Below are 110009 nucleotides of genomic sequence, written 5' to 3'. Positions count from 1 at the left end.
TGCCCGACGCCTGGGTCGGCACCGAGAGCGTCGAACGGGTCGCGCTGGCCGCCGGCGGGCCGCAGTTCGAGTTACTCTCTCGCACGACCGAACGGGACCTGCACGCGCTCCGGGCGGCGTTGCCCGACGGTGCCGCGACGGACGCGACGGCGACGGGCCGGGCAAGGGAGGTCCTCACGCAGGCCGTCCGGGACTACGCGCTGGTCGGTGACGGGGAGGCGGTCGAGAACCGGGTCGAACGGCTCCGCGAGGCCGGGGCCGACACCGCGATCGCGCATCCGGCCCGCGGGCTCGACGCCCTCGGACGATGAGCGTCGGCCGGGCCCGCGCGGCCGGTGTCGTCGGCGTCGTCGGCCTGCTCCTGACCGTGCTGGCCGCCGTCCTCGAAACGTCGCCGGGGCTGGCCGCGACGGCCGCGTGGGCGGCCGAACTGTTCATCTTCGTCTCCTTTCGGATCGCCGCCGTCGCGGTGTTCTGTCTCGGGTTCGCGGTCATCGTCTACTCGGCGTACCACCAGCGCCAGGGGAGCGTCGACGAGACGGCGGCCCGCCGGATCGCCTTCGGTGTCGCGGGCGTCCTCGGACTGTCGCTTTTCTTTCCGCTCGTCGTGCTGGACGACCTCGCCGTGCTGGTCGGCACCGCCGTGGAACGGGCCGGGATCGACCTCCCCGAGGTCCTGCTGTTCTACGCGAGCGTGGCGGTGTTCGGTACGCTGACGCTCGTCGGCGTGGCCGACGCCGTCCGCCGACGCCGGTAAGTGCGGGCGGCCCGGAGGACCGGTAATGACCGATTCGGTCGCCGTCGTCGGCGGTGGCGCTGTGGGCGTGACCGCGGCCCGCGCCCTCGCCGACCGCGGCGCTGACGTGACGCTGTTCGAGCGTGGGGCCATCGCGGCCGAGAGCACGGGCCGCGCGGCGGGCATCTGCTACGACGCCTTCGCCGGCCGGACCGACGCGGCCATCGCCGCCCGGGCGATGACACACTTCCGCGAACTCGCGTCCGAGACCCGCTTTTCGTTCGTCGAGCGCCCCTACGTCTGGCTCGCACGCGAGGGCGACGAGACGCGGGCCGAGGCGATCCGCGAGCAGGTGCCACGGATGCGCGAGCGGGGTCGTGCCGTCGAACTGCTCGATCCGGGGTCGCTGGCCGACGAGTTCCCCGGATTGCGCACCGACGACGTGGCCGTCGCCGCGGTCGCGCGGGACGCGGCCTGTGCCGATCCGGCCGAATACGCCGCCGTGACGGCCGAGCAGGCCCGCGAGACGGGGGCGACGATCCGAACCGGGACCGAGGTCGGCCTGACCGAGGATTCCGCGGTGGTGACGCCCGACGGGACGCGAGAGTTCGATGCGGTGCTGGTCGCGGCCGGGGCACACACGCGCCCACTGCTGGCCGACGCCGGCGTCGCGGCCCCGATCAAGGCCTACCGGGTGCAGGCGCTGGTCACCGAGCCGATTCCGGCGAGCGAGGACCTGCCGACGCTGTACGACGCGACCGAGCAGTTCTACTGGCGTCCAGTCGAGCAGTGCGAGACTGGGCTCGACGGACGCGCGTCGGAAGTCCGTCGGCGAGTGCGCGAGGGCGGCCTGCTCGTCGGCGACGGCGTGGAGAAACGCGACTTCGACCCCGAGGACTGGGACCGGACGGCCGACGAGGGCTTCCTCGCCAGCGCCATCGAGCGCGTCGACGCGGCGCTGGCTCCGGGGGTGACGCGACCGACTGCGGTCGATCGGTCGTGGGCCGGACTCTGTACCGCGACACCGGACCGGGACCCACTGGTCGGCGAGGTCGAGCCCGGACTGTTCGTCGCGGCGGGGTGGCACGGCCACGGGTTCATGCGTGCGCCGGCGCTGGGGAGAACGGTCGCAGGAGCGATTCTGGGCGACGACGGCATCGACGCGTTCGATCCGACGCGGTTCGACGGGGACGAACAGTTTCCGGTCGTCGAGGGGCTGACTGTCGAGTAGCTACGCGTCGTCTGCTTCTGGTGCGTCCGCGTCCTCGTCGGCCGATTCGTCGGCAGTCGACGGTTCGGCATCTTCGACCGCGGTCGATTCCTCCTCGACGGGCATCTCGGGGGCGTCCTCGTCTTTGGGGATCCGGACTTCGAGCGTGCCGTTGCGCCGGAGGGTGGCGTCGGCTTCGTCGGGTTCGACGGCGGCGTCTTCGGGGAGAGTGACGCGGCCGTCGAGCGCGAGGCCGCGGCCGGGGACGAGCATCTCGAAGCCCTCGTAGAAGTCACGGAAGCGGTCGATACGGACCTCGACGGCGTCGTCGTCGAAGCGGACCTGCACGTCGCTGCTGGTCGCGCCGGGCGCGTCGAACACCGCCAGAAAAGCGTCCTCGGATTCGAGCAGATCGACCGGGAGCGGGCGGCGCTCCTGGACGCGGCTGGCCGCGCGGCCGACGGTCTCCATGACCGTGTTCCCGAGCGAGCGGCCGAGTTCCCGGATCATAGTTCGATCTCCTCGAGTCCCTCCGTCTCACCGCAGTACGGGCACGAGAAGTCCGTGACTCCCACGTCGTCGGGCATATCGTAGGTGTAGTGAAGCTCGAACATATCGAGTTCACAGTCCCCGCTCGTGCACCTGACTTCGAGCGTTTTGGGCATACCCACTGGTAAGGCGGCCTCGCCTATCAATGCCCCGGCTTTTTGCACCCGTCGCACCCATCCCGGAGTATGCTCCACGGCGTCGACTTCAGCGGCGCGGCTCAGGCTGGACACGATATCTGGATCGCCGAGGGCGAAGTACGGGCGGACGAACTCCGGATCGAAACCTGTGACTCGGCCGCCGACCGCTTCGGCGTCGCCGAGCGTGCCCCCTGTCTCGGCCAGTTGAGCGCGTTCCTCCGGGACGCCGACACCGTCGGACTGGACTTTCCCTTCGGCGTGCCCGCGACCGTCCACCAGCGTGATACCTGGGCGGGGAGTCTGGAGTGGGTCGCCACCGCCGCGACCGACGCCGACGGGTTTCAGGAAATCTGCCGCTCCCGAGCGCGTGAGGCCACCGACGGCGAGCGGGCCGACCTCCGTCGCGAGACCGATGGCCCCGTCGGTGCACTCTGTCCCTACGGCAGTCACGTCTGGAAGCAGACGTTCTTCGGCATCCGGGACGTACTCGCGCCGCTGGCCCGGACCGACGAGGTGGCCGTCCGCCCGATGCAGGACGGTGGCGATACCTCGCTGTGTGAGGTCTACCCCGCGGCGACGCTGGCCAGTTGCGACCTCCCCGCCGCCGAGTACAAGGACGGCGGCCAGCCTGCCCGGGAGCGCCGTCGGACCATCGTCGAGGGACTGGCAGCCGAGACACCCCTCGCCTTCCCCCAGGGCGTCCGCGCCGAGTTGATCGACGACGCGGGCGGGGACGCGCTGGACGCGGTGGTCGCGGCGCTCGCGACGTATCGGGCCCGCGAGGCGGACTTCGAACCGGATCGGGCCTGGGACCCGATTGAGGGGCACATCTACGTCTGAGTCGCCGGCTACCCCTCGCGGGCGACGGCGAGGAAGATCACGGCGAAAAACCCCGTGATCGTCGCGGCCCACCAGCCGATCGGACCGTCCAGTTGCGTCACGGCGGCTGCGCCAGTCCCGAACAGCAGGACGGCGAAGGCCACGGCGACCGCCCGGACCGCGCGGTTCGGGTCGCGTCCCGGATCGGCCTCGGTCGTCGCGACGATCTCGTCGAGTGCGGCTGTCGCGTCGTCGGCGACGGTCACGGGGACGAGGAGCCACGAGGGGACCGCCCCGAAACGTCCGGGGCCGGACGCCGAGGGGGTGACGACCACGAGCGGGCCGAGCCGCCGGGCGCTGTAATCGGTGACGCGCGCGAGGTCCCACTCGCGGTACTCGTTCTCGTAGGTGGCCGTCTCGGGATCGATCTCACCTCGGGTCGAGCAGACCACGCCGACCGTTCCGGCGAGGAAGCCGGCGGCGAACAGCGCGAGTGCCAGCCATTCGTCGATCGCCGTCGCAACCGCGAGCGCCAACCCGCCGACGATCCCGACGACGACTCGCTCCCGGCCGGGGATCCGCGGTTCGCGATCGGTGAACGGGAGTTTGCGCTGGGACCTGTCGGTGATCATCGGCAGGAGGTACAACAACGAGAACGGGCCGCCGACCAGCGCGAGGAGGACGACGAGCAGCTTCACCTCGGTACTCCCGACGAAAAACACGAGGACCACGCCGAGCGATCCGAGTGCGAGGATTCCGGCGTAGACGCCGAAGACGGCTCCCATTCCGGCCCGGACCAGCCAGCGGAGCCACGGCTCGGTGCCGTAATCGTACCGCCACGAGACCGCGGAGGGCATGGCTGGGTGTACGCGGGCCGGTCTCAAGAGCGTGGGGGGAGTGCGGCCGTGGTCGTGGGCCTGGGATCGTGCGAGTCAGTCATCGTTATACGCGTCGGCGGGCAAGTGGCGGGCATGACCGACCCGGCCGAGATCGACGTGACCATCGTCGACGGCTACGTCGACGAGCCGGCGCACTTCGGCGTGCCGCCCTACATCTCGACGTACCCGCGCTACACCGCCGGGGCGCTGGTCGACGCCGGCGTCCCCGAGGAGCGGATCACCTACCACACCATCGACGCGCTCCGGGACGACGGCTCGCGCTGGCGCGACGTGGAGGACGCGGACCTGCTGATCTACGTCGGCGGCATGACCGTCCCCGGGAACTACGTCGGGGGGACGCCCGCCGAACCCGACGAGGTGCGCCGCATCGCCTGGACCGCCGAGGGCGTCTCGATGATCGGCGGGCCCGTTCGCTTCGGCGTCGGCGAGGCCAACGAGGGGGCCTCCGAGACCGCCCGTGACGACCTGGACTTCGACTTCATGGCGATGGCCGACGTGGAGGCGGCGGCCTACGACCTCGTCCACAACGGCCTGGAGGGGTTCGAGGACCGCTACCGCGGCGTGCCCGAGGAGACCCGCTGGGCGAAACAGGGAGCCTTCGTCGTCGAGCAACACCCCAACCACCCCGAGTACATCCTCGCGGAACTGGAGACCTCGCGGGGTTGTCCCTACCGGTGTTCGTTCTGCACGGAACCCATGTACGGCGACCCGGACTTCCGGCCGCCCGAGAGCGTCGTCGACGAGGTGGCCGCCCTGGCCGACCACGGCGTGTCCGACTTCCGTCTGGGCCGACAGGCGGACATCCTCGCCTACGGCGGCGACGGCGAGGCCCCCAATCCCGACGCGCTCCGGGAGCTGTACAGTGGCATCCGCGAGGTCGCCCCCGATCTGGACACGTTCCATCTGGACAACATGAACCCGATCACGGTCGTGAAGTGGCCGGAGTTGGCCCGCGAGGGCATCCGGATCATCGCCGAGCACAACACGCCCGGCGATACCGCGGCGTTCGGGCTGGAGTCGGCCGATCCGCTGGTGCAGGACGAGAACAACCTCAACGTCTCCGCCGAGGAGTGTTTCCAAGCTGTCAAGATCGTCAACGAGGAGGCGGGGTTCAGACCCGGTGGTGACCCGGACTCAGCGCCCAACTTCGGGGACGACGCCGCGCCCCAGCTCCCGAAACTCCTGCCCGGGATCAACCTCGTCCACGGGCTGAAGGGCGAACGATCCGAGACCTTCGAGCACAACAAGCAGTTCCTCCAGCGGGTGTACGACGAGGGGCTGATGCTCCGCCGGGTGAACATCCGGCAGGTGATGGCCTTCGAGGGGACCGACATGGCCGACACCGGCGCGGAGATTGCCAACGACCACAAACAGCAGTTCAAACAGTACAAGCGCGAGGTCAGAGAGACCATCGACAATCCGATGCTCCAGCGCGTGGCCCCGCCGGGCACGGTCCTGCCCGATGTCCATCTTGAGTACCACGAGGACGGCTACACCTTCGGTCGGCAACTCGGGACTTACCCCCTTCTGGTGGGAATCCCGGGCGAGCGCGACCTCGGGCGGATCATCGACGTGGCGGTCACCGGCCACGGCTACCGCTCGGTCTCGGGGGTGCCCTACCCGCTCGATCTGAACGCCGCCTCGATGGACGAGTTGACCGAGATTCCGGGGATCGGCGATCAGACCGCCGGGAACATCGTCGTCGACCGGCCACACGAGTCGGTCGGCGAGATCGCGCCGGACGCGGCGCTGGAACGGTTCGTGGCGGAAACGAGCGAAAAGAGCGCGGACTGATCGGTGGCCGCTCAGGCCGTCGTCATCTCTTTCAGCACTTCCAGATCGCGGTCGGTGCGCATGAACTCGGCGGTCCGGCGCTCGGCGCCACAGTCCGGGCAGGTGAACTGCGCGTCGGGCGCGGGGAGGTCCGTTGGCGCGCTCTCCCAGTCTTTCTCACAGGCGGGACACAGGAGTTGGACGAACGCTTGGTCCATACCTCAGCGTGCGATCCGCGGACGTGAAAAAGTGACGGCGGTTCCCGTCGGGAAAGAACGGACGGGGCGGGATTTTGCCCTGGCGGTCCTGCCCGGGCGGCGGCTCCCGAGGGACTGTCGCACTCGCGGGCTAACAGAAGGTACTTTTGCGCGCTGGTGGAAAGACGGCCAATGAGTCCGACCCGGGAGGTGAGCGTCGTCCTCCCCGCCTACAACGAGGCGGCGACGATCGAGGACACGGTCGAGATCACCCTCGAGACGCTCGCATCCTTCCTCCCGGCCGAGTCCTTCGAGGTGATCGTCGCCGAGGACGGCTGTGGGGATCGGACGCCCGAGATCGCCGAGCGACTGGCCAGCGAAGACGACCGCGTCCGGCACTTCCACAGCGACGAGCGCCTGGGCCGGGGGAGAGCCCTCGAAGAAGCCTTCCGCGCCAGCGAGGGCGAGACACTGGTCTATTTCGACACCGACCTCGCGACGGATATGCGCCACCTCGAAGAACTGGTCCAGCGCGTCCGCTCCGACGAGTACGACGTGGCGACCGGATCGCGCTGGGTCCCCGGGGCCGACGCCGACCGGCCGGCAAAGCGTGGCATCCCCTCGAAGGGATACAACCGGCTCGTGCGGCTGTTCCTCCGGTCGGATCTGCTCGATCATCAGTGTGGGTTCAAGGCCTTCGACCGCGAGGCCCTGCTCGACCTGCTGGACGACGTGGAGGACGAGCACTGGTTCTGGGACACGGAAGTCCTCGTTCGGGCCCAGCGGGCGGGCTACCGGGTCGCCGAGTTTCCCGTCGAGTGGACGCCACAGGGCGACTCGAAGGTCGACCTCGTGCGGGACGTGTTCGGGATGGGCAGTCAAATCGTCCGGACCTGGTGGCAACTGACGGTGAGTCCGCGCCTGACTCGCCGGGTGAGCATGGCCGCCGGGTCGGTGCTCGTCTTCGTCGCGCTGGCGCTCATGCTCGTCTATCTGGAGCCCGCGGCCGTGCTGGACGCGATCACGGGCGCGGACCCGGCGCTGGTCGCGGCCTCGGGCGTGGTCTACCTGCTCTCGTGGCCGCTCCGGGGCCTGCGCTACCGGGACATCCTCTCGCGGCTGGACTACGAGGGCGACACGTGGTTCCTGACCGGGGCGATCTTCATCAGCCAGACCGGCAACCTCGTGTTCCCGGCGCGGGCCGGCGACGCGGTGCGGGCCTACGTCGTGAAGGCCCGCCGGTCGGTCCCCTATCCGACGGGGTTCGCGTCGCTGGCCGTCGAGCGGGTGTTCGACCTGCTGTCGATCACGGTGCTGGGCGGGAGCGTCCTGCTGGGACTGGTGGCGACTGGCGGGACCGACGAGGTGGTCGCGGCCATCGCCGCGGACGTGGGGACGATCACCATCGGCGGGGAGACGCTGAATCCGGCGGCGGCCGCCGAGACCGCGATGGGGGTCGCGGCCGGTGTCGGACTGGTCGCTATCCTCGCGGTGGTAATCATCGTCGTCAACGCCCGCCGGGACACAAACCTCGTCCGGCGAGGGGTCCGGGCCATCAGCAACGACTCCTACGCGGAGTACGTCGCGGGCGTGATCGAGCGGTTCGTCGGCGACGTGGAGCGGGTCGTCAGCGACCGCGGAGCCTTCCTCCGGGTCGGCCTCGGCAGCCTCGCCATCTGGACGCTGGACGTGGTGACCGCACTGATCGTGTTCGCGGCGTTCGGCATCGAGGTGACGCCGTACCTGACCGCGGTCGCCTTCTTCGCGGTCAGCGTCGGGAACCTCGCGAAGATCCTCCCGCTCTCGCCGGGCGGGATCGGGCTGTACGAGGGTGCGTTCACCATCATCGTCGTGGGTCTGACCGCCACTCCCGGACTCACCGCGCTGGTCGCGCTCGGCATCGCGATCGTCGATCACGCGGTCAAGAACCTCGTCACCGTCGCCGGGGGGCTGGCCTCGATGGCCTGGCTCAACGTCTCGCTGACGACTGCGGTCGCCGAGACCGAGGAGGCGAGCGCGAGTGCCGCCGACACTGGCGACGAGGCGGCCTAGTACTGCTCGGTCACGAACGGGCCGGCCGCGCTCGCGACGGCGTGGACCAGCGCCGACTCGCGGTCGATCCGCTCGCCGGTGAGCACGCCCGCCGCACCCTCTCGCTCGGCCACACCCTCGGTATCGAGCAGGTCGTCCATCACTGGCCCGAGTTCGTCGCCGGCCGCGACGCGAGCGGCTACCGCTTCGGGCAGTCGGAGACTCGGGCCGCCGCCGACGCCCCCGCGCTCGCCGTCGGTGACGGCGGCCCACATGATCAGAAAGAGGCCGTCTGCGCCCTCGATTCGGGCGACGCCGCCCTCGATGCCGACGCCGAGGTCGGCGTCGATCGCGGCCAGCGCGGCTTCGGCGCGGTTCCGCGCACCGGTGATCGTCTGCTCGCGGCCGCGGGGCTGTTCGGGGACGCCCGACGCCACCTCGATCGGTTCGGCGACCGCGTCGGGGAGGGCTCGCTCGGTCGCGGCCACCTTCACTGGATTCTCGCTGCCGACTGCGACGCGCATATCGCCCTCTCGGGTGGCCCCGGTCTTGTGCGTTGTGTCCGAAGCCCGCTCTCAGGCCGCCCGCTCCCAAAAATCAAAACGTTTGGTGTGAATTTATGTGCGACCACGGTTTTCGCTCGTGTATGTGGGGTCAGAAACGGGGTGAGAACCGGTGAGTACGACAGTTCCGTTCTCGATGATCGAGGAGTCGGTCCATCACATCGAACACGAGTTCCAGCCCTGGAACATCCAGGCCGAACTCGAAACGACGGTGACGGTCGACGTCGACCGGCTGGGTGAGGCCGCGGCGACGGCCTGTGCAGTCCACCCGATCGCCGGGGCGCGCAAGCGGCCGAGTGACCTCTCCTCGACCCGCTTCGAGTGGGAACTTCCCGAGGACGAATACGAGGTCGAGGTCGGCGCGATCGACGGGGAGGGTCGGGACCTCGAAGAGATCCAGAACCAGCTCTACTACCGGCGGTTCGACCTCACCGAGGAACCGCCTTTCCGTGTGCTGGTCGTCCGGGGCGAAGGGATCGACGGCGGTGACCGAATCCTGGTGAGCATGAACCACGTCGCCGCCGACGGCGTCGGCACTCTGCGCATCGCACAGGCGCTCTGTGAGGCCTACCGCGGCGACGAGCCGATGCAGGATTCGGTGAGCTTCCGGGAGTCGCGGGCGATGCTCGACGACCTCCGGCCCGACTCGCTCGACGACGGGCTGAACGTGGTCGATTCGGCGACCCGGCACCTCCAGAACGTGGTCGACTCCCCGACCCGGATCGCACGGGTCGGCGGGACCGACGAGGCGGGCTGGCGATTCGCCCGACGCAAACTCGACACCGATCTGACGGCACGGCTCATCGGCGACCGCCCCGACGGCGTGTCCGTCAACGACGTGTTACAGGCGGCGCTGCACTTGGCCATCGAGGAGTGGAACGAGGACCACGGCAAATCGGCCCGGAAGATCAGCGTCATGATGCCGATCAACCTCCGTCCCGACGACTGGTTCTATCAGGTCGCCGGGATGTACTCGGTGTTCGAGAGCGTCGAGACTCGTTCCCGTGATCGGGTCGATCACATGACGGCGGCCCGGGAGATCGGCGAGCAGACAGAGGAACTCACCGAGCGCGACCGGGCGGCCGCCCTCTACAAGATTCTGGAGATGGTGCCGCCGGGGACGCCGGTGGAGCTGAAACGCCAGCTTCCTCGCCTGCTCCGGGGGCCGGGCCGGCGACTGCTCGACACCGCGATGCTGTCGAACCTCGGTCGCATTCCGGCGATGCCGTCGCTCGAACCGGACGCCGAGGAGCGGCCGTGGTTCTCACCCCCGGCCTGGCGGGGGACGCCGGTCTCCATCGGCGTCGCCACCTTCCAGGGTCGGGTCAACCTCTCTTTCCGCTACCTCCGCAATCAGTTCGACCAGCAGGCAGGTGAGGAGTTCGCGGACTACGTCGTCGACCACGTCGAACGCGCTATCGAGTGATACTGTCGGACAGAACAGTTCGTCTCGGCGTTGTTGAGGACGAGTGGAGACCGGTATCGTCGGACAGTCTCGACGAACGACGTGTGCGAGTTTCTGTCCGGCAGTACGACCCCACGACCGGCCCCGCTCTCGCCGATCCCCGTGTGGGGTGTCACACCGTAACAACGTATTAATACTCTAACCATCCGGCCGAAATCAGATACGTAGAACCCGTTACCCGGGGAACAGCAACTCACACCGAAACTTTTAAATAAGTTTCGCCGTAATGTATTTGCTACCCACGACTGTCCGGGAATTTTCAGGTCATAACCTGCCCGGATAGCATTCGCCTTCGTACCAATGAGCGAGAACACGAGAGCGCGAACGCGCACGACCGACGAGACGACAGAGGAGGAGACTGGCGAGGCCGAGGAGGTAGACTGCCCGGAGTGTGGCGGTCACCTCGTCATGGACAACGAACACGGCGAGACGGTCTGTGAGGACTGCGGACTGGTCGTCGAGGAAGACGAGATCGACCGCGGCCCCGAGTGGCGCGCGTTCGACGCCAGCGAGAAAGACGAGAAGAGCCGGGTCGGTGCCCCGACCACGAACATGATGCACGACAAGGGGCTCTCGACCAACATCGACTGGCGCGACAAGGACGCCTACGGCAATTCCCTGGGCAGTCGCCAGCGCCAGAAGATGCAGCGCCTCCGGAAGTGGAACGAACGGTTCCGGACCCGCGACTCCAAAGAGCGCAACCTCAAGCAGGCTCTCGGTGAGATCGACCGCATGGCCTCCGCACTGGGCCTTCCCGAGAACGTCCGCGAGACCGCCAGTGTCATCTACCGTCGCGCGCTCGACGAGGATCTCCTCCCCGGACGGTCCATCGAGGGCGTCTCGACGGCCTCGGTCTACGCCGCCGCACGCCAGGCCGGTGTCCCGCGGAGCCTCGACGAGATCACCGACGTGTCCCGTGTCGAAAAAAGCGAGATTGCCCGCACGTACCGCTACGTCGTGCGCGAACTCGGCCTCGAAGTGAAGCCGGCCGACCCCGAGAGCTACGTGCCCCGTTTCGCCTCGTCGCTCGAACTGTCCGACGAGGCCGAACATCGCGCTCGCCAGCTCCTCCAGAACGCCAAGGAACAGGGCGTCCACTCCGGGAAGTCCCCGGTCGGACTCGCCGCTGCCGCCGTCTACGCGGCCGCCCTGCTGACCAACGAGAAGACCACCCAGGCCGCCGTCTCCGAGGTCGCGGACATCAGCGAGGTCACCATCCGCAACCGCTATCACGAACTGCTCGAAGCCGAGCAGGACCTCCCGATGGCCTGATTGGCTGCCGTGTTTCTCCCGCAGTCGCCGACTCGGGAGCGACAGGACCACAAGAGTCGAAAGGGGTCCGCTCGTGGCCACCCGCATGGAGACCGAGCACAGGGTCGTCCTCGACGACGCGCGGACGCTGGCCGCCGTCGACGACGACGCTGTCGACCTCGTCGTGACTTCGCCCCCGTACCCCCTGGTCGAGCAGTGGGACGACCTCTTCGCGGAGCTGGACCCCGCCGTCGAGAGCGCACTCGACGACGGCGACGGCGACCGCGCCTTCCAGTTGATGCACGACGCGCTCGACACCGTCTGGGCCGAATGCGAACGTGTCCTGGCTCCGGGTGGGATCGCCTGTATCAACGTCGGTGACGCTACTCGTACTGTGGACGGCCAGTTCCAGCTGTGGCCCAATCACTGCGAGATCGTCACCCGGATGCGCGACCACGGTTTCTCCAGCCTGCCCGAGATCCTCTGGCGGAAACCCACCAACAGCCCGAGCAAGTTCATGGGGTCGGGCACCCTGCCGCCCAACGCCTACCCGACGCTGGAACACGAACACGTCCTCGTCTTTCGCAACGGCGACCTCCGGGAGTTCCCGCCGGGGGACGGCGAGCGGTACGAGAGCGCCTACTTCTGGGAGGAGCGCAACGAGTGGTTCTCGGACTGCTGGGAGATTCTGGGGGAAGAGCAACACCTCGACGGCGACCGCACCCGCGAGCGGTCGGCCGCCTATCCGCTCGAAATCCCGCTCCGCCTGATTCGGATGTTCTCGACGTACGGGGACTCGGTTCTGGACCCGTTCCTCGGGACGGGGACGACGACCGTCGCGGCGATGGTCGCCGGCCGCGACTCCGTGGGCTACGAACTCGATCCGGCCTTCGCCGAGGCCATCGGCGAGAGCGTCGAGCGCGTCCCCGAACTCTCGGACCGACTCACGGCGGACCGGCTCGACGCCCACCGCGAGTTCGTCGAGCGCCGCCGCGCCGAGGGCGACCCGCCGGGCTACGAGGCCGAAAACTACGAGTTCCCCGTGACGACCCGGAACGAACAGGAGATGCAGCTGTACACCGTCACCGACGTGGCCAGCGAGCGGACCGACGATGGGCACCGCTACCTGGCGACGCACGACCCGTACTGATCGCGACAGGTTTCGCCAGCGTTGCCGGGAGGTCGAGGCTTTTCACGTCGAGCGGTGAACTCGGTCTATGGCGAGTCTGCCGGTCGCGGTAGCGATGTTCGTCGGTGGGCTGGCGGTGCTTCTGTGGTCGGCCGACCTGTTCACCGACGCCGCACAGAAGATCGGGCTCGCGATCGGGCTCTCACCGTTCGTCATCGGGATGACCGTCGTGGCCATCGGGACCTCCCTGCCGGAACTCGTCGCCGCCGTTCTCGCGGTGTTACGGGACGAACCGGGCATCGTCGTCGGCAACGTCGTCGGGTCGAACGTCTCGAACGTCTTCCTCGTGCTGGGTATCACCGCTGTCGTCGGCCGGGACGTGCGCGTCGAGCGCGACCTCATGCAGGTCGACCTACCGCTGTTCGCGGCCTCGGCCGCGTTCCTCACGCTCGCGATCTGGTCGAGTCCGTTCACCCGCATCGAGGGCGTCCTCGCGCTCGGAGCGCTCGCGGTGTACATCCACTTCACCATCGCCGAGCGCGACGTGTCCGTCCCCGAGATCGTCGAGGAAGTCACGGAGGCCGAGACTGATCTCGAGGACCCGACCATCGGGGCGGCGACGTACGTGGCCTTCGTCGGGGGTCTCGTCCTCGTCGTCGGGTCGGCGTCGGTGCTGGTCGACTCGGTGGTCGCGCTGTCGTCGGCGCTGGCGGTCGACCCCGCCCTGATCGCCGTCACGGCGCTCTCTATCGGGACGGTCCTGCCGGAGTTGACCGTGAGCGTGATGGCCGCGCGGCGTGGCGACACCGCGGTCGCCGTCGGTGCGATCCTGGGTTCGAACGTCGTCAACGCCTTCGGCGTTATGGGCGTCGCGTCGCTGGTCGGGACGCTCACGATTCCGCCCACGATCCGGGCCTACGGCCTGCCGGCGATGGTGCTGGCGACCGTGCTGTACCTGTTCGTGACCCAGGACCGCGAGGTCACCCGCTGGGAGGGGGCGACGCTGGTCCTCATGTACCTGCTCTTCCTCGTGAACCTGGCCTCGGCCACCTGAAAGTGGACAGGTTTTTGTTCGGACTCGGACTGACCGGAGGTATGGACTTCGAGTCGTTCGTGCTGGCGGCGGCCACGGCCGATCTGGGGGACGAGCCCGCCGCCCGCGAGCACGCAGACGCCGTCGAGTTCCGGTTGGACCTCGCGACGGACCCGCTCGCGGCACTCGCCGACTACGACGGCACGCTCCCGCTGATCGTGACCAACCGCGCGGCCTTCGAGGGCGGGGAGGCCGCCGACGATGCCGCCCGCCTCGACGCGCTCTGTACCGCCGTCGAACACCCCAAAGTCGAGGCCGTCGACGTGGAACTCACGACCGCGTCCGACGGTGACGGCGGGCGCGTGATCGACCACGCCCGCGATCACGGAGCCGCCGTCATCGTCTCGACCCACGACTTCGCGAAGACGCCCGAGCCGCCCAAGCTCCGGCAGTTGCTCGACCGGGCCTGCGAGTACGGCGACGTGGGCAAGCTGGCGGTGACGGCCCGCTCGACCGACGACGTGCTCGAACTGCTGGCGGCGACCCGGGCCTCCGTGGCCGGTGGCGACCGCGTCGCGACGATGGCGATGGGCGAACCCGGCCGCCACTCCCGGGCCGTCGCGCCGCTGTACGGGTCGAAGATCGGCTACGCACCCGTCGATCCAGCCGACGCGACCGCGCCCGGCCAGTACGACCTCGCGACCCTGCGACGACTCGTCTCCGAGCTGGAGTCGAAGCCGACCGAAGACTGAACGGTCGCCCCGTCGAACCGCCCGAGAGCGCCCGACAACGCCGTTTCCCGAAGGCGGAAGCTTAACAACCGCCCGTCACAGAAATCCGAGATAGTGCTAGATAGCGCGCGGAAGCGGCCGCTGCTCGCCGCCGTGCTGGGGCTCGTCTATCCGGGACTCGGCCACGTCTACCTGCGGGAGTGGGCGCGTGCGCTCCTGTGGTTCGGACTCATCATCCTCACCGGTTCGCTCATGATCCCCGACGGGGTCTACCCGACGACGCTGACCGTCGACTCGCTGATGCAGATGTCCCGCGCCATGCCGCTCCGGGCGGTCATCGCACTCTCGGCCGTGACGGGCATGAACATGGTCGACGCGTACATCCTGGCCTCACGGAACAACGAGACCAGTCAGCGCGTCGCAGACGGGACCCAGTGCCCCAGCTGTGGCCGCGAGGTCGACCCCGATCTGGAGTTCTGTCACTGGTGTACGACGGAACTGAACGGCGAGCCCGAAGAAAACTGAACGGCCCCTTCTACATCGGGAACTGGCGGGGCTCGCGCTGGACCGAGATCCACTTGGTCTCGGTCAACTCGCGCATGATCGCGTCACCGTGGAACCGACCGATGCCCGAGGCCTTCATGCCGCCGAAGGGAACGTTGGCCTCCTCGTTGATCGGCTGATCGTTGATGTGGACCATCCCCGCGTCGATGGCGTCGGCCACGTCCTCGGCCCGGTTCCGGTCACCCGACCAGACCGAGGCCGCCAGCCCGTACTCGGTGTCGTTGGCCAGCTCGATGGCCTCCTCGTCGTCCGAGAACGGGATGACCGGCGCGACCGGGCCGAAGTGTTCGTTGCAGGCCGCGGTCATGTCGTTGGTCGCGTCCGACAGCACCGTCGGCTCGACGACCAGCGAGTCCTCGACGCCGTCGATTTCGACCGTGTCGCCGCCGGTTTCGAGAGTCGCGCCCTGATCGACCGTGTCCTCGACGAACTGGAGGATCTGGTCGCGCTGGGACTCGTTGATGATCGGACCGACGATGTTGCCGTCGTGGACGCTGCCTGCCGGGAGCATCTCGGCTTTCTCGACCAGTCCCTCGACGAACTCGTCGTAGATGGACTCGTGGACCAGATGACGGTTGATCGAGATACAGACCTGCCCCTGGTGGGAGAAACTGCCGAAGGCGCTGCCCGAGAGGGCGTTGTCCAGGTCCGCGTCTTCGAGGACGACGTTCGGCCCGTTCCCGCCCAGTTCCATCGCGGGGAAGGCAAGCGAGTCGACGGCCTGTTTCGCGACGTGGCGGCCGACCTCGGTGGAGCCGGTAAAGGCGACCACGTCCACGTCGGGGTGGCCGGCGACACGGTCACCGATCTCCGAGCCTTTGCCCGGGACGCAGTTGACCAGGCCCGACGGTGCGCCGGCCATCTCGAACAGCTTGGCGATGGCGAGGCCGCTCGTGACTGGCGTGTCCGAGGCGGGCTTGATCACGACCCCGTTGCCCAGCGCGACCGCGGGTGCGACCGCGCGGATCGCCAGGTGGAACGGGAAGTTCCACGGCGGGATGACCGCGACGACACCCGCTGGTTCGCGCTTGACGAGGTTCTCTTTGCCCTCGATGGTCGAATCCCGGATATCGCCGCCGGCCCGTGAGGGGTAGGTCGCCGCCTCGGCGACGCCGCCGGCCGCGGTCTGGAGTTCGACGTTGCTCTTGAGCTGGGCGCTGCCCGACTCGGCCATGAGCAATTCGGTGAGTTCGTCCTCGTACTCGTCCATCAGCTGATAGACCGTCTGGACGACCTCGGCCCGCCTGTCCGGGCTCTTCTCGGCCCAGTTCTCCTGGGCGCTTTTCGCCGCCGCGTAGGCGTCGTCTACGTCCTCGGTCGTCCCCGCGGGGACCCGCGTCCACTCCTCGCGTGTGGAGGGATCCTCGACTGAGATCGTGTCACGGTCGCCCGGGCCGTGCCAGTTCCCGTCGACGTACAGGCAGTTCCAGTCCGCGTCCGCGGACAGGTCCGGTTCGGATCGCTCGGTCTGTGGTGTCTGTGCCATCAATCACCAATCGTTACGCAAGTGCAAAAACCCAGAGGTAGCGGAAACACTGTTAGTTACACGGGCCGCCTATAAACCAACGTTAGATTCCGAACCCCGTCAGTCACAAACCGTGGCCTACTTCTCGATGATGCTCTCGTCGACGGCCTCGCCGAAGTGGCGGGCGGTGTCCTCGTAGAACACTTTCAGTTCGTCGCCCGCTTCCAGGTCGGTGACCGCTTTCCGGCCGTCCTTGGTGGCGACTTTGATCGTCTCGGCGTTCTGGAGCAGGGTCTCGATGCGGTCGCCCTCCGCCGTCTCGGCCTGGACCCGGAACATCGGTCGTTTCTCGATTTTCACGCGGCCGACGATGGCCTCGCGGGTGTTCCCGTCCGTGTCGACGACCTGCACTTCGTCGCCGCTGCGCAGTTCCGAGAGGTACTTCGTGCCGCCGTCTGGCGTGCGGACGTAGGCGTGGACCGCGCCGGCGTTGACCCGGAAGGGGCGGGAGGCGACGTAGGGCGATTCGGCCGTCTCGGCGTGGACGAAAAAGAGGCCCCGACTCATGGAGCCGACGAGCATCCCCTCGTCGTGTTCCATCAGATTGCCCGTGTCGACACAGACGCGATCCGCGGAGCCGGTCTGTTCGATGGCCGTGACCTCGGCCCACTGCAGGTCGACGGACTCGCGCTGGCTCTCGTCGCGGACCTCCACCGTTTTCCGAATTTCGTCGGGGTCGTCGGTGTCGAGCAGGACGCCATCCGAGCCCAGTTCCAGCGTCTCGAAGGCGGTGCGGGCCTCTTCGGCCGTCTGGACGCCGGCGATGAGGTCCGTCTCCTCGCCGATGCGGGCGATGAGGTTTTCCAGGGGGATGATCTGCCAGTCCTCGCCGATGACGAGGGTGTACTCGGCCTCGGTGGCGACCGCCTGGGCGAAGGCCTCGTAGTCCTCGTTCAGGATGCGAACGTAGCCGCCCTGCGGGCTGTCGCCGTTCGAGCGAAGCGAGGAGAGATCGGCAGAGCCGGAGAAGTCGGTCGGTAGATCGACGGTGCCGTCGCCCTCGCCGTCTTTGCCGACGACGACGGCGTCGGCGTCGTTCTCGTCTTCTTCGGCTTCCATGACGTGGACGTCGCCGTTCGAGAAGGCGGCGACGTTGACTTCGCCGAGTTCGCGGACGCGTTCCACGTCGGACTCGTCGACCAGCACCCAGTCCACGCCGGCTTCCAGGCCGGCCGTGATGCGGCGTTTGCGTGTCTCCCAGTCGCCGACTTCGTCGTCGGCTTTCAGCCAGACGGAGCGTGTCATGTGTCACGCCTCGCAGTCGCCCGGCTTGAACATGGCGAAGTCGGGGACATTCACCGTCGGAGTACCGGAGCAGTGGCTCCTCCCGTCCCGGAGGCACAGGACCGATTACCGACGGTCGGGCCAGGTGTCCGGCACTGCTGGACCGGCGTTCTGACCGGACTGGACGCCCTGCCAGTCCGTCCAGCTCGCGGATCGCTCGTCCACGTTCCCGTTCTTGTCGCCGACGCCCTGTGGACCCGGCGGGACCGCGATGACGACGCCGGTCTGGGACTCGAAGGCGATCCGGTCGGCGTGTCCCAGCCGTTCGGCCTCGCCGTCGCCGTCGTAGTCGACGCTCGCGACACCCCCATCCCGGACGTACGTGAGCGAGCCACCGGGACTCCCGGCCGCGCCGGTTTCCGCTCGGACCGCGAAGCGGTCGTATCCGCCCCGTACGTCCACGAGCCAACCGTTCACCGTCACCCACCACGCCGGCCCGGCCGGGACGATAGGAAGGCCAGCGGGGACTCTGTTCACCGACCGCGCCAGTCGCTCGTCGAGCCCGTCCGCGAGTCGGCTCGCACCCTCCTGGGTCGCGTTCTCGATGCCGGCCGCCAGCCGCAACTTCACTTTCTGCCGGAGCAATTCGGCGGTCGTGCTGATCTTCGCCCGCGAGATTCGCGTGTCTTTGCCGGTCGCAGTCGCGTGCAAGAGCACCTGGAGCGTCGCACGCAGACTGTCGCGCCTGGTCTCGTTGCGCTCGACCGCCCGGTCGGCGACCGCCGCCGCGGCCGACCCGTTCGTCAACGCGAGGGCCGTTGCTCCCGGTCCGTCCCACTCTGCGAGCGCGTCACCGACGATGCGGCGGCGTTCGCTCTCGTCGTCGCCGACCCCGAAATCGGCCAGCCGGTCCCGGAGCAGTTGCCGGGCGTCCACGACCTTCCGTCGGACCGCTCCGTCGAGTGACTCCGATTTCCGGTCGAGTGTGCGGTCGAGCGTCTCGTTTTCCGTCGTCAGTTCGGTGGCGCTCCGCGTCGCGTGGAGCGTCCGAGCGGCCGTCCGGAGGTCGACCGTCGATCCGAGGTCCACACTCTGTAGCAGGGTGTCCGCAACGTCGCCGTGCGGTGACGCGACCAGATTGACGTTTCTCGCCGCCAGCGGACTGATGCGATGGGCCTCGGGCAACGAGTCGGCGTATTTCGGCCCGACCTCGGCGACCGTCAGGTACGCTGGCGAGCTCTCGACGGCGGTGACGTCGACGCCGTCGATTCCAGCGTCGGCGGCCTCGGCTCCGACGCCGGCCCGGTTTTCCAGTGCCGTCCCGAGCAGGTCCGTCGACCCGCCACCGACACTCTCGACTGCGTCGCCCAGGCTCCGTCGACGCTGGGTCTGTTTCTCGGCCCGTCGCTCCAGGAGCTTTCGGGTCCGTTCGACGTACACGCCCCGTGCGGCGAACCGCGCTTTCTCGGCGACGCTCCCGTACTCGGACGGAGGGTCGACCAGTCCGGCGAGTTCCCGATCCAGTTCGGCCGCTGGGTTCGCCTCGAACGTGCTCGCGCGGCCGCGTTCGACGGTTACGGAGACGTTCGCGACACGGTCGCGGAAGCCGACCAGGTCCGTCAGCAGCCACCGCCGAATCCCGTCGGGAATCCGCCCGCGAACGGTCCGAATACCTGTGATGTTCTCGCCCTTCCGGACTGCCGTCTTCGCGAGCGCGTCCGGACCGCCCCGTCCTTCGACGAGCCGCAATCGCGCTCGCCGACTGACGTTCGCCAGGTTCGGCCCGTCGAGCGGCCCTTCTCCGGCGTCGTGAACAGTCTCGATCCCGTTGGCCGGCGCGTACGCGGTCTCGGCGTGGCGGCCGACCAGCGTGACCCCCACGTCGAAGCGGAACGTGTCACTCGTCTGTGTGACAGCCGTCTCGTTGCCGTCGACCCAGTGGCAGTATCTCGTTCGCTCCTGTCTCACCCGGCGACCGTACGACTCGAACGCGTGCCAGCCGTCCGGGATCTGCGGACGCACCTCGGTCGCCCCTTTCACGACTGGGTCGCTCCCGTCGATGCTCTCGTAGTCGAGTCGCCACCAGCCCTCCGGCTGGATGGCCCAGCAACTCGGCACCGACCCGCTGGTCCGCTCCACGTCGCTGATCGTCTCGACCTCGGCGCTGTAGACCGACCGGACGAGCGACCGGAGACTCACCGGTGCCGCGGCCCTGGCCAGGCCCCGGTCGGCGGTGCCGTCGACGCTGACGGTCATCCGGTCCCCGGGGTCCGGTGCTCCGGTGGCCGTGTCCAGCGACGGGACTCCGGCGGGGACGTTCGGGCTCGGCCCGGGTCGCCCACCCTCGAACAGCGTCTTGACGTAGCCACCAGGGACGTCCGCGCCGCGCAACAGGTCGGTCGTAGCGACGCCGACCATCGCCCGGGCCATCGCTTGGCGGCCGGTTGCGTCGCTCCGGCCGAACAGGTGGCGCTGTTCGCGCAGGATCGCGCCGTTGGTCGTGATCTCGACGTGGCGGTTCGCGAGGACGTTCTCGATGGCGACGCCACCGGAACTGTACTGCGCGTAGCCACGCGCCCAGACCACGCCGTACAGCCGCTTCGTCAACCGGGTGGTCAGGCCCGGCCGTCCGATCCCGGCGTTCAGCCGCTGCTCGAAGCGGTCGACCCGGTCGTGGACGGCCAGCACCGGTGTCCGGACCACGACCGTCGGACTCACCGTCCGCTGGACGACCGGCCTGTTTCCCCGTCGGGCGGTCACGGTGACGTTCGCGACACGCACCCGGAGCCGCGTCCGATTGTCGTCGATCGCTTCGACGTAGACTCGCTCCATCGCCGCGCCCAGACTGCTGGCGTTCGGCGTCCCAGGGAGCGAGGCGGTCGCCGTCACGTCGTTGCGCGTGACGGCCACGTCGTCGAGGCGGGCCCGGGCTCGCAGGTAGATCCGGATGCGCAGCGCGTCCCGGAACGGCGTCTCGTGGGAGAGCACCTGACCAGTCGACGTGTTTGCGCGGTCGAGAGCCGGATCCCGCGCTGCGGCGTCGCCGGCCTCGACGACCGCCGTCCGGATCGCGGTCTGTGTCTCGCCGGCGACGCGCTCGACGGCCACGTCCGTGGTCGGTTCCGCGGCCGGCCGATCCGGTTGGAGCCCCACGAACAGTGCCACACTCCCGACGAGGAGGACGACGCCGACCAGCGCGAAGGGGAGCCACCCGCGGTCGTCGTCCCGCAGGCGAGTCGTCCGGCTCACGGTGACCACGTCCGGACGGTGATCCGAACCTGTCCGACGGATATCGCGTCGGCGGCGTCCCGGGGCGACCGGAAGCGAGTGCGCATATCCGCGGCCAGTCGCTCGCCCAGCCCCGTCGTGAGTCTCTCGTTGGCTCTCGTGGCGTTATCGGCGACTGCCGGGGTCGTCACGTTCGCGCCGAAGAACCGCCCGAGTCGCTCGTACCGGTAGGTCACGAGCCCCTCTACCGGGTAGTCACCGAGCAGCGCACTCCGGGTCCGATCCGGCGGGAACAGCCCTCGAACGATCCGCCGGGCGACGACCGATGCCACTCGACCGAACGACACGTTCGTCGCGTTTCCCGGCGTCACGCGCCGCGCAGGCCCGCGGGCCGACGGCAAGCCACTCGCGACGACGACCGTCTCGGCGTGGACGGTCTCGTCCGGTGGCGGCGTCGGACCGACGGTGAACGCGCCCTCGATCGGTGCGCCGGGATAGGGACTCCAGCGTGCGCGGATCTGCGCGAGGTGCCGCCGCCCCCGAGTCAGGTTTCGCGTCGCGTTCGCCACCGCGCGCTGGTAGTCCGCTCGCGTGTGAGTGACACGATGGTCACGGACGGCGAGACTGCCGAGAGCAGCCGTCGAAAGGTGGCTCGCGAGCGTTCCGTGAGCGGTCCGCTGGAACGCCGGCCCGTCCGTGATCGGAAACTCGACGACCCGCGACGAGGCTCGCCGTGCGCCCGGGGCGAGCGTGTACTGGACCGTCGCCGTACTCGTCGTGAGCGTGTCGGCCACGCCGTCGGCCGCGTCGGCGGTGGCCGTCGGCGGCGGACTCGTCCCGAGCGCGAGGGTGCCGACCGCGGCCCCGACGAGCAGGAGGAAGATCGCGGCGTCCAGCACCGTGCTGATCGCCCGCATCACCACACCCTCACTGTGAGCCGCCCCGGTTCGACCTGCCCGGGCCCGCGATCGACGCTCACGCTGGTCCTCGCTCGCTGTGCCGATGCGGGCGGCGACGCGCCGCGGGTCCACCGTCGATCGCCAGCGGTGAGCGTCACGTTCAGTCGACGGCCCGCGGGTGCCGCGGCCGTCACGCGAGTCAGCCGAGTCGGGCGAACCACACCGTCGGTCTCGATGGCGTCCTCGACCGCCGATAGGGTGGGCTGTGCGACGTTTCGGGGCTCGGTGCCCGGGAGCGCGTCGTCGACCGCGCCCGCGTAGATCGTCAGCCCGACGCCGAGCGCGAACACCGCGACGATGGCCGCGACCGGCTCGACCTGCCCCCTACGCGCCGACGAGCGTGACATCGACCCCCTCCCAGGTGACGCGTCGAGCGACGAGCCGACCGTCGGTCTCTCGCCACGCGCGTGTCCGGTTCCGTGCCTCCGCCGCCGCAGCCCGGAACGCCGTGGCGTTCGGAAACACAGCCGCTGGCGCGTGGCCCCGGAGAACCGCCGCCAGATCCGTCCCGTTCCGGACCGGCGTGACGGGACCGTACGCGAAGGCTGCGTGTGCGGTGCCACCGTCGTTGCGCAGTGCGATACGGCGACTGCCGAGCTCGACCGCCGTCGCGTCCACGCTGTGTTCGCCCGTCGCGTTGTGCGGGCTGGTCGCCACGGCGTCGACCGTCGCCGCCGCCCGCTGGGCGTCCGGCGGCACGGTCGTCGGGAGCGCGACCGCGACGCCGAACGCGAGCGCGCTCGCCGTCGCGACGCCGAGCCAGAGATACCAGGTGTCGATCGGTGCGTCGAACATGGGCGAGGGTGGTCCCGTTCCGGTACTTAAGCGTTCAGACGAACAGGCCCACGGCGTGGATCGCGGCCAGATAGGTTGCGGTCGCGACCAGCAGTGCCCACCCCACTCGGTAGCCCACCAGCGCGCGGTCGAGGCCGTGGGCCAGTCCAGTCGAGAGCGTCGTCAGGATCGCCGCGAGGACGAGCGCGTACGCGCCGACGGCCAGTCCGAGGCCGGCGGTCGACGATCCGGACGCCACTCCCGCTGTGCCCGCCGTCTCTGTGGCTCTTACGGCGCCCACCGCGACCGTCCCACCAACGTCCATCCCGGCGGCGAGTGCGACGGTCGCACCCGCCACGAGTGGCCCGAACAGTGCGGCGGTGTTGGCCAGCGTTCCGGTCACGGTGCCGATTTCGTGGCGCGCGTCGCGTTCGACCGCCGCGAGTTCCTCGACGTTGTCGGCCATCGCGACGATCGCGCCGCCTGCTGGCCGGCCTTCGCTCGCGGCCAGTGCCAGGAGTGTGGCGGTACTCCGTGCTCGCGGACTCGGGATGTCGGCCAGCGCGCCGTGTTCGCCGAGGAAGGCCTCACGGACGCCGACTTTGAGGCGGCGCTGTCGCTGGGCCGCCTCCCGCAGGACTGCGCCGGTCGGGTCGGCCACCTCCTCGGCGGCGGTCGCGACGGCACTCTCGACGGCTTCGCCCTCCTCGACACGTCGCCCGATCTGGTAGAGGGCGTCGGCGAGCCCGTCCTCGACGGCCCGGACCCGCTCGCGGATGTCCGTGATCGGTCGGTAGTAGACCACGAGCGCCACGCCACAGGCCGAGCCGGTGGCCGCGAGGGGACCCGTCCACGGCGCGACGAGCCTGCTTGCCAGGAGCCACCCGGCCCCGCCGGCCACCAGTCCGCCGGCCGGTGCCGGCCACCGTCGGCTCGGCACGTCGGGATGCTCCCGTCCGACCGACGGCGGCGGGAAGGTGACCGGCCGGCGGATCAGGAGCCACGCGCTCGCGGCCACGAGGGCGGCTGGCAGGGCGAGGTCGTACAGCACCACGACGGCAGTGAGCGGGACGGACCTGCCCGTCGTCCGGACGGCGGGCAACATCGCGACCAGCGCGAGCGGGAGCAAGACGCCGAAGGCGTACAGTCCCGTCGCCGGCCCCTGCAGGCCCGCGGCGAACTCGGCCATCCGGTCCCGGGTGCCGTCCAGCACGGCCGCCATCCCGCGATCGAGGGCGCGCTCGCGCTCGCCGTCGGCCGCGGTGCCCGCGGACTCGACGAGCAAGAGCGCGCGTCGAAGGGCAGGGAACCACTCGTCCCACTCGGCAGTAAACGAGGGAAAGCCCGACCCTGCGGATCCGGCGGCACGACGCACGTGCTCGCCGAGACTGTCGGCGAGCGGCCCCTGTCCCGTCTCGGCCGCGAAGGCCGCCGCCGTCTCCGTCGCTGGCGTCACCCGCATCCGGAGGACGGCACGGCTCACCAGCGCCGGTGCTTCCCCGAGCGCCCGGGTCCGCCGGGCCGTCGCGAGCGCGTGAGGAGCGGTGTGGACCGCGTGGGCGACCGCCAGCGCGCCCACCGCGCCACACCCGAGGACGAGCGGCATCGTCGCGGCAGGCACGAGAAGCCCAGCGAGGACGATTACCGGGACACACAGCAGTGCCGCCCCGTAGCCCGCCCGGACGACGGTTTCGGGGGACAGGTCCGAGCCGAGAAACCCGAGCGCCCGGTCGAGGTCGGCGCTCCCCTCGACTTCCCACGGATAGCACCGGGCGAGCAGTCGGATCGCCTGCTCTCTACCCACCCTCATGCTGTCGGCCCCGTTCGCCGCTCGGCGTGCGCTCGACGGACCGTCTCGGGATCGGTGCGGCCGCTGTCTGCGAGGTCTGCCAGCCAGTCCGTGCGGTCCCGGAGACACTCCCTGACCGCTGTGTAACGCTCCGTGGAGCGGGCCAGCCCGTCGACCAGGCGGCTGTTCCCGCGTTCGATCCGTCCGGTCGAAGTCAGTTCACCGTCGTCCAGCTCGAACAGCGGTTCGAAGCCCACGCCGTCCGCGCAGACGACCTCCTCGATCCGTTTGACCCGGCGAGCGCGACCGGCCGACGACTCGAAGGGTTCGAGCGTCACCAGCAGGTCCGTCGCGCCGAAGGCGGACTCGGGGACGCCCAGATCGGTGACGACCCGCTCGCGGACGGCTTCGCCGCCGTCGCCGTGGATCGTCCCCAGTACCGCACTGCCGCTCGCGCCGACCCGCATCGCCTCGTAGAGGACGCCGGCTTCCTCGCCCCGAACTTCACCGACGACCAGCGCGCCCTCGCCGAGTCTGAGCGCCGTGTGGAGCGCTTCCGCCGGGGCGAGTTCCCCCGAGCCCTCGTCGCCGGTCCGGAGCGACTGCACGTCCCGGCCGGCGTCCTGTAACTGCGCGACCGGCAACTCCGGCGTGTCCTCGATGACGACGGTTCTGGTTGCGGCGGGCAGCTCCCACAGCAGGGCCCCGAGCATCGTCGTCTTCCCGGCACCGCGGGTCCCCGCGAGCAACGTCGCGGCGTCGCGTTCGACTGCCAGCGAGAGGAGCGCGGCCGCTTGGGCGGTGAGCGTGCCGTTGGTGACCAGCGCCGGGAGCGTCCAGGCTTCCCGCTCGTGTGCACGAAAGGCGAAGGCGACGCCCTCGCTGACCGGTTCGGTGACGCCGGCGACACGGACGCGGCGGCCGGAAACCGTCGCCGTCGCGTCGAGCGCCGGACTGGCTCGTGAGAAGGCCCGTCCGCTCTCTCGTCGGAAGCGTGAGGCCAGCGCCTCGATGCCGCCCTCGGTGAGCCGGACGTTCGTCGTCAGCGTCTCGCCGTCGACGCGGACGCGGATCCGGTTGTCCGACGCTGGCGCGGTCACGAATACGTCCGAGACGCGCTCGTCGGCGAACAGATCAGTCACGACACCGTAGCCCTGCGTGTGTTTTTCGAGGACTCGTTCGAGTTCCCGCACTGTCGTGTCCATCCCGTCGCCGTCGTCGACGACGCGCCGGACTGCGCGCCCGGGCGCACGCTCGCCACCGGTCACCGCACCGCTGGCAAGCCGGTCGTAGGCCGCGACAAGCCGCTCGGTCGCGGCCGGTCCGAATCCGTGCTCGACCGGTTCGAGATGGTACGTCCGCCGCTCGCGATCGGGCTGGCCGTAGATCCGCACGACTGCCCCCGTCTCCAGTTCACGCCGCGACGCGAACCTGGCCGACGTGGGCGGCTGGAGCCGCACCCGCGACCGGCTGATGGTCGGTCCGACCGCGGGCGCGAGTAGATCCTCGTACCCGTCGGCCTGTGCGGCTCCCTCGGCCAGTCCAGTCTCCGCCGCTAGCCTCGCGACTGGGCCTGCACGTCCCATGGCGGCCCGTGCGGCTCCGAGCGGATCGCGCAGTGCCCGATCCGCGATGGCCTCGTCGTGGAACGCGGCCGCGTCGGCGAACCGGCCGGCGGCCACGAGCGCGGCCGCCGCCGTCCCCTCGTAGGCCCGTTCGACCCCTGCGGCTCGCGTACAGATCGCGTCGGCGTCCCGCTCGCGGAGCGCGTCGACGACCGCGGCCCGACAGGCCGCTTCCGCCGCGAGTCGTCCCTCCCCCCGACAGTCGTCGGCGTCGACCACTAGTCGGTCGCCGTCGAACGACGGCGAACAGCGACAGCCCGTTTCGTCGCCACTGCCTCGGACCCGACTGAGTACACCCATGGCCGTCGCTCGTCCCGTTTCCGGACTTAAACCTCCGGGAGCCGCCGGACGCCGATCAGTGTCTCGCCGTCGTGCTCGATGCGCGTCAGCGCGATCCGGTGGGAACCCGGCGATTCTATAACCAGCGGCTCGTCGCGGACACGCCCGTCAGGATAGTGAACTACCTGGCTGCCGGGGAGTCGCCGCGTCGTGACCGTCTCGTCGCCGACCTGCCACGCGAGGTCGACGGCGGACTGGCCGTCCGAGCGCACCTGCCCGGGGACGCCGCCGAGTGCGAGCGTGGCCTCGCCGGCGGCCGTTCGGGACCGTGCAGGGAGTTCGACCGCGACGACCCGGCGCGCGCCCGCTCCCGAACCGACGGCACTCTCGCGCTGTCGGAGGTCCACGATCGCCGTCCGGAGCCGGTCGGCCTCGGCTGTGAGCGTCGCCTCGCTGCGCTCGCGGGCCGCGAGTTCGATCCCCGGCAGACTGGCCGCGAGCAGCGCCGACGCGAGGACGACCGCCACGACCGCTCGGAGCATCAGAACGCGTCGCGCAGGCCCGAGAGGAGTCCGTCCTCGTCGTCGCCCGCGTTCGATCCGGCGGGGCCCCCACTCCGGTCCCGTGACTGTCGCCGTCTCTCTCCCTCTCGTTTGCGTCCCCTGCCGTCACGCCGACGCTCATCACGCGCTCGCCGTCGGTCTCGCTGCTCGTCGTCTCGGCCGGTGATCCGCCGCGCGATGTCTCCGGGTGACTCGGGTGGATCGTCGTCCCGCCCGTCGGTCCGCGCTCGATCCGGCGTCGGCTGGCTCGACGCGGCGGTGTCGCCGTCGGATTCTCGACGGCCACGGTCGGGTCTGTGGCGCTCCAGCTCCTCGACCTTGGCGAGGGCGGCGTCGGCTCGCCGTTCCACGTCGCGGTTGACGGTCCGCACGTTGCCGACGTACCCCCGGACCGCCTGGACACTGGCGGCCAGGTTCGTGAGCCGGGATTCGAGGTCGTCGAGTCGCGCTTGCAGTTCGTCGAGTTCGTGCTCGCGTTCGGCGGCCTCGGCGACTGCCGTCAGGTCCGCGTCCCCGTCGGCGAGTGTCCGTTCGACCGCTTCGAGCCGTGCCTCCACGTCGTCTCCGTCCATACTCGCCGCTGCTCCCGTCCTCGTATTTGAACGGTCGGGTCGGCGTGATCGGAACTTCTCGCGCTTTTGTCATCCCCATCTTTGATTACCCGGCCTCACCTCTATGCGCACATGAAAGTCGTCCTGATTGGTGTCGGACAAGCAGGAGGGAAGATCGCGCAGGCCCTCGCGGAATTCGACTACGACCGCGGATTCGAGGCGGTCCAGGGTGCCTTCGCGGTCAACACGGCGCGTGCGGACCTGCAGAATATCGACATCGACACGATGCTGATCGGACAGGACAGAGTGAAAGGACACGGCGTCGGCGGCGACAACGAGCTCGGGGCCGAGATCATGCAGGCCGAGGCCACCGAGGTCATGGACGAACTCGACGGCCGTGTCACCAGCCAGGCCGACGCCGTCTTCGTCGTCGCCGGTCTGGGCGGCGGGACCGGAAGCGGCGGCGCACCCATGCTTGCCCGCGAACTCAAGCGTGTGTACACGATGCCGATCTACGGCCTCGCGGTCCTCCCCGGCCGCGACGAGGGTGCGATCTACCAGGCCAACGCCGGCCGCTCGCTCAAGACCTTCACGAGAGAGGCCGACTCCGTGCTGGTTATCGACAACGACGCCTGGAAGACCTCCGACGAGAGCATCGAGGAGGGCTTCTCGGCCATCAACGACCGCATCGCCGAGCGCGTCGGCCTGCTGTTGGCGGCCGGTGAGATCGTCGAAGGCGTCGGCGAATCGGTCGTCGACTCCAGCGAGATCATCAACACGCTCAAAAACGGCGGCATCGCCTCGCTGGGATACGCCTCCGCGCTGGCCGACGAGGACGCCGGCGAGAACATCAACGCCATCACCTCCACCGCGCGGAAAGCCCTCCTCACCGGCACCTCCCTCCCCCAGGCAGTCGAAGCCGACAAAGCCCTCCTCGTGATCGCCGGCCACCCCGACCGCATCGCCCGCAAAGGTGTCGAACGCGCCCGCAAGTGGCTCGAAGAGGAGACCGGTAGCCTCGAAGTCCGGGGTGGGGACTTCCCACTCAGTAGCGACCGCATCGCCGCGCTGGTCCTGCTGGGCGGGGTCGAACGCTCCCAGCGCGTCCAGGAGTTCATGGATCGGGCCCGCGAGGCCAGCCAACAGCAAGAAGAGTCCACGGAGAGCGCCAGAGACGCCTTCCAGAACGACGAACTCGACGATCTGATGTAAGGCGGGCGACGGTTTTCGGTGTCGGTGTTCGTCTCGCAGGTCTTCGAAACAACTAATCAGCGTCCCCGAGAAGACGTGCGCATGGCTGAGGACGAATCCGAAGACGAGGGGCCCGCCGTCGAACTCGGCGACGGCGAGTCCGTCGAGGGCGTGCCGCTGGCGCAGGTCTCGGCGCGATTGATGTGGGGCGCGAAAAAGAGCTACGTCCAGCAGCGCGAGGGCGACACGACCATCAGGACACCCGATGGGCCCCGTGAACTCGGCGACGTACTCGACGACGTCGAGGAGACCTACTTCCAGCGTCGCCAGGAGTTCGAGGAGTCGGTCCGCGACGTGATCGGCACCGGTCCCGTCCCGACCGCGGAGTGACGGCGCGCCCGCTCCGATCGCGGACTGTCGCCCCCGTCACACGACCGAGGTACCTTTTTCCCCCGTCGGCGATTGTCTATCGACGATGACGCTACCGATAGACCCCAGTCTGATCGAGTCCGGTGACATCGGCGAGAAACGCGCGACCCTGGAGATGAACCACGAGGCGGCCATCGAACACACCCGCGAGACGTTCGCCGACGCTGGCTTCGGCGTCGCCGTGGAGTTCTCCGTCTCGGATCTGCTGGCCGAGAAGATCGGTGCCGACCGCGATCCCTACTACGTCCTCGGGGCCTGTAACCCCGAAGTGGCCGACCGCGCGCTCGACGAGTGCATCGAACTCGGCGGCCTGATGCCGTGTAACGTCGTCGTCCGTGAGGTCGAACCCGGTAAACAGGAAGTCTACCACCTCTCGATCATGCGCGTCGCGCGCCTGCTCGGGCTGGCCGAAGACGACGAGGAGTGGGCCGATATCGTCGCGACGACGGGCGAACTCGTCGACGAAGCCTTCGAGAACCTCTAGGACTGCTCGTCTTCCCTCCCAGTGGGTTCGTCGTTGCCGGCCGCTCGTTCGGCTTCGAGGTCGGCGATGCGTTGCTCCAGTTCCTCGATACTCTCGTCCCGGCGGAGATAGACGTATCCGCCGGCGACGAGTACCAGCGGGAGGCCGAACAACAGAATCGCGATCAGCAGAATCACGAACAGCTCCGGCCCACCTGGAATGCCGGGAACGACCAGCGGACCGGCAGGGAGGGCTTCGGGCGACGGAACTGGGAGTGCGACCATGCGCGCCGGTACTCACGGCGGGCGCTTCACTCTGTCGGGTCGTCGGATTCCGCTGCGTCGAGTTTCGCCTCCAGTCGCTCGACCTTCCGCTCCAGCAGCGCGACCCGCATCTGGATCTCCTCGGACTCGGGATGGTCGTCCACGGACGCGTCCGCGATCCGAACGCCGAGGACGATCACACCGAGCAGGAACGCGGCGTTGAGCAGGAGAACTACGACCGAGACGAGGAGTTCGGGCAAGCCGGGGACGAACAGGACCATGTCGGAAAGTCTCATCTGCCGACAAAACCGCTGGCGGTCCCGGCTCAAAAGTCCGTGATCTGTGCCTGCAACCCCGACACCAGCTCGGACTTCCGGCGCAACTGGGCGAGCGAGATGGGGAAGTGTGGCGCGAGTTCGGTGAGCGCGTCCCGGAAGCTCTCGGCCTCGCCCAGTTCCTGCTCGAAGGCGTGCCGAACCCCCTCGCGGATCTGCCAGACGCCGACAGGGGCCCAGTATTCGGGGGTGGCGTGGCGAACCACGAGGACCTTGGCCTGTCGGCCGCGTTCCTGGAGGTGTTCCAGCACAGCGAGCCGTGAGGCGTAGTACGCGCCGGAGGTCTCGTCGACGTAGTCGGTCCGACCCTCGTAGCCCTCGCTGTCGGCGGCCATGTACATCCCGGCGTCGGGGTCGGGGTTCCAGATGCTCCCGGGCGCTTTCAGCTCCACGAGTTCGAACTCCCACTGGCCGGGCGTCATGATGACCCAGTAGGTGTTGCCCATGTACTCGTTGACCCGGACCTCCGTCGTGTCGATGGAGTTGGCGTTGCGGATGGTGCCTCGGAGGTACTGACCGACGGTGTCGTCGACGGCGGTGATCGACCAGCGGGTCGGGACCAGCCGGCGGTTCGCGCCCTGGCCGAGCGCGCCGGCCGAGAGGATCTTGTTGATCTCGTACACGTCGAACCCGCGCCGGTAGAGGTAGGTCATCGCGCCGTCGGCCCGCCAGTCGTCGTCTTCGAGGGTCTTCTCGACCTCCAGCGGCACGGAGGGGTTCTCCGCGAGTTCGGCGTCACGAGCGCGGGCCCGGGGGCCACGCGGCGCGCCGATGTCGTCGAGATCCACGTCCAGATCCGGCTGGCCGTCGAGGCCGATCTCCACGTCGACGGGTTCGTCGGCGATGGCGACCTCGCGCTGGACGCCGACGAAGCCGTCCCACACGTCGTTCACGTCGACCTTGGCCGCACGTGTCGAGTTGAGCAGGCCCGTCCGGCGCTGGAACACGTCGTCGATGGAGTAGCCCTGCTGGTACCACTCACCGCTGGTCACGTAGTCGGTTGGGTCGGTCTCGGGGCCGGCCACGGGGGAGAGCAGGCCGGTCGACACGTCGGGGTAGTTCGACCGGCCGACGAAGATCGAGGGGGCCGTCGAGCCGAAGAGGGCGTCACCCTGGACGGTCTCGTCGAGCTGGCGCTCCACGTCGTCCAGGTACTCGGTGATCGCGTAGGACTTCTCCTCGGCCAGCCGGCGCAGGTCGGCCGCCTCGTCGCGCTGGAAGTCCTCGATGAACTCGTCGAGGCGCATCTATCCGTCCTTGGTGGCTCCGGGCTATGAATCTGTCCCGTCCGGCCGTTTGCGGAACGGGGATTAGCTGTGGATGCCCATCGCTTCGATCTGTTCCTGATAGCGGTTCCGGATAGTGACCTCGGTGACCTGCGCCACGTCGGCGACCTCGCGCTGGGTCTTCTTCTCGTTGCAGAGCAACGAGGCGGCGTAGATGGCGGCGGCCGCGTACCCTGTGGGTGACTTCCCCGAGAGCAGGCCCTTCTCGGCGGTGGTCTCGATGATCTCGTTGGCCTTGGACTGGACTTCCTCGCTGAGATCGAGTTCGGAGCAAAAGCGGGGAACGTATTTTTTCGGATCGACCGGTTCCATCTCCAGTCCGAGTTCCTGACTGATGTATCGATAGGTGCGTCCGATCTCCTTGCGTTCGACCCGGGAGACTTCCGAGATCTCTTCGAGACTGCGCGGGATGCCTTCCTTCCGACAGGCGGCGTACAGGGCAGACGTGGCGACACCCTCGATGGATCGGCCACGGATCAGGTCCTCGCTCAGGGCCCGTCGGTAGATGACCGAGGCGACCTCCCGGACCGACCGGGGAACACCGAGCGCGGACGCCATCCGGTCGATCTCCGAGAGGGCAAACTGGAGGTTCCGTTCGCCGGCGTCTTTCGTCCGGATGCGTTCCTGCCACTTCCGCAGGCGGTGCATCTGGCTCCGCTTTTTCGAGGAGATCGAGCGCCCGTAGGCGTCCTTGTCCTTCCAGTCGATGGTGGTCGTCAGCCCCTTGTCGTGCATCGTCTTCGTCGTCGGGGCACCGACCCTCGATTTCTCCTGACGTTCCTGGTGGTTGAACGCCCGCCACTCCGGTCCGGGATCGATGTTCCCTTCCTCGACGACCAGACCACAGTCGTCACATATCAGTTCTCCACGGTCGGCGTCTTTTACCAGGTTGTCCGAATTACACTCCGGACAGGCACGTACCCCCTCCTGGTCTGTTGATTCGGTCTCGGCCTCGCGCTCGCGCTCCCGCTGACGGGTGGACCGTGTCATCGCACTTTTATAGTAGTATCACGCGGCATCTTAAATCCTTGGACAAATACTTTATGGTTCGTGGCGCGTGCGTCAGACGTTCGCTTCGCCCCGCTACGGCTCGATTTCGGCCATCTCTACACCGGAGGAACGTCCGGCGTCGTTCGGTGGCGACCACAAACGGTAAGCCCGGCCACTGGTGAGTGAACTTCAATGCCGGTCATCGAGTGTGACGTGGCCGAGGCCCGCGAGCGGCTGGCCGACGCCGGCGTCGACGTGCAGGACGGGAACACCGACCACGAGCGCTGGCGGGCCACACACGGGGGAGCCACGGCCGTTGCCTACGACGACAAGGTCGTCGTGCAGGGTGGGTCTCCGGAGGCCATCGAGGCCCTGCTCCGGGAGGAGGGCGGCCGTGCACACGTCTACTTCGACGGGGCGTGCCGCGGCAATCCCGGGCCGGCGGCCGTCGGGTGGGTAATCGTCACGGACGGCGGCATCGTCACCGAGGGTGGCGAGCGGATCGGCCGAGCCACGAACAATCAGGCCGAGTACGAGGCGCTGACGAAGGCGCTGGAAGTCGCCCGGGACTTCGGATTCGATACGGTCGAGGTGCGTGGTGACTCCGAGTTGATCGTCAAGCAGGTTCGGGGGGAGTACGACGCCAACGACCCGCAATTGCGCGAACACCGGGTGACGGTCCGGGAACTGCTGGCGGGCTTTGACGACTGGACGCTGACCCACGTACCGCGGGAGATAAACGAACGCGCCGACGAACTTGCAAACGACGCACTCGACGATGACTGACGAGACACCCGACCCCGAGGACGCGCCGGTCGCGCAACTGGACGACGAGGCAGACGAGGCCATCGAGGAGTCCACCGAGGTCCCACAGGACGTGCTCGACGAAGTCGAACGGCTCACGCGGCTGGCGCGGGCGGCTGTCGACGAACAGGAAGCAGCGGCCTACCGGGACCGCCGGGAATCGCTGCTCGCCGACCACGAGTTCACCGCCCGCGTCCGCGAGGACGAGGGCCACGACACGCTCGTGCTCCATCCCGAGGAGTGGCTCGACGACGGCGTGGTCCAGATGGATGTAGTCGAGGACGTGGACCGGGGGATCGAACGCCCGCTGGGCGGGCCGGGCGACGGCGAGGATTGGGACGCCGTCGCACAGCGCAACCGCGCCATCGCGGAGGCCGTCGCCGAGGAACACGGCGATGTCCACGGCGAGAACGCCGCGGCGCTGGCCGCGTTCATGCACAACCATTACGCCAAGCCCATCGACGCCGCGACCGACGACGAAATAGCAGAATTCGTAACCGAGTACTTCCCGCGCAACGCGTGGCCGAGCGATGAACAGCGAGCCCGGATCGACCGATCGGTCGAGCTCACTCTCGACGTCGCTGACTCCTTCTAGCGCTGCTCGTCGATGAGCGCTTCGAGCTCGTCGGCCCGACTGTCGTCCGTGACGAACCGGCCGAAGATCCAAGAGAGCTGGTCGAGCAGTACGTCGTGACCGGCCTCGGTCAGCGAGTACTGGTTGGTCCGCTTGTCGAGTTCGCTCTTCTCGACGAGCCCCATCTCGACGAGGTCGTCGAGGTTGGGGTAGAGCCGCCCGTGGTTGACTTCCGAGTCGTAGTAGGCTTCGAGTTCGCGCTTGATCGCGAGCCCGTATCGGGGTTCCTCGCTCAGGATGACCAGAATGTTACGCTGAAACGCCGTGAGTTCGCGCGCGACCTCCAGGTCTGCCTCCACAGTTTGTGACTCTGACATACTTAGCTAAATGTCACCAAGCCATTTAACGCTTGTTAACTCGAACGGCGTTCCTTTGGATTTGAGGCCAGTGTGGTGTGATTTCTCCTTGCAGATTTGTGTTGGAATGAATAGTGCTGTACGCTGGTGGGGCGTTTCAGACACCCTTGTGTCTGATTTCTTATTCGTAAAGGATACAAGCCAGTGATGACGGGTGCGGCCAGTGCCACGGGAGACACGCTCGTGCCGCGTGGCGTGGGCCGCTGACGGAAAATTGGGAGTCACATCGTACTCGGCACGGATTACGAAAGTACTTTTTGGCCCGCTGTCGCACGGGCAGGTGATGACGAACCTCTGGGAAGACCTCGAAACCGGGCCGAACCCGCCCGAAGAGATCTACGCGGTCGTCGAGTGCCTGAAAGGCGAGCGCAACAAGTACGAGTACGACAAGGACGTCCCCGGCGTGGTGCTGGACCGGGTCCTCCACAGCAACGTGCACTATCCCTCCGACTACGGGTTCATCCCGCAGTCGTACTACGACGACGAGGACCCCTTCGACGTGCTGGTCCTCGTCGAGGACCAGACGTTCCCCGGCTGTGTCATCGAGGCCCGTCCGGTCGCCCTGATGAAGATGGACGACGACGGCGAACAGGACGACAAGGTCATCGCCGTCCCCACCGAGGACCCGCGCTTCGATCACATCCAGAACCTCTCGGACATCCCCCAGCAGCAACTCGACGAGATCGACGAGTTCTTCGCGACCTACAAGAACCTCGAAGAAGGCAAGGAAGTCGAGACGCAGGGCTGGGAGGACAAGCAGGCGGCGATGGACGCCATCGAGCACGCGATGGACCTCTACGAGGAGAACTTCTAACGGGGCTCTCCCGCGTTTGCGTTCTTTCGCTCGTCACCCGCCACCGAGCGACGCGTCCGTTCCACACCGGCCGTCGCATCGTTCGTCTCGAGGGCCGACGGCTCCATGTTCAGGAGTGTCTCCGGAACCTGTCGCAGTGTCCACAGCGTCGGCAGCGGGTCCCGGAGCGAGACGAAAGTGTGGTCGGCACGCACGACATCCGCGAGGAAAGGGCCCAGCGCCCGGTAGTTGCGCTCGGCGAGCTGGTGGCCCAGCCACTCCAGATCCTGTCGGGTGCGGCGCTGGGTCACGTCGGTCCGGTAGTCGCCGTCGTGGCGAGCGGACTCGCCCCGGAGCTGTCGGTAGTGGAGCCACGGGAAGTCCACACCGCAGTTGATGGCGAACGGCAGCGATCCCCAGTAGCGGCCGTTGACCTCGATGAGTACGTACTCGCCGTCCGGCCGTTCCATGAACTCGACCTGAGCGGGGCCGGTCCAGTCGAACGCTCCGATCACGCGTTCGGCGTACCGGTACATCCGCCGGTCGTCGACGACGCCCAGCAGTGCGGAACTGCCCCCCGACGGCGGGACAGTTCGGAGCCGTCGCTCCTGGAAGTGTGCCCGGACCTCGCCATCCTCGGCCAGTACGACCGTCGTCGTCGTCTCGCCGGGGACGTACTCCTGGACGATGGGCGGCCACGCACGGAGTTTCGGCTCCTCGGCCAACAGCGATCGGTAGGTCTCGCGCAGTTCCGCGGGCGACCCCGCGTAGTTCCGGTCGTCGACGAGATAGGTCGCGTACCGGCCCTCGTCGTCCCAGAAGGTCTTGCTCCGCGGTTTCACGACCACGGGATAGGACAGGTCGGACGCGATGGACGCCACGTCGGCGACGGTTTCGGGCGCGTGTGTCTCCGGACACGGCACGTCCACGTCGGCCAGGCGCTCGAACAGGCGGCCCTTGTCGAAGACCCGACGGAAAGTCTCCCAGTCTTCGACCGCCGGACAGGTCCCGGTCGCCTCGATCTCCGGGCGGTGTTTCGCGAGCAACGAGGTCATCCAGTCGGTCGGCCCGAACACGTACTCGTGGGTCGTGTCGTCGAGATACGCGAGCAGATCGTCGAGAAAGCGCTGTGCCCCCGCCTCGGGATCCGGGTGGACGTACCGGCCGTCGCTGAACCGCGAGCGCATCCCCAGCGTGGGCGCGGACGGACCGCCGGCGACGACCGGGACACCCCGACGCCCCAGCGACCGGACGATAGCCAGCCCGCTCTGTTTCTGGCTGGTCAACACCAGCGCGCTGTCTGTGGCCATACCCACACCCTGACAGCGACCCGGATTAGTATAGCTCCGTTTTTTCCGAGGTGTGTCCCCCCGATCCGGCCGCTCGGGAGACAGGACGGTGTTACGACCGTTCTACAACTGATCTGTCGATCGAGCGACCGAGACGGGGGACGGTCACGCCGGGCCGCTCCTCGACCGCGGGTGGAAAGCCTAGAGTATCGGTCCCCACTCGGCAACCTACCCGAGCTTCCGGCAAGGGAAACCGGAAACGAGCGCCACGATTCGACAACTCCCGCCCGCCCGACCGTTCGCGGGGGCGAGGCGAGAACTCGTCGTCCACACAGCGGGGAGCGACCGTCGATGTCCCGTGGCATACCTCTCAGTTATGCACGCCCCACCACCCGATGTATTATGATTATGGGTAATTATTTGGACACGGCTGTCGTACCTCCGAATGTGATGGCGACCGATCACCAGTCCGCCGGTATGTTTCACGCGACCGTGGTTCCCGAGAACTTCGAATCCCGCGAAGAGCCGTCGGTCGACGAGACGGAGCGGGAGTAAGGACAGGTTTTGCCGGTGTCCCGGATGGCCGCCGATATTCCACCGCGAAAAGAAGCTTCTTGTGCCCGGTCCCGGTAACGAGCGGTATGGGTCTGTTCGACCGGCTTCGTGGCGACGACGGCCCCCGTGTCGCGTTCTTCGGCATCGACGGGGTTCCGTACAGTATGCTTTCGGAGCATTTCGACGAGTTCGAGAACCTCGCGGCGCTGGCCGACGAGGGGAGTGCGGGGGCCATCGACAGCATCGTGCCCCCCGAATCGAGCGCCTGTTGGCCGTCGTTGACGACCGGCGTCAACCCCGGCGAGACCGGCGTCTACGGGTTCCAGGATCGGGAGGTCGGCTCCTACGACACGTACGTCCCGATGGGACGGGACGTACAGGCCACCCGGATCTGGGATCGCGTTCACGACGCCGACCGGCAGGCGACGGTGATGAACGTCCCCGTGACGTTCCCGCCCCAACGTGACGTCCAGCGGATGGTCTCGGGCTTTCTCTCGCCCGGCATCGACAAGGCGGCCTACCCGGACGACCTCCGGGACTATCTGGAGGATATCGACTACCGCATCGACGTCAACGCCAAACTGGGCCACGACGACGACAAGTCCGACTTCATCGAGGACGCCCACGAGACCATCGACCGCAACCACGAGGCGTTCAAAAACTACGTCGAACAGGACGACTGGGACCTGTTTTTCGGCGTCTACATGACGACCGACCGTGTCAACCACTTCCTGTTCGAGGACTACGAGAAAGACGGCGAGTACAAAGAGGAGTTCCTGGAGTTCTACCGCAAGGTCGACCAGTATCTCGGCGAGATGCGCGAACTCCTCCCCGACGACGTGACGATGGTCGTCGCCTCCGACCACGGCTTCACCACGCTGAACTACGAGGTCCACTGCAACGAGTGGCTCTCCCAGAACGGCTGGCTCAGCTACGAGGACGACGATCACGACGAACTCGGCGACATCGCCGAGGAGACGAAGGCCTACTCGCTAATTCCCGGCCGCTTCTACATCAACCTCGAAGACCGCGAGCCCCGCGGGAGCGTCCCCGAGGACGAGTACGAGGCCGTCCGGGACGAACTCCAGGCCGAACTCGAAGCCCTGGAAGGGCCGGACGGCAACAAGGTCGCCGACCGCGTGGTCACCCGGGAAGACGCCTTCCGCGGCGACCACGACGACATCGCGCCCGACCTCGTGGTCGTCCCGAACCACGGCTTCGATCTCAAGTCCGGGTTCAAGGGCGACGACGACGTCTTCGGGAAGGGACCACGTAACGGGATGCACAGCTTCGACAACGCCTGTCTGTTCGTCGACGACCCCGACGCACGCATCGACGACGCCGACCTGCTGGACATCGCGCCGACGCTGATGGACCTGCTCGACATCGAGTACGACCGGACCGCCTTCGACGGTTCGACACTGCTGTCCTGAGCGGTTGGGTACACCTCCCGGCACCCCTCAGGGCGGTTCTGGCGGTGGTGTAGCGTCCGAGTAGGCTCGGCCTACGTAGTCTCAGCGGACGACCGTCACCGGAACCGGCGCTCGCCGGAACACCGTCTCCGCGACGTTGCCGACCATCAGCCGGTCGGCCACCGATCCTCCGTGGCTCCCGAGGACGATGGTGTCGTAGTCCTCGGCGGCGTCGAGGATCGCTCGTGACGGGTGGCCGGTCCGGACCGACACGTCGACCTCGGTGTCGTGGTCGGCCGCGATCTCGCCGGCCCGGTCCGCGACCGTCTGGCCGTGTTCCTCGGCCGCTTCCTGCATATCGTCGGCGATCGCGATCGCCGCCGCCTCACCCCACATGATCGACGGCTCGCCGACGACCGTCAGTACGGTGATCTCGGCGTCGTCGAACACGTCGAGTGCGTATTCGAGGGCGTGTTCGGCCATCTCGGAGTCGTCCATGGGGACGAGTACGTCCATACGGTCCCTACGACGGGTGGCGACAAACGTGTTGGGTCACAGCAGCAGGGCGAACAGGATGTACGAGCCCACGACCGACACCACGGGCGAGAGGATCCACAGCGTGACGATCCGGGCCGTGGCCGCCGGATCGAACAGGCTCTCGGCGGTCACTTCCTCGGGCGCTTCGTTCCCGATCCCGGGAATGTCGGGGTTCTCCGGGGGTTCGGTCGGCGCTTCGGCCTCGCCGGTCGCGAGTTGCCCGACCGTCGGCCCGGCACTCTCCTCGCCGGCCGGCGAGGTGGCGAGCGACCCCGTGGCGAGGTCCGTCTCCCCTTCGCCCGGTGGTGTCGGCTTCGCCAGCTCCGCCAGCGTCGCGGTCCGGCTGGCCCGGCCCCAGCCCAGGCCGATGATACAGCAGGTGGTACTCACCGCGAGACTCGCCGGGATCCCCAGCTGTGAGAGGACGGTGATGATCGTCGCGCCGACGAGCGAGACGATCAGTGCCGCCAGAATCGGCAGGTCGGTGATGTCGTTGCCGACGGTCGCCAGCGTCCGCCGGGCGATGGTGAACCCGCCGAGGCCGATAGTTCCGACCGCCAGCAGGATGCCCTGGTTCATGGTGATCGAGCCGTTGCCGACCAGCGGTGCGACGGCGTTGGCCGCGTTCGAGGCCCCTGCCGAGAAGCCCATGTAACAGGCGATCACGAGGACGAGGGCGGCACCGATCAGGTCCCGCGTGGAGGCGTTCTCGTTGAGTCCGGGCCGCGGGACGAATCCGGACCGGTCGATTCGCAACAGCGGGTCGCGCATCCGGCCAAAGGAGAGCCTGGCGTCCAGGTGGGGGTAGAGATAGCGGCCGATGGCGGCACCGACACCGAAGCCGATCAGCGGCGCGACGATCCACGCCGAGACGATGGTGAACATCAGTGCCGCGTCGAGCGTCCCGGTCGCCAGCCCCAGCCCGACGATGGCACCGACCGCGGTCATCGACGTGGAAGCGGGGACGCCATAGATGTTCGAGATCAGGAGTGCGAGCCCGGTAAAAAAGAGAACGCCCACGCTGGCCGTCGGTGAGAACTGCGCGGCGGGGACGATCCCGTCGCTCATGGTGTCGATGACGTTGCGCCCGACGGTCCAGGCCCCGACGAATGCAAAGAGGGTGAAAAGCGCCGCCGCAGTGGTCTTCCGCACGATCCGACTGCCGACCGCCGGGCCGAACGCGACCCCGGTCGACGAGCCACCGATGTTGTACCCGACGAACGCTGCGACGAGCAAGCCGACGACGACGAGCGCTGTGACCATACTGAACTGTAGTCCCCAGTGCCCGTGGGTTTCACCCCGTGGCCCTTCGGTTTGTCGGCAGTCACTCCCGGGTCGATGCGAGGACGCGTACCGGGCGTCAGTCGCACCCGGACGGCGCGAACACCGAGTAACAGGCTTTTAGTCGCCGGATACGCCACCTTCGCCCGTGCGTTGGAATCTCAAAGGACGGCTGGCATACGTCGGCGGACTGGTGTTGCTCGCACTCGGCGCACTCTCGCTGATCGGCGCACCGCCGGTCGGTGTCGTCATCCTGTTGCTGGGGCTGTACGTCTTCCCGCCGACGCGACGACGACTGCGGATCGACGTTTCCGCGCGGCGACTCGTGGTCTGGTGTGTGGGCGTCTTTCTCGTCCTGTTCGGGCTCGTCACCGCACAGAAGCTCCCGCTCCCCGGCGCGCTCGCCGTGGGCGCGGGACTGCTCGCACTCCCACCGGTCCGGGAGCAACTCCAACGGCGCGGGGGCGTCGAACTTCGCGGACCGGTGGTCGCGGTCGTCGTCCTCGTCGCGGCGGCGTCCTCGATGTGGCTCGTCGCTATCGACGTTGACACGGACGCCGAGCGCGGGAACGTCACCCACGAGATGAACGAGTCGTTCGTCGTGAACGCACACGAAGACGGGAAGCTCCGGGCCAACGTCACCGGCGCGCGAGCGCTCCTGGGTGCCGACCCCGTCGGCGACTCGACGCCCATGACACCCACCGACGAGGTGTTTCTCCTCGTGTCCGTGACCTTCGAGAACGTCGGCAACGATTCGGTCATGGTCGAGGGACGGAGCGGGGGCGTCGTCGCACTCGTCACCGCCGACCACGACGACGTGTACTCTCCGAGCTTCCGGGCGGATGTCGTCGGGTACGACCCGGGCGTCGACAACGATGTGTTTCACATCTACGAGAACGACATCCGCCTCGAACCCGGTGAAGAAGTCAGCGGCACGCTGGTGTACTCGGTCGATGCGGACCATCAATACCACCTCAGAGTCTCACCGGATGGCCCGAAAATCGAGGGCGACAACCACTACGTCCCGATCAGTGTCGAGACGCTCCGGGGATACTGACCGGGCCGTCTGCCGCGTGTCTGACGGGTTGTTTTGTGGACTGGTCACGTACCGCCCCGCATGGCAAACCTGACGGACGTCTACGACGGCGGCGTCGGCGGCGTCGCGGGTCGACGCCGGCGATTCCTCGGCCTGTCGCTGTTCGGTCTCGGAGCAGTGATGGTCGTCACCGCCATCGTCGTCGCGACGACGGGACTGGCCGACCAGCTCGGCCTCACGACCTTCGGTGCGCGGGAACTGGCCGGCGTCCTCGCGGGCCTGGGGTTGCCCGCGGCGTTCCTCGGGAGCTTCGCCGTCCTCCCCGCCTCGCGGCGCGCCCGGGCGGCGGCCGTGATCGGCGCGAGCCTCTCCGTGTTCGGCGTCGTCCTCTTCCGGGAGGCCTACCCCTACCAGTGGGTCGGCTCCGGGACCGGCCCGGACCTCACCCTGCCCGTGGTCGTCGTCTACTTCCTCGGGACGATCACGCTGTTCTGGTGCCTGTTCGTCGCCGTCGCCAACTTCAAGACCCGCACCGACCCCGGCGGCACGGTCCGCATGGAGGTGACCGAGGAGGGAACCACCCGCATCCTGGAAGTCTCCGGCTCCGTCCCTGGACTGGGTGGTATCGGCCTGTTCGGGCAGAACCCGGACGGTGAAGTCGAGACCCAGACCAACAGCGCCGACGAGGGTGACGTGCTCTACGCACGCGAGGAGACGACCCCTCCGTCCGGCGGCCAGACCGCCGCGAGCGACGGCGGTGCGGCCGCCCAGGGGAGCGGGATGGACGACGCCGAACCGGTCCCCGACGAGGTCGTCGAGGCCGCCGAGACCCGCGGCCAGCCCGACGCCTACTGTGGCAACTGCGAGCACTTCCAGTACGTCCGGGCCGACGGCGAGATCCGGCCGGCCTGCACCCTCCACACGGAGGTCATGTCGGATATGGAAGCCTGCGACGACTGGCAGGCCAACAACTGAGTCCGTCACCGCCCGTCAGGTGTCCGTCACTCCGCCGTTTTCGTCCACTTTTTCTCCACGTCCCTGTTGGCGACCACCAGTCGGTCGCCGTTCTCCAGGTCGAACCGACTCTTCCGGAGCCCGATCTCGGCGACGACGCCCGTCCCGGCGGTCATCGTCACGGTGTCTCCGGGGTTGAAGTCGGGGTCCCGGAGCAGGTAGACGCCGGCGACGGTGTCCTCGATCATCTCCGAGAGGGCATAGGAGACCCCCAGTGCGATGAAGCCGACGGCGGTCCCGAGACTCGCCGCGAGGTCGCCGAGACCGACGATGTTCAGCAATGCGAGGCCGGCCCCGAACCACAGAAAGATGCTGACGATCAGGACGACCAGATCGACGACGAGTCCCTGCTCTCTGGGCGTGGTTCTGGACAGGACCGACCGGAGAACGGTCGTCACGACCTTGATACCGATATACGCGAGGACGACGAAGACGAGGCCCCCGAGCAACTGGGGGATCGCACCGACGAGACCGGCGACGAACGCCTCGAACGACCCCACTACCAGTTCCGAGAGCTGTGCGATCTGGCTCACGCCTGTCTCAAGTGACGGCACGGTGATAGCTGTTGTCCCGGTGGCGCTGGGCCCACCGGCCGGTCAGTCCTGCGGGACCGCCTCGGCCGCCCCGCCGGCATCCGGGAGCGTCTCCTCGACCTGCGTGTAGACCAGGAGCAGCGCGACCAGTCCGAGTGCACCGCCGAACGCGAACGGCACGACGAAGCCAAAGCGGACGAGATAGCCCGACAGGAGGGGTCCGAGGGCCGTCCCGAGACCGAAGGCCATCGTCAGCAGGGACAGCTGGGTCCCGGACTGACCCTCGCCGGTGAGGTCGCCGGCCAGCGCCAGCCCCGGCGCGTACACCATCCCGACAGCGACGCCGTGGAGCGTCCGGGCGGCGAGCATTCCGGCCGGTGTCGTCACGAGTCCCTGCGCGAGAACCGCGGGCGCGAGCAGGGCCGACCCGACCAGCAGGAAGGGTCTGCGCCCGTACCTGTCGCTGGCCCGGCCGATGGGGATCTGGAAGACGACGTTGGCGATGACGACCGCCGCGAACTGGAGGCCAAAGAGGACCGGTGCCTGCCCGAGCCGGGCGTTGATTCGGCCCTGCAGGGTGGCAAAGAGGGCGATGCCGACCGAGAGACACAGCGTCGCGACCGCGATGGCGAAGACCGGGTCGAGCAGGTGCCGGCCGTTCGGGTCCCGGATGGCGAGCCCCAGTTCGTCGCCCGCGGTCGCGTTCGTCTCTTCGGGGTCCGAGACCAGGAGACTCACCAGTCCGAAACTCACCAGGGCACCCACGACGGCGACCAGAAAGGCCGCGTCGAACCCCGAGAGACCGCCGACGACCGGGAACCGGTAGGGGCCGGCCTCGACGACCGTGCCGGCGACGACAGGCCCGAACCCGAACCCGAGCAGGCGGAAGGTGTTGAACACGCCGAAGTTCCCGCCGCGGCTGGTCTCGGTGGCGAGTTCGTTCACCAGCGCGATGGTACAGGGAATCGTGAACGCTGCGCCGACGCCCTGGAGCATCCGGAGGACGACGATGACGGTGTAACTGTCCGTGTACAGGTAGCCCAGCGACGCGACCGCCAGCAGTGCCAGCCCCAGCAGGACGTACAGCTTCCGTTTCCCCGTCCGGTCGGAGAGCCGCCCGGTGAAGGGCTGGCCGAAGCTGTTGAGCAGGCCAAAGAGCGAGAGGACGACGCCGATCAGGAGTTCCTCGGTGACCGCCAGACCGACGACCGGGACGCTGGTTCCGACCAGTCCCGAGATGTCGACGCCGCCGCTGGCGATAAACAGCGGCAGGACGACGATCAGAAACGAGTTGGCGACCGCGTCGGCCATGCGTGCTAGCGCGAGCACCAGCACCCGACGGTCCGTCCCGAACATCTGTCCACACACGGGGACGCTCCTCGTATGATCGTTGTGGTCACGCTCGGCGGTTCCCGCCGGTCGAGGGAGTGGTCGCGGATCGCGGTCTGTGGGATCCGAGGGGGTTTTAGGGGGGCATCCTGTAACTGGTAGCTAACATGGAGTTCTGTGACGAGTGCGGTTCGATGATGAAAACCGACGACGGAATGTGGATCTGCGGGAGCTGTGGCTACGAGGCGCCTCGCGATTCGGAAAACGAGGCGGCGATGACCTCCACCCAGTCCCAGGAGGAGAGCGAGGTGATCGACACCTCGGAAGTCGACGCCGAGGATATGGGCCCGACGACCGCTGCCCACTGTCCCGAGTGTGGCAACGACCGTGCGTTCTGGGAGATGAAACAGATCCGCGCCGCCGACGAGAGCGAAACGCGGTTCTTCACCTGCACCGAGTGTGAACACAAGTGGCGTGAGGACGATCACTGACGGATGAGCGGTGACGGGACCCCGCGGGTACCCGACGACGAACTCGACGGCTGGGCCGTCACCGACAGGTCGAGCGAGACCGTCTTCGAGTTACCGGTCGCCCGCGTCGTCGGCCACACCGCGGTCTACGACGATCAGGACCTCCGGTCCACGGTCAGCAGTCTCACCGGCGGCTCCGTCGACCGGATGTGGCGATTCTTCTTCGCGACCCGACTGGAGTTCACGCCCGCACTGCCCCCGGCCGTCGGCCCCGCGGCCGTCTTCACTACCGTCCGCACGCAGGCAAACAGCGTGTTCAAGACCCGACTGCGGGATCGGGGCTTCGGCGAAGTCTCGAAGGCCGGCCACGACCGCATCCGCGTCGCGACCGGCGACCGCGCCTCGTTGCAGGCCTACGAGGCGTCCATCGAGACTAGCGTCGTCGACGTGCCCGTCGAGGGGTACCTCGCCGTCTGGTCCAACGGCGGCGAGTTCCGGCTGGCCGGCGGTGCCTACCCCGCGGCGTCGCTGTCGGACCTGCTGGGCATCTCGATCCCCGGTATCGACATCGATCCCGACTCCTTCCGGCAGGAACTGCTCACCCTGGTCAAGGCCGTCCGCTAGCGCCGGCGAACGGCCGCCGCGACGACCCCGCGTGCCAGTAACTCCGTCCGCCCGTCACCGAGCCACCGGCTCACGCGTCCCGGATCCGCACCGACCCCGAGCAACGCGACCCGCGTCTCACCGACGTACACCTCCGCCGTGTACCCGCCGGTCCGCAGCGTCGCGTCGAGTCGCTCCAGCGTCTCCCCCTCCGCCCGGACGATCCGGGCCGCCTCGCGGAACCGTTCGATCTCGATGTGGACCGGTCCGCCGACAGAGGGGAGTCGCAGGCGCGCGCCGTCGAGATCGACCAGCAGGTTGGCGGCCGCCTCCACGGCGGGCGCGGTCGCCATCGTGAGCGCGCCGTCGACCACTCCGAGCAGGCCCTGTCGATCCGGACCGCGTCGGTCGGGCATGGCTCACTCCCTGCGGGCGAAGGTCAGGAAACCGGTGTGGCCGACCCCCGCGGTCGACGGCCGCGACCCGCGGTCGTCGAAGTCCATCTCCCGCTGGATCGTCTCCAGCGTCTCGACCCCCTCCAGCCCGACGCCGCGTGCGGTCCGGGCGACCTCGCGGGTCCCCTCGACGAACGGCGAGTACACCGCGAGACACCCGCCCGGCGTCAGCAGGTCCGCAGCGTGTTCGACCACCGTCGCCGCGTCCTCGGTGTCCAGCGTCAGCACGTCCACCGGCCCGACGTCGAGGTGCTCGGTCACGTCGCCCGTCCGCACCTCCACCTGATCGGCGACGCCGGCCAGCGCCATGTTCTCCCGGGCCACCTCGGCGAAGTCGGCGTCCTGTTCGTAGGTGATCACGTCGGCCCCCGCTCGGCCCATATACGCCGCGAGGACGCCGGTCCCTGTCCCCGCGTCCAGTACCGTGTCACCCTCGGAGACGCCGGTGTGGCCCATGATGAGCCCCACGTCGCGTGGCATCATCGGCGCGCCCGTGCGCTCGAAGTGGTTGAAACAGTCCGGGCCCCGCAGCTCACGGACCGTGAACGCCTCGTCGAGATGCGTCGTGACGACGTCTCCCGCCGCGGCGTCTTCCGGCACGTCGAGGATCCCCAGATCCGTCTCGAGGCGTTCGCCACGCTCCAGCAGGTACTCCCGGTCGGCCCGGACCAGCAAGAGCGCCACGTTACTCCAGGCGCTCGACGGCCGCCGCGAGGTTGCCGTCCTCCGCTTCGAGGGCCTCGCGGGCGTCGTCTTCGCTCACACCGGCGCGGTTGGCGACGATCTCGATGTCGGCATCCGGGATCCCACCGGAACCACCGTCGTCGTCACCGCCACCGCTCTCGATCGCCGAGCCCTCCCCGGGTTCGCGACTCTCGGGCGTGCCGATGACCTGGTAGGTCTCCTGGCCCTGCGCGTCCATCCGCTGGACCTCCGCGTCGGTGAACACGAGTTCCTCGTCGGCCGTGCGGATGACGACTTCCTCGGCGTCGAGTTCGTCGATGTCGATGCCGAACTGGTCCATCATCTGTTGCATCTTCTGCGGATCGAAGCCGCCTCCTCCGAACATACCCGGGAGGTTGCGCCCTGCACTCAAAATCTCTTCGCACCACCTTTTTTCACGAGGGGGTCGCAGAGCGACCCCTCTCCCAAAAAACGTGGTCCCCGCGAACGAAGTGAGCGGGGGCTCGGAAGACGAACGCAGTGAGTCTTCCGGTGGCGAAAAAAGCCGGACGCGGGCCGCCGGCCCGCGTCCGGTCCGACAGCAGTGTGACCCTCCGCAACCGCACCGCCACCGCGACCGCCCCGCTCAGCTCGCTTCGCCTTCGTCCGCGTCCGCTTCGCCGCTCTCGTCCTCGGCCGGCCCGACCCCGTGGCGCACGAACACGGCCATCCCAGTCCCGAAGTCGAGCATATCTTCGCCGGCCAGCTCGGCGCGACCGACACCGAGCAGGGTGTCGTCGTCACGGACGACCGCCACCTCGTCGCCCGGCCGAATCCCCGGATCGGCCCGCTTCACGAACTTCGCGAAGGTGTTGCGACCCTCCCGGACGAACGGGTCGCTCTCCTCGCCGACTACGACGCGGTGTGTCGGGCCGTCGAGCGCGTCGAGCAGCCGCCGCGCGCCGGCCGGACTGAGCGTGAACCGTCCCTCCACGGCGTAGGTCACCAGTCGACCGGCGTCGGCGACCACCTGCTGTGGTCGGCCAGATGTCGTCCGATAGACCTCCAGATCCTCCTCGGTGGGAAAGAGTGCCGCGCCCGCGCCCGCACCGAACTGGTAGTCCGCGACCCGGCGGAGCATCCGCCCGTCCTCGTCGTTCATCGCCTCCCCGTTCCCGAGCCAGCGACTAAACACCTTCCACCCGCGACGGAGTCTGTGAACCATGTCACCAATTGTCGTTCTACCCACTCCCCGTCACGAGTTAACATCGGTCTCGCTGGTGATTTTGGATGGATTTATACGCGAGAATTACATACTTCGGCGTAGTATGCCAAGTAATTCGACGAAAGTCGTGGGCGGTGCGGTCTTGTTGCTGATCGGTGCGGCGCTGATCCTCGGGACGGGCCTCCAGCAGATTCCGCTGCCGGCCATCGCCGGGAGCGTCGCGGCGCTGTTGCTCGCGGCCGGATCGGTGCTTCTGGGGACCTCCGAAGGCGGTCAGCCCGTCTAGAGCAAGAACGTCTCCTGTTCTTCGCTGAGGTCGCGGAACGTGTCTGCCGCTTCGATCAGTTCCTCGGCGGTCGACTCGCGGAAGGCCATGATCTCGACCTTGCAGCCCTCGTGTTTCAGGTGGCGACAGAGCCGCGAGAAGTCGCCGTCACCGGTACAGAGGACGACGGTGTCGACGTGATCGGCCAGCGTCACCGCGTCGAGGCTCATCCCCACGTCCCAGTCGGCCTTCTTCGACCCGTCACCGAACGTCTTGATGTCCTTGATCTTCGTCTCGAAGCCGATGTCGACCAGCGCCTCGAAGAAACTCTCCTCGTCTTCGGCCTCCGCTCGGATCACGTACGCGATGGCACGAGTCAGCTCGCGGCCGTTGACGCCTTCTTCAAGCAGTGACGCGTAGTCGATGTTGCGCGTATAGAGGCTCCGGGCGGTGTGATAGAGGTTCTGCGCGTCGGCGAGCATTGCCACGCGCTGCCCGGGATGCACGTCAGTCATAGCCCACGCTTGGAGACCCTGCGGGATAAAGGCTATCGGACGGGGCCACAGCGGTTGGCGAGGGCGGCCACCGGGGAAGTGTCGCAACGCCTAAGTCGTCTCGTCACAGTCGCTCGTGTATGCAACGGGCCACGCTGGAACTCGCTGGGTCGCCGACCAGCAACCGGTGTGGCGCGGTCCGTTTTCGGGGGCTGGTGCGGCAGCGCCGCCACGCGAAACCGAAGAAACGCGCGCAGTAGGCTCACGGCGGGCGTAGCGACCCCGTCGCGGGCCACACTCGTTGTCCCGCGCGCATCGTCCGATCAGTATATCCCGCAGGACACACACATACCACAGCAATGACGTACGACACCTTCACCGGCGTGTTCCCCGCGATGACCACGCCGTTCCACGCAGACGAGAGTATCGACTTCGAGACACTCCGCGAGCACGCCCAGTGGCTCGAACAGCGCGGCGTCGACGGCGTCGTGCCGATGGGCACCACGGGCGAGAGCGCCACCCTCTCCCACGACCAGCACGTCGAAGTCATCGAGGCCGTCACCGACGCCGTCGACGACGTGACCGTCATCGCGGGGTCGGGTAGCAACAACACCCGCGAGGCCCTGGAACTCTCCGAACGCGCCGCCGACGCCGGTGCCGACGGCCTCCTCCTGATCTCCCCGTACTACAACAAGCCCGAACCCGCCGGTATGGAGAACCACTTCCGGCAGGTCGCCGACGCCGTCGACCTCCCGCAGATCATCTACAACGTCCCCTCCCGGACGGGCCGCAACATCGCCGTCGAGTCCGCCGTGACGCTGGCCGAACACGAGAACATCGTCGGCTACAAGGCCGCCTCCGGCGACATGAACCGCATCACCGAGGTCATCGAGCGCACCCGCGAACAGAACTTCGAGGTCCTCTCGGGCGACGACGCGATGACCCTGCCGATCGTCGCCACCGGCGGCAGCGGCTGTATCAGCGTCTCGGCCAACGTCGAACCCGCCCGGACCTGCGCGCTGGTCGGGGCCGCGCTTTCGGGCGACTACGAGCGCGCCCGCGAGTACCACCACGAACTCGGCGAACTCTTCCGGGTCCTGTTCACCGAGAGCAACCCGATTCCGATCAAGGAGGCCATGGAGATCCGCGGCCACTACGACTCCGGGCGGATGCGCTCGCCGCTCTCGCGGGCCACCGACGAGACGCTCGACGCGCTCCGCGCGGTACTCGACGATCTGGACGACGGGACTGCCCCCGAGCCGGCGGAGGCCCAGCGATGACACGGGTCGCGGTCAACGGTGCGGCCGGCCGGATGGGCCAGACTGTCATCGAGACCGCGGCCGACCGCGACGACGTGGAAGTCGTCGTCGGCTTCGACGTCGAGGGCCCCGACGAGGTACAGGGCGTGCCCGTCGTCGACGCCAGCGAGGCCGCGGACGCACTCGCCGAATACGACGCCGACGTGGCCGTCGACTTCACCGTCCCCGCGGCCACGCTGTCGCTGGCCGAGGCCTGCCGCGAGGCGGGCGTCGGGATGGTCGTCGGCACCACCGGCTTCGACGAGGATGGTTTCGCTCGGCTGGACGAGACCGCCGAGACCGTCCCGCTGCTGAAGGCTACCAACTTCGCCCGCGGGGTTCACGCCCTGCTCCGGGCCATCGAGGAGGCCCTGCCCGCGGTGCCCGACTACGACCTCGAACTGATGGAGAGCCACCACAACGGGAAGATCGACGCCCCCTCCGGGACGGCCAAAACGATGCTCGAAACCGTCCAGGAGGAACGCGACGTGGACCCGGTCTACGGCCGGGAAGGCCACGCCCCCCGTGACGAGGACGAGATCGGTGTCTTCGCGCGCCGGGCCGGCGACATCCGCGGCGAACACGAACTGATCGCGGCGGGCAACGACGAGGTGCTCTCACTCTCACACCACGCCGAAGACCGGAGCGTCTTCGCGGCCGGCGCGCTCGACGCCGCGGTCTGGATCGAAAACCAAGAGCCCGGCCGGTACGACTTCGGGAACGTCATCGACCAATGAGCCTGCAATCCGACATCGAAAACCTGTGGAATCGCTACGACGACGGCCTCACCGCCGACGACGCCACCGCCGAGGACGCCGACACACTCGACGCGTTCCTCGAAGCCCTCGAAGCCGGCGAGGTCCGCGCCGCCGAACCGGTAAGTGGGGACTGGCAGGTCAACGAGTGGGTCAAGCAGGGCATCCTGCTCAACTTTGGCCTCCGGGAGATCGAGTCCCGCGAGTACGGCGACGTGGCCTACCACGACGTGCTCCCCCTGCGCGAGACCGCCGACATCGGCGAGCGCGGCTCCCGAAACACGCCAGACGGGACCGTCATCCGCCGCGGTGCCTACGTGGGCAGCGACGCGATCATGATGAGTCCCTCCTTCGTGAACATCGGTGCACACATCGGCGACGGCACGCTCGTCGACTCCTGTGATACCGTGGGCTCGTGTGCCCAGATCGGCGAGAACGTCAAGCTGGGCGCGAACACGCTGATCGGCGGCGTCCTCGAACCGGTCGAAGACGATCCGGTCATCGTCGAGGACGGCGTCTCGCTGGGCGCGGGCTCTCGCGTCACCTCCGGCTTCCGCGTCGGAGAGAACTCCATCGTCGGCGAGAACACGCTCCTGACGCCGCGGATTCCGGTCTACGATCTGGTCGAGGACCAGGTGCTGTACGGCGAACTGCCGCCGGAGCGCCGGGCCTTCGCCCGCTACGTCGAGTCCTCGGTCAGCGACGAGGACCTGATCCCTGGCGCGGCCTACAAGCCCGCGGTCGTCGCGACCGACATCGAGACCGAAACCCTCGAAGGCACCGAGCGCGAAGACGTACTCCGAGAATGAACTCCGGGTCCGCGGTCCGCCGGCTGTCCGCCTGGGATGCCGAGCGACTGCGCAGCCTCGCGGCCGAGTACGACACGCCGCTGTACGTCTACGATCTGGAGCGAGTGCGCGAGAACGCGGCTCGTCTCCAGCGGGCCTTCGACAGCGAGGAGATCAGTTACGCCGTCAAGGCCAACACCACTCGGCCGGTACTCTCGACGATCGATTCCACCGGCGTCGGGGCCGAATGCGCCTCGGCAGGCGAAGTCGAGCGCGCCCTCGCCGCCGGATTCGACGGCGCGGACGTGCGCTACACGGCGGTCAACCCGCCCGCCCGGGACCTCGACTACGTGGTCGACGCCGCGGCCGACGAGGACCTGATCGTGACCGTGGGCGCGGCCGATACCCTCGATCAACTCGCCGAACGCGGCTTCTCCGGGCGACTCTGCATTCGCGCGAATCCGGGTGTGGGTGCCGGCCACCACGAGAAAGTCTCGACCGGCGCGGCCCCGAAGTTCGGCGTCCCGCTGAATCGGGTGCCCGAACTGGCCAGCGAGGCCGTCGACCGCGGGTTCGACCTCGTGGGCCTGCACGCTCACGCCGGGAGCGGCATCTCCGGCGAGGATCTGGAAGCTCACCGGGAACTCGTCGCACGGATGGGCGAGCTGGCACGAAGCGTAATTGCCGACGTGGGCAGTATCGAGTTCGTCAACGTCGGCGGCGGCCTCGGAGTACCCTACCGGGAGGACGAAGCCCCGCTCGATCTGGACGCAGTCGCGAGGGCGACTCGCGAGGCCTTCGGTGACGTGGACGCCCGGCTCGGGATCGAACCCGGCAGGTACTTCGTCGCGGACGCCGGCGTGTTGCTGACCCGAGTCAACACGGTCAAGCCGACACCCGAGACGACGGTCGTCGGCGTCGACGCCGGCATGACGACGCTGGTCCGCCCGGCGATGTACGACTCGTATCACGCGATCCGCTCGCTGGTTCCCGATGCCGGGGACCGCGAGACGGTGTCGGCGACCGTCGCCGGTCCGATCTGTGAGACGGCGGACGTGCTGGGCGAAGATCGGCCCCTGCCCGACCCCGAGCGGGAGGACCTGCTCGCGGTGGACAACGCGGGGGCCTACGGCTACGAGATGAGCAGCAACTACAACTCCCGGCCGCGGCCGGCGGTCGTCGCCCTCGACGGTGACGAGACCCAGCTAGCGGTTCGACGGGAGGCGGTCGCGGACATCACGGAACGTGAAACATGGTCGGAGTAGAGAAATACCACGGCACGGGCAACGACTTCATCATCGTCGACGCGGCCGAAGACGTTCCGGACCGCCGGGCGTTCGCGGCCGAACTCTGCGACCGGGAGACCGGACTCGATCACCCCAACGCGCGCAGACGCGGGGCCGACGGGGTCCTCTTCCTGGCGCTGGAGCCCGAGTACTCCCCGCCCAGAGTCGTGATGACGCTGGTCCAGCCCGACGGGAGCGTCGCGGCCATGTGCGGCAACGGCGCGCGCTGTGCGGCCAAGTGGGTCGCCGAGCGCACCGGCTCGGCAGAGGTCATGATCGACACGCAGGCCGGCACGCGTCGCGCCGAGATCGGCGAACAGGGCGTCACTATCGAGATGGGTGCGCCCACCTTCGACCCCGACGGCGTCCCCGTCGTCGGGGACGAACCGCTGATCGAGCGGGACGTCGAGGGTCTGACCGTCACCGCCGTCAACACGGGTGTCCCACACGCAGTCGCGTTCGTCGACGACGTGACGGCGGTCGACGTGGAAGCCGTCGCGCCCGCGGTCCGGGACGCCGACGTGTTCCCCGAGGGCGCGAACGTCAACTTCGCGGCCCCCCGTGCCGATGGCGAGGACACCGACGAGACTGTCCGCGGGTTCGACCAGCGGACCTTCGAGCGCGGCGTCGAGGCCGAGACCGACTCCTGCGGGACGGGCGCGGTGGCCATCGTCGCCGCCGCCGAGCGGCTCGGCAAGGTCGAACGGGGTCAGCGCGTCCCGGCCCACCCGCCGGGTGGTCGCCTCGTCGTCCAGTTGACCGAGCGCGACGCACTCCTGCAGGGGCCGGTCGAGCGCGAGTACACCGGCACCGTGACCGTCGTCGACCCGACGACCTTCGACGTGGAACTCGACGGGGTCGCAGGTGACGACTGATGACCTTCGACCCCCTCTCTTTCCACGAAACTGCCGTCGGCATTCCCTCTCACGAGGACGTGACCGAGATGCGCGAGTACCTGGTCGAGACCCTCGACGCCGAGGGTGTCGACCCGCGCGTCGACGGCGCCGGCAACACGCTGGCGACGCGGACGGCCGACGGGAGCGGCCACGGCGAGGCGGGCGGCGACGACGGCCCCCACATCGTCTGCAACACACACATCGACACGGTGCCGCCCCACGTCCCGCCCGAAATCGACGGCGAGACCGTCCGCGGACGCGGGGCCTGCGACGCGAAGGGGCCGCTCGCGGCGCTGTTGTCGGCGTTTCTCGACGCCGAGATCGAATCCGGCAGGCTGACCCTGGCGGTCACGCCCGACGAGGAGGTGTACTCGACGGGGGCGGCGGCCCTGGATCTGGACGCTGACGGGTACATCGTCGGCGAACCCACGGGACTGGACATCTGTAACGCCGCGAAGGGCCGGTTCGAGGGCACAGTCGAGATCGAGGGTGTTGCGGCCCACGCCGCGGAACCCGAGAGCGGGGCGAGTGCGATCCGCGCGGCAGCGCCAGTCCTGCAGGCCATCGAGTCCTACGACGAGACGGTCGGGCCGCCGGAACACGACTCGCTCGGGCGGCCGACGCTCGAACCCACCGTGATCGAGGGCGGGGCGGCCACCAACCAGCTCCCAGCCGAGTGTGCGATTACCGTCGACCGGCGGAGCGTCCCGCCCGAGACCCAGCAGGGCTTTCGCGAGCAACTTGAAGCGCACCTCCAGTCCTGGATTCCCGACTCGATGGAACTCTCCTTCGAGTACACCGAGCGCGAGACGCCGTTCCTCGAAGCGTTCGCCACGCCCGCGGACAGTGACGTGGTGGCCGCGCTCCGGGACGCTGGCGCGGGCGAACTCCGCCCGTTCGGGGCCGCGACCGAGGCTTCCTACTTCGCCGCCGACGCGCCGACGGTCGTGTTCGGCCCCGGCGTGCTGGCCGACGAGGAGGGCGCGGTGGCCCACGCCGAGCGCGAGTACGTCCGCCGCCCCGAGGTCGAACGGGCCGGCGAGATCGCGACGGCGGCCGTCGAGTCACTGCTGGACTGATACGCGAGTAGTCGTTCCAGCGACCGGAATTACCAGTCCTGATAGCGCGCAGCAGTCGTGCGGCAGACGCCCGTCAGACGCCGCGTAAACGCTTTTGTCGGCCGATACGAGACGTGTGGATATGGCAATGGCACAGCGGAGACGGTTCGACGCGGAATCGATCGGGCGAGCGGGGGCGCTGATCGCGACCTGCACGCTCGTGCTGACGGCGAGCTTTCTGGGGCTGGTGGCTCTGGTGTCGGGCGAGGCGGTCGGCCTGAGTGACCGCCTCCCGGCGTACGTGCTGGGGATGGCGACGGCGTTCGTCGGCGCGGTCCTGATCGCGGAGACGCAGGGCCTCGACGGCCGGACGGTCATCGCCGGTGCGGGCACGGTGGCGCTCGGGACGCTCGTCGTCCTGACGCTGGGCGGTGAAGGGCTCTTGCATGCGGTCCGGAATCCCGGGGCGCTCGTCACCTCGCACCTGCTCTTTTACTTCCTGGCGGCGGGGATGATCGCCACCGGCTTCGGCTACTGGGCGATCAACCACTGGCAGGAACTGTCGATCCGGCCGAAAACCGGCTTCGGGCGCTGACTACCCGAGCAGGGCGTTCAGCAGACGGGACTCGACTTTTCTGAGAATTTCGCCGACGGTACCGGGCGCTACGTCGACCTCCTCGGCGATGTCGTCGTAGGTGACCTGTCGCGGCGTGTCGTAGTAGCCCATGCCGACGGCGATCTCGGCGACCTCGCGCTGGCGGTCGGTGAGTCGCGAGAGGAGCCGTTCGTTCTCGGGGGCGTAGTCGCCGAGTTTCTTGAGTTCGACCGAGATGCCGTCGGGTACGGCGTCCATCGCCTGGCGGATCTGGTCCTCGTCGCCGACGATGGTCAGCTTGATGCCGCCGTTGCTGGCGAACTCGATGGGGAAGTCCGGCACGATCTGGTACGTGTGGGGGAGTTCCAGCAGGCCGGTGAGCATCTCGTTGGATTCGAGGTGGGCGTAGGTGATGATCCGGTCCTGCATCGGCGAGACCTGGTAGGTGATGAGTTCGGGGACGTACTCGGCGGCGAACTCGATGACCTCGCGGTCGCCGCTGAGTTCGTACATCGTCGTCACCGTCCCGTCGTCGAGCAGTTCCATCTGGAGAATCCGTTCGTTCTTGATCCCCGGTGCCTGCTGGATGCGCCGCTCGATGGGGTGAATCCACCCGCGTTCCGGCGTCAACAGGCCCTCGACGTATCGCATTTGCTCAGTGATTGCGCCCGATCAGCATATGCGTTTGGTACCGACTGCGCCCTGTCAGTCGTGCAACTCGTCGACCAACTCGTCGCCCACACCGACGTACCCGGCCGGCGTCAGTTGGGTCAGTTCCTCGCGCACGTCCTCGCTCACGTCCAGGTCGGCGAACAGGTCCCGGAAGTCATCCAGGGTCACCCGGCGGCCCCGCGTGAGTTCCTTCACCCGTTCGTAGGCGTCGGTGTGACCCTCCCGCCGCAGGATCGTCTGGACGGCCTCGCCGATGATCTCCGGCGTCGACTCCAGCTCTTCGCGCATGACCTGCTCGTTGGGAACGACCTTCGCCAGCCCGCGTTCGCACTTCCGGTAGCCGATGAGACAGTGAGCCAGTGCCGCGCCGATATTGCGCTTGACCGTCGAGTCCGAGAGGTCCCGCTGGAGCCGCGAGGTGGTGACGTAGTCGCCGAGAAAGACCAGGTCGGAGTTGGCCTTCGAGAGGTTGCCCTCGCTGTTCTCGAAGTCGATGGGGTTGACCTTGTGAGGCATCGTCGACGACCCGGTCTCGCCCGCGGTGGCTTCCTGCCCGAGGTAGCGGTCCGAGACGTAGAGCCACACGTCCAGGTCCAGATCGAGGAGAACGTTGTTCGCGCCACGGAGCGCGTCGAACAGCGCTTCGAGGTCGTCACAGGGGTTGACCTGCGTGGCCAGTTCGGTGTGTTCGAGGCCGAGACCGGTGACGAACGACTCGGAGACGGCCGGCCAGTCCACGTCGGGGTAGGCCGCGTCGTGGGCGGCGTAGGTCCCCGAGGCACCGGCGAGTTTCCCCGAGAGGTCGTCGGCGGCGCGCTCGATGCGACCCAGCGCTTTGCCGAGGCGGGTGGCGTAGACGGCCATCTCCTTGCCGAAGGTGGTCGGGGTCGCGGGCTGGCCGTGCGTGCGGGCGAGCATCGGCACGTCGCGGTGCTCGCGGGCCATCTCGGTCAGCGCGTCGCGCACGTCCCGGAGCGCTGGCACCAGCACGTCTTCGACGGCGGGCTTGACCAACAGGCGGTGCGCGAGGTTGTTCACGTCCTCGCTGGTGAGCCCGAAGTGAATCCACTGGGCGGCGTCGAGACCTTCCGGCAGATGCTCCCGGACGAAGTACTCGACGGCTTTCACGTCGTGGTTGGTCGCCGCGTAGTCTTTCCAGCCCTGGGTTTCGAGGGCCTTGACGATCTCGGCGTCGCCCTCGTCGAACTCCTCGTAGAGCGCGCGCAGGTGGTCGCGCTGGTCGGGGCCGATCTCCAGGGGTGTCACGTCCAGATCGGCGAGCGCAAGCAGGTACTCGACCTCGACACGGACGCGAGCGCGGATCAGCGCCCGCTCGCTGGCGTAGGGAACGAGCGGTTCGGTGTAGCGGGCGTACCGCCCGTCGAGCGGCGCGACGGCGGCGAGCGAACTACGATCTGTCATACCCGTCGATGGGCGAGGCCGGCCCAAAGGGGTGTCGAAGCCCGTCGGTTACGCGAGTTTCCGGTACACCCGCAACAGGACCGAGACGGCGACACCCAATCCGGGGATCCGAGCCGACAGCGCCGCCGCCCCCAGCAACAGCGCGCCGGCCTTCGGACGGCCGCGAGCGAACGCGACGACCGCGTCGACCAGCGTCGAGACGATTCCGAGGTCGCGGACACTGCGTCCAGTGAGCTGTGTCATCACGAGCACGAGGGCCGACACGGAAAAGGGACTGGTGCCTGCGAGTGCAAGCCTCCGGCGTGCCATGCGGTCCGTGTGATAATTACACACACTCCAATTCTTCCACGATGGTCGAACGCTGTAAAATTCTGCCGGCAGAATTAGAAACAATGATAAGCGACGAACGGAGACGTGCCACTGGGGCAACTGATCACCCCAAGTGTGGTTCACTCCACTCTCACTCTCCCTTGTCCCCCAACACCCCCCACATCTCTCCCCCCACACCCCTTTCGTGACGTGCCGATGAGTCACGGCTGAGCGATTCGCAACGCCTTTGCGCCCGGACCACCCCCCTCCGCACATGAAGCTAGCGGGCATGGCCAGCAACCGCGGCCGCAATTTACTGAACGTCCACGACCTGGCTCCCGGCGGGGCCGAACTCGCCGTCGTCCTCACCAACAGCGAGGACGCGCCGGTCGTCGAGAAAGCCCAGAAACGGGGGATTCCGACCGAAACGGTAGTCCAGCGCGACGACGAGAACCGACGCAAACACGAACAGCGCGTCGTCGAGGCGCTTGAGGACTACGACTTCGATCTCGTCTGTCTGGACGGCTATATGCGCGTCCTCTCGGACACCTTCCTCGACCCGATGCCGACGACGCTGAACGTCCACCCGTCGCTGTTGCCCGCCTTCCCGGGCATGGACGCGTGGGGCGACGCGCTGGAGTACGGCGTCGACGTGGTGGGCTGTACCGTCCACGCGGTCACCGACGCCGTCGCCGACGACGGTTCGCTGATCGACGAGGAAGTCGACGGCGGCCCCGTCGTCACCCAGGAACCGATTCCCGTCTACGACGGCGACGACGCCGAGGACCTCAAAGAGCGCGTCCTCTACCAGGGCGAGATGAAGGCGTACCCGCGGGCAGTCAAGTGGTTCGCCCAGGACCGCGTCGAGATCGACTGGGACGAAAATCAGGTCCACGTCGAGGGCGACACCGGCGGCGACTTCCCGGAGCGCCGGGTCACCAGCGAGGACCGCCACGCCGACCTGCGCTACGGGGAGAACCCCCATCAGGACGCGGCGCTGTACGCCGACGCGACCTGCGAGGAAGCCAGCGTCGTCGCCGCCGAGCAGTTGAACGAGGGCGCGAAGGGGATGTCCTACAACAACTACAACGACACCGACGCCGCCCTCAACATCGTCAAGGAGTTCGACGAGCCCGCGGCCGCGGTCATCAAACACACCAACCCCGCGGGCTGTGCGACCGCCGATAGTCTCAGCGAGGCCTACGCCGACGCGCTCGCCACCGACCCCAAGAGCGCCTTCGGCGGTATCGTCGCCTTGAACCGCGAGTGCGACGCGGACACCGCCGCACAGATCGTCGACTCGTTCAAGGAGGTCGTCGTCGCACCCGGTTACACCGACGACGCGCTGGAGACGCTCTTCGAGAAGGAGAACCTCCGGGTGCTCGACGTCTCGGACAACTACGACGTGACCGAACCCGTCACCGAGAAAGACCTCGTCGGCGGGACGCTCGTGCAGGAACGAGACACCCAGGCTCCGACCCGTGACGACCTCGAAGTCGTCACCGACCGGGAACCGACCGACGAGCAGATCGAGTCCATGCTCTTTGCCTGGCGGACGATCAAACACGTCAAATCGAACGCCATCCTGTTCGCCGACGGTACCGAGACCGTCGGGGTCGGCGCGGGGCAGGTCTCCCGGGTCGACGCCGTCGAGATCGCGAAGATGAAAGCCGAGAAAGACGCCGAGGGCAAGTCGGCCGCAGGTGCCGTGATGGCGAGCGACGCCTTCTTCCCGTTCCCGGACGGCATCGAGGCGGCGGCCGAAGCGGGCATCGAGGCCGTGATCCAGCCCGGCGGGTCGGTCAACGACGACGACGTGATCGAGGCCGCGAACGAACACGACATGGCGATGGTCTTTACTGGCTCTCGGGCCTTCCGGCACGACTGAGCGGCTGTCGATCCTGTGGCTCTCCGGAACGGAACCGAAGCCCCGGACGAGATCCGGGGCAAAAACCGGCCGGGGAGCGGACCCTGACTCGACAGGTCCGTCCGGCCGCGGTCGCAACTCGAAGTCGAAACCGATTTTCGGGTGCCGATCAGGCGTAAGCCGACATCTCGGTCATCTCGTAGCCGACGATGAGCTTCATGATCTCCTCGGTGCCGTCGGGGATCGTCATCGTCTGGGCGTCGCGGTAGTACCGTTCCAGCGGGTAGTCGGTCGAGAGGCCGTTACCGCCGTACAGTTCGACGCCGTGGCGGGCGGTCTCGACGGACTTGTCACAGGCGTAGCCCTTCGCCAGCGAGGAGTACATCCGGGACTCCTCGTCGGCGTTGGACAGTTTCTCGACGGCCTCGTGGGTGAGCAGGCGCGAGGTCTCGACGTTGGCCTTCATCTTGTAGAGGCGGTTCTGGACGAGCTGGTGCTGGGCAATGGGCTTACCGAAGGTCTCGCGGTCGGTCGCGTACTCCAGCGCGTCCTCGTAGGCCGCCTGCTGGATGCCGACCGCCATCGCGGCCATCCCGGTCCGCATGAACGAGAAGATGGCGTTGAGTGGCTTGTGGCTCAGGAACAGGTCGACCATCTCGTTCGGGAAGGGCAGCGCCTCTCCGAGGTCGCCGTGTTCGAGGATCAGGTTACGGATGGCGTTGCTCAGCTTGTTGTCCTCGGGGACACGCACGTCGTCGAAGAACATCTGGCCGGTCGGCGACCCCTTCCAGCCCAACTTGTCCAGCTTGCGCGTGTCGAACGGGGAGTTCTCCTGGTCGACGATGAACATATCCTGGGCGTCGTTCTCCTCGTCCCAGGCGACGATCATCGTCAGGTCACAGATCTGGGCGTTGCTCACCCAGGTCTTCTCGCCGTTGATGACGTACTCGTCGCCGTCCTTGCGGGCGACGGTGTTTGGCTTGCTGGAGTGACTGCCCGAGCCGGGCTCGGTGACGCCGAGCGCGCCGATGGCTTCGCCCTTCTCGAGTTTGTCGCCCAGCGCGTCCTGGGTCTCCTCGCTCGCCCAGTTGGCGAACATGGCCGGGAACGACATGTTGAGCATGACGTTCAGGCTCGGCCAGACGCGGGAGATCTCCTCGGAGCCGATGACGTAGTACTTCAGGTCGCCGAAGTAGTCCTGAGCGGTCTCCTGGTCGAAGCCGATCCCCAGCTTCCGGAGGTCGCGCAGGTAGCCGACGGCCTCCTCCTTGGTCATCTCCTGTTTGTCCAGTTCCTGCACGTCCGGTTCGATCTCGCTCTCGAGATAGTCCCGGAGCGAGTCACGGAACATCTCGTGTGTCTTGTCGAATTGCATATGTCGTTTCCCCCATGGCGGCACCGACGCCGCACACGTCGGCGGCCAGGTTAGCAGAGCGTTATCGTGGAACGGCGTAATGCCTACCCCGTCACATACGAGGGAGGTTTATGTCCCGGAGCGACTGCCACAAACGTAATGGGCTGGCCGTCGTAGCTGGCCCCACATGGATCGACCGAACCTCCAGGGGCGCGTCCCCGACACGCTCACATCACGGCTTCCGGGTGGGGAGTCCGATGGATCCGGGGACGCCACGGGTGGATCGAGTGACGACCATACGGCTCCCGATGGGTCCGACTCCCGGCGATGGACGACGCTGCTCACTCTCTCGGGACTGGGGTTGGCAGCGCTGGGTGTCGTGCTCCGCTACGTCCTCGACAGCCGCGGCGAGGAACCCGACGACGAGGACGGCGACGGGCCGGACCACGACCGAGACTTCGAAGGCAGCGTCCAGGTCGTCGGCGACACCGGGGCCATCGATATCGCCGACGAGGCAGCGAGCACCGCGACGACCGACGAAGACGAGACGACTGCGGACGAGCACGACGGGGCGACCGACACCGAGCGTGACGAGTCGGCCACCGATGCCGAGGTCGAACTGGAGACCGAGGTGTCCGTCGAGACGTTCGAGGCGGAGCGGGTCGCCGACGAAGCCGACGGTGCGGACGGCGCGACCGACGACGGCGACACAGGGACCGTACGCGAGGGGCCACCGCGGATCGCGCCGCTGGTCGGGATGGCCGCGCTGGTCGGGATGCGGCTGTTCGTCGAGCGCGTGCGAAAACGGTACAGGAACGCTCCGGCCGGGCCCGCGGACGAGCCCGCCTAGTTGTAGGCCGAGCGGCCCGTGATCTCCTTGCCGACGATCAGCTTCTGGATCTCGGTCGTTCCGTCGGGGATCGGCATGACGCGTGCGTCACGGAAGTAGCGTTCGAGGCGGTTCTCGGTCTTGAGCCCTTCGCCGCCCATCACCTGGATGGCGTTCGAGGTCGCCTCGTGGGCCTTCTCGGCGGTGTAGCCCTTCGCCATCGAGGAGAGCAGGCGGGCGTCGCTGGAGCCGTTCTCCAGGGATTCCAGCGCCCGCCGGGAGAGCTGGCGGGACGTTTCCAGATCGACCCGGATGTCGTAGAGCAGCTCCTGGACGAGCTGGTGTTCGGCGATGGGTTTGCCGAAGGTCTCGCTTTCCTCGACGTAGTCGACGACCTCGTCGAAGGCCGCCTGCATGATGCCGACCGACATGAACGACATCCCGGTGCGCATGAACGAGAACGTCGCGTTCAGCGCCTTCTGGTCGAAGAAGAGTTCTGCGACCGAATCCGGGAACGGCACCACGTCGGTGATCTGGTTGCCGTCGCGGATCGCGTTGCCGATGATCGCCGAGAGCTTGTTGTCTTCGGGCACGCGGACGCCGTCGAGGTACATCCGCCCGTTGTTGACGGCTTTCCAGCCGATCTTGTTCAGGGTCTCGGCCTCGTAGTCCGAGTACTCGCGGTCGATCAGGAACATATCCTGCGTGTCGGCCTCCTCGTCGTGGGCGACGACCAGCGACACGTCCGCGATGGGCGCGTTGCCGACCCAGGTCTTCCCGCCTTCGAGGACGTACTCGTTGCCCTCTTTCCGGGCGACGGTCTCCGGCCGAGCCGTGTCCGAGCCGCCCTCCGGTTCGGTGACGGCGAGCGAGCCGATACACTCGCCGGTCTCCAGCTTCGAGAGCTGGTTGGCCTGTGTCTCCTCGCTGGCGAAGCGGACGAACTGAGCGGGAAAGCCCATCATCAGCCCGACGTTGAGGCTCGGCCAGTAGTAGCTGATCTCCTCGGAGACGATGGCGAACCGACGCAGATCCCCGAAGAACTCCGTGACGGTGTCGGGACTGAACCCGATCCCGAGCTCTTCGAGATCCTTCATGTATTTCACCATCTCGTCGCGGGTGAACGGTTCCTGGTCGGCCTCGTCGACGACTGGCTCGACCTCGCGCTGTAGGTACGCACGCAGTTCCTCGCGGAACGCTTCCTGTTTTTCGGTTAGGTGCATGATTAATCGTGTATGTTTGGTGGTTCTGCCCGGCGTCCTGTCCAGTCGTCTGTGACAGGATTCGGGAATCCGGGACGCCGTCGGATCAGTGTCGGTGCCCCACGTGCCTGGGACGGCGTCCACGTGCCGCGGACCTCGTCTCAGTGTCGTGGCGGAGTTAGTTCGGGACGTTGTCGGTGATCTCGCCCATGACGGAGGCGAGCTGGGTGCCCTTCTGGACGGAGCCGTCCAGTTCGTACTGCTGCTGCATGAAGCCCTGGACCGGGTCGATGCCGCCGGTGATGAGGCCCGTCAGCGTGTCGGCGGGACCGGTCAGCGTGAGGTCGGGGTCGGCGACGGGACCCGAGCCGCCGGTGATGGTCTCCTCGCCGGCGTTGACGTCGAGGTGGCCTTCCATGGGACAGTCGTCGGCCTCGAAGTTCGCCGTGATGTCGGCGGCGATCTGGTCTTTGATCTCGGGGTTCTCTTCGACGAGGACGTTGACGCCCGTCCACAGCAGATCCTGGAACTGGTTGCCGGCTTCCGGCTCGTCCTCGTAGAAGTTCGCGATGTCGATGTCGTCCATCCGGCCGATGACCTTCGCGAACACCTCGGGGTTCTCTTTGATGAGTTCCGTCTCCTGCCCCTGAATGTCGTTGAGCAGGTCCGGCAGGTCGTCCTTGAGCTGTGCTTCGTCCTTGTCGAGCGTTTCTTCGACGCGTGTGATGAGTTCGTCTGACATAGTTTCGCCCATTCCCCACCGGCACCCTGTGGCCGATGGCTACTCCTACGTATTCGGGCTATCCCCCTGAGGGTATCCCGTCGTATGTGAGGCGGTTTTATATGCGGGCCAACGAACTCTCCGATTTGTTGAACAACACGAAGGAAATTAGGCTACTGATAGCTCTAAAACCCACCAACGAGCGTGAAGAAAATATCCTGATCGTGACGGTTAGAACAGGAAGCGCTTGTCCAGGTCGCTGGCCACGTCGGTCATCGTCAGCGCGGCGTCGGAGTACTGGAGGATCTTCTGCATATCGCCGTCCAGTTCCAGCTTGCCGGACATGATCGCTTCGACGACGTCGAGGTCGCCGTTGACCAGGTCGACCCACTGGTCGAAGTCGCCGGTCAGGACGAACCCGTGGTCACGCTCGTCGAGACTGTCCATGGTGTCCGTGTTGTAACACCCGCCGTCTTTCAGGCCGATCCAGGCGTAGACCGTGCCGTCGTCGGTGACGTTCTCCTCGAGTTGGGTGAGCAAATCGTCCATGATGTCGGGCATGACGCGGCGGAGGCCGGGCCAGACCTTCTCGGGTGCCTCGGAGATCTTCGTCTCCAGCAGTTCCTGCGCGGCCCGCTCGGGGAGCGGCCCGTCGCGGGCTTCGATCCCCTCGGCCACGTCCTCGGGCGCATCCTCGAGGACCGTTTCGAGCGTGTCCTCGGGCAGTTGGGAGATTCCCTGTTCGAGTGCCTCCCAGACCTCCTCGGGGAGGTCGTTCACCGTTTGCTCTTCCACCGGGAGGTTCTGCATCTCGAAGACGAAGTCACCGTTCCAGCCGACGCCCCAGCCGTCGCCGGTGTCTTCGAGTTCCTGGCTGTCGTCGAGCGCGGTCTGGTACCTGTTAAGCCATGCCGTGGTCGGGAAATAATCCGCGAGTTCGAACTGTTGTTCCTGTGTACTCATAGGTATCACCCCGTTGTGCGGGAACGTCCCCCAACTGCGCGCCCGCCAACGGATCCACACATACGAACTCTGGAGATCACAAAAATAGTTCTCCCGTCGATGTGAGGTTATTTAAATACTGTACTGTGGGGAAAGTTAGGGCTACCAAGTCATCTGCGGGCACCCCTCGGAAATCACTCGAAAACTGACGAAACAGCCGCCTCGGCCCACCTAGAGGATGTCCATGTCGCCGCCGAACAGGTCGCTCTGGGTGTCGGTCTCGATAGTGCAGTCCGACTTGGGATAGGTGACACAGAGGAGCGCGAACCCGTCGTCTTCCTGCATCGGGTCCAGTGCCGCGCCCTCGCTCTGGTCGATTTCGCCCTCTTCGACCGTCCCGACACACGAGGTACACTGGCCCTTTCGACAGGAGTAGGGCAGGTCGAGCCCGGCCTCCTCGGCCGCGTCGAGGATGTACTCGTCCTCGTCGACGGTGAGGCTGATCTCTTCGCCCTCGTGTTCGAGGGTTACCTCGTACTCGCCGCCGTCGGTGACGGCCTCGTTCGTCGCGTCCTCGCTCGTGTCTGCCCGCCCGCTCATAGCTCCTGACGAAGCTTGTACATCTCCAGCGCTTCGAGCCGCGGGTCGTTGTTGGTGTCCTCGTTGTCGCTGGCGGCCGCGCCGGCGACGCCCTCGTTGTTGGCTCGGCCCGTGCCGGAGTCGAGGATGTAGGCTACTTCCTCCTCGACTTTCTCGGGGGCCATCCCGAGGTCGTCGGCCGCTTCCTCGATCGCCTGGTCGATCTCGTCGTCCGATGCCGTGAACTCCGCGCCTTCGATGTCTTTGAGTTCCGTCATGATCAGTCACCCGCCATCTTCGCCGAGTAGATGTGGTCGTACTTCTCGATGACCGCTTCGTAGTCGCTGCCCTGTGCTTCCTCCATGGCGTCGGCGGAGGCCTGCATGAACTCCGTGGCGCTGCCGGCGTCCAGATCGAGCGTGTCGAACATCATGTCCCCGGCCAGCCGCGCACCGCGGTTGACGAGTTCGTCGAAGTCCACGTTGAGCGGGTCGCCGACGGACTCGGTGATGAAGTACGCCGTGTCCGTGATGTAGCCGATGTCCTCGACGGCTTGCTCCCAGATGGCGTTCTCGACGCCCTGGTACTCCGGAATCCCCTCGCGTTCCTTCTCGATGAGTTCGTTCAGCACTTCCAGCCCGAAGGTAATGTGTCGCCCCTCGTCGGTGCTGATGAACTGGAAGCCCTTGTTGAGCAGTTTGAGCGGTGCTTCCTGCATCATGCGGTTCTTGGCGAAGTAGCCACCGCGGGCCAGAATCCCCTCGACGCCGATGTGGTAGTTCGTCGCCGCGCGGGCGATGTCCGTCGGGGCACCGCCGTCGGCCGCCTGGGCCTGCAGTGTACCCTGACGCTCGAACATCTCACCTGCCCCGCAGGCCTCGGTCCGGGGGATCTGGATACCCCCGCGACGCGTGTCGAGTTCGTACTGCGGGAACTTGTCGACCATCACGTTCGTCAGGTACAGGTCGAAAAACTGCGTGTGCTTTGCCTCCTCCAAAGCCAGTGCGGAGGCGAACATCTCCTTCTCGATCGACCGGTCGAACCACGGCGAGGACACCGTCTTCATGATGCGACGGGCGTCCTGGGCGACCGCGTGTTCGCCGTCGATGAAGTACGAAATGAGCCGTGCCCACTGCTCTTTCTCGTTATCGTCGAGCGAGTCCCAGACCTCCTTGTCTTCCTCGAAGCCGACCTTGTGCATCAGCTTCTCCGCGTCCCACGTCCCCAACTCCACCGACTTCTGGTACAGTTCGTAGTACGTATTGTCGGTGTCGATCCGCCCCGCTTCGATCTGATCAGTGCTGGCGTCCATACCCACGAAACTGTACAACAGACTCGTGGATACAAATACCCCCGATAATGTGAGGAGCTTTTTAATAGGCGGTTCGATGCTGGAATCAGCCGTCGAGCCACCGATACGATCGGGTGTGTGATAATACCAGGGGAACCGTTCCCCGCTCCCGCCGACTTCTGTCATCATCGAACGGGACGTTGAGTGCCTGTGGCTCCCGTTACCGGGCCCCTCACCTCACATCACTGCCGAACTCCTTTTGTTCCCTTGGCTAGAATTGGGGGATATGCGGGAGTTCGACATCGTCCTCCGGACGGAGGACGGCACGTACAATCCGCTCGACGAGGCCATCGTCGAGCATCCCGAGTTGACCCGCGAGGCTGCCATTCATTTCGATCTGATGTCCGACGGGACGAGCGTCCTGCTCTATCACCTCAGCGGTGATGCCGACGAACTGGAAGCTATCCTGGAAGACGAGGAGAGTGCGCTCTCCTACGACGTGTTCGACGTCGACGACGACGGCGTGCGCGCACACGTTCGCTTCGCGGCGAACACGGTCCTCTCGGCGATGATCCAGCTCATGGACGAGTACGACCTCATCATCGACCCGCCGGTCGACATCGACGACGATGGCGGCCTGCATATGTCGGTTGCGGGCGACTTCAAGAAGATTCGCGAGGCCGCACGGATGCGTCCCGGTGATCTGGACATCGAACTGCAGGAGGACGACTCGGGACCCGTCGACCGCGTCGACGTGACGACGCTTTTGACCGAGCGCCAGCTCGAAGTGCTGGAGGTCGCGCTCGCGAAGGGGTACTACGAGATTCCGCGCCAGGCGACCAACGAGGACATCGCCGGGGAACTGGACTGCTCGACCAGTACCGTCGGCGAACACCTCCGGAAGATCGAGTCCCGGATCATCTCCCAGGTCGGGCCCGACTGACCCGAGAGGCCCGAGTCCGACAGTCTAAAGCGCGCCGCTGTGTTCGGACGCGATATGGAGTTCCACGACGCGGCGAACTTTCTGTTCGACCTGCGCCGGTACCCGCCGCGGCCGGGCACGACGGCGACGCGGGACTTCCTGGCCCATCTCGACGACCCACAGGAGTCCGTTCGAGCGATCCAGATCGCCGGCTCGAACGGGAAGGGCAGCACGGCGCGGATGACCGAGCGCGTCCTCCGCGAAGCGGGCCTCGACGTGGGTCTCTACACTTCTCCACACCTCGACGACGTGCGCGAACGCGTCCGGATCAACGGTCACAAACTCACCGAGCGCGCCCTCGTCGAGTTCGTCGACGAGGCCGAACCCTACGTCACCGACCGCGCGGCCGACGGGGACGCACCCACCTTCTTCGAGACGCTCACGGTGATGGCGCTGTGGGCGTTCCGCCGCGCCGACGTGGACGTGGCCGTCCTCGAAGTCGGCATCGGCGGTCGCCACGACGCCACCAGTGTCGTCGATCCCGTCGCCAGCGCCGTCACGACCGTCACCCTCGAACACACCGACCTGCTTGGCGATACCGTGGCCGAGATCGCTCGCGACAAGGCCCACGTCGCCCCCGAGGACGCCCCGCTCGTGACGGGCGCGACTGGTGACGCCCGCGACGCCGCCCGCGAGGTCACCGACGATCTCTACACCGTGGGGACCGACCCCGACGAGGACTGCACGGTCGCCTACGGCGGCCGGGACGGGCTGGAAGCGACGATTTCCCTCGACGGCGACGACTGGGCCGTCGAGACCAGACTGCCGCTGCTGGGCGAACACCAGGCCCGAAACGCCGGGGTCGCGGCGGCGCTGGCCCGACAGGTCGCGGACCCCGACCGCGACGACCTCGCGCGGGGCCTGCGCAACGCCCACTGGCCCGGTCGGTTCGAGGTGATGGGGCGGGGCCCGCTCGTCGTCCTCGACGGCGCGCACAACCCCGGCGGCTGTGCCGCCCTCTCCGACACCCTCGATTCGTTCGACTACGACGATCTGCACGTCGTGATCGGCGCGATGAGCGACAAGGACCATCGCGGCATCGCGGCGGCTCTGCCCGACGCCGACCACGTCGTGGCCTGCGAACCCGATCTCGACCGCGCGGAAGCCGACGACGTGCTCGCACGTGCGTTCGAGGCCGAGACCGACGCCGAAGTCGAGACCCGCAGCGACGTGGCCGGTGCCTTCGAGATGGCCCGTGAGGCCGCCGACCCCGACGACTGCGTGCTGGTGAGCGGGTCCCTGTACTGCGTCGCGGAGGCCCGATCGGGCTGGACCCGCCCGACGGTCCCGACCCGCGTCGACTCGGTGGCCGAATCACGGGAGACGCTCGACCGCGCCCACGTCACCGACGCCGGCGTCTGGCGGATGGGCGGGAAGGGCGTCCACCGAATCCTGCGAACCCGCGTTCAGCCCCGGCAGGCCCAGTATCTCAAGGAGGAGATGCTCTCGCTGGGCGGCGAGTGTGCCGTCTCCGGGCTGGTCGACCAGGACCGCGAGAACGTCGACGCCGTGTTGATGGGGACGCTCGCGCAGTTCAAGCGACTCTGCGGGAAGCTCGACGGCCAGCCCTACGGGCTCTCGCCGCTGGCCGACGACCTCCGGGCGGCGCTGGAGATCGAAGGTCACGGACCCGACGAACGGGGCTACCCCTGGGAGGACGGGACGGCCGTTATGGGCATCCTCAACGTCACGCCGGACAGCTTTCACGACGGCGGGGAGTACGAGGCCGTCGAGGCCGCCGTCGCTCGCGCCGAGGAGATGGTCGCAAACGGCGTCGACATCGTCGACGTGGGCGGGGAGTCGACCCGACCCGGCGCTGACCCGGTGCCCGCCGAAGCGGAGATCGACCGCGTCGTCCCAGTGATCGAGCGGATCAGTGACCTCGACGCTGCGGTCGCCGTCGACACGCGGAAGGCCGCCGTCGCCCGGGCGGCTCTCGATGCGGGTGCTGACATCCTCAACGACGTGTCCGGCCTCGAAGACCCGGAGATGCGGCTTGTCGCGGCCGACCACGACGTGCCGGTCGTCGTGATGCACAGCGAGGAGACGCCGGTCGACCCCGACACCGACCGCGAGTACGACGACGTGGTCACGGACGTGCTGGACGAACTGAGCGAACGGATCCTCCTGGCCGAGAAAGCGGGCCTGGACCGCGAGCAGATCATCGTCGACCCCGGACTGGGGTTCGCCAAGTCGCCGACCGAGGACTTCGAACTCCTCGGACGCATCGACGAGTTCCAGGCGCTGGGCTGTCCCGTTTTGATCGGTCACTCTCACAAGTCGATGTTCGGACGGATCGACCGCGACCCCGACGAGCGACTGGCCGCGACCGTCGCGGGGACGACCATCGCCGCCGAGCGCGGGGCCGACATCGTGCGCGTCCACGACGTGAAGGAGAACGTCGCCGCCGTCCAGGCGGTCGCGGCTGCGGACGACCCGGTCGACGCCGGTGACGAGTGACGCCGGGCCGGGTCCTCGCTCACTGCCCGTGCATATCGAACGCGGTCGGGAGGTCGTGTGGCATATGCCCGCCGTTCTGGGCGGCGCGCTCGCCGTAGCGTCTGAGTTCCGGGCGGAAGTCGGGATGGGCACACGCACCGACGATTTCCTCGAATCGCTCGTCCGGCGTCAGCCCGCGCAGGTCGGCGACGCCGTGTTCGGTCACCACCACGTCCACGTCGTGATCGGGATGGTCGACGTGAGACGCCATCGGGACGATTCTCGATACGTCGCCGTCCTTCGCCGTCGAAGGCAACACCATCATCGAGAGCAGGCCGTTGCGGGCGAAGTCGCCGGAGCCGCCGATGCCCTGCAGGAGTTGCGATCCGCGCACGTGCGAGGAGTTGGTGTGGCCGTACACGTCGACTTCGACGGCGGTGTTGATCGCGACGACGCCGAACGCCCGGATCAGACCGGGGTCGTTCGAGACGCTCATCGACCGCGTGACGACGTTCTCGGCCACGAGTTCGGGCCGGTCGAGCATCCGGTTCACGCCGTCCTCGCCGAGGACGAGCGCGGTCGCGCTCGCAGCGGAGAGTGTCCCGGCTTCGAGCAGATCCAGCAGGCCGTCCTGAGCCACCTCGCCGAAGTAGGCTACGTCTCGGTCGCCGAAGCCGAGGTCGCCGATCCGTTCGGTGATCTCGTTGCCCAGCGAGCCGATGCCGACCTCGAAGGCGAACCGCTCGCGGAAGGCGGGGTTCTCGGCGAGTTCGTCGGCGAGAAAGTCGAGGGCGTTGTCCGCGATGGCGGTCTCGGCGTCGGACGGTTCCCGAAACGGGTACGGGATCGGGTCGTTCTCGGTGCGGACGACGGCCGCCAGCTTGTCGGGATCGAACCGGACGAACTGGTCGCCCAGCCGTTCGCCCGGATCGGACAGCGAGAGGGGGTCACGGGGCGGCGTCGCGGGCGTCCAGGTGTCGTGCAGGCGCTGGAGTTCTAGCGGCAAGGCCTCGTTGACCTCGACGATCACCGCGTCTGCGGCGGCGACGAACCCCGGGACGCCGCCGACGGCGGTCGTCGGCACGAGCCAGTCCTCGCCCACGGCGAGGGCTTCCACGACGGCCACGTCGGGGTCACCGAAGTGGCCCTGGGCGACCGACTGCTCGACGACCGAGAGGTGATCGTCGACGAAGTCGACCCGTCCGTCGTTGACCGCGCGCTTGAGGTTGGGCCACGCCGAGAAGGGATAGCGGAGGTCGAGCGCGTCGGCGTTGGGCAGTTCGGTGTCGGCCACGAAGCCGGCGTCGGCGCTCGCGGGGATCGTCAGCGACAGGTCACGGCCGGACGCGGCCAGTTCGTGAGCGATGTCTTTCGGACCGGCGCTGAGGCCGCTCGTCGGGACGGTACCGTCGTCGGGGACCAGGTCGGCGGCCGAGGCGGCGTCGGTGGTCGCGACACCGTCGGCGACACGCTGGGTCGTCTCCTGCATACCGGACGTTCTACCGGCCGACGGAAAGTCGGGACGCCGTAGAATTGAGCCGACTCAAAACAGCCCCTGCTCCTCGCGCAGGTCCCGGTAGCAGTCGAGATACCGATCCAGCACTTCCTCGTGGTCGTACCGGTCCATGTCGGGGTCCCGATCCAGCCGTTCCATGCCGGCGGCGTCGCGGATGGCCTCGGTGAGTTCCTCGTCGTCGGTGACCCGAAAGCTCCGGCGGTAGGTCTCGATGAGTTCGTGCGCGCTGGATTCGGCCTGGTACTCGACGATGCCGATACAGCCACAGGCCAGCGCCCACAGCAGTTCCGTGGCGAAGTTCTCCCGGAAGGCGGTGTGGACGAAGGTGTGTGCGCCCCGGTAGATCGAGATGCGTTCCTCGCGGTCGAGGTCGCCGGCGAAGGTGATCCGGTCGTCGATGCGCAGGTCTTCGGCCTGCCGTTCGATCTCCTCGCGTCGGGGGCCGTCGCCGATGATCGTCGCCGACCAGTCGCGCTGGCGCAACTCGGCGAGCGCGAGCAACAGCGTCTGGACGTTCGCGTCGGCGTCCAGCTCGCGAGCGTAGACGATGTCGGCGTCCTCGTCCGGTTCGACCTCGTCGATCAGTTCGGTGTCGATGCTCTCGGGGATGACGCGCGTGTTGTCGCCGGTCGCGCCGTACTCCCGGACCGTCGTCCGGACGAGTTCCGAGGGCGTGACGACGGTGTCCGGGAGCCGCGCGGCGTAGCTTCGCGCCCGCGAGTCGGGCAGATCCTCGTCGCCGAACCACTCGACGACCAGCGGCGCGCGGGCGGGGACGGCCGCCAACTTGGCGGCGGTGACGACGCCCGGCGGTTCGGGTGTCGCGTGGATCACGTCCGGACGGTCCAGCGCGACCGTCCAGGGAATCCGGGCGAGAAAGGCCGCCTTCGAGTCCGAGACGGTGATCCCGCGGTAGGTGATCCCCTCGTGTTCGATGGTCTCGGGGTAGTCCGGCCACCACTGGGCACAGTAGACGGTCACGTCGTGGCCGCGAGCGTCGAGGTTCGTCGCGATACGGTGGAGGCGCTCCCGCCCCTCGGTGGACTCGTGAAACACCGTCCGCTCCGACACGAAGGCGACCCGCATACCCGGGGGGACACGGCGGCCGCTCAAAAATCCCTGTCCTTTGTCCGACACGGAGTCGCCCCCTGCTCGCGGGTCACTCCGTTCTCACGGGCAGAGCCCGCTCGAACCGAGGTCAAAGACTTCGCGCTCCCCGCTCGCCCATCCGGCGACTCTCCCTCTGGTTGCGTTGCCCAGTCGTCGGGTAAAAACGTATAGGTTGCCCGTCCGACCGACAGCCATGCACGACCTGGAGCGGTACCTCAACGTCCGCAGCGCCTACGGCGCGTCCGTCGGCCCCGAGGGCACCGTCGCCTTCCTGATGGACACGACCGGCACCCCACAGCTCTGGACGCTCGACGAACCCGCCGGCTGGCCCGAGCAACGCACCTTCTACGACGAACGCGTCACCTTCTGTTCGTTCTCGCCCGAACGCCGCGAACTTGCCTTCGGCATGGACGAGGGTGGCGACGAGTTCACCCAGCTGTTCAGGCTCGAACTCGACGCCGGTGAAGTCCACCCGCTGACCGACACGCCCGACGCCATCCACTACTGGGGCGGGTGGTCCCACGGTGGCGACCGCATCGCCTTCGCCGCTAATCGCCGCGACGAGTCCGTCTTCGACGTGTACGTGCAGGGTCGCGACGAGCGAGGCGACGATGCCGACCTGATCTACGAGGGGGACGGCTGGCTCGCGCTGGCGGGCTGGAGCCCCGCCGACGACCGCCTGCTGGTCACCGAACACGCCTCCTCGTTCGACAAGGACCTGTACGTCCTCCATCTCGACTCGGGCGACCTCGACCACGTCACGCCCCACGACGGCGACGTACGGTACAACAGTCCCTCCTGGGGGCCCGACGGCGACGCCATCTACTGCTGTACTGACCGCGATAGCGACACGCTCCGACTCGAACGGCTCGATCTGGACACGGGCGACTTCGCCGTCGTCGAGGACGGTGGGGAGTGGAACGTCGACGGCATCGCACTGGACGACGAGACCGGCCGCCTGGCCTACTCCCGGAACGTCGACGGCTACACCGAGATCACCGTCGGCGAGTTGACGGGCGCGACGGCGTACGAGACTCGGCCCACGCCGGACCTACCCGACGGCACCGCCGGCGGCGTGAGCTTCGGCCCCGACGGCGAGACGTTCGCGCTCTCGGCGTCGAGTCGGACGAACAACACGAACGTCCACCGGATTACGTTCGAGTCGGGCGAGACCGAGCAGTGGACCCGCGCCTCGACCGCCGGCATCCCACCCTCGTCGTTCCGCGAGCCCGAACTCGTCCACTACGAGACCTTCGACGACCGGGCGATTCCCGCCTACTTCACGCTCCCCGCGGAGGAAAAGCGCGACGCCGACGGCGTTCCCGTCATCGTCGACATCCACGGCGGGCCCGAGAGCCAGCGCCGCCCCTCCTTCTCGGGGCTGACCCAGTATTTCCTGTCGCGGGGCTACGCGGTCTTCGAGCCCAACGTCCGGGGCTCGACGGGCTACGGCACGGCCTACACGCACCTCGACGACGTGGAGAAGCGGATGGACTCGGTGAAAGACGTCCGGGCGGCCGTCGAGTGGCTCTCCGATCAGTCGGCGGTCGATCCCGACCGGATCGTCGCCAAGGGTGGCTCCTACGGCGGGTTCATGGTGCTGGCGGCGCTGACGGAGTACCCCGACCTGTGGGCGGCCGGCGTCGACTCCGTGGGGATCGCGAACTTCGTGACCTTCCTCGAGAACACGGGGGCCTGGCGACAGGACCACCGCGAGGCCGAGTACGGATCGCTCGACGGCGACCGGGAGTTTCTCGAATCGATCAGCCCGCTCAACCACGCCGACCGGATCGACGCGCCCCTGTTCGTCCTCCACGGCGCGAACGACCCGCGGGTGCCCGTCGGGGAGGCCGAACAGATCGTCGAGGAAGTCCGGTCACAGGGCATCCCCGTCGAGAAACTGATCTTCGAGGACGAGGGCCACGGCATCTCGAAACTTGAAAACAGGATCGAGGCCTACACGGCCGTCGTCGACTTCCTCGATCGGCACGTCTGACCTTTGACGTCCACCCACCCCTGAAGGGTGGGATTCCGCTCGCTACGTGTCACTGTCGAAGGGGAAAACTTGTTGACGGGGCGGTAGAGAGGGGGAGTATGGCAGCGATCGAGACGGACGCCTTGACACGGCGTTACGGGGAGGTGGTCGCCGTCGATTCGGTCGACCTGACCGTCGAACAGGGGGAGGTGTTCGGCTTTCTGGGGCCAAACGGGGCCGGGAAGTCGACGGTTATCAATATGTTACTCGACTACACGCCGCCCTCGTCGGGGGAGGCGCGCGTGTTCGGCCACCCGACGCGGACGGAGGCCGTCGACATCCGGGAACGGGTCGGTGTCCTTCCCGACGGGTACCAGCTCTACGACCGGCTCTCGGGTCGCCGACACCTGGAGTTCGTCGTGCAGGCCCGCGGGGCCGACGACGACCCCGACGAGATTCTCGACCGGGTGGGGCTGGACCCCGAGGACGCCGAGCGCAACGCCGGCGACTACTCCAAGGGGATGGCTCAGCGGCTGGTGCTTGGGATGGCACTGGTAGACGACCCGGATCTGTTGATCCTCGACGAGCCCTCCACCGGACTCGACCCGAACGGCATCCGGCTGATGCGCGACGTCATCCGGCAAGAGGTGAACCGCGGCGCGACCGTCTTCTTCTCCAGTCACATCCTCGGGCAGGTGGAGGCGGTCTGTGACCGGGTCGGGATCATGAACGAGGGGCGACTCATCGAGGTGGCGTCGCTCGACGAGATCCGCGACACCGTCGGCGTCGGAACCACGCTGCACGTGACCGTCGACAGCCAGCCGGATCTCACCATCTCGGATCTGGAGGCGATGGACGACGTGTCCAACGTCCGGGCCGACGGCCCCGAGCTGACGATGAGCCTGTCGGACTCGACGGCCAAGGCCAGAGTGATCAGCCGGATCGAGGACGCGGGTGCGACGGTCACCGACTTCGAGACCACCGAGTCCTCGCTGGAAGAGCTGTTCGCGGCGCTGATCGACGAGGACGAGACCGCGGAGGTGTCGGCATGAAGGACCACCAGCTGGCGGTCATGGCCCGGAAGGACTTCGACGACGCCATCAGGTCCAAGGTCCTCTGGATTCTGACCGCCGCCTTCGTGTTGTTCATGGGGACTCTGATATACATCGTGACACGGGGCGCAAACATTCCGGCGGGTCTCACCGCAGGCGAGTGGCGGATTCTGGTGTCGAGGGTTCTCAGTTCCCTGGTACCGTGGATCAGCCACATCGTAGCGATCCTCGCGTTGATCGGCGGATACACCTCCATCGTCGATGAGCGGCGGTCGGGGAGTATCAAACTCCTCCTCGGCCAGCCCTTCGAGCGGGCCGAAATCCTCGTCGGGAAGATGGTCGGCCGGTCGGGAGTCATCGCCGTGAGTTCCCTTGCCGGCTTCGCCGCAATCGCTGCCGGCATCGTCCTGTTCCTCGGAGTGCCGCCGATCGTCGATCTCAGCTGGCGGCTGATCGGATTGTTCGTGCTGACCGCCATGCTCGGTGGTGTGTACACGGTCATCGCTGTCAGCGTGTCAGGACTGTCGAGTACGCGAAACAGAGCGCTGATGTCGATCGTCTCCATATTCTTCGTCTGTCAGCTCGCCTGGACCGGCGTCACGAGTTTCGTCTACTCGTTTTTCGGCAGCGTCTCGGGGAATGCCCCGGACCTGTACCTGTTTCTCACCTACCTCACACCGGGTGCCGCATACACCCGCCTGACCGCCCTCGTCACGTTTAGTCCCCCCGTGCCACCGGCACCTCACCCCAGCTTGATGCAAGACGGTGTGACGGGGCGGGCACTCCAGGCCCAACAATCGGGATCGTTCCTCCTCTCCGAGTACACCGCGTTCCTGATACTCCTCGCCTGGGTCGTCCTGGCCGGTGCACTCGCTTACAGCGTCTTCCGGGACGCCGACCTGGGCTGACTCCCGGCTCACCGCGCGATCCCTCCCGTTCCCGTCCGGCGTCAATCGGGTGTTGTGTGGCTCCCGAGAGGTCGAAACGATGTGACGGGTTTAACCACTGCTGGTCCCTGGCTGGTTGCATGAGTCTTGCCGGTCGGTCGCGGGATCACGTGACGGAGATGCTGGCCGAACTCGAAGCCGAGTACGGGTCGTTTCCGGTGTCCCAGACGACGGTGTCGATACCGTCGGGGTGTTACGAGGAGACCGTCCGGGAGTGGCGACAGACGGTCGCGCGAGTCGACGTTCACGTGCGAAACGACGCGGGCGAGGTCCTCGCCCGCGCCGACGGTGACGAGGTGCGGCCGCCGGGGTCGGCCGTCGGCCCGGAGGAATCCCTCGAGGAACGCGCCCGGCGAGCGGTCGGCGTCGAGTGTCGGATCGACGGGCTCCAGGCCGTCACCATCGCCGGCATCCAGAACGAACACGACGCGGACGACGACCCGGTGTATCGACTGGTCGCCCTGTTCGACGGGACCCACGTCGGCGGCACGCCGCCGGCGGACTGTCGGTGGCTCGCCGACCCGCCGGAGAGTCAACTCCTCATATGACGCCGGTCGCGCGGGCCGCCTCGCGTGCCGCGGGTTCGCTCACGCCGTCGCCGAGGATCGTGTAGCGGTCCCGGATGCGGTGTGCGGTCGTCAGCGACTCGATCACCGTCTCGTCGTCGATCCCCAGTTCCTCGGCTGTCGTCGGTGCGCCGATCCGGGCCAGCGCGTCCCTGATCTTGCGCCATTCGGTCTCGCCACTGTGGAGGTACTCCGTGATGATCGAGCCGACGCCGACCTGGTGGCCGTGGAGCGCCGCCCCGGGCACCAGCCGGTCGAGTTGATGCGAGAAGAGGTGCTCGGCCCCGCTTGCCGGCCGGGACGAGCCCGCGATGGACATCGCGACGCCCGAGGAGACCAGCGCCTTGACGACGACCCACGCCGACTCCTCCAGTCCCCGCTTGACCGAGTCGGCGTTCTCGACGAGCATCTCCGCGGTCATCTGACTGAGCGCCCCCGCGTACTCCGAGTACTCGACGTTTTTCAGTCGATGGGCGAGCTGCCAGTCCTTGACGGCGGTGTAGTTGCTGATGATGTCGGCACAGCCCGCGGTGGTGAGCCGCCAGGGTGCCTCGGCCAGAATCTCCGTGTCGGCGACCACGGCCAGCGGCGGTTCGGCGGCCACGCTGTGGCGCGTGTCCTCCTCGGGCACCGAACCGCGGCCGCTGACGATGCCGTCGTGGCTGGCCGCCGTCGGCACCGAGACGAACCCCAGGCCCAGTTCGTCGGCGGCCATCTTCGTGATGTCGATGACCTTCCCGCCGCCGACACCGATGAGAAAGCCAGCTTCCGACGCCCGGGCGGTCTCGATGACGCGCTGGACTTCCTCGAAGCTGGCCTCCTCGACCGTCGTCAGCGCCGGTTCTTCTCCCTCGGCCCCGAACGCCTCCACGACGCGGTCCCCCGCCACCTCCTTCGGCGTCGGACTCGTCACCACGAGCGGCCGCCCCGTCAGGTGTAACTCGGCGACGGCGTCGACCGTCTCGTCGAGGACGCCGTGCCCCACCACGACGTTCCGGGGCAGGCGGATCCACGAAGACTTCTGGAACATACGCGTCCCTGTCGTGCCACGAATTAATGCGTTCCCCCTCCAGTCTCAGGTCAGCGTGTCCAGCACGCCCAGCACGCGCGCCTCGGCCTCGCGGTCGGGGCCGTACTCGCTCCCGTCGCGGTCGCTCTCGACGTAGTCGTCGACCGTCGCCTGGAGCGCCGACTCCGGCGGTGTCGCCTCCCAGCCCAGTCCCGACAGTTTCGCCGTCGACAGCAGGTGAGGGTAGTCCCGATAGAGCGGGAACTCGCCGGCATCGATGTCTCCGGCCGCGAGCTCACGGGAACCGGCGTGGACGATCTCGACCGACTCGCCCAGTACCGTGGCGATCATCTCGACGAGTTCGTCCAGCGTCGTCGCCCGACGGTCGCCGACGTTGTAGGCCTCCCCCGGCTCGCCGTTTTCGGCCACGGTTCTGATCGCCGCGGCCACGTCCTCGACGTAGGCCCGGTGCCAGACGTTCGTCCCGTCGCCGGGGACCAGTACCCGGTCGTGATTCGCGACCCGCTCGATCCAGTAGTCCACCCGACCGGTGTAGTCGTGAGGGCCGTAGACGTTACAGGGGCGGACGCTCGATGCCGCCACCCCGTCCTCGGCCGCGGCGAAGATCGCCCGGTCCCCCTCGGCCTTGCGCGGCCCGTAACTCCCCTTCGAGTCGTCGGTCGCCTGCTCCTCGGTGCAGTCGTGGAGCCCCGTCTCGCCCTCGCGTTTCGGGATCGCTTCCTCGCCGTAGGCCGCGCCGCTGGAGACGTAGACGTAGGCGTCGGCGTCGTCGAAGATCCGGGTCGCGGCCCGCACGTCGCGGGGGTAGTAGGCCACGCAGTCGATCACCACGTCCGGGGCGACGGCGTGGGCGGCGTCGGCCAGGTCGCCGTCGTCGGTTCGATCTCCCTGGACGTGTTCGACCGCCGTGTCGGCGAACGGGTTGTCGTGTTCGCCGCGGTTGCAGATCGCTACGTCGTAGCCGTGGTCGCGCAACTCCGCGACGGTGTGGCGACCGACGAATCGCGTCCCACCGATGACGAGCGCCTGGGTCATGCGCCACTCCACGACGCCCTGGGTGAAAAGGTTCGGTCCGGGGCCGTCGCCGTTCCGTGAACTTCCCCCACGGTATCGGCTGTCAATACACGGCTAACTTTTTATCTGTAACCTATCGTTTGTTCCGGCGGTTACATCTCCAGGGCTCCGGTCCCGAATCTGTGATGAGGGTTCAGCACACGCCATACACGGCCCCACTAATCGCGAGTGCGTTGCTCGCCCTCCTCAGTGCGTATTACGTCCAGCGCCAGAGCGACCGGCTCTCGGCGAGTATGTACGCGTGGGCGATGGTCTCGATGTTCTTCTGGGCCGCCAGCTCGGCGGCCACGTTGACCGTCGTCGACCCGTTCATGACCCGGGTGCTGGTGGGGACAGTTCTGGGATTTGCCGCACTGACGACGGCGACCTGGTGTCTGTTCTGTCTCAGCTACAGCGGCTACGAGCGGTGGCTGTCCTGGCCGCTGTTCACCGTCTTCGGCGTCGCGGTCGCGGGTATCACCGCACTCACAGTCTCGAATCCCCTGCACGACCTCGTGTTCGTCGAGCGGACGGTCGACACCACCGGCGGCTGGGTCACTGTCGGCCACGAGTGGGCACTGGGCCTCTGGCTCTCCGTGCTGGTCGTCTACGCCATCCACGCGATCACGCACGTCGTCCTCTTCAGGAAGTTCCGGCGGTCGCGCAATCTCTATCGGACCTTCACGGTTCTCCTCTTGCTGGCCAGCCTCACCATCTGGCTCGCCAACATCCTCTCGGTGACCGGCTACAGCCCGCTCCCCCACATGATGTTCGTCCCACTCGTCTTCCTGTTCTGGGGCGTGTTCGGGCTGATCGTCCTGGCCAGCAGGCGGTTCGTCCGGTCGCTCCCGGTCGACCGGTTCCTCGAACTGGTCAGCCCCCGATCCGACAACGTCGTCCCGCTGGCCCGGGACTTCGTCGTCGAGGAGATGGACAGCGGCGTCGTCATCCTCGACGCGACCGACTACGTCGTCGACGTGAATCAGCGCGCGAAAGCGATGCTGGACTCCAAGAACCGACTCATCGGCAGGCCGATCCACGAGGTCGTCGACCTCGACGAGTACTTCGAGGACGGACTGGTGAGCGACGAGAGTCGCCAGCAGATCTGGGTCCAGTCCGCGAACGGCGACCGGAACTGCTACGACGTGAGCGTCTCTGCGATCACCAGCGACGACGGCACCGCCGTCGGTCGCGCCATCGTGATGAACGACATCACACACCAGAAGGAACGCGAACAGCGCCTGCGCAACCGAGAGGGGGAACTCCAGACGCTCAAGCAGGTCCTCTCGCGGATCATCCGGCACAACATCCGCAACGACATCAACGTCGTCCAGGGCAACGCCGAGTGGATCGTCGCCAACGCCGACGACGACGAGGTGGCGACCCGGGCCGAACAGATCGTCGCTACGGCCGAAGACCTCGCGACGACGAGCCGCAAGACCCGCATCGTGGACCGCGTCGTCGGCACCGAGTACGACCTGATCGACATCGACCTCGAATCCCTGCTCGCGGACACGCTGGCCGACATCCGTGCCGACCACCCCGAGGCCACCGTCCGGGCCGACGTGCCATCGGGGGTCACCGTCCGCGGGAACGCGTACCTCTCGGCGGCCATCGAGAACGCGATCGAGAACGCGATCGTCCACGACCAAAGTCCGGACGCGACCGTCGAGATCGAGGTCCGCGCCGCCGAGGACACCGTCTCCCTCACCATCCGCGACGAAGGGCCCGGGATCCCCGAACAGGAGATGGAGGCCCTCGAAAGTGGGGAGGAGACCGAGCTGATCCACGCCAGCGGGATCGGCCTCTGGCTGATCGACTGGATCGTTCGCAACTCCGGCGGGTCGGTCACCTGGTCGAACACCGATTCGGGTGCCGTGACGCGGATGGAACTGCCACGGGCCACCTGAGCGGCCTGACCAGCCCGGCAAAATACTGATACCGATACAGGTTCCACGCTTACACGTATGCCCCCTGAAGATCCCTCCGACCGCGGCTGTCCGAAGTGCGGTCACACCGACGCGGAAGTCGACAAGATCACCACCACCGGCGGTGGCCTCTCGAAGATGTTCGACATCCAGAACCGCGGGTTCGAGACCGTCTCGTGTACCAACTGCGGCTACACCGAACTGTACAAGTCCGACGCCGGATCGAGCAACATCGTCGACGTGTTCCTGGGCTGATGAGCGCCGGCGGGTTCTTCGTGGTGTTCCTGCTGGTGGCCATCGGCGCACCCGTCCTGCTCTGGCTCTTGATCGAGTCCGAGACCGACGATCCGGACGTGATGGATCGCCGGAGTGCCGAGGAGGCCGCCCGTGCGGATTCGCGAACCGCGACCGACCGACGGGAGTCCACCGGCCGTGAGCAACGGGCGCGCCAGGACACCGACGACGGTTGCCAGTGGCACAGCCACCGGGAGTAATTTTACAGCCTGGCCACCAGAACCTGTCACTGTAATGAACAGGCGTTTCTTCGGCTGGCCACTGGTTCTGGCCGGCGTCGTCGTTCTCTGGGTCGGGTGGGGAAACGCGTGGAATCTGGTGAAACCGTACCATCTCGCCTGTGCGGTCACTGACCCGCCCGGGCTTCACCTCGACGGACTCCTCCGGATCGTGTACACCGACAACACCTGCACGGGCGACGAGTATCGACACGCCTGGAAGGTCTTTCTGTCGCTCTCCACGTTGGGACTGGCGCTGGTCGGCGGCGGCACGGTGCTGTTGCGTCGATGAACTATCCTGGCTCCCTGTCACGCGAGCACAGCACCCGCGAGCGCGCGACAGCGTGCTCGCGGCGGTTTTTCCCCAAGTTTTTGCTTCGGGGGGTCGCCGCCGGCGACCCCCCGACGTAAAAAGTGGGTGCCGTTAGTCGTCAGCCTGGCCCGTCGCGGGCTCGCTGGCTTCGGCGCTGGGGGTCGCGGCTTCGGGCGGTTCGGTCCGCACGTCCGCCTCGTCGTCGTCTTCGATAATCTCGGCGTAGGCGTCCGGCAGGACCTTCACGAAGTTGTCGAGTTCCTCGTCCCAGTTGTCGAGGATGTACTGGCCCCGATCCGAGTCGGTGTAGGCGACGTGGTTTTCGAGCAGGCGGCGCAGCATCGAGCGGTCCCGCTCGTCGAGCGTGTCGAACGTCGAGACCATCCCGCGGTTGACCTTCTGCGGGAAGTCGCCCTCGCGATCGAGGACGTAGGCGACACCGCCGGACATCCCGGCCGCGAAGTTCTTGCCCGTGTCGCCAAGCACCGCGACCGCGCCGCCGGTCATGTACTCACAGCCGTGGTCGCCGACCGACTCGACGACGGCCTTCACGCCGGAGTTGCGGACGGCGAAGCGCTCGCCGGCCTGGCCGTTCACGTAGAGTTCGCCCTGGGTCGCGCCGTAGAGGGCGACGTTGCCGATCAGGGTGTTCTCTTCTGGCTCGTAGGGCGCGTCGGCGGGCGTGTTGACGATCATCTTCCCGCCGGAGAGGCCCTTGCCGACGTAGTCGTTGGCGGTGCCGGTGAGCTCGAAGGTGACCCCGTCCTGCAGGAAGGCCCCGAAGCTCTGGCCGGCGACGCCCTCGAAGTCGACGCGGATGGTGTCGCTCGGCAGGCCGGGCGTCCCGTGTTCCTGAGAGATGCGGTTCGAGAGGGTCGCACCCACCGCGCGATGGACGTTGTCGATGTCCATCGACAGCGAGACTGGGTCACCGGTCTCGACGGTGTCGCCGATCTCCTCCAAGATATCCCAGTCGAGTTGCTCGTCGACCTCGTGGGTCTGCTCGCGGGTCTTGTAGCGGTCGTCGTCGCCCGCGGGCTCGGCGAGGATCGCGGAGAGGTCGAGTTTCTTGGCCTTGGGGTGCTCCACGTCGTCGCGCTGCTGGAGCACGTCCACGCGGCCGATCATCTCGTCGACGGTCTCGAAGCCGAGTTCGGCCATGATCTCGCGCAGTTCCTGCGCGACGAAGGTCATGTAGTTGATGACGTTTTCGGGCGTGCCGGGGAAGCGAGCGCGCAGTTTCTCGTTCTGGGTGGCGACGCCGACCGGACAGGTGTTCTCGTGGCACTGCCGGGCCATCACACAGCCGGAGGTGACCATCGAGGCGGTCCCGAAGGCGTACCCCTCCGCACCGAATAGTGCGGCGACAGCCACGTCGCGGCCGGTCTTCATGCCGCCGTCGGTCGAGACCTTGATCCGGGAGCGCAGGTCCGTCGCCCGGAGCATCTGGTTGGCTTCCGCCACGCCCAGTTCCCAGGGCAGGCCCGCGCTCTTGATCGAGGTCTTCGGTGACGCACCGGTCCCGCCGTCGTGGCCCGAGATGTGGACCACGTCGGCGTTGGCCTTCGCGACACCGGCGGCGATGGTGCCGATGCCGTCCTCGGCGACCAGTTTGACGTTGATGTCGGCGTCGGGGTTGGCCGCCTTGAGGTCGTGGATCAACTGCTTGAGGTCCTCGATGGAGTAGATGTCGTGCAGCGGCGGCGGCGAGATGAGGCCGACGCCTGGCGTCGCGTACCTGACGTGGGCGATCATCTCGTTGACCTTCTTCCCGGGCAGGTGGCCACCCTCGCCGGGCTTTGACCCCTGGGCCATCTTGATCTGAATCTCCTCGGCGGCCGAGAGGTAATCGCTGGTGACGCCAAAGCGGCCGGAGGCGACCTGTTTGGTCGTACACTCCTTCTCGGTGTCGAAGCGCTCGGGCGGTTCCCCGCCCTCGCCGGTGTTGGCGTTCGCGCCGAGGCGGTTCATCGCGATGGCGTTGTTCTCGTGCATCTCCGGCGACAGCGAGCCGAGACTCATCGCGGCCGTCTCGAAGCGCTCGACGATGTCCTCGATGGGTTCGACGTCTTCGATGGGGATGGACTCGCGGTCCTCGTCGAACTCAAGCAGTCCCCGGAGGGTCTGGAGCTGTTTCGTCTGGTCGTTGATCTTCTCGGCGAACTCCTTGTACTTCTCGTAGTCGCCCTGCCGGACGGCCTGCTGGACCGTCCCGACCGTCTCGGGGTTCCACTGGTGGTGGATACCGCCGGTGCGGTGCTCGAACTCGCCCTGGCGCTCGATCTCGGGATCGTCGCTGAAGGCCACGTCGTAGCGGGTCCGGAGGTCGTCTTCGAGGTCCTCGATCTCCATGCCCTCGGTCCGGCAGGTCGTCCCCTCGAAGTACTCGGCGATGAAGTCGGAATCGAGCCCGACGGCCTCGAAGATCTGTGCGCCCTGGTAGCTCTCGACGGTCGAGATACCCATCTTGGCCATCGTCTTGAGGAGGCCGTCCTCGACGGCCCCGATGTAGGCCTCGATGGCGGTGTCGAGGTTCGCGCCGTCCGGTCCGGCCACCAGGTCCTCGATGGTCTGGTAGGCGAGGTAGGGGTTGACAGCACCCGCGCCGTAGCCGATCAGCGTCGCGAAGTGGTGGACGGTGCGCGGGTCGCCAGACTCGACGACGAGGCCGACGTGGTTGCGCAGGCCGTTGCGGACGAGGTGGTGGTGGATACCGCCGACGGCCAGCAGGCTCGGGATCGGCACCGCGTCCTCGCCGGCACCCCGATCCGAAAGGACGAGGATGTCGTGTTCGGTCGCGGCCTGGTCGGCCTCGGTCCGGACGTTCTCGACGGCCGTCCGGAGGTCGGTCTCGTCGGGATCGTAGGTGATGTCGACGACTGCCGTCGAGAGGCCGTTCTCGTCGATCTCCTTGATCGCCGCCGTCTCCTCGTCGGTGAGGATGGGCGAGTCGACGACGAGCTGGCGAGCGTGGTCCTGGCTCTCGGCGAGCAGGTTGCGCTGGTAGCCAAGCCGCGACTCCAGGGAGGTCACCAGTTCCTCGCGGATGTAGTCCAGCGGCGGGTTCGTGACCTGAGCGAACAGTTGTTTGAAGTAGCTAAACAGCGGTCGGTTGTGGTCGGTGAGGACCGACAGCGGCGTGTCGTCACCCATCGAACCGACCGGGTCCTTGCCCTTCTCGGCCATGGGCTGGAGGAGGTGGTCGACCTCGTCGTAGGTGTAGCCGTACAGCGCCTGGTAGGACCGCAGGGCGTCGACGTTGCCCCTGGGTTCGGTCTCGTGATCGGCCACGTCGTCGAGGTGGACCTGCTCTTTCTCGACCCACTCGGCGTACTTCTCGTCTGTGAGCTGGTCGAACACTTCCTCGTCGGGGACGACTCGCCCCTCGTTGGGATCGGCGAGGAACAGCTGGCCGGGCTGGAGTCGCCCGCGCTCTTCGATCTCCGCCGGATCGTTGTCCAGTGCGCCGGCCTCGCTGGACATCACGAGCCGGCCGTTCTGGAGGATGTCGTACCGGCAGGGGCGCAGGCCGTTGCGGTCGAGTACCGCGCCGACCCGCTCGCCGTCGGTGGCCGCCACGAGGGCGGGACCGTCCCAGGGCTCGACCAGCGAGGCGTGGTAATCGTACCAGTCCCGTCGCTTCTGGGAGATCATGTTGGCCTCGCCGCGCCAGGCCTCCGGGATGAGCATTCGGAGCGCGTGGGGCAGGTCCCGACCCCCTTCCATGAGCAGTTCGAGGCCGTTGTCGACGCTGGCCGTGTCGGACTGCTCGGGGTCGTCGATGATCGGCTTCAGCTTCTCCATCTCCGCGTCGGAGTAGTGATCGGCAAAGCCCGCCGCGGAGAGGTCGGTCTCGCGGGCGCGCATCCAGTTGATGTTGCCCTGGATGGTGTTGAACTCGCCGTTGTGGATGATGTTGCGGTAGGGGTGTGCGAGGTGCCACGCGCCGAGCGTGTTCGTCGAGAACCGCGCGTGGACCATCGCGAACGTCGAGGCCATCCGCTCGTCGGTGAGTTCGGGGTAGTACTCGGGCAACTGCTCGGCGAGCAAGAGCCCCTTGTAGACGACCGTGTCCTGGTCGAGCGAGACGATGTAGAACCGCTCGTGGCCAGTCGGTTGTTCGTCTTCGACAGTGTTCTCTACTACCCGGCGTGCGACGTAGAGGCGCTTGTCGAACTCTTCGTCGCTCACGTCGCCCTCGGGGCGGACGAATGCCTGCTCGACGCGGGGTTCGGACTCGACCGCCGTCGCGCCCAGCGTCGAATTGTCCGTCTCGACGGTTCGCCAGTGGAAGACCTCCAGGCCCTCCGAGGCGAGTTTCGACTCGAACAGGTCTTTCAGTCCCGCGGCGGCCTCGTCGTCACGGGGGAGAAAGAGTGACCCGACCGCGTACTCGCCCCGTGGCGGGAGATCGGCGTCGACCGCACCCTCGAAAAAGTCGTGGGGCATCTGGAGCAAGATCCCGGCACCGTCACCGGTGTTCTCCTCCGCGCCCGTGGTTCCGCGGTGTTCGAGGTTCGCGAGCAGTTCCAGACCGTCGGCGACGACGTCGTTGTCCCGACCCCCGTCGAGATCCATTACGACGCCCACGCCGCAGTTAGACCGTACATCAGTGGGATCCGCGAGCCCGGCCTCGCTCGCAGACTCGCTAGTAGTCCGTTGCCCAACCATACCCGTCACTTCGACTGCCCAGTTAAGAGACTGTCCCTCAAGGGCTAAGGGTCTGTTAAACTCAAATAAGGGGATATAAACACATTCACTACAATACTGACACTCTGTTTCGAAAAACCGTTAGAGATGTGTGTGCGGGTGCGAGGCGGTAGAACAGTCGCATCAGCGATAGAACCCCTTCTCGTCGGATGGCTACCGTGTGGTACCGGCACGGGCTCAGAACCGCCAAACCTCCGGCAACAAAATCCGTGTCCTGGCGGCAGTTGTCAGTAACTCTTCGCGAAGTAGGCCGTTTCGGTGGCCTCCTCGCCACAGATCGCACACTCGTCGCCGATGGGGTCCTCGTCGGGGTCCATCGGGACCATGACGATCTCGGCGGCGATGGCCTCCTTGATCGGATCCTCACAGTCCTCGTCGCCACACCACGGCGCTTTGACGTAGCCGCCGTGCTGGCCGATGGTTCCGAGGATGTCCTCGCGGCTGTGGGCTTCCCGGACGTTCTCCTCGAGGTTCTCCTCGGCGTCGGCCTTCAGCTTCGCGAACACCGCATCGAGGTGGTCGCCGACGGCCTCGTCCAGTCCGTCGCGGTCGACGGTCTCGGTCTCACCGTCGGGCCGATGCACGAGGGTGACTTCCTCGTCGTCGACCTCGTGGGGGCCGACCTCGATCCGGAGCGGGACGCCTTTCAGCTCCCACTCGTTGTACTTGAACCCGGGGTTGCGCTCGTCGCGGTCGTCGAGGTGGACGCGGAACTCCTCGTCCAGATCCAGCGCCAACTCCTCGGCGTACTCGAGGACCTCGTCTTTGGTGTCTTCCTGCCAGATCGGGACGATGACGACCTGTTCGGGCGCGAGCGCGGGCGGGAGGACGAGTCCCTGGTCGTCGGAGTGTGTCATCACGAGCGCGCCCAGCGAGCGCCAGGACAGCCCCCACGAGGTGGTGTGGGCGGTCCGTTCCGCCTCGTCCTCGTCGACGTAGGTCACGTCGTAGGCCTCGGCGAAGGACTGGCCGAGGTAGTGGGAGGTCGCGCCCTGGACGGACTTCCCGTCGGGCATCAGCGCCTCGACGGTCGTCGTGGTGTCCGCGCCGGGGAACTTGTCGTGGTCGGGTTTGCGACCCCTGAGTACCGGAATGGCCAGCACGTCCTCGTAGAGTTTCTCGTACTGGTCCAGCCGGGTCATCGCCTCGTCCCAGGCCTCGTCGCCGTCCTCGTGGGCCGTGTGGCCCTCCTGCCAGAGGAACTCCTTGGTGCGGAAGAAGGGCTTTGTCTCGGTGGCCTCCCACCGGACGACCGAACACCACTGGTTGACCCGATGCGGGAGGTCACGGTGGCTTCGGGTCCACTGGGCGAGGAAGGGCGTGATGATCGATTCGCTGGTGGGGCGCACAGCCAATCGCTCTTCGAGTTCGTCGTAGCCGCCGTGGGTCACCCACGCCACTTCGGGGTCGAACCCCTCGACGATGTCTTTCTCCTTCTCGAGGTAGGACTCGGGAATGAACATCGGGAAGTAGGCGTTGGTGACGCCCGTGTCCTTGAACCACGAGTCGAGGTGGTTCTGGAGCCGCTCCCAGAGCTCGTACCCGCGCGGGCGCGTCACGATGAAGCCACCCATTGGCGCGTAGTCGGCGAGTTTGGCCTTCTGGATCACTTCGGCGTACCACTCGCCCGTCGCGTGTTCTTTGCTCTCGGTGATACCGAGTTCCTGCGAATCGCTCATACACGGTCATCCGGCACGGGCGTAATAAACCCGCCGTGTCCACTGCAGACGCCGCCGGAGCATCCTATAATTACACCGCAAAAATAAATAAAGCAACCTGTGTTACAGATACATCCATGAGTCACGGTGCCACACAATCCCCTCCCCAGGCTGTCGACGGACGACTCGAAGCGCTCTCGAACCATACCCGTCGGTTCGTGCTCTACTATCTCCGGGAACACGGGGACGCCACCCAGAACGAACTGACGGACGTCGTGACCGGCTGGCTCGCGACGACCGCCGGGACCGACGCCGACCCTGGCGCTCACGACGAGCGACGGATCGCGCTGCAACACGTCCACCTGCCGAAGCTCCGGGAGTGCGCCCTCGTCGAGCACGATCCCGACACTGGCGTCGTCGCGCTCGGGGACTATCCCGCGTGGGTAGACGACTGTCTCGACGTGACCTTCCAGGTCGAAGCTGCGGCCCCTGGTGATCGGCCCCAGTCGCTCCGGGATCTGATCGACCGATGACCGGGACACTCCAGACGCTTCTCGACGACCTGTCGGCACGACGACGAACGGTGACCGTCTACGCCGCCGACCCACCCGCGGACCTCGCCGAGCGGCTCGCGGACTGGCACGTGGACGTGCGGTTCGACCGGCTCCCGCCGGAGTCGGAGGCTGGGTTCATCACCGTCCGGCAGGCCGACCGGTTCCTCGGCACCGTTTCGCTGGAAACGGTCGCGACGCTGTTCGAACCGACTGCAGGGGTTCTCGACGCCGACGCTACCGCGACCGGTTCCCTCGAACCGCTGCTGGAACTGCTGGACGACACGCTCTTCCAGTCGTTCGAACGCCGCCAACTGCTGGCGGCGACCCGCGAGATCGAAGACCGCGCCTGGCGACACGGACAGGGTGAACTCCACGCCGGCTTCCAGCGACCGGCGGCGCTCACGGCCCAGCGCGAGGTCTACGAACGCCTCGCCGAGAGCGACCTCGACGTGCACGTCTACTTCGAGGGGGAGTGGGACGCGCCGTCGATCACCGGGGTGACCGAACACACCGCGTCCGACGGCGAACTCGGCCAGTTCTGGTTCGTGGCCTTCCAGCCCGACGCGGCCGCGCGGCCACAGACCTGTGGTCTGCTCGCTCGCGAGCGCGAACCCGCCACGTACGGCGGGTTCTGGACCTACGACCCGAACCGCGTCTCGGCGCTGGTATCCCATCTCCGGACCACGCACGCCGACGCCTGACCCCAGCGACGCCGGCACACGACCGGCATTAATAAATGCCCCTCTATATCCGGCGAAGGTTACACCCCCGGAGAGCGTATGGGAACATATAGCCCGATGGCTGAGGGGGCCATCGGGGATCGACCCGTGGTCCGGGCCTCCGACGGTACCTGGGGGGGTACAGGGGGCACTGGGGTGGGGTCACGAGGGTGGCACCGACACGCGCTCGCCGTTCTCCGGTTTCCGATTCGTCCCGAAGCGCCCGCGTCGCGCAGTCGCTCACTCGCTCGCGAACGGACTCGTCGTCTCGGTCCACTCCCAGCCGGGGAGCCGCGTCTGGAACCCGGCGGCCAGCGCGGCGTCGAGATCGTCCGCGCCGGCCGACGCGTCGGCGTCGCCGTCCGTCAGCACGTCCGCGTAGTGGAACGTCGCTTCGCCGAGCAACCGGAGCGGCTGGCCGCCAGCGAGCATCCCGGCCAGTTCCCGACCGAGCAGTTCGTCCACGACGAACCCCGGGTAGTCCCCGTTCACGTCGAGGTCGCGCAGGAGGCGGACGAGGGCCGCGACGTTGACCGCCAGGTCGCCGTCCGCGAACACCTCGTCGACCGCCCGGTGGTACTGGTCGCCGGTCACGCTGGCGACCTCCGTGTCGAACTGCTCGCCCAGGTCGGTACGGACGGTGTCGATCAGGGCGACGATCGTCGGTGCGCGGTCACGGACCCACTCGTGTTCGGTGGCGACGACGGACGCGGAGACGTGCATGGGCCACCTTCGTGGCGAAATACCTACTGTTTTGCGAAGGCTTTTATAATGGAGGGGCAATAGAGGCGGATACAGGCCGGTTTTCCGGACTCATCCTGCAGCGACGAGTTCGGACCGCTTATAGCGGATCACACAAGACACTATGACCCTTACAGGAGACAGCCTGTGTCCCGCCGCGTGGGGGCCGGTGGGGACGACCCCCATCGATCACCATCGGTGTTCGATTCGGACACAGGACCGCTTTTCGGCCACTTTCGAGCTATGAGTACGGTAGAAAATCAGTTAGACGAGTTGAAAGCAGAGATCGTCAGCGAAGTTCCCGACGACATTTCGATCTCGGACGTCCAGTACGAAGGACCGGAACTTGTCGTGTACACGCGCGACCCGAAGAAGTTCGCCCAGAACGGCGATCTCATCCGGCAACTGGCGAGCCAGTTGCGCAAGCGCATCACCGTCCGGCCCGATCCGGACGTGCTGTCGGTGCCCGACAAGGCTCGCGAGCAGATTATGGACGTGACGCCGGAGGAAGCCGGTATCACGGATCTGGACTTCCACGCCGACACCGGCGAGGTCGTCATCGAGGCCGAGAAACCCGGCATGGTGATCGGTCGGCACGGATCGACACTCCGTGAGATCACCCAGAAGGTCGGCTGGACTCCCGAGGTCGTCCGGACGCCCCCCATCGAGTCCTCGACGGTCTCGAACGTGCGGAACTTCCTCAAACAGGAACGCGACGAGCGCCGGGACATCCTCGAACGGATCGGCCGCCAGATCCACCGCGAGGAGATGTCCGACGACGAGTGGGTGCGCATCACCACTCTCGGGTGCTGTCGCGAGGTCGGACGCGCGGCCTTCATCGTCTCGACGCCCGAGACCCGCGTCCTCGTCGACTGCGGCGACAAGCCCGGTGCCGAAGACGAGGTGCCCTACCTGCAGGTGCCCGAAGCACTGGGGTCGGGTGCGAACTCGCTCGACGCGGTCGTGTTGACCCACGCCCACCTCGACCACTCGGCGCTTATCCCGCTTTTGTTCAAGTACGGCTACGACGGCCCGATCTACTGCACCGAACCCACGCGGGACCTGATGGGTCTGCTCACGCTGGACTACCTCGACGTGGCGGCCAAAGAGGGCCGCGCGCCGCCCTACGAGTCCGAGATGGTCCGGGAGGCGATCAAACACTGTATCCCACTCGAGTACGGCGACGTGACGGACATCTCGCCGGACATCAAGCTGACCCTCCACAACGCGGGGCACATCCTCGGGTCTTCCATCGCGCACTTCCACGTCGGCGACGGGCTCTACAACGTCGCCTTCTCCGGTGACATCCACTACGAGGACACCCGCCTGTTCAACGGCGCGGTCAACGAGTTCCCCCGCGTGGAGACGCTCGTCCTCGAATCCACCTACGGCGGTCGCAACGACTACCAGACCGACCAGGAAGATTCCGAGCGCAAACTGAAGAAAGTCATCAACGAGACCTACGACGACGGTGGGAAGATCTTGATTCCCGCGTTCGCGGTGGGTCGCTCCCAGGAGATGATGCTCGTCATCGAGGAGGCGATGCGCAGTGGCGACATTCCCGAGATGCCCGTGCACCTCGACGGGATGATCTGGGAGGCGACGGCGATCCACACCACCTACCCGGAGTACCTGCGCGACGACCTGCGCGACCGGATCTTCCACGAGGACGAGAACCCGTTTCTGGCCGACCAGTTCAACCACATCGACGGCGGCGAGGAGGAACGCCAGGAAGTCGCCGACGGCGGCCCCGCGATCGTCCTCTCGACCTCCGGGATGGTCACCGGTGGGCCGATCATGTCCTGGCTCGAACACCTCGGGCCGGACCCGGACACCACCCTGACCTTCGTCGGCTATCAGGCACAGGGGACGCTCGGCCGAAGCATCCAGCGTGGCCAGGACAAGGTGCCGCTGGGCAACAGCCGCGGCCGCGGTCGCTCGGACTCGCTGACGCTGAACTGTAACGTCGAGACCGTCGACGGGTTCTCCGGCCACGCCGACCGCCAGGGGCTAGAGAACTTCGTGAAGACGATGAACCCCCGTCCGGAGAAGGTGCTCTGTGTCCACGGCGACGAGTCCTCCACGCAGGACCTGTCCTCGGCGCTGTACCACGAGTTCAATATGCGAACGTTCGCGCCCAAGAACCTGGAGACGTTCCGGTTCCTCTAGGGCTTCCAGACGGTGTCGTCTTCGGTCAGATCGGCCTTGAACACGAGGATGCGGAACGGTTCGTCGGACTCGTTGTACACTTCGTGAACGTCGCCCGGTTCGCAGACGACGACGTCGCCAGCCGCCGGTGTCACTTCGGTCCCGTCGATCACGAACCGCCCGCCGGCCTGCTGGACGTAGAACACTTCCCGCGTCTCACGGTGAAGGTGGGGCTCGACGTGTTCGCCTGGCGGTACCTCGACCACCTGTAGCAGGTTCCCCTCGGCACCGATGTCGTCCTCGGTCGCCAAGACCTGCTTCCGATAACTGTCCCGCTCTTTCCACTCGGAGGGTGCCGGTCGTTTCACGACTCCTCTCTGGCGGCCGACGCGCTTCAATTTTCACCACTGTTGGATGTCCGGGAATCCATCCGGCCACGTCGACCGTACCTTTATATCCCGAACCGCGACCAGCCCCGTCCGTGACCTGACTGCGGCCGCGGAGCGAACTGGGCGGGTGTGTGACACGCCGCTCCGCCGGATACCCCCGTGTCGCCTGCCCGCTCACTCTCCAGGCCGTCGAGATGACGGTCACAGCGGGGTCACCCGCTCGGATTCACCGTTCGTCCCCTTCTATTATTCGCTCTGCGCGCTCCAGTAGCGCCGGAACTGCGTCGGCCATCACCGCGAACGCCGGGCGGTCGGACTCGCCTCGGAGATGCCGGAGATAGTATCCCTCACAGACGGCGGCCTGTTCGTAGACCGCCAGCGCGCGGTAGAACCGACTATCCGTGAACGTCCGTCCGGTGGCATTCTCGTAGCGGTCCGCGAGTGCCGACCGTGACGGGAACCCCTCGCGCGTCGTGAACCCGGGGACCACAGCCGTCGGAAGTCCCGCACGCTCGCGCTCGTCCTCGAACCAGAACGCCGTCAGTCGGCCGAGGTCCACCAGTGGATCGCCGGCACCCGCTCGCTCCCAGTCCAGGACCCCCACCAGCTCCGGCGGCGTCGACCGACTGAACGCCACGTTCGCCAGCGTGTAGTCGCCGTGGATCAGCGTGCGGTCCGTCGACGCGGGGGCGTTCGCGGCGAGCCAGTCGGCCACCGCGTCCGCGCCCGGAATCTCCCGGTCGGTGTCGGCGCGGTAGCGGTCGAATCGCTCGCGCCACATCTCGACCCGAGCTGGGTGGTCCGAATGCCCGAGATCGGACAGCCCTACGTCGTCGGGATCGACGGCGTGGATCGACGCGAGCGTGTCGACGAGTTCCTCGGCGACCGTCTCCCGATAGGCCGGCGTCGCGTACTCGACGGGCTCGCCGTGGCGGAGTACGTCCCCCGAGACCCGTTGCTGGACAGTGAACGACGCGCCGGCGACGGACCCGTCCTCACAGGAAAGCACCGGCCGCGGCGTCGGCACGTCGGTCCAGTCCAGCGCCGACAGCACCCGGTACTCCCGGCGCAGGTCGTGGCTCTCCCGCGTCGTCTCGGAGAGCGGCGGCCGCCGGAGGACGAACCGTCGCGAGTCCCAGCCGAGAAACAGCGTCTCGTTTCCCAGTCCGGCGTCGTGGTGGCTGAGCGACCACGTCTCGGCCCGGCCAAGCCGCTCCGCGACCCTGCTGTAGACGCCTTCGGTATCGAGATACTGACTCGCGCCGCCGGCGGTCTCAGTCATCGGCCACCCCGGCCTCGGCTGGATCGGTCACGTCGCCACTCGTCGGGTCGACGCCGATCTGATCGCAGAGATCGGCCATCGGACAGGCCTCGGGGTCGTCGAGACAGTCGGGCTTGCGCGCCGAACAGTACTCGCGGCCGAACTGGATCATCGCCGTGTGACCGAACCCACACTTCTCGCCGGGCACGTCGCGTTCGAGGTGTTCCCGGACGGTCTCGTGGTCCGCGTCCGGCGGCGCGAGTCCGATCCGGCGTGCGATGCGGTGGACGTGTGTGTCCACGGGAAAGACACCGTCACGGCCGCCGGCGAACAGCAACACGCAGTCGGCCGTCTTGGGGCCGACGCCGGTCATGTCGAGCAGGGTGTCCCGGACCGTCCCGGAGTCGTCCTCGCGGACGAAGGCGTCGAACGCGTCTTCGCCGCCGTACTCCGCGACGATCCGGTCGGCGATGGCGATGATCCGTTCGGACTTCTGGTTGTAGAGCCCGGCCGAACTGATCGTCTCGGCGAGTTCGGGCTGGTCGGCGCTGGCGAGAGCCTCTGCGAGGTCTCCCTCCGCTCGCGGCTCGCTTCGCTCACCGCTCGCGCTATTCGAGGTGCTCCGCACCTCGCGGCCCCCATAGCGATCCATCAGGGCGTCGTGGGCGGGCTGGCTGGCCACGTCGCTCGTGTTCTGGCTGAGGATCGTGCGGACGAGACACTCGAATGCGTCCCGGCCGCCGTAGGACTTCTGCCAGTAGCGGTCACCGAGACGGTCGACGACGGCCTCGGCGCGGGTCGCCGGCGCGTCGGCGTCGAAGGTATCGGCGTAGCCGCCGTCCGCGCTCCCGCCGCTGATGTTCTCGGCCGGCTCGGGGTCGTCGGACATACCCCGTCTAGCGACCCAGCCTCAAAAGGCTCACCGGATCGCTCAGAGCCGGACGCCAACGCCGGGGGACTGTTCCCGCCGTGGTCTAGTCGGAGCGCCATCACGAATTCGACAAGAATCGCTGGTGTCACTTCCATTCCAGACGCGGACGTGAATCGCTGGCAGACTCACTCGACGGTCAGCGTCACGGTTAGATCCGCGCCGTCGGCCAGCGCCGTCACGAGGTCACGATCCAGGTCGCCCGCTGCCTTGTCGGCCTCGACCAGAATCGTCCGGTCGTCCACGTAATCGCTCGTGCGGCCGACGGCACTGCGATCGTTCTCGAAGGCGAGGTCGGGGTGGCCGCGGCCGGTGACGGTCTCGGTGTAGCCCTCGACCTCAAGCGTGACGGTGATCGTCGCGTCGGCCGACTGGCAGGCGGCGACGAACTCGGGGTCGAAGTCGGCGGGAACGCGGTCGGCGGAGATCCCGAGGATGCAGTCGCCGGCCGGGGTGAGGTAGTCGTCGCTCGTGACCTCGAGGGTACTCGCGTGTTCGGCCGAGACGTGCTCGTGGCCGCGTGCGCGAATGACTTCTTCCATGCCCCGGCGTTCCCGCCCGGCCCACTTCAGCGGGTCGTTTCAGCGCGCGACGGTGATGATCACGGTGCCACAGGCACACTCGTAGGCGCGACGCTCGCCGCCCTCGGTCCGGTAGGTGAGCCGGAGCGACTCCTCGCGGAGTTCCCGCTCGCAACCGCTACAGGTACAGGACAGTTCTTCGATCATGTCAGCAGAGACGAGCGGATCGGGTATCAAAGCGAGCCGTCCGCGGAGTGAAAGTGAAAGTGGTCGGGCGGTGGCCACTTCGAGGGCCGAATATCGCGTAAAGGATATGGCACAGGCGGACGCCCGGACACGTATATGCTGGGCGAGTGGACTGGGACGTCGGTCGAGCCGGGGGCGGGCAAACCCGAGCCGGACGTGTGGACGCCGGTGGAGATACCGGGGCGGCCACAGGTGTTCGCCGACGCCGACGCTGCCGCGTACCGCTCCGTGTTCGACGACCCCCGGTCGGGCGACGAGGACCGCGCCGTCATCGAGTTGCGAGGACTGTTCGCCCACGCACGCATCTGGCTCAACGGCGACCTCGTCGGTGAACACGACGCGTACTTCCGCCCCTTCCGCCACTCGTTCGAACCCGAAGACCAGAACGAACTGATCGTCGAGTGCCGGCCGCCCGAGGATCGGTTCGGCGGCGTCCACGACACCAACCTCGTCCCGGAGAGCGACCGCATCCCCGGCATCTGGTGGGACGCGAGCGTCGAGACCCACCCCGGCACGTTCGTCTACGAACTGGACGTTCACCCGCGGCTCGTCGACGGGAACGCCGAGATCGACGTTCGGGCGGTCGTCGAGACGGACACCGACCTCGACGACCGGGTGACGTTCTCCCTGCGCCCGGAGGGGGAGTTTCAGAGTCGGGGTATGATGGATCGAGCGGCCGTCGAGGCCGACGCTGGCGAACGGGCCGTCGTCGAGCACACCATCGACGTGCGCGACCCCTCGCTGTGGTGGCCCCGCGAACTGGGACCCCAGCACCAGTACGCCGTCCGGGCGAAGATCGGCGATGCGACCCGGTCGGTCGTGACCGGCCTGTGCTCCGTCGACCGCGACGCCGACGGCCTGGTCGTCAACGGCGAACGGGTCCCCGGCCGGGGCGTCACGCTCCTCTCGGCGACGCCCGGCGACATCGACCGGGCCGTCGAGGCTAATGCGACGGTCGTTCGGATGCACGCCCACGCACCCGACCCCGCCGTCTACGAGGCCTGCAACGAGGCTGGCCTGCTGGTCTGGCAGGACCTCCCCTTGACCGGTCCCGGCACGTTCGACGCCGACCGCGGCCAGGAGCTCGCGGCCGCACTCGACCGGACCTACGGTCGTCACCCGTCGTTGTTCGCCTACAGCGTCCACGACGACCCGCTCGACCTCGTCTCCGACCCGCTCGGGTCCGGAACCCTCGACCGGTTGCGCCTGCGATGGCGGGCCTGGCGCGCCAGCTACGACCGCGGGCCGGCCGAGTCGGTCGCCGCGGGGTTTCCTGCGGACCGACTCGTCCTCCCCGTCGTCGGCGCGCTCGGCAGTGGGGCCGACGCGCCGACGCTGTATCCGGGCTGGGACTACGGGGACGCCGACGACGTGGGCTGGGTCCTCGACACGTTCGAGGTCGGTGGCGTCGTCGGCGAGTTCGGGGCCGGTGCGTTCGGTGCCGTCATGCCCGACGACGATCCGGCCTTCGACCGGGCGAAACACGACGCTCACGTCGACGGCGGCACCGACGCGTCACAGGCCTACCAGGCTCGGGTGGTCAAACGCATCGCGGAAGAACTCCGACGGCGCGATACCTCGCTGTTCGCCGCCCACACCCTCCGGGACGCCACGCCTGCGGGGATGGGCGTCGTCGAACGCGATGGCGACCCGAAGACCGGCTACCGGGCGCTTCGTGCGGCCTACGAGCCCGTCCAGGCCACACTCGCCGCGCCGGGCCCCGGAGAGACGACGCCGCTGACGGTCGTCAACGACGAGCGGGAACGGATCTCGGGAACCGTCGAGTGGTCGGCCGGCGACGAGGGCGGCGAGGTCGAGGTCAGCGTCGACGCCGGGGACACCGCGACCCCGGATACCATCCCGATTCCGGCCGACGCGGCGTCGGTCACGCTGTCGCTGTCGCTCCCGGATCGGGTCGTCGAAAACACCTATCGATTCGACGGGTGAGCTCCCGGTCGTGTGAGGTGTTGTCGTGGTCCCGTCGGGCGTTTGGTAGCTGTTTTCATGGGGGTTGGCGACCGGAATATTTAAATTGTCTTCGCCAGTAGTATGAGGCACCAGAACGCCTCCAGCGTTCCGGCAGTATCGTGCGATGCCCGTAGAATGACAGGGAATCCTACTTATCAGGTGCTGGCTGTCGCCACGCAGTCCCAACTGTCGCGTGCTGGAGCGGTAATGGCATAGAGGTGTAAACTATGGCAGAGTCAATCGACGAATCCGAAAATCTCGAAGTAACAGACGACGACATCGAAAACAAATCGAAAGGCGAACTGATCAAACTCGCCGGTCAACTCCGTGACCGACGAAACGATCTGAACCAGCTCGCGTCCGAGCGTGCGTCCAAGCGGGACGACCTGAACGCGAAGACTCGCGAGAAGGTCGACGAAGCGCAGGAACACCGCGAGAAGCGCGACGAGCTCAACTCCCAGGTCCAAGAGCACAAGGAGAAGCGCAACGAGCTCAACGCCGAGGCCAACGAGCTGTTCGATCAGGTCGAGGAGATGAAATCCGACCTCGAACTCGACGAGGGAAGCTCCATCGACCAGCTCAAAGAGGAGATCGAGGACCTGGAGTTCAAACAGCAGACCGAAGTACTCAACCCGGAAGAAGAGCGGGAACTGATCGAGAAGATCGAGGACAAACGGGAACAGCTCCAGGAGAAACAGGAGAAGCTCGATCAGACCGGTGACGTCGAGGAACTCAAAGAGGAAGCCGAAGAGATCCGCTCGGAGGCCTCCCAGCACCACCAGGAAGTCACGGAACTCGCCGACGAGGCCCAGAAACATCACAACCAGATGATCGAGGCCTACCGCGAGGCCGACGAGATCCGTGACGAAGCCGACGAGATGCACGAGAAGTTCGTGGAGGCCCAGGAGGCGGCCGACCAGCACCACGAGGACTTCGTGCGCGTCCAGAAGCGCCTGCGCGAACTCGACAAGAAAGAAGAGGAAGAGGAACGCAGCAAGCGCGAGGAAGAGCAGGAAGCCGCACGCGAGGAGGCCGAGGAGATCTACCAGAAGTTCAAGGAAGGCGAGACCCTCGACACCGAGGACCTGATGAAGCTCCAGAAGACGGGGCTGCTCTAGACGACGCGAGATTCTCTTTCGTTTTCGACCGGCCAGTGGCCACGCTGGTTCGACGGCGACCCGCCGTCAGAGCCGTTCGAGTCTGAAGAACTCGTGTGAGACTTCACAGCCACGGCCGAGTGCGAAGCCGGCCCGGAACCGCTCGCTCTCACCGATGGCGTCGCTCACGTCGACGGCCACGTCGAAGCGCTCGCTGTCGCGCCGGACGCTCGTCACTGTCGCCGTGTCGAGATCCACCGTCACCGAGTAGTCGTGCCACGCCGACTCGCCGATGTGGGGGCCGACCTCGACCGTCCGACCGGTCATCTCCGCCCCGTTCTGGTTGACCGCAAGCTCCGTGTGATTGTAATTGTCGAGTTCGACGAGCTCGACTTTGTTCTCGGTCGACTGGAAGTACAGTTCGCCGACGGTTCCGTCCCAGGAGTCGGGGTCGTCGAGGCGGACTCGGGATTCGATCCGGACGGTCCCTTCGACAGCGAAGGTCTCGACGGTGCTGAGCTTCCCCCCGTCGTTCTCGCGTTTCGGCGAGTCGTTGTAGAGGGCCCCGTCGCTGACGTCGACGGTCTCGTCGTCGCCGCGGTCGACGATCCAGCGGTCCGTGTCGATCCGGGCGCCCTCGAACTCGTCGGCGAACAGCGTGCCCGTCGCGGGGCCGTCGGTCGCTGTGGATTCCGGCTCCTCCGTCGCCGGTGACCCGTCGTCCTCGTCGGGATCGTCCTGCTCGGAGGACTCCGCGAGCAGTCCCGTACACCCCGCGAGAAATCCGGCGCTGCCTGCGGCCGTCGCCGCGAGGACTCGTCTGCGCGTCCGGCCGCTCGTCTCGTTCGATTTCACACACATTCTGTCTGACAGGTTCTGAAAAATACGTCGATCACCGTCGGTCGAAGGCTGGTAGTTTTACTGTCTCGGGTCCCGAGACTCTGGTATGAGCGGTGGACAAGGACGGTTGCGGGCGCTGGGTCGCGGCGTCGTCGCACTCGTCTGTGTGATCGGGATCGTCGCGCTCGCGTGGCTACTGCTGGTCCGCTATCCACAGGACTTGACGACGTTGCTCGGGGTCGTGCTGGTCGTGTCGCTCCTCCCGCTGGCCGTTCGGGCGGGCGGGTCCGTGGCAAGCGCCGTCCTCCCGGGGTACAACGTCGCGGAGGTCGCGGTCGAAGGACCGATCACGCGATCGACGAGTAGCAGTCTCGTCTCCAGTCCGACCGGGGCCGACGCGGACGCCATCGTCGAGCAGATCGAACGGGCCGACGACGGGGCGGCCGAGGCTCTGCTGGTGAAACTCAACACGCCCGGTGGGGAGATCGTCCCGAGTGAAGACATCCGGCTGGCCGCCGAGCGGTTCGACGGCCCGACCGTCGCGTACGCGACGGACGTGTGCGCGAGCGGGGGGTACGACATCGCCAGCGGCTGTGACGAGCTGTGGGCGCGCCGCGGGAGCATCGTCGGCTCCATCGGCGTGATCGGCTCGCGGGTCAACGTCAGCGATCTGGCCGAGGAACTCGGGGTGAGCTACGAGCAGTTCACCGCCGGCGAGTACAAGGACGCCGGCCTGCCACTCAAGGACCTCTCGGAGGACGAACGCGAGTACCTCCAGGGGATCGTCGACGACTACTACGACGACTTCGTCGACACCGTCGCCGAGGGGCGGGACATGGACCCCCAGCGGGTCCGCGAGACGGAAGCCCGGATCTACCTCGGCGGGGAGGCTAACGACATCGGACTGGTCGACGAGATCGGGACCCGCGAGGACGTGGAGGCCCGCCTCGAACAGCACCTCGGCAAGCCGGTCAGCGTCCGGGAGTTCACGCCGTCGCTGGGCCTCCGGGATCGCATCGGTGGTGGGGCGGCGTCGATCGCCTACGCGTTCGGTGCCGGAGTCGCCAGCGTGTTCGACGACGCCGACGGGTTCGACTTCCGGCTCTGAGGCGGCCTGCAATGTTTTTTATCCGTCGGGCTACCACAATCGGTCGTGACCACGTTGGTGGCGTGTATCGACCGGACGGGGAACATCGGTGCGGAGCCGCCGGTCGTGGGCTGGGAGGCCGTCCAGTCGCTCGTGACGGATCTGGGCGTGGCCGACCCCGAGGACAGCCGCGTCAACTGCGTCCTCGAAGCGTTGCGTGTCACGCGAGACCTGCGCGACGACGGCGAGGACGCGGTGGTCGCGGTGCTCTCGGCGGCCGGTGACTCCGTTTCGGCCGACCGCGCGGTCGCGCGCCAGACCGAACAGCTGGTCGACGAGCACGACCTCGAATCGGCGGTCGTGGTCGTCGACAGCGCCGAGGACGAACGGCTGGTGCCCATCGTCGAGAGTCGCGTGCGCGTGGACGCGGTGGATCGGGTCGTCGTCCGGCAGGCCCGCGACATCGAATCCACCTACTACCTGCTCAAACAGTTCCTCGCCGACGAGGAACTCCGGAAGACGGTCCTCGTTCCGGTCGGCGTCGCCATGCTCGCGTTCCCGGCCCTGATGACGCTCGCGGACAGCCCCGCCGTCGCGGCCGGTGCCATCACCGCCGTCATCGGCGTCTTCTTCCTCTACAAGGGGCTGGGTATCGACTCCGTGCTGGCTTCCTTGCCAGGTCAGGTCCAGAACGCCCTCTATTCCGGGCGAGTGTCACTCGTCACCTACGTCGTGGCCGTCGGACTGGCACTGATCGGCGTGTTCGCAGGTGCCATCGGTGTGTCGGCGACCGGGAACGACGCGCCCTTCATCCTCGCGATGCGCTTTGCCTTCGACGCGATCCCGTGGCTGACCGCGGCGGCCTTTGCCGGCTCCACTGGCCGCCTGCTCGACGAGATCATCCGTGACGACCGGGTGCGTAGCGCCTACGTCAATCTCCCATTCGGTGCGGTCGCGGTCGGGCTCGTGGTTCGCGGTTTCTCGGCGTTCTTCCTGGAGAGCGCGGGCGTGTTTTCGTCGTTCGAGATGCCCGCGATGGATTTCGGTGCCGTCTCGATCCAGGGAATGACACTGGAACCCCGGGTCCGCCTGTTGCTCTTTATCCTCGCGGGCATCTTCGTCTCGCTGGTCGGGGTGCGCTTTTCCTCGTACTTCAACGAGTCCGACCTCGAAGAGGAACTCGCCGAACAGCAGTGACTGCGGACCGGTGTGGATTTACGCGGCCGCCGACAACCGCCGATATGGCAGACGACGGCGCGTGGGTCAGTCTCTTCTCGGGCGGCAAGGACTCCTCGTGGGCGCTGTACCGCGCGCTCGAAGCGGGACTGGCGGTCGAGCGACTCGTCACCGTCCACCCCGAGGGCGACTCCTATATGTACCACGTCCCGGCGACCGATCTCGCAGCGCTGGCCGCGGAGAGCGTCGACATCCCGCTGGTCGACGTGCATCCCGACGACTTCGAGGCGGCCGCGGCGACCGACGCGGGCGAGCAGGGCGACGCGGAACTGGAACCGCTTGAGGTTGCCCTCCGCGAACTGAACGCGGAACTCGACGGCGGCATCGCCGGGCTGACCGCGGGCGCGGTCGAGAGCGAGTACCAGACCAGTCGGATCGAGGCGATGGCCGACCGGCTCGGGGCCGATCTGTTCGCGCCGCTCTGGCAGGAAGACCCCCGTGACCTCGCCGACGCGATGCTCGATGCGGGCTTCGAGATCCGGATCATCCAGGTTGCGGCCTACGGACTGGACGAGTCCTGGCTCGGCCGGACGCTCGACCGGGACGCGCTGGCGGACCTCGAAGCCCTCCACGACGAGTACGGCGTCCACATCCTCGGCGAGGGCGGCGAGTTCGAGACGCTGGTGACCGACGGGCCACACATGGATCGGCCGATCCGACTCGACTACGACACCGTCTGGGAGGGGTCACGAGGGTACATCGAGATCGAGGACGCCTGGCTGGAGTGAGCGGATAAAGAGGCGACCGGTTCGTCAGTTGCCGTTCGTGATCTGGGTGTGCGCGCCGATCAGCGCGCCCGCGAGGTCGAGGTTCTCGACGTGGGTCTCCTTGTCGATGATCGAGTCCCGGATCTCACAGTCCTCGATGGTGGCGTCGGAGAAGACGACGGCGGACTCGACGGTCGAGTCGATCACCTCGGCACCCGGGAGGATGTGGACGTTCTCGCCGATCTCCGAGCCCTCGATGGTCGCGCTCTCGGCGATCAGGCGGCCGCCGTCGAGTTCCCAGGCGACGGCTTCGAGGTAGCTCTCGGGGGTCCCGATGTCGTACCAGGCGTCGTCGAAGGCGAAGGCGTAGGTGTCCTCGCGGGACTGGAGCCACTGGATGAACCAGCCCGGTTCGTCCGGGTTGTTCTCGCCGTCGAGATACTCCGAAAAGCGGATGCTCTCGGCGGGGAACGCGTAGCAGGCGATCGAGACCAGGGTGCTGTTGGGATCGTCGGGCTTCTCTTGGAAGTCGACGACCTGCTCGCCCGCCAGTTCGACGAGGCCGTAGGACTTGGCCTTCTCGCGAGTGCCAACGTCGTACGCGGCCAGTGTCGGCGCGCCTTTCTCCTCGAAATAGTCCAGAAACTCCGAGGTATCGAAGCCCATCAGGTTGTCACCGGCAACGACGAGCAGGTCGTCGTCGACGTTCTCGCGCTCGACCAGCTGGGCCAGCGCGCCGACGACGCCGAACTTCTCGTCTTCTTCCGTCGTCTCCTCGATGGAGAGCTGGGGCTTCTCGTAGCCCTCCGCTTCGATGTGCGCCTCGAAGTCCGGCGCGAACCGCTCGTTGGTGCTGACGTAGACATCGTCGATGCGGTCGTCGGTCTCCAGTTGCGTGAGGATGCGATCGATGACGGTCGTTTCCCCCACCGGGAGGAGCATCTTCGGCCTGTGTTTCGTGACCGGCCACAGCCGCGTCGCGTAGCCCCCGGCGAGAACCACTGCTTCCATGTTCGGAGCGTCACTCCATGGGGCTAAGTTCTTTTTGGAGCCCGCACGATTGGGCACTGTCCCTCCGCAGTCGCTTGCATCGTCCAGAAGAGGTATGGTAGTCCCACGCAAACGACCGCTATGCGCGAGGCGAAGACGGACAAGACGACCCGCCAGCGCGTGGCCGATCGGCTCCGTGAAGGGGCGATGCCCGCCGGGGCGATCGCCCGGGAGTTCGAGATCGAGGCGAGTGCGGCGATCAGCCACGTCGAACACATCGCCCAGTCGCTCGAACACACCGACGAGCAGTTGCTCGTCGCGCCGCCGACCTGTCGCGACTGCGGGTTCGACGACTTCGACGACCTCCTGAACCGACCCGGCCGCTGTCCGGAGTGTAAAAGCGAGAGCGTCGACGAACCGACCTTCCGTATCGAGTAACGCCTGTCGATCCCGACGGGAGCGGGATGCTCTCGCGGGTCGGGTATCGAGACCGACACGGGACTCGAAAGTAGCAAACTATAGGTCGTTCAACGGGGATGAGGGGAACGTGCGCGGAACAGTGGGCGCCGTCGTGCGGACGGCACTGGTGGCTGTGGGGATCGCGGTCTTGCTGACCGGCATCGTGACGCTCGCGTTTCCGCAACTGCTGACCGCGGTCCTGGAAGGAGGCCAGCAGGAACCGGACATTCCGAGTCAGCGCGGCCGAACGCCCGGGTGGGGTATGGACACCCTGGTTACGTCGATCGTGGGGATCGTCGGTGGGATGACGATCACCGCCGCGGGACTGGCGGTTCCCGGGCGGTCGTCCCGACTGCTCCTTCGCGAGCAGGCGTTCACCAGAACCCAGCGGATCTCCGTCCTTCTGGGCGCGGTCTTCGCGGTCGGCCCACCGACACTGCTGGCCGCCGGCATCGATTTCGGAAACTCGCTTTTCGCCCTGCTCGGGTCGGTCCTGCTGGCGGTCGTCGGGGCGCTGATGGTCCTCGTGGGAACCACGCGCGGCCTCCGGACGAACCAGCGCCGACAGCCGAGTCAGAACTCGTAGTTCGACTTCGATGACAGATCGAGCTCGTCCTGCTCACCTGGCCCGACACCGACGAAGGCGTAGTCCTCGTCGGTCAGGTAGACGGCCCCGTCGGCGATGCCAATCTCGACGGCCTGCAGGTACGCGCCCTCACAGGGGCCGTAGGTACACAGCCCGGACTCGGTCTCGAAGTACGCGCCGTGGTTGGCACAGACCACTTCGCCGTCCCGCATCGGCGCGCCCGACCCCTTGTCGAGTTTGATGTGCGTGAAGTGCTGGCAGTAGTTGAGCCAGCAAGCCAGTTCTCCCGGGTCTCCCTCGCCGTCACCGCCCTCCGTGACCCGGACGATGATCGCCTCCTTCTGCTCGTCTGTCTCACGATCTCGGACCCGGAACAGGAAGGTCGAATCCGTCGGCACGTCGTCGACGGCCGCGATCCGGCTATCCTCGTCCATGTCGGATTCTGTACCGTCGCGGGTTTCAACGCCTCGGTTCGAGGTGATTCGCGGCGGCAGTTAAAGCGAACGTGACAATTGGGGCGCTAGCTTAACGGGTGCCGCCCGCGACGGCCAGGTATGGTCGAGTTGCTGATCTACGGATCCTACGGGTACACGGGGGAACTGATCGCCGAGGAAGCCGTCGAACGGGGGATCGACCCGGTACTGGCCGGCCGCAACGAGCGCAAGCTCTCCGAGCAGGCCGCCGAACTCGACTGCGAGACGGTCGCGTTCGGTCTCGACGACCACTCGGCCGTCACCGACGCCCTCGATCCGGTCGATGTCGTCCTGAACTGTGCCGGGCCGTTCGTCGAGACTTACGAGCCGATGGTCGAGGCCGCCACCGAGACCGGCACGCACTATCTCGACATCACGGGCGAGATCGACGTGTTCCAGGCCGTCGCGGGCTACGACGAGCGGGCGGCCGACGCTGGCGTCATGCTCATGTCCGGCGTCGGCTTCGACGTGGTGCCGACCGACTGTTTGGCCGCCCACCTCGCCGAGCGCCTCCCCGACGCGACCCACCTCGCGCTCGGGTTCAAAGGCCTCGCGGACATCTCGCCGGGAACGATGAAGACCATGCTGAACTACGCGGGCGATGGGGGGTACGTCCGCCGGGACGGCCTGCTCGAATCCGTGCCGGCCGCCTACCGAACTCGCAAGATCGACTTCGGGTCGGGCGAGCGCTCGGCCGTGACCATCCCCTGGGGCGACGTGGTGACGGGGTACCACACGACCGGCATCCCGAACATCGAGGTGTACATGGCCGCGCCGGAACCGGCCATCTGGGCGATGCGCGGGACCCGCCCGGTCGCGCCACTGCTCGACATCGGCCCCGTCAAGTCGACGCTCCAGCAGGTCATCGACACCGCCGTGACCGGTCCCGGCGAGCGGACCCGCGAGCGCGGTCGGGGCTACGTCTGGGGCGAGGTGACCGACGAGGACGGGGGCCGCGCGGTCTCCCGGCTGGAGACGCCCGAGACCTACAAGCTGACCGTCGAGTCGTCGCTGGAGATCGCCGAGCGCGTCCTCGACGGCGACGCGCCGGCCGGCTACCAGACGCCCGCGGGGGCCTACGGTCCGGATCTCGTCCTCGACCTGCCCGGCGTCGAACGCGAAGACGTGGTGTAGGATGGGCGATCTTACTCGCCGGGCGAAGTTCGGGTTCGCGCTCGCGCTCGGCGGGTTCGCCGCCACGCTGGCGGGGGCGCTGTTCTACCTGCCACTCGGCCTCGACTGGCCGGCTGCGGTCGTCGTCGCCGGGGCGGTCTACGTCCTCATGCTGGTCGAGACAGTGCTGGACGACGCCACCTTCGGCGGGCAGTGAGTCACTCGTAGTGTCGCCGCTCCACCCGCTCGTCGAACAGCCGCGAGAGCAGTTTCGTCATCGGGCCGGTCCCAACCGCGATGCCGTCGACGCTGGCGATGGGTCGAATCTCCCACGTCGTGTTCGTCAGGAAGGCCTCGTCTGCGTCTCGGAGGTCGGACACCTCGTAACGCCCGGGTTCGACAGGGAACTCCTCCTCGCGAGCGAGGTCCATCACCACGTCCCGGGTCACCCCGGGGAGGATGTCACAGTCCTCGCTGGGCGTCTTGAGGACGCCGCTGTCGACGAAGAAGACGTTGCTCGTCGCCCCCTCCGCGACGGCGTCATCGAACGTCCGGAGGAGGGCCTCGTCGGCGCGGAAGTCGTCGGTCTCGGCCCGCCGGAGTTCCAGTCTGGCGCGGATGCCGTTGAGGTAGTTGTGGGTCTTCGCCGCCGCCGGAGTCGCCGCGTCGGGCGTCCGCCGGGTCTTGACCGTCTGGACCACGGCCGGGTCGTCCCACGGCGTCGTCCCCTCGACGCCGCCCCGCGGGAGGTCGTTCACGAGCACGACCACCGTCGGGTCTACGTCGGGATCCGGCGTCAGCTTGCCGGGTTGGACGCCCCTGGAGACCGAGAGTCGGACGTAGGCGTCGTCGAGGTCGTTGGCGTCGAGGGTCGCCTGCACGCGCTCGCGGAGGTCGTCAGGGACGGCCTCGGCGAAGCCCAGCAGGTCGCAGGTGTTCCGGAGCCGGGCCTCGTGGGCGTCCCACGCGAATACCGCGCCGCCGTAGGCGCGCAGGGTCTCGAAAGCCGCGTCGCCGTACATGAACCCGCGGTCGCGGACGCTGACGGTCGCGTTCTCGGCTGGGACGATCTCGCCGTCTACGTGGTAGCTGTAGTCTGACATTGCTCACAGAAAGCTGCGATCAGTCGCTTGCCGGTGTCGGTCAGGATGCTCTCGGGGTGGAACTGCACGCCGTAGTGGGGCCGGTCGTGGTGGCGCACGCCCATGACGACCCGCGGTTCCGTACTGCTATCGACGGTCCAGGCGGTCTCGTCCAGCACGTCGGGCAGGGCCTCGCGTTCGACGGCCAGCGAGTGGTATCGGCCCACCTCGAAGCGCTCGGGGAGGTCGGCGAACAGGCCTCGCCCGTCGTGTTCGACCGTCGAGGGCTTGCCGTGGACGACCGCCTCGGCGTGGCCGACGGGTGCGCCGTTGGCCGCACACAGCGACTGATGTCCGAGACAGACGCCGAGCGTCGGGAGATCGAGGTCCGCGAAGATCGGCACCGACACGCCCGCGTCCGCCGGCGTTCCCGGGCCCGGCGAGACGACGATGCCGTCCGGATCGAGGTCGCGGATCTCCTCGAGCGTGATCGCGTCGTTCCGGCGGACGATCACCTCGCCGGCTCCCGACTCGGCCACGACGCTCCACGACGGATCGGTCACCACCTCGCCCACGTACTGGACGAGGTTGTAGGCGAAGGAGTCGTAGTTGTCGATCACGAGGACGGTGAGTGTCATCGGCGTTTGCCCTCCTCGGATCGGTGGTCCGACGAGGTCTCGTTCGTCCTACTCACGGGACCCCCGTCGGTCGCGGCCTTGACGGCAAGATCGCCCTGCCGACCCAACGCCTCGTCGACCGCCGTCACCAGCGCCCGGGCCTTGTCCAGTGTCTCCTCGTACTCCCGTTCGGGGTCGGAGTCGTGGACGATTCCCGCACCGACTCGGAGGTGGTACTCGTCGCCGTGGCGCACGAGCGTCCGGATGACGATGTTCAATGTCGCCCGGCCGTCGAACCCGAGGATACCGATACTGCCGGTGTAGGGGCCGCGACGCGTGGTTTCGACTTCGTCGATGATCGCCATGGTCCGTGGCTTGGGTGCACCGGTGATCGTCCCGCCGGGGAACACCGCCGCGATGGCGTCCGCCAGATCCGCACCCGCTCGCAGGCGACCCCGGACCTCCGAGACGAGGTGCATCACCTCGCTGTAGCGGTCGACGCGCCGGTAGTCGGTGACCGCGACGCTCCCGAACTCGCTGACCTTCCCGAGGTCGTTGCGCTCCAGATCCACCAGCATGGCGTGTTCGGCGCGCTCTTTCTCGTCGGCCCGGAGCTCCCGCTCCAGTTCGGCGTCCTCGACCTCGGTCTCGCCTCGGGGACGGGTGCCGGCGATGGGTTCGGTCACCAGTTCGTCGCCGTCCCGCTCCAGCAGGAGTTCCGGGCTGGCGCTCACCAGATCGACGCCCGGGAACTCCACGAGCGCGGAGTAGGGTGCGGGGTTGACCTGCCGGAGCGCGTCGAACGCGTCGACCGGGTGGACCGCCGCCGGAGCCGTCAGTCGCTGGGAGACGTTCGCCTGGAACGTGTCACCGTCACGGACGTACTCCTTGACCCGGCGAACGCGGTCGGCGAAGGTCGTCCGCCCGCAGTCGCTCTCGAACCGGGCTTCGCGGGCCTCGACCGGCGGCGACCCGACCGACGGATCGCCCGTCGTCGCCCGCTCGGTCAACTCTTCGGCCCGCGCCAGCCCGTGGTTGTAGGCCTCGGCGGCTGGTCGCCCCCGCTCGCCGTGGGGGTCGACCCGCGGACAGGCGGTCACCCGGAGCGTCGTCCCGGCGTCCTCGCGCGGTTCCTCCCACGCGGCCAGGCGGTCGTACAGGGCCACCTGTACCCGTGGGAGGCCGCGGTCGCGCTCGGCGTCGCTCGGCAGATCCTCCAGTTCCCGGACGAGATCGTAGGAGAGCCACCCGACTGCACCGCAGGGGTAGGGCACCTCACAGTCCCCGCGGGCCAGCGACTCGGCGTCGAGACGGTCTCCCAGTGCAGACAGCGCCGATTCGTCGTCGGGGCCGATGGTCACCCAGTCGACGGGATCGACGCCGAAGTAGCCCCACCCGGACTGGCCACCCGTGGTTTCGAGGTAGACGCCGTCCGGGGACTCGTTGGTCACTTCGTCCGGACTGTCGCCGGGGCGGGCACGCCGGTAGGCCGTGAAGGGGTCCTCGACTGTGACCCTGACTTCGACGGGTACGCGCGTGCCGGGCGCAACGCCCTCGGCGACGCTGTGGAAGGTGGTCCCGTCGGTCACGACCGTCGGCGTCGTCATCTACCGAGAGAGAGCGGATACAGGAGTAACCGTTTTGTGGTTCTACTCGTCTTCGCCGCGAGCGCGGGCGACCCAGCGACCCACGCGTTTCTCCGAGAGATCGGTCTCGCCGGCGATGTCGGTAGCGTCGGCCGCCGCGAGGTCACCGACCGTCTCGATTCCGGCCGCCGACAGCGTCTCCGCGTAGGACGGGCCGATGCCTTTGATCGTGTCCGTCGACGCGTCGGCGTTCTCGACCTCGACTTCGGGTTCAGCGTCGTCGGATCCCTCGGCTTCGGCGTCCGGTTCGTCGGTGTCCTCGGTATCGGACTCCGTTGTCGCCGTCTCGGTATCGTCGATCTCGGCCTCGACTTCGGGCTCCGTGGTCTCCTCGTCCTCGGGTTCGACCTCGGAGTCCGATTCGTCGGCCTCGGCTTCGGGTTCGGTCGCGCCGTCACTCTCGCCGGCCGGTTCGGTGGCCGGACTCGATGCGGCCTCGGTGGTCGTCTCCTCGCCAGTGCCCTTTACTGCATCTTCGGACGTGGTGTCCGGTTCGGGTTCGTGTTCGACTGTCACGTCGACGTTCTCGCGCCCGGGCTCGGCTGTTCCGGACGTCGAGCGAGACCCGGAACTGCCGAGTCCGATGACCGACTTCAGTATCTTGAACAGCCCCATGGTCCGATATAGTCAACCCGCC

General features: G+C 67.4%; 114 protein-coding genes (1 of these 114 cut by a window edge). 55 read left to right on the top strand and 59 right to left on the bottom strand.

Translation table 11 applies throughout. From position 1 onward, the window contains the following. The 3 genes in view from BMX17_RS02890 to BMX17_RS02880 are tightly spaced (at most 25 nt apart) and all read left to right on the top strand, a layout consistent with a single transcriptional unit that may run on beyond the window. A protein-coding gene (locus tag BMX17_RS02890; protein WP_092657804.1) for a DUF7388 family protein crosses the window boundary here: on the top strand, nt 1-311 show its 3' portion. 130 nt of this gene lie to the left of the window's left edge; the window shows 311 of its 441 coding nt (coding positions 131-441); the start codon falls outside the window, past its left edge; it ends in the stop codon at nt 309-311. Further along, a complete protein-coding gene (locus tag BMX17_RS02885) occupies nt 308-757 on the top strand; it encodes a hypothetical protein (RefSeq protein WP_092657460.1) in 450 nt (149 codons plus the stop codon). Before BMX17_RS02890 ends, BMX17_RS02885 begins: the two co-directional genes overlap by 4 nt. 25 nt (nt 758-782) lie before the next feature. Beyond that, nucleotides 783-1967, top strand: a complete 1185-nt coding sequence (locus tag BMX17_RS02880) for an NAD(P)/FAD-dependent oxidoreductase (protein ID WP_092657458.1) — start codon at nt 783-785, stop codon at nt 1965-1967. On the opposite strand, the gene BMX17_RS02875 is transcribed toward BMX17_RS02880, so the two are convergent. After that, nucleotides 1968-2456 (bottom strand): Hsp20/alpha crystallin family protein, encoded by a 489-nt coding sequence (locus BMX17_RS02875; protein WP_092657456.1) that lies wholly within the window; start codon nt 2454-2456, stop codon nt 1968-1970. Further along, nucleotides 2453-2611: a DUF7559 family protein gene (locus tag BMX17_RS25840; protein WP_170845309.1), complete on the bottom strand. Its 159-nt coding sequence runs from the start codon at nt 2609-2611 to the stop codon at nt 2453-2455. Before BMX17_RS25840 ends, BMX17_RS02875 begins: the two co-directional genes overlap by 4 nt. 69 nt (nt 2612-2680) lie before the next feature. Here BMX17_RS25840 and BMX17_RS02870 point away from each other — a divergent pair, with 69 nt between their 5' ends. Further along, on the top strand, nt 2681-3472 hold the full coding sequence (locus BMX17_RS02870; RefSeq protein WP_092657454.1) for a DUF429 domain-containing protein: 792 nt from the start codon (nt 2681-2683) through the stop codon (nt 3470-3472). Nucleotides 3473-3480: 8 nt separating this feature from the next. On the opposite strand, the gene BMX17_RS02865 is transcribed toward BMX17_RS02870, so the two are convergent. Continuing rightward, entirely contained in the window at nt 3481-4308 is an 828-nt protein-coding gene (locus BMX17_RS02865) for a hypothetical protein (protein ID WP_092657452.1), read from the bottom strand. A 114-nt stretch (nt 4309-4422) separates the two neighbouring features. On the opposite strand from BMX17_RS02865, the gene BMX17_RS02860 reads away from it, so the two are divergent. Further along, nucleotides 4423-6144, top strand: coding sequence for a radical SAM protein (locus tag BMX17_RS02860; protein WP_092657450.1), 1722 nt, complete (start codon nt 4423-4425; stop codon nt 6142-6144). Nucleotides 6145-6155: 11 nt separating this feature from the next. Here BMX17_RS02860 and BMX17_RS02855 read toward each other — a convergent pair whose 3' ends face one another. Further along, nucleotides 6156-6341: a DUF7836 family putative zinc-binding protein gene (locus BMX17_RS02855; RefSeq protein WP_092657448.1), complete on the bottom strand. Its 186-nt coding sequence runs from the start codon at nt 6339-6341 to the stop codon at nt 6156-6158. A 171-nt stretch (nt 6342-6512) separates the two neighbouring features. On the opposite strand from BMX17_RS02855, the gene BMX17_RS02850 reads away from it, so the two are divergent. Beyond that, nucleotides 6513-8372 carry a flippase-like domain-containing protein gene (locus tag BMX17_RS02850; protein WP_092657446.1) on the top strand — a complete coding sequence of 620 codons (1860 nt, stop codon included), beginning with the start codon at nt 6513-6515 and terminating at the stop codon, nt 8370-8372. On the opposite strand, the gene yjjX is transcribed toward BMX17_RS02850, so the two are convergent. Next, nucleotides 8369-8875 carry an inosine/xanthosine triphosphatase gene (yjjX, locus tag BMX17_RS02845; protein ID WP_092657444.1) on the bottom strand — a complete coding sequence of 169 codons (507 nt, stop codon included), beginning with the start codon at nt 8873-8875 and terminating at the stop codon, nt 8369-8371. The genes BMX17_RS02850 and yjjX overlap by 4 nt on opposite strands. A gap of 151 nt (nt 8876-9026) precedes the next feature. Between yjjX and BMX17_RS02840 the strand changes: the two genes are divergently transcribed. The 6 genes from BMX17_RS02840 (at nt 9027) to BMX17_RS02815 (ending at nt 15048) form a co-directional block, all read left to right on the top strand. Continuing rightward, nucleotides 9027-10340, top strand: a complete 1314-nt coding sequence (locus tag BMX17_RS02840) for a wax ester/triacylglycerol synthase domain-containing protein (protein WP_139203409.1) — start codon at nt 9027-9029, stop codon at nt 10338-10340. A 339-nt stretch (nt 10341-10679) separates the two neighbouring features. Next, the gene (locus BMX17_RS02835; protein WP_092657440.1) at nt 10680-11651 is read left to right on the top strand and encodes a transcription initiation factor IIB; all 972 of its coding nucleotides are present in this window, start codon (nt 10680-10682) and stop codon (nt 11649-11651) included. Between the two features lie 85 nt (nt 11652-11736). Beyond that, nucleotides 11737-12780 (top strand): DNA-methyltransferase, encoded by a 1044-nt coding sequence (locus BMX17_RS02830; RefSeq protein ID WP_092657438.1) that lies wholly within the window; start codon nt 11737-11739, stop codon nt 12778-12780. A gap of 67 nt (nt 12781-12847) precedes the next feature. Continuing rightward, entirely contained in the window at nt 12848-13813 is a 966-nt protein-coding gene (locus BMX17_RS02825; RefSeq protein WP_092657436.1) for a calcium/sodium antiporter, read from the top strand. Between the two features lie 41 nt (nt 13814-13854). Continuing rightward, complete coding sequence (locus BMX17_RS02820; protein ID WP_092657434.1) at nt 13855-14544, top strand: type I 3-dehydroquinate dehydratase; 690 nt, start codon at nt 13855-13857, stop codon at nt 14542-14544. Between the two features lie 93 nt (nt 14545-14637). Continuing rightward, the gene (locus BMX17_RS02815) at nt 14638-15048 is read left to right on the top strand and encodes a zinc ribbon domain-containing protein (RefSeq protein WP_244514925.1); all 411 of its coding nucleotides are present in this window, start codon (nt 14638-14640) and stop codon (nt 15046-15048) included. Nucleotides 15049-15058: 10 nt separating this feature from the next. Here BMX17_RS02815 and BMX17_RS02810 read toward each other — a convergent pair whose 3' ends face one another. From BMX17_RS02810 to BMX17_RS02765, 10 genes are all read right to left on the bottom strand, one after another. Further along, entirely contained in the window at nt 15059-16573 is a 1515-nt protein-coding gene (locus BMX17_RS02810; protein ID WP_092657430.1) for an aldehyde dehydrogenase family protein, read from the bottom strand. 117 nt (nt 16574-16690) lie between these two features. Beyond that, nucleotides 16691-17857 (bottom strand): 3-dehydroquinate synthase II, encoded by a 1167-nt coding sequence (locus BMX17_RS02805; protein ID WP_092657428.1) that lies wholly within the window; start codon nt 17855-17857, stop codon nt 16691-16693. Nucleotides 17858-17962: 105 nt separating this feature from the next. After that, on the bottom strand, nt 17963-21085 hold the full coding sequence (locus BMX17_RS02800; protein WP_139203408.1) for a DUF7286 family protein: 3123 nt from the start codon (nt 21083-21085) through the stop codon (nt 17963-17965). After that, entirely contained in the window at nt 21082-21981 is a 900-nt protein-coding gene (locus BMX17_RS02795; RefSeq protein ID WP_092657424.1) for a DUF7284 family protein, read from the bottom strand. Before BMX17_RS02795 ends, BMX17_RS02800 begins: the two co-directional genes overlap by 4 nt. After that, on the bottom strand, nt 21981-22370 hold the full coding sequence (locus BMX17_RS02790) for a DUF7285 family protein (protein WP_092657422.1): 390 nt from the start codon (nt 22368-22370) through the stop codon (nt 21981-21983). Before BMX17_RS02790 ends, BMX17_RS02795 begins: the two co-directional genes overlap by 1 nt. After that, entirely contained in the window at nt 22348-22818 is a 471-nt protein-coding gene (locus BMX17_RS02785; protein WP_092657420.1) for a DUF7283 family protein, read from the bottom strand. The genes BMX17_RS02790 and BMX17_RS02785 overlap by 23 nt, the downstream gene beginning before the upstream one ends. A gap of 34 nt (nt 22819-22852) precedes the next feature. Continuing rightward, the gene (locus BMX17_RS02780; RefSeq protein ID WP_092657418.1) at nt 22853-24607 is read right to left on the bottom strand and encodes a type II secretion system protein; all 1755 of its coding nucleotides are present in this window, start codon (nt 24605-24607) and stop codon (nt 22853-22855) included. Continuing rightward, on the bottom strand, nt 24604-26511 hold the full coding sequence (locus BMX17_RS02775; RefSeq protein WP_092657416.1) for an ATPase, T2SS/T4P/T4SS family: 1908 nt from the start codon (nt 26509-26511) through the stop codon (nt 24604-24606). Before BMX17_RS02775 ends, BMX17_RS02780 begins: the two co-directional genes overlap by 4 nt. Before the next feature lie 26 nt (nt 26512-26537). Further along, nucleotides 26538-27032, bottom strand: coding sequence for a DUF7311 family protein (locus BMX17_RS02770; protein WP_092657414.1), 495 nt, complete (start codon nt 27030-27032; stop codon nt 26538-26540). Further along, complete coding sequence (locus BMX17_RS02765) at nt 27032-27625, bottom strand: DUF7310 family coiled-coil domain-containing protein (RefSeq protein WP_092657412.1); 594 nt, start codon at nt 27623-27625, stop codon at nt 27032-27034. Before BMX17_RS02765 ends, BMX17_RS02770 begins: the two co-directional genes overlap by 1 nt. A gap of 111 nt (nt 27626-27736) precedes the next feature. Between BMX17_RS02765 and BMX17_RS02760 the strand changes: the two genes are divergently transcribed. The 3 genes from BMX17_RS02760 to BMX17_RS02750 all read left to right on the top strand — a co-directional run bounded on the left by BMX17_RS02760 (nt 27737) and on the right by BMX17_RS02750 (nt 29708). Continuing rightward, nucleotides 27737-28816 carry a tubulin/FtsZ family protein gene (locus BMX17_RS02760; RefSeq protein WP_092657410.1) on the top strand — a complete coding sequence of 360 codons (1080 nt, stop codon included), beginning with the start codon at nt 27737-27739 and terminating at the stop codon, nt 28814-28816. Nucleotides 28817-28897: 81 nt separating this feature from the next. Next, complete coding sequence (locus BMX17_RS02755) at nt 28898-29185, top strand: DUF5789 family protein (protein ID WP_092657408.1); 288 nt, start codon at nt 28898-28900, stop codon at nt 29183-29185. Nucleotides 29186-29270: 85 nt separating this feature from the next. After that, nucleotides 29271-29708, top strand: coding sequence for a DUF302 domain-containing protein (locus BMX17_RS02750; RefSeq protein ID WP_092657406.1), 438 nt, complete (start codon nt 29271-29273; stop codon nt 29706-29708). On the opposite strand, the gene BMX17_RS25835 is transcribed toward BMX17_RS02750, so the two are convergent. The 4 genes from BMX17_RS25835 to BMX17_RS02730 form a co-directional block, all read right to left on the bottom strand. After that, nucleotides 29705-29971, bottom strand: a complete 267-nt coding sequence (locus BMX17_RS25835; protein ID WP_092657404.1) for a LapA family protein — start codon at nt 29969-29971, stop codon at nt 29705-29707. The two genes, BMX17_RS02750 and BMX17_RS25835, sit on opposite strands and share 4 nt — an antisense overlap. A gap of 26 nt (nt 29972-29997) precedes the next feature. Then, nucleotides 29998-30246, bottom strand: a complete 249-nt coding sequence (locus BMX17_RS02740; protein ID WP_139203407.1) for a hypothetical protein — start codon at nt 30244-30246, stop codon at nt 29998-30000. A 29-nt stretch (nt 30247-30275) separates the two neighbouring features. After that, on the bottom strand, nt 30276-31532 hold the full coding sequence (gene nreA / locus BMX17_RS02735) for a DNA repair protein NreA (protein ID WP_092657399.1): 1257 nt from the start codon (nt 31530-31532) through the stop codon (nt 30276-30278). A gap of 63 nt (nt 31533-31595) precedes the next feature. Then, the gene (locus BMX17_RS02730) at nt 31596-32561 is read right to left on the bottom strand and encodes a transcription initiation factor IIB (protein ID WP_092657397.1); all 966 of its coding nucleotides are present in this window, start codon (nt 32559-32561) and stop codon (nt 31596-31598) included. Between the two features lie 192 nt (nt 32562-32753). On the opposite strand from BMX17_RS02730, the gene rnhA reads away from it, so the two are divergent. After that, a complete protein-coding gene (gene rnhA, locus BMX17_RS02725; protein ID WP_092657395.1) occupies nt 32754-33347 on the top strand; it encodes a ribonuclease HI in 594 nt (197 codons plus the stop codon). Next, nucleotides 33340-33960, top strand: a complete 621-nt coding sequence (locus BMX17_RS02720; protein ID WP_092657393.1) for a DUF7108 family protein — start codon at nt 33340-33342, stop codon at nt 33958-33960. Before rnhA ends, BMX17_RS02720 begins: the two co-directional genes overlap by 8 nt. On the opposite strand, the gene BMX17_RS02715 is transcribed toward BMX17_RS02720, so the two are convergent. Next, nucleotides 33957-34316, bottom strand: coding sequence for a PadR family transcriptional regulator (locus BMX17_RS02715; RefSeq protein WP_092657391.1), 360 nt, complete (start codon nt 34314-34316; stop codon nt 33957-33959). The two genes, BMX17_RS02720 and BMX17_RS02715, sit on opposite strands and share 4 nt — an antisense overlap. A gap of 322 nt (nt 34317-34638) precedes the next feature. On the opposite strand from BMX17_RS02715, the gene BMX17_RS02710 reads away from it, so the two are divergent. Beyond that, a complete protein-coding gene (locus tag BMX17_RS02710) occupies nt 34639-35169 on the top strand; it encodes an inorganic diphosphatase (protein WP_077205437.1) in 531 nt (176 codons plus the stop codon). Here the strand turns inward: BMX17_RS02710 and BMX17_RS02705 are convergent. Next, nucleotides 35166-36458: a carboxylate--amine ligase gene (locus BMX17_RS02705; protein WP_092657388.1), complete on the bottom strand. Its 1293-nt coding sequence runs from the start codon at nt 36456-36458 to the stop codon at nt 35166-35168. The two genes, BMX17_RS02710 and BMX17_RS02705, sit on opposite strands and share 4 nt — an antisense overlap. Nucleotides 36459-37078: 620 nt before the next feature. On the opposite strand from BMX17_RS02705, the gene BMX17_RS02700 reads away from it, so the two are divergent. Further along, a complete protein-coding gene (locus tag BMX17_RS02700; RefSeq protein ID WP_092657386.1) occupies nt 37079-38425 on the top strand; it encodes an alkaline phosphatase family protein in 1347 nt (448 codons plus the stop codon). 81 nt (nt 38426-38506) lie between these two features. Here BMX17_RS02700 and BMX17_RS02695 read toward each other — a convergent pair whose 3' ends face one another. Together BMX17_RS02695 and BMX17_RS02690 are read right to left on the bottom strand one after the other, a co-directional pair. After that, entirely contained in the window at nt 38507-38920 is a 414-nt protein-coding gene (locus BMX17_RS02695) for a universal stress protein (RefSeq protein WP_092657385.1), read from the bottom strand. 36 nt (nt 38921-38956) lie between these two features. Next, nucleotides 38957-40204 (bottom strand): inorganic phosphate transporter, encoded by a 1248-nt coding sequence (locus tag BMX17_RS02690; protein WP_092657383.1) that lies wholly within the window; start codon nt 40202-40204, stop codon nt 38957-38959. A gap of 166 nt (nt 40205-40370) precedes the next feature. Here BMX17_RS02690 and BMX17_RS02685 point away from each other — a divergent pair, with 166 nt between their 5' ends. Together BMX17_RS02685 and BMX17_RS02680 are read left to right on the top strand one after the other, a co-directional pair. Continuing rightward, nucleotides 40371-41279, top strand: a complete 909-nt coding sequence (locus tag BMX17_RS02685; RefSeq protein ID WP_092657381.1) for a DUF4352 domain-containing protein — start codon at nt 40371-40373, stop codon at nt 41277-41279. A 60-nt stretch (nt 41280-41339) separates the two neighbouring features. Next, nucleotides 41340-42233 carry a cell division protein CdpA domain-containing protein gene (locus tag BMX17_RS02680; protein ID WP_092657379.1) on the top strand — a complete coding sequence of 298 codons (894 nt, stop codon included), beginning with the start codon at nt 41340-41342 and terminating at the stop codon, nt 42231-42233. Between the two features lie 26 nt (nt 42234-42259). Here BMX17_RS02680 and BMX17_RS02675 read toward each other — a convergent pair whose 3' ends face one another. Beyond that, entirely contained in the window at nt 42260-42796 is a 537-nt protein-coding gene (locus tag BMX17_RS02675; RefSeq protein ID WP_092657802.1) for a mechanosensitive ion channel domain-containing protein, read from the bottom strand. A gap of 72 nt (nt 42797-42868) precedes the next feature. Then, nucleotides 42869-44161 carry an MFS transporter gene (locus BMX17_RS02670; RefSeq protein WP_092657377.1) on the bottom strand — a complete coding sequence of 431 codons (1293 nt, stop codon included), beginning with the start codon at nt 44159-44161 and terminating at the stop codon, nt 42869-42871. A 140-nt stretch (nt 44162-44301) separates the two neighbouring features. On the opposite strand from BMX17_RS02670, the gene BMX17_RS02665 reads away from it, so the two are divergent. Continuing rightward, nucleotides 44302-44625: a transcription factor S gene (locus BMX17_RS02665; protein WP_092657375.1), complete on the top strand. Its 324-nt coding sequence runs from the start codon at nt 44302-44304 to the stop codon at nt 44623-44625. Nucleotides 44626-44628: 3 nt separating this feature from the next. Then, nucleotides 44629-45228, top strand: coding sequence for a DUF6517 family protein (locus BMX17_RS02660; RefSeq protein WP_092657373.1), 600 nt, complete (start codon nt 44629-44631; stop codon nt 45226-45228). On the opposite strand, the gene BMX17_RS02655 is transcribed toward BMX17_RS02660, so the two are convergent. The 4 genes from BMX17_RS02655 to BMX17_RS02640 all read right to left on the bottom strand — a co-directional run bounded on the left by BMX17_RS02655 (nt 45225) and on the right by BMX17_RS02640 (nt 47487). Beyond that, a complete protein-coding gene (locus BMX17_RS02655) occupies nt 45225-45623 on the bottom strand; it encodes a hypothetical protein (RefSeq protein WP_092657371.1) in 399 nt (132 codons plus the stop codon). The two genes, BMX17_RS02660 and BMX17_RS02655, sit on opposite strands and share 4 nt — an antisense overlap. Before the next feature lie 3 nt (nt 45624-45626). Continuing rightward, nucleotides 45627-46346 (bottom strand): methyltransferase domain-containing protein, encoded by a 720-nt coding sequence (locus BMX17_RS02650; protein WP_092657369.1) that lies wholly within the window; start codon nt 46344-46346, stop codon nt 45627-45629. A gap of 1 nt (nt 46347) precedes the next feature. Next, nucleotides 46348-46731 carry a nascent polypeptide-associated complex protein gene (locus BMX17_RS02645; protein WP_092657367.1) on the bottom strand — a complete coding sequence of 128 codons (384 nt, stop codon included), beginning with the start codon at nt 46729-46731 and terminating at the stop codon, nt 46348-46350. 240 nt (nt 46732-46971) lie between these two features. Continuing rightward, a complete protein-coding gene (locus BMX17_RS02640; protein WP_092657365.1) occupies nt 46972-47487 on the bottom strand; it encodes a PUA domain-containing protein in 516 nt (171 codons plus the stop codon). Nucleotides 47488-47653: 166 nt separating this feature from the next. Between BMX17_RS02640 and BMX17_RS02635 the strand changes: the two genes are divergently transcribed. Further along, complete coding sequence (locus tag BMX17_RS02635; RefSeq protein WP_092657363.1) at nt 47654-47836, top strand: DUF8178 family membrane protein; 183 nt, start codon at nt 47654-47656, stop codon at nt 47834-47836. Here BMX17_RS02635 and BMX17_RS02630 read toward each other — a convergent pair. Further along, complete coding sequence (locus tag BMX17_RS02630; protein WP_092657361.1) at nt 47833-48330, bottom strand: LabA-like NYN domain-containing protein; 498 nt, start codon at nt 48328-48330, stop codon at nt 47833-47835. The two genes, BMX17_RS02635 and BMX17_RS02630, sit on opposite strands and share 4 nt — an antisense overlap. Nucleotides 48331-48668: 338 nt before the next feature. Here BMX17_RS02630 and dapA point away from each other — a divergent pair, with 338 nt between their 5' ends. The 7 genes from dapA to BMX17_RS02595 all read left to right on the top strand — a co-directional run bounded on the left by dapA (nt 48669) and on the right by BMX17_RS02595 (nt 54985). Then, entirely contained in the window at nt 48669-49589 is a 921-nt protein-coding gene (dapA, locus tag BMX17_RS02625) for a 4-hydroxy-tetrahydrodipicolinate synthase (protein WP_092657359.1), read from the top strand. After that, entirely contained in the window at nt 49586-50344 is a 759-nt protein-coding gene (dapB, locus tag BMX17_RS02620) for a 4-hydroxy-tetrahydrodipicolinate reductase (RefSeq protein ID WP_092657357.1), read from the top strand. Before dapA ends, dapB begins: the two co-directional genes overlap by 4 nt. Further along, nucleotides 50341-51171, top strand: coding sequence for a 2,3,4,5-tetrahydropyridine-2,6-dicarboxylate N-succinyltransferase (locus tag BMX17_RS02615; protein ID WP_092657355.1), 831 nt, complete (start codon nt 50341-50343; stop codon nt 51169-51171). The genes dapB and BMX17_RS02615 overlap by 4 nt, the downstream gene beginning before the upstream one ends. Next, nucleotides 51168-52415: a diaminopimelate decarboxylase gene (gene lysA / locus BMX17_RS02610; RefSeq protein WP_092657353.1), complete on the top strand. Its 1248-nt coding sequence runs from the start codon at nt 51168-51170 to the stop codon at nt 52413-52415. The genes BMX17_RS02615 and lysA overlap by 4 nt, the downstream gene beginning before the upstream one ends. Next, nucleotides 52403-53311: a diaminopimelate epimerase gene (gene dapF / locus BMX17_RS02605; protein ID WP_092657351.1), complete on the top strand. Its 909-nt coding sequence runs from the start codon at nt 52403-52405 to the stop codon at nt 53309-53311. The genes lysA and dapF overlap by 13 nt, the downstream gene beginning before the upstream one ends. Further along, the gene (locus tag BMX17_RS02600) at nt 53311-54411 is read left to right on the top strand and encodes a M20 family metallopeptidase (protein ID WP_092657349.1); all 1101 of its coding nucleotides are present in this window, start codon (nt 53311-53313) and stop codon (nt 54409-54411) included. Before dapF ends, BMX17_RS02600 begins: the two co-directional genes overlap by 1 nt. 121 nt (nt 54412-54532) lie before the next feature. After that, nucleotides 54533-54985, top strand: a complete 453-nt coding sequence (locus BMX17_RS02595) for a hypothetical protein (protein ID WP_092657347.1) — start codon at nt 54533-54535, stop codon at nt 54983-54985. On the opposite strand, the gene BMX17_RS02590 is transcribed toward BMX17_RS02595, so the two are convergent. Genes BMX17_RS02590 through BMX17_RS02580 form a run of 3 tightly spaced genes read right to left on the bottom strand, consistent with a single transcriptional unit; the run spans nt 54986 to nt 57322 of the window. Further along, on the bottom strand, nt 54986-55636 hold the full coding sequence (locus BMX17_RS02590; protein ID WP_092657345.1) for a helix-turn-helix domain-containing protein: 651 nt from the start codon (nt 55634-55636) through the stop codon (nt 54986-54988). 54 nt (nt 55637-55690) lie between these two features. Beyond that, nucleotides 55691-57079 carry an adenylosuccinate lyase gene (purB, locus tag BMX17_RS02585; protein WP_092657343.1) on the bottom strand — a complete coding sequence of 463 codons (1389 nt, stop codon included), beginning with the start codon at nt 57077-57079 and terminating at the stop codon, nt 55691-55693. A 48-nt stretch (nt 57080-57127) separates the two neighbouring features. Then, nucleotides 57128-57322 (bottom strand): hypothetical protein, encoded by a 195-nt coding sequence (locus BMX17_RS02580; RefSeq protein ID WP_092657800.1) that lies wholly within the window; start codon nt 57320-57322, stop codon nt 57128-57130. Between the two features lie 340 nt (nt 57323-57662). Between BMX17_RS02580 and purH the strand changes: the two genes are divergently transcribed. Continuing rightward, nucleotides 57663-59276 carry a bifunctional phosphoribosylaminoimidazolecarboxamide formyltransferase/IMP cyclohydrolase gene (gene purH, locus BMX17_RS02575; RefSeq protein ID WP_092657341.1) on the top strand — a complete coding sequence of 538 codons (1614 nt, stop codon included), beginning with the start codon at nt 57663-57665 and terminating at the stop codon, nt 59274-59276. 148 nt (nt 59277-59424) lie between these two features. Here purH and BMX17_RS02570 read toward each other — a convergent pair whose 3' ends face one another. Continuing rightward, nucleotides 59425-60630, bottom strand: coding sequence for an acyl-CoA dehydrogenase family protein (locus BMX17_RS02570; protein ID WP_092657339.1), 1206 nt, complete (start codon nt 60628-60630; stop codon nt 59425-59427). Nucleotides 60631-60796: 166 nt separating this feature from the next. Here BMX17_RS02570 and BMX17_RS02565 point away from each other — a divergent pair, with 166 nt between their 5' ends. Then, the gene (locus BMX17_RS02565) at nt 60797-61459 is read left to right on the top strand and encodes a hypothetical protein (RefSeq protein WP_092657337.1); all 663 of its coding nucleotides are present in this window, start codon (nt 60797-60799) and stop codon (nt 61457-61459) included. Here the strand turns inward: BMX17_RS02565 and BMX17_RS02560 are convergent. The 6 genes from BMX17_RS02560 to BMX17_RS02535 form a co-directional block, all read right to left on the bottom strand. Beyond that, a complete protein-coding gene (locus BMX17_RS02560; RefSeq protein WP_092657335.1) occupies nt 61456-62661 on the bottom strand; it encodes an acyl-CoA dehydrogenase family protein in 1206 nt (401 codons plus the stop codon). The genes BMX17_RS02565 and BMX17_RS02560 overlap by 4 nt on opposite strands. A gap of 157 nt (nt 62662-62818) precedes the next feature. Beyond that, nucleotides 62819-63382 carry an SCP2 sterol-binding domain-containing protein gene (locus BMX17_RS02555; RefSeq protein ID WP_092657798.1) on the bottom strand — a complete coding sequence of 188 codons (564 nt, stop codon included), beginning with the start codon at nt 63380-63382 and terminating at the stop codon, nt 62819-62821. A gap of 210 nt (nt 63383-63592) precedes the next feature. After that, nucleotides 63593-64324, bottom strand: a complete 732-nt coding sequence (locus BMX17_RS02550) for an SCP2 sterol-binding domain-containing protein (RefSeq protein WP_092657333.1) — start codon at nt 64322-64324, stop codon at nt 63593-63595. Nucleotides 64325-64534: 210 nt separating this feature from the next. After that, the gene (locus tag BMX17_RS02545) at nt 64535-64903 is read right to left on the bottom strand and encodes a 2Fe-2S iron-sulfur cluster-binding protein (RefSeq protein WP_092657331.1); all 369 of its coding nucleotides are present in this window, start codon (nt 64901-64903) and stop codon (nt 64535-64537) included. Continuing rightward, a complete protein-coding gene (locus BMX17_RS02540) occupies nt 64900-65160 on the bottom strand; it encodes a hypothetical protein (protein WP_092657329.1) in 261 nt (86 codons plus the stop codon). The genes BMX17_RS02545 and BMX17_RS02540 overlap by 4 nt, the downstream gene beginning before the upstream one ends. Before the next feature lie 2 nt (nt 65161-65162). Next, the gene (locus BMX17_RS02535) at nt 65163-66194 is read right to left on the bottom strand and encodes a ferritin family protein (protein ID WP_170845308.1); all 1032 of its coding nucleotides are present in this window, start codon (nt 66192-66194) and stop codon (nt 65163-65165) included. A 265-nt stretch (nt 66195-66459) separates the two neighbouring features. Here BMX17_RS02535 and BMX17_RS02530 point away from each other — a divergent pair, with 265 nt between their 5' ends. Both BMX17_RS02530 and folP read left to right on the top strand, forming a co-directional pair. After that, entirely contained in the window at nt 66460-67116 is a 657-nt protein-coding gene (locus BMX17_RS02530; RefSeq protein WP_092657325.1) for a helix-turn-helix domain-containing protein, read from the top strand. A gap of 54 nt (nt 67117-67170) precedes the next feature. Continuing rightward, on the top strand, nt 67171-69615 hold the full coding sequence (gene folP / locus BMX17_RS02525) for a dihydropteroate synthase (RefSeq protein ID WP_092657323.1): 2445 nt from the start codon (nt 67171-67173) through the stop codon (nt 69613-69615). 19 nt (nt 69616-69634) lie between these two features. Here the strand turns inward: folP and BMX17_RS02520 are convergent, their stop codons facing one another. Together BMX17_RS02520 and BMX17_RS02515 are read right to left on the bottom strand one after the other, a co-directional pair. Continuing rightward, nucleotides 69635-71083 carry an acetyl-CoA hydrolase/transferase C-terminal domain-containing protein gene (locus tag BMX17_RS02520; protein WP_092657321.1) on the bottom strand — a complete coding sequence of 483 codons (1449 nt, stop codon included), beginning with the start codon at nt 71081-71083 and terminating at the stop codon, nt 69635-69637. A gap of 54 nt (nt 71084-71137) precedes the next feature. Beyond that, entirely contained in the window at nt 71138-72196 is a 1059-nt protein-coding gene (locus tag BMX17_RS02515) for a glycosyltransferase family 4 protein (RefSeq protein ID WP_092657319.1), read from the bottom strand. Nucleotides 72197-72413: 217 nt separating this feature from the next. On the opposite strand from BMX17_RS02515, the gene BMX17_RS02510 reads away from it, so the two are divergent. The 4 genes from BMX17_RS02510 to BMX17_RS02495 all read left to right on the top strand — a co-directional run bounded on the left by BMX17_RS02510 (nt 72414) and on the right by BMX17_RS02495 (nt 76742). Further along, nucleotides 72414-74216 carry a S9 family peptidase gene (locus BMX17_RS02510; protein WP_092657318.1) on the top strand — a complete coding sequence of 601 codons (1803 nt, stop codon included), beginning with the start codon at nt 72414-72416 and terminating at the stop codon, nt 74214-74216. 98 nt (nt 74217-74314) lie between these two features. Further along, the gene (locus tag BMX17_RS02505; RefSeq protein WP_092657316.1) at nt 74315-75247 is read left to right on the top strand and encodes an ABC transporter ATP-binding protein; all 933 of its coding nucleotides are present in this window, start codon (nt 74315-74317) and stop codon (nt 75245-75247) included. Further along, nucleotides 75244-76155, top strand: coding sequence for an ABC transporter permease (locus tag BMX17_RS02500; RefSeq protein WP_092657314.1), 912 nt, complete (start codon nt 75244-75246; stop codon nt 76153-76155). Before BMX17_RS02505 ends, BMX17_RS02500 begins: the two co-directional genes overlap by 4 nt. A gap of 119 nt (nt 76156-76274) precedes the next feature. Then, nucleotides 76275-76742: a hypothetical protein gene (locus BMX17_RS02495; protein ID WP_092657312.1), complete on the top strand. Its 468-nt coding sequence runs from the start codon at nt 76275-76277 to the stop codon at nt 76740-76742. Here the strand turns inward: BMX17_RS02495 and BMX17_RS02490 are convergent. Beyond that, the gene (locus BMX17_RS02490; protein WP_092657310.1) at nt 76735-77790 is read right to left on the bottom strand and encodes an NAD(P)-dependent glycerol-1-phosphate dehydrogenase; all 1056 of its coding nucleotides are present in this window, start codon (nt 77788-77790) and stop codon (nt 76735-76737) included. The genes BMX17_RS02495 and BMX17_RS02490 overlap by 8 nt on opposite strands. A 45-nt stretch (nt 77791-77835) precedes the next feature. Continuing rightward, nucleotides 77836-78825, bottom strand: coding sequence for an NAD-dependent epimerase/dehydratase family protein (locus tag BMX17_RS02485; RefSeq protein ID WP_092657308.1), 990 nt, complete (start codon nt 78823-78825; stop codon nt 77836-77838). A gap of 164 nt (nt 78826-78989) precedes the next feature. Between BMX17_RS02485 and BMX17_RS02480 the strand changes: the two genes are divergently transcribed. From BMX17_RS02480 to BMX17_RS02465, 4 genes are read left to right on the top strand one after another with little or no spacing between them, the layout of a single operon-like run. Further along, nucleotides 78990-80753, top strand: a complete 1764-nt coding sequence (locus BMX17_RS02480; protein ID WP_092657306.1) for a histidine kinase N-terminal 7TM domain-containing protein — start codon at nt 78990-78992, stop codon at nt 80751-80753. A 57-nt stretch (nt 80754-80810) separates the two neighbouring features. Beyond that, nucleotides 80811-81026 carry a zinc ribbon domain-containing protein gene (locus tag BMX17_RS02475; protein WP_092657304.1) on the top strand — a complete coding sequence of 72 codons (216 nt, stop codon included), beginning with the start codon at nt 80811-80813 and terminating at the stop codon, nt 81024-81026. Beyond that, nucleotides 81026-81265 (top strand): DUF8143 family protein, encoded by a 240-nt coding sequence (locus BMX17_RS02470; protein WP_139203406.1) that lies wholly within the window; start codon nt 81026-81028, stop codon nt 81263-81265. Before BMX17_RS02475 ends, BMX17_RS02470 begins: the two co-directional genes overlap by 1 nt. A gap of 34 nt (nt 81266-81299) precedes the next feature. Next, the gene (locus BMX17_RS02465; protein WP_092657300.1) at nt 81300-81575 is read left to right on the top strand and encodes a hypothetical protein; all 276 of its coding nucleotides are present in this window, start codon (nt 81300-81302) and stop codon (nt 81573-81575) included. Between the two features lie 132 nt (nt 81576-81707). Here the strand turns inward: BMX17_RS02465 and gltB are convergent, their stop codons facing one another. Together gltB and proS are read right to left on the bottom strand one after the other, a co-directional pair. Then, complete coding sequence (gene gltB, locus BMX17_RS02460) at nt 81708-86267, bottom strand: glutamate synthase large subunit (protein ID WP_092657298.1); 4560 nt, start codon at nt 86265-86267, stop codon at nt 81708-81710. 266 nt (nt 86268-86533) lie between these two features. Continuing rightward, nucleotides 86534-87985 (bottom strand): proline--tRNA ligase, encoded by a 1452-nt coding sequence (proS, locus tag BMX17_RS02455; protein ID WP_092657296.1) that lies wholly within the window; start codon nt 87983-87985, stop codon nt 86534-86536. Between the two features lie 116 nt (nt 87986-88101). On the opposite strand from proS, the gene BMX17_RS02450 reads away from it, so the two are divergent. After that, a complete protein-coding gene (locus BMX17_RS02450) occupies nt 88102-88497 on the top strand; it encodes a DUF7344 domain-containing protein (RefSeq protein WP_092657294.1) in 396 nt (131 codons plus the stop codon). Beyond that, on the top strand, nt 88494-89219 hold the full coding sequence (locus BMX17_RS02445; protein ID WP_092657292.1) for a DICT sensory domain-containing protein: 726 nt from the start codon (nt 88494-88496) through the stop codon (nt 89217-89219). Before BMX17_RS02450 ends, BMX17_RS02445 begins: the two co-directional genes overlap by 4 nt. Before the next feature lie 258 nt (nt 89220-89477). Here the strand turns inward: BMX17_RS02445 and BMX17_RS02440 are convergent, their stop codons facing one another. Next, nucleotides 89478-89960 carry a DUF7984 family protein gene (locus BMX17_RS02440; RefSeq protein ID WP_092657290.1) on the bottom strand — a complete coding sequence of 161 codons (483 nt, stop codon included), beginning with the start codon at nt 89958-89960 and terminating at the stop codon, nt 89478-89480. A gap of 261 nt (nt 89961-90221) precedes the next feature. Between BMX17_RS02440 and BMX17_RS02435 the strand changes: the two genes are divergently transcribed. Then, nucleotides 90222-92147: a beta-CASP ribonuclease aCPSF1 gene (locus tag BMX17_RS02435; protein ID WP_092657288.1), complete on the top strand. Its 1926-nt coding sequence runs from the start codon at nt 90222-90224 to the stop codon at nt 92145-92147. Here BMX17_RS02435 and BMX17_RS02430 read toward each other — a convergent pair. From BMX17_RS02430 to BMX17_RS25830, 5 genes are all read right to left on the bottom strand, one after another. Beyond that, on the bottom strand, nt 92144-92494 hold the full coding sequence (locus BMX17_RS02430) for a cupin domain-containing protein (protein WP_170845307.1): 351 nt from the start codon (nt 92492-92494) through the stop codon (nt 92144-92146). The genes BMX17_RS02435 and BMX17_RS02430 overlap by 4 nt on opposite strands. Nucleotides 92495-92741: 247 nt before the next feature. Then, complete coding sequence (locus BMX17_RS02425) at nt 92742-93797, bottom strand: phosphotransferase family protein (protein ID WP_092657284.1); 1056 nt, start codon at nt 93795-93797, stop codon at nt 92742-92744. After that, nucleotides 93790-94665: an endonuclease III domain-containing protein gene (locus BMX17_RS02420; RefSeq protein ID WP_092657282.1), complete on the bottom strand. Its 876-nt coding sequence runs from the start codon at nt 94663-94665 to the stop codon at nt 93790-93792. Before BMX17_RS02420 ends, BMX17_RS02425 begins: the two co-directional genes overlap by 8 nt. Before the next feature lie 167 nt (nt 94666-94832). Next, a complete protein-coding gene (locus tag BMX17_RS02415; protein ID WP_092657281.1) occupies nt 94833-95246 on the bottom strand; it encodes a DUF371 domain-containing protein in 414 nt (137 codons plus the stop codon). Nucleotides 95247-95285: 39 nt separating this feature from the next. Then, the gene (locus BMX17_RS25830; protein WP_170845306.1) at nt 95286-95432 is read right to left on the bottom strand and encodes a hypothetical protein; all 147 of its coding nucleotides are present in this window, start codon (nt 95430-95432) and stop codon (nt 95286-95288) included. Between the two features lie 135 nt (nt 95433-95567). On the opposite strand from BMX17_RS25830, the gene BMX17_RS02410 reads away from it, so the two are divergent. Further along, nucleotides 95568-97418, top strand: a complete 1851-nt coding sequence (locus BMX17_RS02410; RefSeq protein ID WP_092657279.1) for a glycoside hydrolase family 2 protein — start codon at nt 95568-95570, stop codon at nt 97416-97418. 248 nt (nt 97419-97666) lie between these two features. Continuing rightward, nucleotides 97667-98557 (top strand): coiled-coil protein, encoded by an 891-nt coding sequence (locus BMX17_RS02405; RefSeq protein ID WP_092657277.1) that lies wholly within the window; start codon nt 97667-97669, stop codon nt 98555-98557. A 66-nt stretch (nt 98558-98623) separates the two neighbouring features. Here BMX17_RS02405 and BMX17_RS02400 read toward each other — a convergent pair whose 3' ends face one another. Then, complete coding sequence (locus tag BMX17_RS02400; RefSeq protein ID WP_139203405.1) at nt 98624-99391, bottom strand: hypothetical protein; 768 nt, start codon at nt 99389-99391, stop codon at nt 98624-98626. A gap of 91 nt (nt 99392-99482) precedes the next feature. On the opposite strand from BMX17_RS02400, the gene sppA reads away from it, so the two are divergent. From sppA to BMX17_RS02385, 3 genes are read left to right on the top strand one after another with little or no spacing between them, the layout of a single operon-like run. Continuing rightward, a complete protein-coding gene (sppA, locus tag BMX17_RS02395) occupies nt 99483-100484 on the top strand; it encodes a signal peptide peptidase SppA (protein WP_092657273.1) in 1002 nt (333 codons plus the stop codon). Nucleotides 100485-100529: 45 nt separating this feature from the next. After that, on the top strand, nt 100530-101660 hold the full coding sequence (locus BMX17_RS02390; RefSeq protein ID WP_092657271.1) for a DUF373 family protein: 1131 nt from the start codon (nt 100530-100532) through the stop codon (nt 101658-101660). Between the two features lie 44 nt (nt 101661-101704). Then, nucleotides 101705-102427: a diphthine--ammonia ligase gene (locus BMX17_RS02385; protein WP_092657269.1), complete on the top strand. Its 723-nt coding sequence runs from the start codon at nt 101705-101707 to the stop codon at nt 102425-102427. Between the two features lie 24 nt (nt 102428-102451). On the opposite strand, the gene BMX17_RS02380 is transcribed toward BMX17_RS02385, so the two are convergent. Next, nucleotides 102452-103417 (bottom strand): nucleotidyltransferase family protein, encoded by a 966-nt coding sequence (locus BMX17_RS02380; protein ID WP_092657267.1) that lies wholly within the window; start codon nt 103415-103417, stop codon nt 102452-102454. Between the two features lie 120 nt (nt 103418-103537). On the opposite strand from BMX17_RS02380, the gene BMX17_RS02375 reads away from it, so the two are divergent. Next, the gene (locus BMX17_RS02375; protein ID WP_092657265.1) at nt 103538-103834 is read left to right on the top strand and encodes a transcriptional regulator; all 297 of its coding nucleotides are present in this window, start codon (nt 103538-103540) and stop codon (nt 103832-103834) included. Nucleotides 103835-103943: 109 nt separating this feature from the next. Further along, a complete protein-coding gene (locus BMX17_RS02370; RefSeq protein WP_139203404.1) occupies nt 103944-104441 on the top strand; it encodes a hypothetical protein in 498 nt (165 codons plus the stop codon). Here BMX17_RS02370 and BMX17_RS02365 read toward each other — a convergent pair. Continuing rightward, on the bottom strand, nt 104429-104875 hold the full coding sequence (locus tag BMX17_RS02365) for a Rieske (2Fe-2S) protein (protein WP_092657261.1): 447 nt from the start codon (nt 104873-104875) through the stop codon (nt 104429-104431). The genes BMX17_RS02370 and BMX17_RS02365 overlap by 13 nt on opposite strands. Before the next feature lie 120 nt (nt 104876-104995). On the opposite strand from BMX17_RS02365, the gene BMX17_RS02360 reads away from it, so the two are divergent. Together BMX17_RS02360 and BMX17_RS02355 are read left to right on the top strand one after the other, a co-directional pair. Beyond that, on the top strand, nt 104996-106048 hold the full coding sequence (locus BMX17_RS02360; protein WP_092657259.1) for a saccharopine dehydrogenase family protein: 1053 nt from the start codon (nt 104996-104998) through the stop codon (nt 106046-106048). A gap of 1 nt (nt 106049) precedes the next feature. Further along, nucleotides 106050-106244 (top strand): hypothetical protein, encoded by a 195-nt coding sequence (locus BMX17_RS02355; protein ID WP_092657257.1) that lies wholly within the window; start codon nt 106050-106052, stop codon nt 106242-106244. A gap of 1 nt (nt 106245) precedes the next feature. Here the strand turns inward: BMX17_RS02355 and BMX17_RS02350 are convergent, their stop codons facing one another. The 4 genes from BMX17_RS02350 to BMX17_RS02335 are packed head-to-tail and all read right to left on the bottom strand — an operon-like array spanning nt 106246 to nt 109987. After that, nucleotides 106246-107130: an aminotransferase class IV gene (locus tag BMX17_RS02350; protein WP_092657255.1), complete on the bottom strand. Its 885-nt coding sequence runs from the start codon at nt 107128-107130 to the stop codon at nt 106246-106248. Further along, nucleotides 107106-107747 carry an anthranilate synthase component II gene (locus BMX17_RS02345; protein ID WP_092657253.1) on the bottom strand — a complete coding sequence of 214 codons (642 nt, stop codon included), beginning with the start codon at nt 107745-107747 and terminating at the stop codon, nt 107106-107108. The genes BMX17_RS02350 and BMX17_RS02345 overlap by 25 nt, the downstream gene beginning before the upstream one ends. Continuing rightward, nucleotides 107744-109333: an aminodeoxychorismate synthase, component I gene (gene pabB, locus BMX17_RS02340; protein WP_092657251.1), complete on the bottom strand. Its 1590-nt coding sequence runs from the start codon at nt 109331-109333 to the stop codon at nt 107744-107746. The genes BMX17_RS02345 and pabB overlap by 4 nt, the downstream gene beginning before the upstream one ends. 42 nt (nt 109334-109375) lie before the next feature. After that, entirely contained in the window at nt 109376-109987 is a 612-nt protein-coding gene (locus BMX17_RS02335; RefSeq protein ID WP_092657249.1) for a helix-hairpin-helix domain-containing protein, read from the bottom strand. Nucleotides 109988-110009 lie beyond the last annotated feature (22 nt).

Source organism: Halorientalis persicus (genome assembly GCF_900110215.1).
GTDB classification, from domain to species: Archaea; Halobacteriota; Halobacteria; order Halobacteriales; family Haloarculaceae; genus Halorientalis; species Halorientalis persica.
Note: the sequence above shows the minus strand (reverse complement) of the source record. Positions and strands in the feature narration are given on the sequence as shown.

Coding starts and splice junctions, on each gene's coding strand:
- BMX17_RS02345 (WP_092657253.1), bottom strand. CDS start 107,747: ATGACACTCACCGTCCTCGTGATCGACAACTACGACTCCTTCGCCTAC.
- dapA (WP_092657359.1), top strand. CDS start 48,669: ATGACGTACGACACCTTCACCGGCGTGTTCCCCGCGATGACCACGCCG.
- BMX17_RS02660 (WP_092657373.1), top strand. CDS start 44,629: ATGAGCGGTGACGGGACCCCGCGGGTACCCGACGACGAACTCGACGGC.
- BMX17_RS02550 (WP_092657333.1), bottom strand. CDS start 64,324: ATGAGTACACAGGAACAACAGTTCGAACTCGCGGATTATTTCCCGACC.
- folP (WP_092657323.1), top strand. CDS start 67,171: ATGGAGTTCCACGACGCGGCGAACTTTCTGTTCGACCTGCGCCGGTAC.
- sppA (WP_092657273.1), top strand. CDS start 99,483: ATGAGCGGTGGACAAGGACGGTTGCGGGCGCTGGGTCGCGGCGTCGTC.
- nreA (WP_092657399.1), bottom strand. CDS start 31,532: ATGCGCCTCGACGAGTTCATCGAGGACTTCCAGCGCGACGAGGCGGCC.
- BMX17_RS02865 (WP_092657452.1), bottom strand. CDS start 4,308: ATGCCCTCCGCGGTCTCGTGGCGGTACGATTACGGCACCGAGCCGTGG.
- proS (WP_092657296.1), bottom strand. CDS start 87,985: ATGAGCGATTCGCAGGAACTCGGTATCACCGAGAGCAAAGAACACGCG.
- BMX17_RS02450 (WP_092657294.1), top strand. CDS start 88,102: ATGAGTCACGGTGCCACACAATCCCCTCCCCAGGCTGTCGACGGACGA.
- BMX17_RS02655 (WP_092657371.1), bottom strand. CDS start 45,623: ATGCCCGACCGACGCGGTCCGGATCGACAGGGCCTGCTCGGAGTGGTC.
- BMX17_RS02420 (WP_092657282.1), bottom strand. CDS start 94,665: ATGTCCGACGACCCCGAGCCGGCCGAGAACATCAGCGGCGGGAGCGCG.
- BMX17_RS02500 (WP_092657314.1), top strand. CDS start 75,244: ATGAAGGACCACCAGCTGGCGGTCATGGCCCGGAAGGACTTCGACGAC.
- BMX17_RS02580 (WP_092657800.1), bottom strand. CDS start 57,322: ATGACACAGCTCACTGGACGCAGTGTCCGCGACCTCGGAATCGTCTCG.
- dapB (WP_092657357.1), top strand. CDS start 49,586: ATGACACGGGTCGCGGTCAACGGTGCGGCCGGCCGGATGGGCCAGACT.
- BMX17_RS02695 (WP_092657385.1), bottom strand. CDS start 38,920: ATGGACGTACTCGTCCCCATGGACGACTCCGAGATGGCCGAACACGCC.
- BMX17_RS02710 (WP_077205437.1), top strand. CDS start 34,639: ATGACGAACCTCTGGGAAGACCTCGAAACCGGGCCGAACCCGCCCGAA.
- BMX17_RS02530 (WP_092657325.1), top strand. CDS start 66,460: ATGCGGGAGTTCGACATCGTCCTCCGGACGGAGGACGGCACGTACAAT.
- BMX17_RS02770 (WP_092657414.1), bottom strand. CDS start 27,032: ATGCTCCGAGCGGTCGTGGCGGTCGTCCTCGCGTCGGCGCTGCTCGCG.
- BMX17_RS02700 (WP_092657386.1), top strand. CDS start 37,079: ATGGGTCTGTTCGACCGGCTTCGTGGCGACGACGGCCCCCGTGTCGCG.
- BMX17_RS02365 (WP_092657261.1), bottom strand. CDS start 104,875: ATGGACGAGGATAGCCGGATCGCGGCCGTCGACGACGTGCCGACGGAT.
- BMX17_RS02495 (WP_092657312.1), top strand. CDS start 76,275: ATGAGTCTTGCCGGTCGGTCGCGGGATCACGTGACGGAGATGCTGGCC.
- BMX17_RS02720 (WP_092657393.1), top strand. CDS start 33,340: ATGACTGACGAGACACCCGACCCCGAGGACGCGCCGGTCGCGCAACTG.
- BMX17_RS02570 (WP_092657339.1), bottom strand. CDS start 60,630: ATGCAATTCGACAAGACACACGAGATGTTCCGTGACTCGCTCCGGGAC.
- rnhA (WP_092657395.1), top strand. CDS start 32,754: ATGCCGGTCATCGAGTGTGACGTGGCCGAGGCCCGCGAGCGGCTGGCC.
- BMX17_RS02820 (WP_092657434.1), top strand. CDS start 13,855: ATGGACTTCGAGTCGTTCGTGCTGGCGGCGGCCACGGCCGATCTGGGG.
- BMX17_RS02795 (WP_092657424.1), bottom strand. CDS start 21,981: ATGCGGGCGATCAGCACGGTGCTGGACGCCGCGATCTTCCTCCTGCTC.
- BMX17_RS02665 (WP_092657375.1), top strand. CDS start 44,302: ATGGAGTTCTGTGACGAGTGCGGTTCGATGATGAAAACCGACGACGGA.
- BMX17_RS02860 (WP_092657450.1), top strand. CDS start 4,423: ATGACCGACCCGGCCGAGATCGACGTGACCATCGTCGACGGCTACGTC.
- purB (WP_092657343.1), bottom strand. CDS start 57,079: ATGACAGATCGTAGTTCGCTCGCCGCCGTCGCGCCGCTCGACGGGCGG.
- BMX17_RS02760 (WP_092657410.1), top strand. CDS start 27,737: ATGAAAGTCGTCCTGATTGGTGTCGGACAAGCAGGAGGGAAGATCGCG.
- BMX17_RS02380 (WP_092657267.1), bottom strand. CDS start 103,417: ATGGAAGCAGTGGTTCTCGCCGGGGGCTACGCGACGCGGCTGTGGCCG.
- BMX17_RS02360 (WP_092657259.1), top strand. CDS start 104,996: ATGGTCGAGTTGCTGATCTACGGATCCTACGGGTACACGGGGGAACTG.
- BMX17_RS02825 (WP_092657436.1), top strand. CDS start 12,848: ATGGCGAGTCTGCCGGTCGCGGTAGCGATGTTCGTCGGTGGGCTGGCG.
- BMX17_RS02615 (WP_092657355.1), top strand. CDS start 50,341: ATGAGCCTGCAATCCGACATCGAAAACCTGTGGAATCGCTACGACGAC.
- BMX17_RS02640 (WP_092657365.1), bottom strand. CDS start 47,487: ATGAACGACGAGGACGGGCGGATGCTCCGCCGGGTCGCGGACTACCAG.
- BMX17_RS02885 (WP_092657460.1), top strand. CDS start 308: ATGAGCGTCGGCCGGGCCCGCGCGGCCGGTGTCGTCGGCGTCGTCGGC.
- lysA (WP_092657353.1), top strand. CDS start 51,168: ATGAACTCCGGGTCCGCGGTCCGCCGGCTGTCCGCCTGGGATGCCGAG.
- BMX17_RS02425 (WP_092657284.1), bottom strand. CDS start 93,797: ATGACTGAGACCGCCGGCGGCGCGAGTCAGTATCTCGATACCGAAGGC.
- BMX17_RS02790 (WP_092657422.1), bottom strand. CDS start 22,370: ATGTCACGCTCGTCGGCGCGTAGGGGGCAGGTCGAGCCGGTCGCGGCC.
- BMX17_RS02355 (WP_092657257.1), top strand. CDS start 106,050: ATGGGCGATCTTACTCGCCGGGCGAAGTTCGGGTTCGCGCTCGCGCTC.
- BMX17_RS02805 (WP_092657428.1), bottom strand. CDS start 17,857: ATGACACGCTCCGTCTGGCTGAAAGCCGACGACGAAGTCGGCGACTGG.
- gltB (WP_092657298.1), bottom strand. CDS start 86,267: ATGGTTGGGCAACGGACTACTAGCGAGTCTGCGAGCGAGGCCGGGCTC.
- BMX17_RS02680 (WP_092657379.1), top strand. CDS start 41,340: ATGGCAAACCTGACGGACGTCTACGACGGCGGCGTCGGCGGCGTCGCG.
- BMX17_RS02870 (WP_092657454.1), top strand. CDS start 2,681: ATGCTCCACGGCGTCGACTTCAGCGGCGCGGCTCAGGCTGGACACGAT.
- BMX17_RS02750 (WP_092657406.1), top strand. CDS start 29,271: ATGACGCTACCGATAGACCCCAGTCTGATCGAGTCCGGTGACATCGGC.
- BMX17_RS02600 (WP_092657349.1), top strand. CDS start 53,311: ATGACCTTCGACCCCCTCTCTTTCCACGAAACTGCCGTCGGCATTCCC.
- BMX17_RS02375 (WP_092657265.1), top strand. CDS start 103,538: ATGCGCGAGGCGAAGACGGACAAGACGACCCGCCAGCGCGTGGCCGAT.
- BMX17_RS02690 (WP_092657383.1), bottom strand. CDS start 40,204: ATGGTCACAGCGCTCGTCGTCGTCGGCTTGCTCGTCGCAGCGTTCGTC.
- BMX17_RS02490 (WP_092657310.1), bottom strand. CDS start 77,790: ATGTTCCAGAAGTCTTCGTGGATCCGCCTGCCCCGGAACGTCGTGGTG.
- BMX17_RS02335 (WP_092657249.1), bottom strand. CDS start 109,987: ATGGGGCTGTTCAAGATACTGAAGTCGGTCATCGGACTCGGCAGTTCC.
- BMX17_RS02565 (WP_092657337.1), top strand. CDS start 60,797: ATGGATCGACCGAACCTCCAGGGGCGCGTCCCCGACACGCTCACATCA.
- BMX17_RS25830 (WP_170845306.1), bottom strand. CDS start 95,432: ATGATCGAAGAACTGTCCTGTACCTGTAGCGGTTGCGAGCGGGAACTC.
- BMX17_RS02350 (WP_092657255.1), bottom strand. CDS start 107,130: ATGTCAGACTACAGCTACCACGTAGACGGCGAGATCGTCCCAGCCGAG.
- yjjX (WP_092657444.1), bottom strand. CDS start 8,875: ATGCGCGTCGCAGTCGGCAGCGAGAATCCAGTGAAGGTGGCCGCGACC.
- BMX17_RS02855 (WP_092657448.1), bottom strand. CDS start 6,341: ATGGACCAAGCGTTCGTCCAACTCCTGTGTCCCGCCTGTGAGAAAGAC.
- BMX17_RS02830 (WP_092657438.1), top strand. CDS start 11,737: ATGGAGACCGAGCACAGGGTCGTCCTCGACGACGCGCGGACGCTGGCC.
- BMX17_RS02440 (WP_092657290.1), bottom strand. CDS start 89,960: ATGCACGTCTCCGCGTCCGTCGTCGCCACCGAACACGAGTGGGTCCGT.
- BMX17_RS02810 (WP_092657430.1), bottom strand. CDS start 16,573: ATGGCACAGACACCACAGACCGAGCGATCCGAACCGGACCTGTCCGCG.
- BMX17_RS02385 (WP_092657269.1), top strand. CDS start 101,705: ATGGCAGACGACGGCGCGTGGGTCAGTCTCTTCTCGGGCGGCAAGGAC.
- BMX17_RS02670 (WP_092657377.1), bottom strand. CDS start 44,161: ATGTTCGGGACGGACCGTCGGGTGCTGGTGCTCGCGCTAGCACGCATG.
- BMX17_RS02785 (WP_092657420.1), bottom strand. CDS start 22,818: ATGTTCGACGCACCGATCGACACCTGGTATCTCTGGCTCGGCGTCGCG.
- BMX17_RS02510 (WP_092657318.1), top strand. CDS start 72,414: ATGCACGACCTGGAGCGGTACCTCAACGTCCGCAGCGCCTACGGCGCG.
- BMX17_RS02415 (WP_092657281.1), bottom strand. CDS start 95,246: ATGGAAGAAGTCATTCGCGCACGCGGCCACGAGCACGTCTCGGCCGAA.
- dapF (WP_092657351.1), top strand. CDS start 52,403: ATGGTCGGAGTAGAGAAATACCACGGCACGGGCAACGACTTCATCATC.
- BMX17_RS02545 (WP_092657331.1), bottom strand. CDS start 64,903: ATGAGCGGGCGGGCAGACACGAGCGAGGACGCGACGAACGAGGCCGTC.
- pabB (WP_092657251.1), bottom strand. CDS start 109,333: ATGACGACGCCGACGGTCGTGACCGACGGGACCACCTTCCACAGCGTC.
- BMX17_RS02540 (WP_092657329.1), bottom strand. CDS start 65,160: ATGACGGAACTCAAAGACATCGAAGGCGCGGAGTTCACGGCATCGGAC.
- BMX17_RS02775 (WP_092657416.1), bottom strand. CDS start 26,511: ATGGGTGTACTCAGTCGGGTCCGAGGCAGTGGCGACGAAACGGGCTGT.
- BMX17_RS02435 (WP_092657288.1), top strand. CDS start 90,222: ATGAGTACGGTAGAAAATCAGTTAGACGAGTTGAAAGCAGAGATCGTC.
- BMX17_RS02470 (WP_139203406.1), top strand. CDS start 81,026: ATGAGCGCCGGCGGGTTCTTCGTGGTGTTCCTGCTGGTGGCCATCGGC.
- BMX17_RS02505 (WP_092657316.1), top strand. CDS start 74,315: ATGGCAGCGATCGAGACGGACGCCTTGACACGGCGTTACGGGGAGGTG.
- BMX17_RS02475 (WP_092657304.1), top strand. CDS start 80,811: ATGCCCCCTGAAGATCCCTCCGACCGCGGCTGTCCGAAGTGCGGTCAC.
- BMX17_RS02405 (WP_092657277.1), top strand. CDS start 97,667: ATGGCAGAGTCAATCGACGAATCCGAAAATCTCGAAGTAACAGACGAC.
- BMX17_RS02645 (WP_092657367.1), bottom strand. CDS start 46,731: ATGTTCGGAGGAGGCGGCTTCGATCCGCAGAAGATGCAACAGATGATG.
- BMX17_RS02880 (WP_092657458.1), top strand. CDS start 783: ATGACCGATTCGGTCGCCGTCGTCGGCGGTGGCGCTGTGGGCGTGACC.
- BMX17_RS02635 (WP_092657363.1), top strand. CDS start 47,654: ATGCCAAGTAATTCGACGAAAGTCGTGGGCGGTGCGGTCTTGTTGCTG.
- BMX17_RS02850 (WP_092657446.1), top strand. CDS start 6,513: ATGAGTCCGACCCGGGAGGTGAGCGTCGTCCTCCCCGCCTACAACGAG.
- BMX17_RS02515 (WP_092657319.1), bottom strand. CDS start 72,196: ATGCGGGTCGCCTTCGTGTCGGAGCGGACGGTGTTTCACGAGTCCACC.
- BMX17_RS02555 (WP_092657798.1), bottom strand. CDS start 63,382: ATGTCAGACGAACTCATCACACGCGTCGAAGAAACGCTCGACAAGGAC.
- BMX17_RS02590 (WP_092657345.1), bottom strand. CDS start 55,636: ATGCGATACGTCGAGGGCCTGTTGACGCCGGAACGCGGGTGGATTCAC.
- BMX17_RS02705 (WP_092657388.1), bottom strand. CDS start 36,458: ATGGCCACAGACAGCGCGCTGGTGTTGACCAGCCAGAAACAGAGCGGG.
- BMX17_RS02520 (WP_092657321.1), bottom strand. CDS start 71,083: ATGCAGGAGACGACCCAGCGTGTCGCCGACGGTGTCGCGACCACCGAC.
- BMX17_RS02560 (WP_092657335.1), bottom strand. CDS start 62,661: ATGCACCTAACCGAAAAACAGGAAGCGTTCCGCGAGGAACTGCGTGCG.
- BMX17_RS02755 (WP_092657408.1), top strand. CDS start 28,898: ATGGCTGAGGACGAATCCGAAGACGAGGGGCCCGCCGTCGAACTCGGC.
- BMX17_RS02780 (WP_092657418.1), bottom strand. CDS start 24,607: ATGAGGGTGGGTAGAGAGCAGGCGATCCGACTGCTCGCCCGGTGCTAT.
- BMX17_RS02535 (WP_170845308.1), bottom strand. CDS start 66,194: ATGGACGCCAGCACTGATCAGATCGAAGCGGGGCGGATCGACACCGAC.
- BMX17_RS02410 (WP_092657279.1), top strand. CDS start 95,568: ATGCTGGGCGAGTGGACTGGGACGTCGGTCGAGCCGGGGGCGGGCAAA.
- BMX17_RS02765 (WP_092657412.1), bottom strand. CDS start 27,625: ATGGACGGAGACGACGTGGAGGCACGGCTCGAAGCGGTCGAACGGACA.
- BMX17_RS02465 (WP_092657300.1), top strand. CDS start 81,300: ATGAACAGGCGTTTCTTCGGCTGGCCACTGGTTCTGGCCGGCGTCGTC.
- BMX17_RS02875 (WP_092657456.1), bottom strand. CDS start 2,456: ATGATCCGGGAACTCGGCCGCTCGCTCGGGAACACGGTCATGGAGACC.
- BMX17_RS02730 (WP_092657397.1), bottom strand. CDS start 32,561: ATGACACGGTCCACCCGTCAGCGGGAGCGCGAGCGCGAGGCCGAGACC.
- BMX17_RS02485 (WP_092657308.1), bottom strand. CDS start 78,825: ATGACCCAGGCGCTCGTCATCGGTGGGACGCGATTCGTCGGTCGCCAC.
- BMX17_RS25840 (WP_170845309.1), bottom strand. CDS start 2,611: ATGCCCAAAACGCTCGAAGTCAGGTGCACGAGCGGGGACTGTGAACTC.
- BMX17_RS02835 (WP_092657440.1), top strand. CDS start 10,680: ATGAGCGAGAACACGAGAGCGCGAACGCGCACGACCGACGAGACGACA.
- BMX17_RS25835 (WP_092657404.1), bottom strand. CDS start 29,971: ATGGTCGCACTCCCAGTTCCGTCGCCCGAAGCCCTCCCTGCCGGTCCG.
- BMX17_RS02445 (WP_092657292.1), top strand. CDS start 88,494: ATGACCGGGACACTCCAGACGCTTCTCGACGACCTGTCGGCACGACGA.
- BMX17_RS02480 (WP_092657306.1), top strand. CDS start 78,990: ATGAGGGTTCAGCACACGCCATACACGGCCCCACTAATCGCGAGTGCG.
- BMX17_RS02630 (WP_092657361.1), bottom strand. CDS start 48,330: ATGACTGACGTGCATCCCGGGCAGCGCGTGGCAATGCTCGCCGACGCG.
- BMX17_RS02740 (WP_139203407.1), bottom strand. CDS start 30,246: ATGAGACTTTCCGACATGGTCCTGTTCGTCCCCGGCTTGCCCGAACTC.
- BMX17_RS02595 (WP_092657347.1), top strand. CDS start 54,533: ATGGCAATGGCACAGCGGAGACGGTTCGACGCGGAATCGATCGGGCGA.
- purH (WP_092657341.1), top strand. CDS start 57,663: ATGAAGCTAGCGGGCATGGCCAGCAACCGCGGCCGCAATTTACTGAAC.
- BMX17_RS02715 (WP_092657391.1), bottom strand. CDS start 34,316: ATGTCAGAGTCACAAACTGTGGAGGCAGACCTGGAGGTCGCGCGCGAA.